The organism is Streptomyces carminius (assembly GCF_002794255.1).
GTDB classification, from domain to species: Bacteria; Actinomycetota; Actinomycetes; order Streptomycetales; family Streptomycetaceae; genus Streptomyces; species Streptomyces carminius.
Genome location: NZ_PGGW01000066.1, coordinates 57,672 through 169,572 on the forward strand (window position 1 = coordinate 57,672; position 111,901 = coordinate 169,572).

The 111,901-nt window shown below is 73.9% G+C and carries 108 protein-coding genes and 2 pseudogenes (2 of these 110 only partly in view); 55 read left to right on the top strand and 55 right to left on the bottom strand.

Going from position 1 to position 111,901, the window contains the following annotated elements:
• From CUT44_RS23410 to CUT44_RS23425, 4 genes are all read right to left on the bottom strand, one after another.
• Positions 1–525, bottom strand: partial view of a phosphoribosyltransferase gene (locus CUT44_RS23410; protein ID WP_100203912.1) — the 5' portion only. Its footprint begins 129 nt before the window's first position; only the first 525 of its 654 coding nucleotides appear in the window; it begins with the start codon at positions 523–525; its stop codon lies beyond the left edge, outside the window.
• A 127-nt stretch (positions 526–652) separates the two neighbouring features.
• The gene (locus tag CUT44_RS23415) at positions 653–1,315 is read right to left on the bottom strand and encodes a dienelactone hydrolase family protein (protein WP_100203913.1); all 663 of its coding nucleotides are present in this window, start codon (positions 1,313–1,315) and stop codon (positions 653–655) included.
• A gap of 138 nt (positions 1,316–1,453) precedes the next feature.
• Positions 1,454–2,029 (bottom strand): carbohydrate binding domain-containing protein, encoded by a 576-nt coding sequence (locus tag CUT44_RS23420; protein ID WP_100203914.1) that lies wholly within the window; start codon positions 2,027–2,029, stop codon positions 1,454–1,456.
• A gap of 276 nt (positions 2,030–2,305) precedes the next feature.
• Complete coding sequence (locus tag CUT44_RS23425; RefSeq protein ID WP_100203915.1) at positions 2,306–2,779, bottom strand: DUF6098 family protein; 474 nt, start codon at positions 2,777–2,779, stop codon at positions 2,306–2,308.
• A 305-nt stretch (positions 2,780–3,084) separates the two neighbouring features.
• On the opposite strand from CUT44_RS23425, the gene CUT44_RS23430 reads away from it, so the two are divergent.
• Positions 3,085–3,504, top strand: a complete 420-nt coding sequence (locus CUT44_RS23430) for a hypothetical protein (RefSeq protein WP_146252295.1) — start codon at positions 3,085–3,087, stop codon at positions 3,502–3,504.
• A 127-nt stretch (positions 3,505–3,631) separates the two neighbouring features.
• On the opposite strand, the gene CUT44_RS23435 is transcribed toward CUT44_RS23430, so the two are convergent.
• Positions 3,632–4,843 (bottom strand): PucR family transcriptional regulator, encoded by a 1,212-nt coding sequence (locus CUT44_RS23435; protein ID WP_100204059.1) that lies wholly within the window; start codon positions 4,841–4,843, stop codon positions 3,632–3,634.
• Between the two features lie 181 nt (positions 4,844–5,024).
• Complete coding sequence (locus CUT44_RS23440) at positions 5,025–6,338, bottom strand: endonuclease Q family protein (RefSeq protein WP_199185812.1); 1,314 nt, start codon at positions 6,336–6,338, stop codon at positions 5,025–5,027.
• 181 nt (positions 6,339–6,519) lie between these two features.
• On the opposite strand from CUT44_RS23440, the gene CUT44_RS23445 reads away from it, so the two are divergent.
• The 6 genes from CUT44_RS23445 to CUT44_RS23470 all read left to right on the top strand — a co-directional run bounded on the left by CUT44_RS23445 (position 6,520) and on the right by CUT44_RS23470 (position 11,478).
• Positions 6,520–6,834 (top strand): DMT family transporter, encoded by a 315-nt coding sequence (locus tag CUT44_RS23445; RefSeq protein ID WP_100203917.1) that lies wholly within the window; start codon positions 6,520–6,522, stop codon positions 6,832–6,834.
• Between the two features lie 147 nt (positions 6,835–6,981).
• A complete protein-coding gene (locus CUT44_RS23450; RefSeq protein ID WP_100203918.1) occupies positions 6,982–8,079 on the top strand; it encodes an LLM class flavin-dependent oxidoreductase in 1,098 nt (365 codons plus the stop codon).
• An 87-nt stretch (positions 8,080–8,166) separates the two neighbouring features.
• Positions 8,167–8,817, top strand: coding sequence for an FMN reductase (locus CUT44_RS23455; protein ID WP_100203919.1), 651 nt, complete (start codon positions 8,167–8,169; stop codon positions 8,815–8,817).
• A gap of 64 nt (positions 8,818–8,881) precedes the next feature.
• Positions 8,882–9,868, top strand: coding sequence for a helix-turn-helix domain-containing protein (locus CUT44_RS23460; RefSeq protein WP_100204060.1), 987 nt, complete (start codon positions 8,882–8,884; stop codon positions 9,866–9,868).
• 32 nt (positions 9,869–9,900) lie between these two features.
• A complete protein-coding gene (locus CUT44_RS23465) occupies positions 9,901–10,359 on the top strand; it encodes a VOC family protein (RefSeq protein WP_100203920.1) in 459 nt (152 codons plus the stop codon).
• 93 nt (positions 10,360–10,452) lie between these two features.
• Positions 10,453–11,478, top strand: a complete 1,026-nt coding sequence (locus CUT44_RS23470) for a glutathione S-transferase family protein (RefSeq protein ID WP_100203921.1) — start codon at positions 10,453–10,455, stop codon at positions 11,476–11,478.
• A gap of 16 nt (positions 11,479–11,494) precedes the next feature.
• Here CUT44_RS23470 and CUT44_RS23475 read toward each other — a convergent pair whose 3' ends face one another.
• A complete protein-coding gene (locus CUT44_RS23475; RefSeq protein WP_146252296.1) occupies positions 11,495–11,776 on the bottom strand; it encodes a hypothetical protein in 282 nt (93 codons plus the stop codon).
• 613 nt (positions 11,777–12,389) lie between these two features.
• Here CUT44_RS23475 and CUT44_RS23480 point away from each other — a divergent pair.
• Positions 12,390–12,995: a hypothetical protein gene (locus CUT44_RS23480; protein ID WP_100203923.1), complete on the top strand. Its 606-nt coding sequence runs from the start codon at positions 12,390–12,392 to the stop codon at positions 12,993–12,995.
• Between the two features lie 27 nt (positions 12,996–13,022).
• Here CUT44_RS23480 and CUT44_RS23485 read toward each other — a convergent pair whose 3' ends face one another.
• From CUT44_RS23485 to CUT44_RS23510, 6 genes are all read right to left on the bottom strand, one after another.
• Positions 13,023–13,463: a response regulator gene (locus CUT44_RS23485; protein ID WP_100203924.1), complete on the bottom strand. Its 441-nt coding sequence runs from the start codon at positions 13,461–13,463 to the stop codon at positions 13,023–13,025.
• A complete protein-coding gene (locus tag CUT44_RS23490) occupies positions 13,460–15,064 on the bottom strand; it encodes a sensor histidine kinase (RefSeq protein ID WP_100204061.1) in 1,605 nt (534 codons plus the stop codon). The genes CUT44_RS23485 and CUT44_RS23490 overlap by 4 nt, the downstream gene beginning before the upstream one ends.
• A 143-nt stretch (positions 15,065–15,207) precedes the next feature.
• Positions 15,208–16,401 carry a PP2C family protein-serine/threonine phosphatase gene (locus tag CUT44_RS23495; protein ID WP_233221620.1) on the bottom strand — a complete coding sequence of 398 codons (1,194 nt, stop codon included), beginning with the start codon at positions 16,399–16,401 and terminating at the stop codon, positions 15,208–15,210.
• Positions 16,402–16,557: 156 nt separating this feature from the next.
• Positions 16,558–16,956, bottom strand: coding sequence for a neutral/alkaline non-lysosomal ceramidase N-terminal domain-containing protein (locus tag CUT44_RS23500; RefSeq protein WP_233221596.1), 399 nt, complete (start codon positions 16,954–16,956; stop codon positions 16,558–16,560).
• Between the two features lie 31 nt (positions 16,957–16,987).
• Complete coding sequence (locus CUT44_RS23505; protein WP_100203927.1) at positions 16,988–17,593, bottom strand: GNAT family N-acetyltransferase; 606 nt, start codon at positions 17,591–17,593, stop codon at positions 16,988–16,990.
• 86 nt (positions 17,594–17,679) lie between these two features.
• Positions 17,680–17,850: a hypothetical protein gene (locus CUT44_RS23510; protein WP_158239654.1), complete on the bottom strand. Its 171-nt coding sequence runs from the start codon at positions 17,848–17,850 to the stop codon at positions 17,680–17,682.
• A 288-nt stretch (positions 17,851–18,138) separates the two neighbouring features.
• Here CUT44_RS23510 and CUT44_RS23515 point away from each other — a divergent pair, with 288 nt between their 5' ends.
• The 4 genes from CUT44_RS23515 to CUT44_RS23525 all read left to right on the top strand — a co-directional run bounded on the left by CUT44_RS23515 (position 18,139) and on the right by CUT44_RS23525 (position 21,714).
• Positions 18,139–19,167, top strand: coding sequence for a LacI family DNA-binding transcriptional regulator (locus CUT44_RS23515; protein ID WP_100203929.1), 1,029 nt, complete (start codon positions 18,139–18,141; stop codon positions 19,165–19,167).
• 410 nt (positions 19,168–19,577) lie between these two features.
• Entirely contained in the window at positions 19,578–20,762 is a 1,185-nt protein-coding gene (locus tag CUT44_RS23520) for an FAD-dependent monooxygenase (RefSeq protein WP_100203930.1), read from the top strand.
• 88 nt (positions 20,763–20,850) lie between these two features.
• Positions 20,851–20,979, top strand: coding sequence for a hypothetical protein (locus CUT44_RS34590; RefSeq protein ID WP_269846213.1), 129 nt, complete (start codon positions 20,851–20,853; stop codon positions 20,977–20,979).
• A gap of 72 nt (positions 20,980–21,051) precedes the next feature.
• Positions 21,052–21,714 (top strand): TetR/AcrR family transcriptional regulator, encoded by a 663-nt coding sequence (locus CUT44_RS23525; protein WP_100203931.1) that lies wholly within the window; start codon positions 21,052–21,054, stop codon positions 21,712–21,714.
• A 57-nt stretch (positions 21,715–21,771) separates the two neighbouring features.
• Here the strand turns inward: CUT44_RS23525 and CUT44_RS23530 are convergent.
• Positions 21,772–21,957 (bottom strand): annotated as a pseudogene (locus CUT44_RS23530) (IS110 family transposase); the annotation flags it as partial.
• A gap of 850 nt (positions 21,958–22,807) precedes the next feature.
• Here CUT44_RS23530 and CUT44_RS23535 point away from each other — a divergent pair.
• The 10 genes and pseudogenes from CUT44_RS23535 to CUT44_RS23580 all read left to right on the top strand — a co-directional run bounded on the left by CUT44_RS23535 (position 22,808) and on the right by CUT44_RS23580 (position 33,626).
• Entirely contained in the window at positions 22,808–23,173 is a 366-nt protein-coding gene (locus tag CUT44_RS23535; RefSeq protein WP_233221597.1) for an NADH-quinone oxidoreductase subunit A, read from the top strand.
• On the top strand, positions 23,164–24,564 hold the full coding sequence (locus tag CUT44_RS23540; RefSeq protein ID WP_199185813.1) for a hypothetical protein: 1,401 nt from the start codon (positions 23,164–23,166) through the stop codon (positions 24,562–24,564). The genes CUT44_RS23535 and CUT44_RS23540 overlap by 10 nt, the downstream gene beginning before the upstream one ends.
• Entirely contained in the window at positions 24,561–25,511 is a 951-nt protein-coding gene (locus tag CUT44_RS23545) for an NADH-quinone oxidoreductase subunit H (protein WP_100203932.1), read from the top strand. The genes CUT44_RS23540 and CUT44_RS23545 overlap by 4 nt, the downstream gene beginning before the upstream one ends.
• Before the next feature lie 6 nt (positions 25,512–25,517).
• Positions 25,518–26,051, top strand: a pseudogene (locus tag CUT44_RS23550) (NADH-quinone oxidoreductase subunit J); the annotation flags it as partial.
• Between the two features lie 218 nt (positions 26,052–26,269).
• Positions 26,270–26,575 carry an NADH-quinone oxidoreductase subunit NuoK gene (locus CUT44_RS23555; RefSeq protein WP_100203933.1) on the top strand — a complete coding sequence of 102 codons (306 nt, stop codon included), beginning with the start codon at positions 26,270–26,272 and terminating at the stop codon, positions 26,573–26,575.
• Positions 26,572–28,470, top strand: a complete 1,899-nt coding sequence (locus CUT44_RS23560; RefSeq protein WP_100203934.1) for a proton-conducting transporter transmembrane domain-containing protein — start codon at positions 26,572–26,574, stop codon at positions 28,468–28,470. The genes CUT44_RS23555 and CUT44_RS23560 overlap by 4 nt, the downstream gene beginning before the upstream one ends.
• A 2-nt stretch (positions 28,471–28,472) precedes the next feature.
• Entirely contained in the window at positions 28,473–29,960 is a 1,488-nt protein-coding gene (locus CUT44_RS23565; RefSeq protein ID WP_100203935.1) for a complex I subunit 4 family protein, read from the top strand.
• 6 nt (positions 29,961–29,966) lie between these two features.
• Positions 29,967–31,448 (top strand): NADH-quinone oxidoreductase subunit N, encoded by a 1,482-nt coding sequence (locus CUT44_RS23570; protein WP_100203936.1) that lies wholly within the window; start codon positions 29,967–29,969, stop codon positions 31,446–31,448.
• A 59-nt stretch (positions 31,449–31,507) separates the two neighbouring features.
• Positions 31,508–32,701, top strand: coding sequence for a damage-control phosphatase ARMT1 family protein (locus CUT44_RS23575; protein ID WP_100203937.1), 1,194 nt, complete (start codon positions 31,508–31,510; stop codon positions 32,699–32,701).
• Positions 32,702–32,882: 181 nt separating this feature from the next.
• Positions 32,883–33,626, top strand: a complete 744-nt coding sequence (locus CUT44_RS23580; RefSeq protein ID WP_100203938.1) for an eCIS core domain-containing protein — start codon at positions 32,883–32,885, stop codon at positions 33,624–33,626.
• Between the two features lie 43 nt (positions 33,627–33,669).
• On the opposite strand, the gene CUT44_RS23585 is transcribed toward CUT44_RS23580, so the two are convergent.
• The 11 genes from CUT44_RS23585 to CUT44_RS23635 form a co-directional block, all read right to left on the bottom strand.
• A complete protein-coding gene (locus tag CUT44_RS23585; RefSeq protein ID WP_100203939.1) occupies positions 33,670–34,656 on the bottom strand; it encodes a Rossmann-fold NAD(P)-binding domain-containing protein in 987 nt (328 codons plus the stop codon).
• Between the two features lie 105 nt (positions 34,657–34,761).
• Positions 34,762–35,484, bottom strand: coding sequence for a VOC family protein (locus tag CUT44_RS23590; protein WP_100203940.1), 723 nt, complete (start codon positions 35,482–35,484; stop codon positions 34,762–34,764).
• 180 nt (positions 35,485–35,664) lie between these two features.
• Complete coding sequence (locus tag CUT44_RS23595; RefSeq protein WP_100203941.1) at positions 35,665–36,282, bottom strand: TOPRIM nucleotidyl transferase/hydrolase domain-containing protein; 618 nt, start codon at positions 36,280–36,282, stop codon at positions 35,665–35,667.
• Positions 36,283–36,372: 90 nt separating this feature from the next.
• A complete protein-coding gene (locus CUT44_RS23600) occupies positions 36,373–37,083 on the bottom strand; it encodes a cation diffusion facilitator family transporter (protein WP_100203942.1) in 711 nt (236 codons plus the stop codon).
• Positions 37,080–37,469 (bottom strand): ArsR/SmtB family transcription factor, encoded by a 390-nt coding sequence (locus CUT44_RS23605; protein WP_100203943.1) that lies wholly within the window; start codon positions 37,467–37,469, stop codon positions 37,080–37,082. Before CUT44_RS23605 ends, CUT44_RS23600 begins: the two co-directional genes overlap by 4 nt.
• A gap of 197 nt (positions 37,470–37,666) precedes the next feature.
• The gene (locus tag CUT44_RS23610) at positions 37,667–38,035 is read right to left on the bottom strand and encodes a PIN-like domain-containing protein (protein ID WP_233221598.1); all 369 of its coding nucleotides are present in this window, start codon (positions 38,033–38,035) and stop codon (positions 37,667–37,669) included.
• Positions 38,025–38,681 (bottom strand): DUF433 domain-containing protein, encoded by a 657-nt coding sequence (locus CUT44_RS23615; protein ID WP_100204063.1) that lies wholly within the window; start codon positions 38,679–38,681, stop codon positions 38,025–38,027. The genes CUT44_RS23610 and CUT44_RS23615 overlap by 11 nt, the downstream gene beginning before the upstream one ends.
• 22 nt (positions 38,682–38,703) lie before the next feature.
• Positions 38,704–39,675: a hypothetical protein gene (locus CUT44_RS33205; RefSeq protein ID WP_158239655.1), complete on the bottom strand. Its 972-nt coding sequence runs from the start codon at positions 39,673–39,675 to the stop codon at positions 38,704–38,706.
• A gap of 284 nt (positions 39,676–39,959) precedes the next feature.
• Positions 39,960–40,175, bottom strand: a complete 216-nt coding sequence (locus CUT44_RS23625) for a DUF397 domain-containing protein (RefSeq protein ID WP_100203944.1) — start codon at positions 40,173–40,175, stop codon at positions 39,960–39,962.
• Positions 40,176–40,244: 69 nt separating this feature from the next.
• Positions 40,245–40,379, bottom strand: coding sequence for a DUF397 domain-containing protein (locus tag CUT44_RS34230; RefSeq protein WP_100203945.1), 135 nt, complete (start codon positions 40,377–40,379; stop codon positions 40,245–40,247).
• Positions 40,321–41,250 (bottom strand): helix-turn-helix domain-containing protein, encoded by a 930-nt coding sequence (locus CUT44_RS23635; RefSeq protein ID WP_100204064.1) that lies wholly within the window; start codon positions 41,248–41,250, stop codon positions 40,321–40,323. Before CUT44_RS23635 ends, CUT44_RS34230 begins: the two co-directional genes overlap by 59 nt.
• A 170-nt stretch (positions 41,251–41,420) precedes the next feature.
• On the opposite strand from CUT44_RS23635, the gene CUT44_RS23640 reads away from it, so the two are divergent.
• The 3 genes from CUT44_RS23640 to CUT44_RS23650 all read left to right on the top strand — a co-directional run bounded on the left by CUT44_RS23640 (position 41,421) and on the right by CUT44_RS23650 (position 44,190).
• Positions 41,421–41,921: an ATP-binding protein gene (locus tag CUT44_RS23640; protein ID WP_408646784.1), complete on the top strand. Its 501-nt coding sequence runs from the start codon at positions 41,421–41,423 to the stop codon at positions 41,919–41,921.
• Positions 41,922–42,035: 114 nt separating this feature from the next.
• Positions 42,036–43,238: an NAD(P)/FAD-dependent oxidoreductase gene (locus CUT44_RS23645; protein WP_100203946.1), complete on the top strand. Its 1,203-nt coding sequence runs from the start codon at positions 42,036–42,038 to the stop codon at positions 43,236–43,238.
• 10 nt (positions 43,239–43,248) lie between these two features.
• Positions 43,249–44,190, top strand: coding sequence for a sigma-70 family RNA polymerase sigma factor (locus CUT44_RS23650; protein ID WP_100203947.1), 942 nt, complete (start codon positions 43,249–43,251; stop codon positions 44,188–44,190).
• A gap of 77 nt (positions 44,191–44,267) precedes the next feature.
• On the opposite strand, the gene CUT44_RS23655 is transcribed toward CUT44_RS23650, so the two are convergent.
• Together CUT44_RS23655 and CUT44_RS23660 are read right to left on the bottom strand one after the other, a co-directional pair.
• Positions 44,268–44,795 carry a DinB family protein gene (locus CUT44_RS23655; protein WP_100203948.1) on the bottom strand — a complete coding sequence of 176 codons (528 nt, stop codon included), beginning with the start codon at positions 44,793–44,795 and terminating at the stop codon, positions 44,268–44,270.
• Between the two features lie 88 nt (positions 44,796–44,883).
• Positions 44,884–45,510, bottom strand: a complete 627-nt coding sequence (locus tag CUT44_RS23660; protein WP_100203949.1) for a DUF1707 SHOCT-like domain-containing protein — start codon at positions 45,508–45,510, stop codon at positions 44,884–44,886.
• Between the two features lie 269 nt (positions 45,511–45,779).
• Here CUT44_RS23660 and CUT44_RS23665 point away from each other — a divergent pair, with 269 nt between their 5' ends.
• The 4 genes from CUT44_RS23665 to CUT44_RS23680 all read left to right on the top strand — a co-directional run bounded on the left by CUT44_RS23665 (position 45,780) and on the right by CUT44_RS23680 (position 52,574).
• Positions 45,780–46,781 (top strand): pectate lyase family protein, encoded by a 1,002-nt coding sequence (locus CUT44_RS23665; protein ID WP_100203950.1) that lies wholly within the window; start codon positions 45,780–45,782, stop codon positions 46,779–46,781.
• A gap of 199 nt (positions 46,782–46,980) precedes the next feature.
• Positions 46,981–50,535 (top strand): substrate-binding domain-containing protein, encoded by a 3,555-nt coding sequence (locus CUT44_RS23670; RefSeq protein WP_158239656.1) that lies wholly within the window; start codon positions 46,981–46,983, stop codon positions 50,533–50,535.
• A 140-nt stretch (positions 50,536–50,675) separates the two neighbouring features.
• Entirely contained in the window at positions 50,676–51,086 is a 411-nt protein-coding gene (locus tag CUT44_RS23675; protein ID WP_100203952.1) for a four-helix bundle copper-binding protein, read from the top strand.
• Positions 51,087–51,404: 318 nt separating this feature from the next.
• Positions 51,405–52,574, top strand: coding sequence for a phospholipase D-like domain-containing protein (locus tag CUT44_RS23680; protein ID WP_233221601.1), 1,170 nt, complete (start codon positions 51,405–51,407; stop codon positions 52,572–52,574).
• A 108-nt stretch (positions 52,575–52,682) separates the two neighbouring features.
• Here the strand turns inward: CUT44_RS23680 and map are convergent, their stop codons facing one another.
• Positions 52,683–53,450 carry a type I methionyl aminopeptidase gene (map, locus tag CUT44_RS23685; protein ID WP_100204067.1) on the bottom strand — a complete coding sequence of 256 codons (768 nt, stop codon included), beginning with the start codon at positions 53,448–53,450 and terminating at the stop codon, positions 52,683–52,685.
• 74 nt (positions 53,451–53,524) lie between these two features.
• Here map and CUT44_RS23690 point away from each other — a divergent pair, with 74 nt between their 5' ends.
• The gene (locus CUT44_RS23690) at positions 53,525–53,815 is read left to right on the top strand and encodes a helix-turn-helix domain-containing protein (protein ID WP_100203953.1); all 291 of its coding nucleotides are present in this window, start codon (positions 53,525–53,527) and stop codon (positions 53,813–53,815) included.
• Between the two features lie 43 nt (positions 53,816–53,858).
• Here the strand turns inward: CUT44_RS23690 and CUT44_RS23695 are convergent, their stop codons facing one another.
• Both CUT44_RS23695 and CUT44_RS23700 read right to left on the bottom strand, forming a co-directional pair.
• Entirely contained in the window at positions 53,859–54,302 is a 444-nt protein-coding gene (locus CUT44_RS23695) for an SDR family NAD(P)-dependent oxidoreductase (protein ID WP_199185814.1), read from the bottom strand.
• Between the two features lie 158 nt (positions 54,303–54,460).
• A complete protein-coding gene (locus CUT44_RS23700) occupies positions 54,461–54,964 on the bottom strand; it encodes a cupredoxin domain-containing protein (RefSeq protein ID WP_199185815.1) in 504 nt (167 codons plus the stop codon).
• A gap of 577 nt (positions 54,965–55,541) precedes the next feature.
• On the opposite strand from CUT44_RS23700, the gene CUT44_RS23710 reads away from it, so the two are divergent.
• The 7 genes from CUT44_RS23710 to CUT44_RS23740 all read left to right on the top strand — a co-directional run bounded on the left by CUT44_RS23710 (position 55,542) and on the right by CUT44_RS23740 (position 64,815).
• A complete protein-coding gene (locus tag CUT44_RS23710; protein WP_408646787.1) occupies positions 55,542–56,702 on the top strand; it encodes an MFS transporter in 1,161 nt (386 codons plus the stop codon).
• A gap of 98 nt (positions 56,703–56,800) precedes the next feature.
• The gene (locus CUT44_RS23715; RefSeq protein ID WP_100203954.1) at positions 56,801–57,274 is read left to right on the top strand and encodes a hemerythrin domain-containing protein; all 474 of its coding nucleotides are present in this window, start codon (positions 56,801–56,803) and stop codon (positions 57,272–57,274) included.
• Positions 57,275–57,470: 196 nt separating this feature from the next.
• Positions 57,471–61,232, top strand: coding sequence for a nitrate reductase subunit alpha (locus tag CUT44_RS23720; protein WP_100203955.1), 3,762 nt, complete (start codon positions 57,471–57,473; stop codon positions 61,230–61,232).
• 1 nt (position 61,233) lies between these two features.
• Positions 61,234–62,955, top strand: a complete 1,722-nt coding sequence (narH, locus tag CUT44_RS23725; RefSeq protein ID WP_100203956.1) for a nitrate reductase subunit beta — start codon at positions 61,234–61,236, stop codon at positions 62,953–62,955.
• The gene (gene narJ / locus CUT44_RS23730) at positions 62,952–63,602 is read left to right on the top strand and encodes a nitrate reductase molybdenum cofactor assembly chaperone (protein WP_100203957.1); all 651 of its coding nucleotides are present in this window, start codon (positions 62,952–62,954) and stop codon (positions 63,600–63,602) included. The genes narH and narJ overlap by 4 nt, the downstream gene beginning before the upstream one ends.
• Positions 63,603–63,721: 119 nt before the next feature.
• A complete protein-coding gene (gene narI, locus CUT44_RS23735; protein WP_233221623.1) occupies positions 63,722–64,441 on the top strand; it encodes a respiratory nitrate reductase subunit gamma in 720 nt (239 codons plus the stop codon).
• Positions 64,438–64,815, top strand: coding sequence for a cupin domain-containing protein (locus tag CUT44_RS23740; protein ID WP_233221602.1), 378 nt, complete (start codon positions 64,438–64,440; stop codon positions 64,813–64,815). The genes narI and CUT44_RS23740 overlap by 4 nt, the downstream gene beginning before the upstream one ends.
• 189 nt (positions 64,816–65,004) lie before the next feature.
• Here the strand turns inward: CUT44_RS23740 and CUT44_RS23745 are convergent, their stop codons facing one another.
• From CUT44_RS23745 to CUT44_RS23765, 5 genes are all read right to left on the bottom strand, one after another.
• Positions 65,005–65,664: a vitamin K epoxide reductase family protein gene (locus tag CUT44_RS23745; RefSeq protein ID WP_233221603.1), complete on the bottom strand. Its 660-nt coding sequence runs from the start codon at positions 65,662–65,664 to the stop codon at positions 65,005–65,007.
• A gap of 83 nt (positions 65,665–65,747) precedes the next feature.
• The gene (locus tag CUT44_RS23750; protein WP_100204070.1) at positions 65,748–66,188 is read right to left on the bottom strand and encodes a pyridoxamine 5'-phosphate oxidase family protein; all 441 of its coding nucleotides are present in this window, start codon (positions 66,186–66,188) and stop codon (positions 65,748–65,750) included.
• Between the two features lie 126 nt (positions 66,189–66,314).
• Positions 66,315–67,058, bottom strand: coding sequence for a response regulator (locus tag CUT44_RS23755; protein WP_100203959.1), 744 nt, complete (start codon positions 67,056–67,058; stop codon positions 66,315–66,317).
• 164 nt (positions 67,059–67,222) lie between these two features.
• Positions 67,223–67,957: a CBS domain-containing protein gene (locus CUT44_RS23760; RefSeq protein WP_233221604.1), complete on the bottom strand. Its 735-nt coding sequence runs from the start codon at positions 67,955–67,957 to the stop codon at positions 67,223–67,225.
• Positions 67,958–68,035: 78 nt separating this feature from the next.
• Positions 68,036–68,497, bottom strand: coding sequence for a Crp/Fnr family transcriptional regulator (locus CUT44_RS23765; RefSeq protein ID WP_100203960.1), 462 nt, complete (start codon positions 68,495–68,497; stop codon positions 68,036–68,038).
• Between the two features lie 340 nt (positions 68,498–68,837).
• On the opposite strand from CUT44_RS23765, the gene CUT44_RS23770 reads away from it, so the two are divergent.
• A complete protein-coding gene (locus tag CUT44_RS23770; protein ID WP_100203961.1) occupies positions 68,838–69,737 on the top strand; it encodes a universal stress protein in 900 nt (299 codons plus the stop codon).
• Positions 69,738–69,802: 65 nt separating this feature from the next.
• On the opposite strand, the gene CUT44_RS23775 is transcribed toward CUT44_RS23770, so the two are convergent.
• The 4 genes from CUT44_RS23775 to CUT44_RS23790 all read right to left on the bottom strand — a co-directional run bounded on the left by CUT44_RS23775 (position 69,803) and on the right by CUT44_RS23790 (position 76,093).
• Positions 69,803–70,486 (bottom strand): DUF5825 family protein, encoded by a 684-nt coding sequence (locus tag CUT44_RS23775; RefSeq protein ID WP_100203962.1) that lies wholly within the window; start codon positions 70,484–70,486, stop codon positions 69,803–69,805.
• Positions 70,487–70,636: 150 nt separating this feature from the next.
• Positions 70,637–72,562 (bottom strand): RiPP maturation radical SAM C-methyltransferase, encoded by a 1,926-nt coding sequence (locus CUT44_RS23780; protein ID WP_100203963.1) that lies wholly within the window; start codon positions 72,560–72,562, stop codon positions 70,637–70,639.
• Positions 72,563–72,807: 245 nt separating this feature from the next.
• Positions 72,808–74,706: a S9 family peptidase gene (locus CUT44_RS23785; RefSeq protein ID WP_100203964.1), complete on the bottom strand. Its 1,899-nt coding sequence runs from the start codon at positions 74,704–74,706 to the stop codon at positions 72,808–72,810.
• Positions 74,707–74,722: 16 nt separating this feature from the next.
• Complete coding sequence (locus tag CUT44_RS23790) at positions 74,723–76,093, bottom strand: MFS transporter (protein ID WP_233221605.1); 1,371 nt, start codon at positions 76,091–76,093, stop codon at positions 74,723–74,725.
• Positions 76,094–76,788: 695 nt separating this feature from the next.
• Between CUT44_RS23790 and CUT44_RS23795 the strand changes: the two genes are divergently transcribed.
• Positions 76,789–77,856, top strand: coding sequence for a polysaccharide deacetylase family protein (locus CUT44_RS23795; RefSeq protein ID WP_100203965.1), 1,068 nt, complete (start codon positions 76,789–76,791; stop codon positions 77,854–77,856).
• A 31-nt stretch (positions 77,857–77,887) separates the two neighbouring features.
• Here CUT44_RS23795 and CUT44_RS23800 read toward each other — a convergent pair whose 3' ends face one another.
• Positions 77,888–78,493, bottom strand: coding sequence for a GNAT family N-acetyltransferase (locus tag CUT44_RS23800; protein ID WP_100203966.1), 606 nt, complete (start codon positions 78,491–78,493; stop codon positions 77,888–77,890).
• Positions 78,494–78,693: 200 nt separating this feature from the next.
• Between CUT44_RS23800 and CUT44_RS23805 the strand changes: the two genes are divergently transcribed.
• Complete coding sequence (locus CUT44_RS23805; RefSeq protein WP_100203967.1) at positions 78,694–79,782, top strand: GDSL-type esterase/lipase family protein; 1,089 nt, start codon at positions 78,694–78,696, stop codon at positions 79,780–79,782.
• A 27-nt stretch (positions 79,783–79,809) separates the two neighbouring features.
• Here the strand turns inward: CUT44_RS23805 and CUT44_RS23810 are convergent, their stop codons facing one another.
• Positions 79,810–80,439, bottom strand: a complete 630-nt coding sequence (locus CUT44_RS23810; protein ID WP_408646788.1) for an ATP-binding protein — start codon at positions 80,437–80,439, stop codon at positions 79,810–79,812.
• A gap of 226 nt (positions 80,440–80,665) precedes the next feature.
• On the opposite strand from CUT44_RS23810, the gene CUT44_RS23815 reads away from it, so the two are divergent.
• Both CUT44_RS23815 and CUT44_RS23820 read left to right on the top strand, forming a co-directional pair.
• Positions 80,666–80,911, top strand: a complete 246-nt coding sequence (locus tag CUT44_RS23815) for a DUF397 domain-containing protein (RefSeq protein ID WP_100203969.1) — start codon at positions 80,666–80,668, stop codon at positions 80,909–80,911.
• 135 nt (positions 80,912–81,046) lie between these two features.
• The gene (locus tag CUT44_RS23820) at positions 81,047–81,952 is read left to right on the top strand and encodes a helix-turn-helix domain-containing protein (RefSeq protein WP_100203970.1); all 906 of its coding nucleotides are present in this window, start codon (positions 81,047–81,049) and stop codon (positions 81,950–81,952) included.
• 72 nt (positions 81,953–82,024) lie between these two features.
• Here CUT44_RS23820 and CUT44_RS23825 read toward each other — a convergent pair whose 3' ends face one another.
• Complete coding sequence (locus tag CUT44_RS23825; RefSeq protein ID WP_100203971.1) at positions 82,025–82,840, bottom strand: SAM-dependent methyltransferase; 816 nt, start codon at positions 82,838–82,840, stop codon at positions 82,025–82,027.
• 289 nt (positions 82,841–83,129) lie between these two features.
• Positions 83,130–84,146 (bottom strand): LacI family DNA-binding transcriptional regulator, encoded by a 1,017-nt coding sequence (locus CUT44_RS23830; RefSeq protein ID WP_100203972.1) that lies wholly within the window; start codon positions 84,144–84,146, stop codon positions 83,130–83,132.
• 288 nt (positions 84,147–84,434) lie between these two features.
• On the opposite strand from CUT44_RS23830, the gene CUT44_RS23835 reads away from it, so the two are divergent.
• The 4 genes from CUT44_RS23835 to CUT44_RS23850 all read left to right on the top strand — a co-directional run bounded on the left by CUT44_RS23835 (position 84,435) and on the right by CUT44_RS23850 (position 89,367).
• Complete coding sequence (locus CUT44_RS23835; protein ID WP_100203973.1) at positions 84,435–85,736, top strand: ABC transporter substrate-binding protein; 1,302 nt, start codon at positions 84,435–84,437, stop codon at positions 85,734–85,736.
• Between the two features lie 109 nt (positions 85,737–85,845).
• Complete coding sequence (locus CUT44_RS23840) at positions 85,846–86,862, top strand: carbohydrate ABC transporter permease (protein WP_100203974.1); 1,017 nt, start codon at positions 85,846–85,848, stop codon at positions 86,860–86,862.
• A gap of 18 nt (positions 86,863–86,880) precedes the next feature.
• Entirely contained in the window at positions 86,881–87,807 is a 927-nt protein-coding gene (locus CUT44_RS23845; RefSeq protein WP_100203975.1) for a carbohydrate ABC transporter permease, read from the top strand.
• A gap of 105 nt (positions 87,808–87,912) precedes the next feature.
• Positions 87,913–89,367 (top strand): GH1 family beta-glucosidase, encoded by a 1,455-nt coding sequence (locus tag CUT44_RS23850; RefSeq protein ID WP_100204074.1) that lies wholly within the window; start codon positions 87,913–87,915, stop codon positions 89,365–89,367.
• 33 nt (positions 89,368–89,400) lie between these two features.
• Here CUT44_RS23850 and CUT44_RS23855 read toward each other — a convergent pair whose 3' ends face one another.
• The 3 genes from CUT44_RS23855 to CUT44_RS33615 form a co-directional block, all read right to left on the bottom strand.
• Positions 89,401–89,958, bottom strand: a complete 558-nt coding sequence (locus CUT44_RS23855) for a hypothetical protein (protein ID WP_100203976.1) — start codon at positions 89,956–89,958, stop codon at positions 89,401–89,403.
• Positions 89,959–90,050: 92 nt separating this feature from the next.
• Entirely contained in the window at positions 90,051–90,452 is a 402-nt protein-coding gene (locus CUT44_RS23860) for a DnaJ family domain-containing protein (protein WP_100203977.1), read from the bottom strand.
• Positions 90,453–90,527: 75 nt separating this feature from the next.
• Entirely contained in the window at positions 90,528–90,986 is a 459-nt protein-coding gene (locus CUT44_RS33615; RefSeq protein ID WP_199185816.1) for a hypothetical protein, read from the bottom strand.
• 159 nt (positions 90,987–91,145) lie between these two features.
• Between CUT44_RS33615 and CUT44_RS23870 the strand changes: the two genes are divergently transcribed.
• Entirely contained in the window at positions 91,146–91,760 is a 615-nt protein-coding gene (locus CUT44_RS23870) for a dihydrofolate reductase family protein (RefSeq protein WP_100203978.1), read from the top strand.
• Between the two features lie 7 nt (positions 91,761–91,767).
• On the opposite strand, the gene CUT44_RS23875 is transcribed toward CUT44_RS23870, so the two are convergent.
• On the bottom strand, positions 91,768–92,178 hold the full coding sequence (locus CUT44_RS23875; RefSeq protein WP_100203979.1) for an ACT domain-containing protein: 411 nt from the start codon (positions 92,176–92,178) through the stop codon (positions 91,768–91,770).
• A gap of 323 nt (positions 92,179–92,501) precedes the next feature.
• Between CUT44_RS23875 and CUT44_RS23880 the strand changes: the two genes are divergently transcribed.
• Positions 92,502–93,602, top strand: a complete 1,101-nt coding sequence (locus tag CUT44_RS23880; protein WP_146252299.1) for a methyltransferase — start codon at positions 92,502–92,504, stop codon at positions 93,600–93,602.
• Here the strand turns inward: CUT44_RS23880 and CUT44_RS23885 are convergent.
• Both CUT44_RS23885 and CUT44_RS23890 read right to left on the bottom strand, forming a co-directional pair.
• Positions 93,592–94,209 (bottom strand): TetR/AcrR family transcriptional regulator, encoded by a 618-nt coding sequence (locus tag CUT44_RS23885; protein WP_100203981.1) that lies wholly within the window; start codon positions 94,207–94,209, stop codon positions 93,592–93,594. The two genes, CUT44_RS23880 and CUT44_RS23885, sit on opposite strands and share 11 nt — an antisense overlap.
• A gap of 193 nt (positions 94,210–94,402) precedes the next feature.
• On the bottom strand, positions 94,403–95,761 hold the full coding sequence (locus CUT44_RS23890) for an alkaline phosphatase PhoX (protein WP_100203982.1): 1,359 nt from the start codon (positions 95,759–95,761) through the stop codon (positions 94,403–94,405).
• Positions 95,762–96,132: 371 nt separating this feature from the next.
• Between CUT44_RS23890 and CUT44_RS23895 the strand changes: the two genes are divergently transcribed.
• The 3 genes from CUT44_RS23895 to CUT44_RS23905 all read left to right on the top strand — a co-directional run bounded on the left by CUT44_RS23895 (position 96,133) and on the right by CUT44_RS23905 (position 103,379).
• Entirely contained in the window at positions 96,133–100,191 is a 4,059-nt protein-coding gene (locus CUT44_RS23895; RefSeq protein ID WP_100203983.1) for a HAMP domain-containing protein, read from the top strand.
• An 87-nt stretch (positions 100,192–100,278) separates the two neighbouring features.
• Positions 100,279–102,876, top strand: coding sequence for a SpoIIE family protein phosphatase (locus tag CUT44_RS23900; RefSeq protein WP_233221606.1), 2,598 nt, complete (start codon positions 100,279–100,281; stop codon positions 102,874–102,876).
• 146 nt (positions 102,877–103,022) lie between these two features.
• The gene (locus CUT44_RS23905) at positions 103,023–103,379 is read left to right on the top strand and encodes a hypothetical protein (protein WP_100203984.1); all 357 of its coding nucleotides are present in this window, start codon (positions 103,023–103,025) and stop codon (positions 103,377–103,379) included.
• 111 nt (positions 103,380–103,490) lie between these two features.
• Here CUT44_RS23905 and CUT44_RS23910 read toward each other — a convergent pair whose 3' ends face one another.
• The 5 genes from CUT44_RS23910 to CUT44_RS23930 all read right to left on the bottom strand — a co-directional run bounded on the left by CUT44_RS23910 (position 103,491) and on the right by CUT44_RS23930 (position 107,685).
• Complete coding sequence (locus CUT44_RS23910) at positions 103,491–104,435, bottom strand: extracellular catalytic domain type 1 short-chain-length polyhydroxyalkanoate depolymerase (protein ID WP_100203985.1); 945 nt, start codon at positions 104,433–104,435, stop codon at positions 103,491–103,493.
• Between the two features lie 183 nt (positions 104,436–104,618).
• Complete coding sequence (locus CUT44_RS23915) at positions 104,619–105,518, bottom strand: 5-oxoprolinase subunit C family protein (RefSeq protein WP_233221607.1); 900 nt, start codon at positions 105,516–105,518, stop codon at positions 104,619–104,621.
• Positions 105,515–106,114: a 5-oxoprolinase subunit B family protein gene (locus CUT44_RS23920; protein WP_100204077.1), complete on the bottom strand. Its 600-nt coding sequence runs from the start codon at positions 106,112–106,114 to the stop codon at positions 105,515–105,517. The genes CUT44_RS23915 and CUT44_RS23920 overlap by 4 nt, the downstream gene beginning before the upstream one ends.
• Before the next feature lie 68 nt (positions 106,115–106,182).
• Positions 106,183–106,965, bottom strand: coding sequence for a LamB/YcsF family protein (locus CUT44_RS23925; protein ID WP_100203986.1), 783 nt, complete (start codon positions 106,963–106,965; stop codon positions 106,183–106,185).
• Positions 106,966–107,055: 90 nt separating this feature from the next.
• Positions 107,056–107,685, bottom strand: coding sequence for a hypothetical protein (locus CUT44_RS23930; protein WP_100203987.1), 630 nt, complete (start codon positions 107,683–107,685; stop codon positions 107,056–107,058).
• Positions 107,686–107,877: 192 nt separating this feature from the next.
• On the opposite strand from CUT44_RS23930, the gene CUT44_RS23935 reads away from it, so the two are divergent.
• Positions 107,878–108,501: a hypothetical protein gene (locus tag CUT44_RS23935; RefSeq protein ID WP_100204078.1), complete on the top strand. Its 624-nt coding sequence runs from the start codon at positions 107,878–107,880 to the stop codon at positions 108,499–108,501.
• An 18-nt stretch (positions 108,502–108,519) separates the two neighbouring features.
• Here CUT44_RS23935 and CUT44_RS23940 read toward each other — a convergent pair whose 3' ends face one another.
• Positions 108,520–109,035, bottom strand: a complete 516-nt coding sequence (locus tag CUT44_RS23940) for a metallophosphoesterase family protein (protein WP_100204079.1) — start codon at positions 109,033–109,035, stop codon at positions 108,520–108,522.
• Between the two features lie 174 nt (positions 109,036–109,209).
• Here CUT44_RS23940 and CUT44_RS23945 point away from each other — a divergent pair, with 174 nt between their 5' ends.
• From CUT44_RS23945 to CUT44_RS23955, 3 genes are all read left to right on the top strand, one after another.
• Positions 109,210–110,226, top strand: a complete 1,017-nt coding sequence (locus CUT44_RS23945; RefSeq protein ID WP_100203988.1) for a Gfo/Idh/MocA family protein — start codon at positions 109,210–109,212, stop codon at positions 110,224–110,226.
• Between the two features lie 61 nt (positions 110,227–110,287).
• Complete coding sequence (locus CUT44_RS23950; RefSeq protein ID WP_100203989.1) at positions 110,288–110,794, top strand: cupin domain-containing protein; 507 nt, start codon at positions 110,288–110,290, stop codon at positions 110,792–110,794.
• Between the two features lie 277 nt (positions 110,795–111,071).
• Positions 111,072–111,901, top strand: partial view of a glycoside hydrolase family 3 N-terminal domain-containing protein gene (locus CUT44_RS23955; RefSeq protein WP_100203990.1) — the 5' end (the start) only. Its footprint extends 2,344 nt past the window's final position; only the first 830 of its 3,174 coding nucleotides appear in the window; its start codon is at positions 111,072–111,074; its stop codon lies off the right edge, out of view.

Sequence of the window (111,901 nt, forward strand, 5' to 3'; positions counted from 1 at the left end):
CTCCGGCTCCAGCGCGGCGGCGGCCTGCCGGGAGGAGACCGGTACGGCCAGCACCAGCCGGGCCGGGTCCCGGGCGCGGACGGCGCGCAGCGCGGCCCGCGCGGTGACCCCGGTGGCCAGCCCGTCGTCGACGAGCACCACCGTCCGGCCCCGGACCCTCGGCGCCGGACGGCCGCCCCGGTAGCGCTCCTCGCGGCGACGCAGCTCCGCCCGCTCCCGTTCCACCAGGGGAGCCAGCCGGTCCGCCGTCAGACCGAGCAGGGCCAGCGAGCGCTCGTCGAACAGCGGCGGGCCCTCGCCCGCGACGGCGCCCACCCCCAGCTCCTCGTTGAACGGGGCGCCGATCTTGCGCGCGACCAGGACGTCCAGCGGCGCGCCCAGCGCCCGGGCGACCTCGTCGCCCACCGGCACACCGCCCCGGGGGAGGGCCAGGACCAGCGGGTCCGCCAGCTCGCCGGCGCGCTGGAGTTCGCACAGCGGCCCGGCGAGCCGCCGTCCCGCCTGCCTGCGGTCGTGGAAGCGCATGATCCGGCTCCTCTCCGCTCCTTCGTCCGCTCTTTCTGCCACTCCTTCCGGACCCGTCCCGCCGCCGTCCCCGTGTGCCGCCTGCCCGGCCGCGTGCCCATGGCCTGTCCGCCGTCTCCGCCGCCGGTCACCGGCGGGCCGTCTCCCGGGCCATCCGGACGAACCAGTCACGGGCCGCGGCGGCGGCCCGGTCAAGGGTGCCGGGCTCCTCGAACAGATGGGTGGCCCCGGGCACCACGTGCACCGTGTACGGCGCGGACAGCCGCTCGGCCGCCCGCTCGTTCAGCCGCAGCACCTCGCGGTCCTCGCCCCCCACGATCAGCAGGACGGGTGCGCCGACCCCGGGCAGGGCGTCCCCGGCCAGATCCGGCCGCCCGCCGCGGGAGACCACGGCCCGCACCGGCCGGGGCCGTTCGGCGGCGGCCACCAGGGCGGCGGCGGCCCCCGTGCTGGCCCCGAACAGGCCGACCGGCAGCCCGGCGGTGGCCGGCCGGGCGCCGAGCCAGTCGACGGCCGCGACCAGGCGCCGCCCCAGCAGCGGGACGTCGAAGCGGTGCTCGGCGGTGACCGTGTCGGTGCGCTCCTCGGTCTCGGTGAGCAGGTCGAGCAGCAGGGTGCCGAGCCCCGCGTCCCGCAGGACCCCGGCCACCGCGCGGTTGCGCGGGCTGTGCCGGGAACTGCCGCTGCCGTGGGCGAACACCACGACGCCGCGGGCCCCCCGGGGCAGGCCGAGGTCCCCGGTCAGAACGGCTCCCGCCCCGGTGTCGATCCGGACCGTCTCGGGGAGCATCGCCCACCTCCCGGGTTCCGGTGTCCGTGTCCCGCCGGGGTACCCGCGGGCGGGCGGAACATGCCGGGAGGCGCGCCGTGCGTTCACGGCCGCGCCGGCCGGTCCGCGGTCGCGTACGGCGGACCGGCCGGCGCGTTCCTACGACTCGTCGGTCAGCGAGACGTCGTCCAGGCAGAAGGTGTAGGCCCGCGAGCTGCCGCCGATCTGGAAGACGAGCTGCGCCTCGGGGTCGTCGGCCTCCGCGGTGAAGGTGTGGCTGTAGGTCCGGGCGCGGGTGGAGACCGCGTCCTGGGAGCTGAACTGGGCTCCCCAGGGGTCGACCGCTTCCTGCACGTGGGTGGTGACGGTGTGCCGCGCAGTGGCGCTGACGGTGTAGGTCAGGGTGTACTCCTCCCCCTCGGTGAGGGAGACGCCGTCCTGGCCGACGATGGCGTCCCAGACCTCCTCCGTGTCGGCGGGCACCTCGGCGCACAGCTGTCCGTCGACGACGGAGGCGGGGCTGTTCTCGGTGAACCACCAGGGCTCGTGGTTCTTCCCGGAGAAGTCGCCGTTGGTGATCAGCTCGGCCAGCGGCCCGGTGGGCGAGGCCGAGACGGCGGGGGCGGTCAGGAGCCCGCCGAGGAGTCCGGCGGCGGCGAGTACGCCAAGGCCGAGACGGCGGGCACGGCGCCCGCCCGGCGGCACGGCGGAGCCGTGGGACGTGTGGTGGGGCATGGGTCGGTCCTTTCCGTCGAAACGATGGGGATCGAGGGAAGTGGGGGAGGATGCGACCACGGCGATGACAGGCCCCCACGGCCATGGGAGCGCTCCCATGGTAGGGGTGTGCGGGGGTGCGTCAAGGTGGCCCGGGCGCCGGCGGTCCGTCGGCGGTCCGCCGGCGTCGGATCCCGGCCATTTCCGGCCGCCGGCCCGGCCGCCGTTCCGGCGGTGGTGCCGTGAGCCGGTCGGCCCGGGAAGGGGCTCCAGGGGGAGACGGAGGGGAGGAGGGGATCAGAGGGGGGACCGGGTGCCGCCGAGGGCGCCCCGGTCCAGCGGGCCCCAGCCGCCGCGCTGCCGGTTGACCTCCTCCTCCGCCTCGGTGATCACACCGGGCGCCACCCAGGCGACCGGCTCCACCTCCCGGACCAGCGGCTCGTTGTCCGGGCCGCGTCCGACCTCCCGGCCGCACAGCACCCAGGGCCGGATTCCCGGTCCCTTCGCCCGGCGCAGATGGCAGTAGTCGTACAGCCGCCGGGCGACCCACAGCCGTACCGGCCGCTCCCCCCACCACGGCTCGACGTCCAGGGCGTTGACGGACAGTCCCGGCAGGGGGATGCCGGTCAGGTCGTCCGTGCTCACCGCGTTCCTCCCCAGATCGGCCCGGGGGCCGCGGGACCAGCGGACGTACAGCCGTCCGCCGCGGTCGACCAGGCGGGCCAGCTCGTCCAGGGAGTGGAGGAGGGGCAGCTCGGAGGGGGTGGTCATGGGGACTCTCCTCGGGAGCGGGGGGCCGTACGGCTCGCCGTGAGCCGTGCCGCCGGACGGTCGCGTGCCCGGCCGTGTGCCGGGAAAACCCCGCGGTCCGCGGGCCCCGCGGACCGCCCACGGCGGGGCGGCGGCGTACGGACCCGTCCGACCCGTCCCGGAAGGCGTTCACCGGAAGTGACAAACCCGCCCCGCCGCCGTGGCGGAAGGTTCTCGCGGAGTGACGGCGACGGGCACACCGGTGGTCCGGGAGGGTTTCCCTGCCGGCGGTCAGCCGGCCGAACCGACTGAGAGGTATGAGAGCGATGACCCTTGTCCGGAGAAGACTCGGCGGCCTCAGGGCACTGACGGGTGTGCTGGTGGCACTCGCCTGTGCGCTCGTCCTGCTGCCGGCCTCGGCGGCCGCGGCCGAACCCGCGGCCGCGGGGGACCGCGGGATCGTCCAGCTGTCGAAGACGCCGGCGGCCAAGGTGGGAGCGGGGGAGAAGGCCCCGGCCCGGGCCAACGCCTCCTGGGTGTGCAACCGGCAGGTCACCTACCCCGGCCCGTACTACGTCGACTTCACCTGCACGGTCTACTCGGGTGCCATCAGGGCGTACGTCGTCTGCTCGGACGGTGCCGTGTTCTACAGCGGGACCATGTACGCGGGTGCCACCTACCAGATGCGCGGTACCTGCGGCCCGCCGTGGACCGTCAGCACCTCCGGTGAGCAGTCGCTCTGGTGAACGGCCGGCCGGCGGGGAGGACAGGCGCGAACAGGCCGTGAGGACGTGACCGGTCCGGCCGCCGGAGAGCCGCCCAGTACTCCTGGGCGGCTCGTCCCGTTCTCCTCCCCTCCTCCTCCGCGGGCGGTTACCGCAGCTCCCACAGACCGGCGAGCGTGCGGGCGACCGCGGTGCCCAGGACCCGCACCCCGCGGGTGGAACAGGGATCGACGCCGGTGAGCTCGCGGGCCCGGCGCAGCCGGTAGTCGAGGGTGCGCGGATGGATGTTCAGCGCGGCGGCGGCGCGGGAGCGGTTCATGTCACCGCGGTAGTAGGCGTCGAGCGTGGGGATCAGGGAGGGGCCGCGGGCCAGTTGCCGGGCCACCTCGTACAGCCAGGCGTCCACCCGCGGCAGGCTGCTGGCCCCGAGCTCGACGAAGACGTCCGCCAGGGTGTGGGCGCGGTGCGCGGTGCTCTGGAGAGGAGCGACCAGGCTGATGTGACGCGCGTGGGCGTGGGTGCCGGCGAGCGCGCCGACACGTCCGGTGCCGGTGCCGGCCGAGCAGGGCCGCCCCAGCGCCCCGGCGGCGTCCCGGACGAAGGAGCGCACCCGCTCGTCCGCCGCCTCCGCCCACTGCTCCGGCCGCTCCGGGACGCCGCCGGAGGCCTGCGGGACCACCGGCACCAGGGCGGTCAGCTCGCCGGGATCGTGCCAGTCGGCCGGTACGCCGTGCCGGTGCCACAGCGCCACCACTGTCTCGTCGCGCCGCTCGGCAGGGACGCCGGGCTCCCCGGGGACGCGCAGGACCGTGACGGCGTAGCGGTCGTGCAGCAGTACGCCCGCGCCGCGGGCGAGACCGGGGACGCTGGGCTCGTCGGCGAGCAGGGCCCTGGTGAGGAGCTGCAGCCGGGCGGCGAAGGGCAGCCGGCGCTTCTGCCCTTCCGCGTAACCGCCGAGGTAGGCGTCGACGCCGCGCCTCCCCTGGGAGGCGATCCAGCCCGTCAGGGACATCAGCTCGCTCAGGTCGTCCGGGGCGGTCGCCTCGTGGATCTCGCGCAGTACCAGGCGGGTGTTCAGGGCCGCCACCCGCCGGTGCGAGACCAGGGACACTCCCTGCTCGCCCCGCAACGCCCCCACCGAGGCGGTGAAGGAGAGGTCCTCGGCGGTGAGGGGCAGGCCGTCCGGCGCGAGTTCGACGGTACGCAGTCTGAGCCACACCGAGTGGCTCAGGGTCTCCTCGCGGGCGCGCGGGTCGTTGCTCATCGCGCGGTACTCGGGCACCTCGCGTTCGTACGTCTCGATCTCACGGCGCGCGTTGCGCCCCGCCCGTCTGCGCAGTTCCCCGAAGAGCGTTCCCACACCGGCCTCCGTCGACATCCCCGTTGTCCCCGCGCCGCCCCGGGACGCCGCCGACTGTGCCCGGCGGCGTCCCGGGGCGGCGCGGCGTCACCTTATTCGGGACTTGGTTCCGGCAGTGAGGGGAGAACGGGCCACTCGGGCGGGGGCCGGTACGTGCCGTTCCGGCCGCGGGCCCCGCGGCCTACCGGGCGTCCCGCCGGGCCCCGCTTGCCGGGACGGGCCGGCCGGTCCCGGTCCCGGACTCGGACTCGGACTCGGTCCCGGCGAGGGAGACCGTGCCGTAGACCCCGTCGTAGCCGGGCTCGTGCCGCACCCGGTGGGCCCGCAGCCGTCCGACGGCCTCGGCCACCTCCGGCTCGCCGGCCTCGCGCAGGCTCTCCACGGGGACCTCCAGCAGCAGGGGGAGCTCCGGGCCCAGCGCGGCGGTCAGACTGTCGACCGAGCGCCCCACGGCCTTGGACTTCGGGCCGACCCCGAGGATCTCGCCCACGATCTCGGGCAGCGGGACGATCTTCAGCGGCTCGCCGGCGGTCTCCGGCCGCCGCCCGGCCCGGTGGCCGGCCAGCTCCTCGACCCGGTGGAGCACCCCGACCGTCAGCCGCCTGCCGCACACCGGGCACCTGCCGCCCAGCTCCCTGGTCTCGGCCGGGGTCAGCCGTACGCCGCAGGCGCGGTGCCCGTCGAGGTGGTACTTGCCCTCCTCGGGGTACAGGTCCACGGTGCCGGCGTACCCCTCGCCGGTGGCCAGCGCGCGGCGGAGCGCGAAGTAGTCGAGCTCGGTGTCGAACACGGTGGCGTTGCGGCCCAGGGCGGGCGCCGAGTGCGCGTCGGAGTGGCTGACCAGCCGGAAGCGGTCCAGGCCGGGGATCCGCCAGTTCATCTCCGGATCCGAGGAGAGTCCGGTCTCCAGCGCGAAGACGTGCCCGGCGAGATCCCCGTAGCACTCCGCCACGGAGTCGAAGCCGGACTTCGACCCCAGCAGACCGAACCAGGGGGTCCAGATGTGCGCGGGGACGAGGAAGGCGCCCTCCCCGGCGGCCAGGACGGCCTCCAGCAGGTCCCGGGCGTCCATCGCCAGGGCGGGCCGTCCGTCCGAGGCGAGGGCGCCGTACGGGGCCAGGGCGCGGGTGAGCCGTTCGGCCGCCTCGAAGCCGGGCACCTGGCACAGGTGGTGGAGCCGGCGGCCCCGGCCGTCGCGGGTGTAGTTGGTGGCGACCTCCGTCTGGAGGGTGAACCGCAGCGGGCCGCGGCAGGTGGGCGGCAGGGTCTCCAGCACCTCGCGGTCGGTCTCGTCCCGCAGCAGGAACAGGCCCGGCTCGGCCGGCACCAGCTCCTCGCGCAGCTCCGCCGCCCACCCGGGATGGGTGAAGTCCCCGGTGCCCAGGACGGTGATCCCCTTGCGCCGCGCCCACCAGGCCAGTTGCCGCAGGTCCAGGGCGCGGCTGCAGGCCCTGCTGTACCGGGAGTGGATGTGCAGGTCGGCGTAGTGGCGCATGCCGGGCCCTCCCTCGCGGGTCGTGTTCTCCGTACGCACAACGTGCCCGGTAACCGCGCGGACATGGGACGGGCGCGGGCGGCCCGTGCCCCGGCCCGGCGCACCGGACGCGGCGGGGAGAGGATGGTCCGGGCGGCGGACGTGCGCCGCCGTGTGCCGTCATCACCACGGAGGTCTCGTCATGGCATGGGCCGTACTGATCGTCTCGGGCGTCCTGGAGGCGGTCTGGGCCGGGGCGCTGGCCGCCTCGAAGGGGTTCACCCGGCTCTGGCCCAGCGTCCTGTTCCTGGTGGCGCTCGCGCTGAGCATGGGCGGGCTCGCCTATGCCCTGCGCGGCATTCCGCTCGGTACCGGGTACGCGGTGTGGGTGGGCATCGGCACCGTCGGGGCCGCCCTGTACGGCATGGCCGCGCTCGGTGATCCCGTGACGACCGGACGCGTGGTGTGCCTGCTGCTGATCGTCGCCGGTGTGGTGGGCCTGCGGTTCGTGCGGTGAGCGGTGAGCGGCGGCCGGGGGCAGCGGGAGGTGCCGGGGACAGGGCCCGGGGAATGGGGAATAGGGCCGGGCGGAGGACCGTTCGAAGAGATAGTTGAGCAATCAACTAGTAATGTCCGTGACGAGGATGTGAGTACCGTGAGCGCGATGCAGTTCGGGATCTTCAGCGTGGGTGACGTCACCCCGGACCCCACCACGGGGCGCACTCCCACCGAGCACGAGCGGATCAAGGCGATGACCGCCGTCGCGCTCAAGGCGGAAGAGGTCGGCCTGGACGTCTTCGCCACCGGCGAGCACCACAACCCGCCCTTCGTGCCCTCCTCCCCGACGACCATGCTCGGCTGGATCGCCGCGCGCACCGAACGGCTGCTCCTGTCCACCGCCACCACTCTGATCACCACCAACGACCCGGTGAAGATCGCGGAGGACTTCGCGATGCTCCAGCACCTGGCCGGCGGACGGGTCGACCTGATGATGGGCCGGGGCAACACCGGGCCGGTCTACCCCTGGTTCGGCAAGGACATCCGCCAGGGCATCCCGCTGGCCGTCGAGAACTACGCGCTGCTGCACAAACTGTGGCGCGAGGACGTCGTCGACTGGCAGGGCCGCTTCCGCACCCCGCTGCAGGGCTTCACCTCCACCCCCCGGCCGCTGGACGGCGTCCCGCCGTTCGTCTGGCACGGCTCGATCCGCAGTCCCGAGATCGCCGAGCAGGCCGCCTACTACGGCGACGGCTTCTTCCACAACAACATCTTCTGGCCCAAGGACCACACCGAGCGCATGGTCGCCCTGTACCGGGAGCGCTACGCCCACTACGGCCACGGCACCCCCGAGCAGGCGATCGTCGGCCTCGGCGGCCAGGTGTTCATGCGGCACAACTCCCAGGACGCCGTCCGCGAGTTCCGCCCGTACTTCGACAACGCGCCCGTCTACGGCCACGGTCCGTCGCTGGAGGAGTTCACCGAGCAGACCCCGCTCACGGTGGGCAGCCCCCAGCAGGTCATCGAGAAGACACTCGCCTTCCGCGAGTACGCCGGCGACTACCAGCGCCAGCTGTTCCTGGTGGACCACGCCGGACTGCCGCTGAAGACCGTGCTGGAGCAGATCGACATGCTCGGCGAGGAGGTCGTGCCCGTGCTGCGCGAGGAGTTCGCCGCCGGCCGCCCGGAGAACGTGCCCGCCGCCCCCACCCACGCCGCCCTGGCCGCCCGCCGCGGGGCCGGGGCCGAGTCCGCGGCGGTCTGAGGCCGCCCGCACCCCGCCCGCACCTCGTCCGTACCCCGCACCGCCCGCCCGTCCCGTGGCAGCACGGGAGCACCCGCAGGAGAACACATGGAGCCCATCCGCGTCACGGCCGTCTCGGCCGGCCTCGGCCGTCCATCCGCCACCCGCCTGCTGGCCGACCGGCTGGCCCGGGCCGCCGAGCGGCGGCCGGCGGACGGCGAACGCCCGGTGGAGACACGGGTGGTCGAGCTGCGCGACCTGGCCACCGACATAGCCCACAACATGGTGACCGGCTTCCCCGGCCCCGCCCTGCGCGAGGCGATCGCGGCGGTGACGGAGGCGGACGGGCTGATCGCGGTCACCCCGGTCTTCACCGCCTCCTACAGCGGACTGTTCAAGTCCTTCTTCGACGTGATTGACAACACCGCGCTGCGCGGCAGGCCCGTCCTGCTCGCCGCGACCGGCGGCACACCGCGCCACTCCCTCGTCCTGGAGCACGCGATGCGACCGCTGTTCGCCTACCTGGGCGCCGTCACCGTGCCCACCGCCGTCTACGCCGCGTCCGAGGACTGGGGCGGCTCGGGCGGGCCCGACGGCGAACTGGCCGCCCGGATCGAACGGGCCGCCGGGGAACTGGCCGACCTGGCCCGGGCCCGGCCCCGGACCGCCCGCCCGGCGGGCGCGGACGGCGGGGAGGAGCCGGACGCGGACACCGTCGTCCCGTTCGAGCAGCAGCTCGCCTCCCTCGGTCTCGACTGAGCCCGGCGTGCCCGGCCGGCGCCGCACGCGGTCCGGCGCGCCGGCCGGGCCGATACTGGGAGGCGTGGACCGTGCCGGAGGAGCGCCCGGACCGGCCGGCGGGACCGTCGACGAGTACGTACGCCGCCGCCCGGCCGCCCCGCTGCGCCCGTACGTGGCCTGGTACACCGGCTACCGCCAGACCGGCCTGGCGCCGGCCCGCCACCGCGGTCTGCCCTCCCCGTACCTGACGCTGATCCTCACCCTGGACGACCGGCTCACCGTGGCGGGACACAGCGACCCCCGGCGCCCGCCGACCGACTACGACACGCTGCTCGGCGGCCTGCACACGGCCCCCACCCTGATCACCCACCCCGGCCGGCAGTCCGGTGTGCAGCTCGCGCTCGGCCCGCTGGGCGCGCGGGCCCTGCTCGGGGTGCCGGCCGGCGAGCTCGCGCACACCGACCTCCCGGCCGACGCCGTGCTCGGCCCGCGCTGTGCCGAGCTGCACGACCGGCTGCGCCGGGTCGGCACCTGGCCGGAGCGGTTCGCCGTACTGGACCGGCTGCTGCCGCGGCTGCTGCGGTCCGCGCCGCGGACACCGGCGGTGTCGCCGGAGGCGCCGCCGGAGGTCGCCCACGCCTGGCACCGGCTGCTGTCCTCGGCCGGTGCCGTGGCCGTCTCGGCGCTGGCCGCCGAGACCGGCTGGAGCGCCCGCCACCTCACCGCCCGCTTCCGCGCCGAGACGGGGCTCACGCCCCGGGCCGCGGCCCGGGTGGTCCGCTTCGACCGGGCGCGCCGGCTGCTGGCGGCCCGGGCTGTACGGCGGAACGCCCCTCCGGACGCCGATCCGGACGCGGCCCGGCCCGGTGTTCCGCCGCGCGGTCTGGACCTGGCCGGGCTGGCCGCCGGGACCGGCTACTTCGACCAGGCCCATCTGGCGCGGGAGTTCCGCGCCCTGGCCGGCTGCGCGCCCAGCCGCTGGCTGGCGGAGGAGTTCCGAAACGTACAAGCCGCCCCGCCGGCCGCGGCGGAAGAGTGGGAGGGGCAGGGGCTCACCGGACACCGGTGAGCCGGGAACCCACTCCGGGAGGACGAGCACCGATGGACGGCACGACACCGGCACCCCAGGTGTGGCCGACGCTGCGCGCCCGCGACGCGCGGGCGCTGATCCGCTTCCTGGCCGACGCGTTCGGCTTCGCCGAGACCCTGGTCATGGCGGACGGGGAGCACGTCCACCACGCCGAACTGTCCTGGCCCGAGGGCGGCGGGATCATGCTGGGCTCGGTGCGCGGCGGCGCCGGGGACCCCTGGCCGCTGGAACCGGGCAGCTTCGGCGCGTACGTCGTCACCGCCGACCCCGACGCGCTCTTCGCCCGGGCGGTGGCCGCCGGGGCGCGGGTGGTGCGCGAGCCGTACGACACCGACCACGGCTCCCGCGACTTCGCCGTGCGCGACCCGGAGGGCAACCGCTGGCAGTTCGGCACCTACCGCGGCGCGCCGCGCCGTGCGCCCGAAGGGGCGGGACCGCCCGAACCGGCGGGACCGGCGGGGAGCGGCTGACCCGGCAGCGGCGGGCCGTCCGGCGGGTGCCGGAACGCGGAATCGGGGTACCCGTCCGGTTCCACGTTCCGCACCCGGACGGGAGGCCGCACGATGACCGCCACAGTCGGTAACCCCGGCAGCACGACAACCGAGTACAAGCGGTCCGCCAGCCGCTTCACGGACCGCATCACGGCAGACGGCCGGGAGGGCCGGCCGGTGGAGGCCGGACGGTACCGGCTGGTGGTCAGCCGGGCCTGTCCCTGGGCCAACCGCTCGCTGATCGTCCGGCGGCTCCTCGGCCTGGAGGACGCGATCTCGCTGGCGGTCACCGACCCCTTGCAGGACGAGCGGAGCTGGCGTTTCACCCTCGATCCGGAGGGTCGGGACCCGGTGCTGGGCATCGCCTTCCTCGCCGAGGCGTACGAGGCCCGCGAGCCCGGCTACGACGGCGGGGTCAGCGTCCCGGCGGTCGTCGACGTCACCGGCGGGGAGGTCGTCACCAACGACTACCAGCGGATCACCCTCGACCTCGCCACCGAGTGGACCGCGCTGCACCGCGAGGGGGCGCCCGACCTGTACCCCGAGCCGCTGCGCGAGGAGATCGACACGGTGATGGAGGACGTCTACCGGAACCTCAACAACGGCGTCTACCAGGCGGGGTTCGCCAAGTCCCAGCGGGCCTACGAGCGGGCGTACCGGAACCTGTTCGCCTGCTGGGACCGGCTCTCGGAGCGCCTGACCGACCGGCGCTACCTGGTCGGGGAGAGCATCACCGAGGCCGATGTGCGGCTGTTCACCACACTGGTCCGCTTCGACGCGGTCTACCACGGCCACTTCAAGTGCAACCGCAACAAGCTCAGCGAGGACCCGGTGCTGTGGGCCTACGCGCGCGACCTGTTCCAGACCCCCGGCTTCGGAGACACGGTCGACTTCGACCACATCAAGCGCCACTACCACCAGGTGCACACCGACATCAACCCGACGCAGATCGTGCCGCTCGGCCCGGACCTGTCCGCCTGGCTGACCCCGCACCACCGTGCGGAGCTGGGCGGCCGGCCCTTCGGCGAGGGCACCCCGCCCGGTCCGGTGCCGGTGGACGAGGAGGTGCCGCCGCGGGGCCGTGCCGTGCGGGACTGACCGCCCGGGGCGCGGCTCAGTCGCCGAGGAGACCGCAGGGCGGCTCGACGGTGTGGAAGCACTGGGTGCACACGTAGCCGCCCAGCGGGCCCTCCTGGACCGCCCACCCGCACTGGGCGCAGTGCATCAGGGCGACGTCGTGGGCGGGGACCTCCGAGGGGAAGGGCGTCATCCGCTCGCCCCGCAGTTGCCGCAGGACCAGCGCCCGTCGGGGCCCTGTATCACCTTGGCGCCGCACGTGGTGCAGTTCACCGGCAGTTCTCCCTCCGCCGTTGTCGCCCGCCACGTTCGTCCGCATCCGTCCGGTCTCGTCGCTGTCCGGCTGCCCCGGCCGCGTCCGGCCGCGTCCGCCCGGGTCTGTGCATTCTCCGTCAGTCCGGCCCGAAGTCACGGTAGCCCAGCGCGTGTTGGGAGAGTGAGACGGCTTTCGGACCGCGCCGGGCCGGGACGCCGCGGCAGCGCGGCGTCCCTCGGCGCCGTCGGCCGCGCACGGCGAGGTGATGAGAGCGGAACCCCGTGGCAGGTCCCGGCGCGGGTTGTGAGGAACACCACCCGCCCCCGCCGGCCGCCCCCCGCCGGCCGCGCGCGAGCCCGGGAGCGGGCGGCGGACGGAACCGGCGGGCGGCCCGGAACCGGCGGGGGTGCCCACCAGGGCGGGGTGTGCCGGTGCGCGGCACCGCCCGCCCGCCGAACCGCTCCCGGGTGCTCGGCCGTTCCGGCTTCCGCCGGTGCCGTGCCGGCCCGCTCCGGCCCGTGTCCTCCTCCGGGCCCGCCGCCGTACCATGCCCACGGCGGTGGTGCCTGCCCGGAACGGGGCCGCCGCCGGACCGCCGCCGGAACCGGCCCGGGGGCCCGGGCGGGGCCGGTTACCATCGAGATCCGGAACCTGCTCTTCCGAATGCGGGACCAAAGTGTCTGATGAACTGTCCTCCGTCATAGCCGCCACCGCCCGGTGGCTGGTCCGGTCCTACCCCACCGCCGACGGCGTCTTCAGCGCGGCCCTGGCCGAGGCCCAGGCGCGGCAGGCCGTCACGGTGGCGGCGTGGCTGCGCTACCCGACCCCGCTGGACGCCGCACTGGTCGTGGTGGCGGGACCGGGCGGCGCCCGGCGGCTGGACCGGATCACCGGCTCGGCGCCCCCGGAGACCGGGGAGCGGGCGGAGGCCGCCGGGCTGTCGTGGATCCCCGCGCCCCGGGACCCCGGCGACGACGGGGACGCCTGGCGCACCTGGGTGGACGAGGTCCTGGCGAGCTGGGCCGCCTGTCTGCTGACCTCGCCCCGGCTGGCGCGGGAGGCGGCGGCCGCCGCCTCCCGCGGCGAGCACGCCCGCGGCCTGGCCGTCGACTTCCGGAGGCTGACCGCGCCCGACGAGTACGACCGGCGGGCCGCCCCCCTGCTGCGGCACCCGGATCTGCTGGCACCGGTCGCCGGGCTGCACCGCGCCGAGTTCCTGCGGTGCCTGCGCTCCCTGCGGGGCCCGGAGGTCCCGGAGGCCGGGGCCGCGCCGACCGGGTGAACCGCCGGGCGCGCGTCCGGCCGGCGCTCAGCGGCCCGGCAGCCGCACCACGGTGACGAAGAACTCGTCGATCTGGCGGACCGCGGAGATGAACTGCTCCAGGTCGACCGGTTTGGTGACATAGGCGTTGGCGTGCAGCCGGTAGCTGCGCAGCACGTCCTCCTCGGCCGAGGAGGTGGTCAGCACCACGACGGGGATGACGCACAGGTCCGGGTCGGACTTGATCCGGGCCAGCACCTCCCGCCCGTCGTACTTCGGCAGGTTCAGGTCGAGCAGGATCAGGTCGGGGCGGGCGGCACCGGTGTGCCTGCCCCGGCGGTAGAGGAAGTCCAGCGCCTCCTGGCCGTCCCGGACCACGTGCAGGACGTTGCGGATCTTGTTGTCCGCGAACGCCTCCCGGGTGATCAGCACGTCTCCCGGATCGTCCTCGACGAGCAGGATCTCGATGGGGGTGGCGGCGGCGGTCACGCTGGTGCTCCAGGGGGCGGTGCCGTGCCCGGCCCGTCGGGCCGGGGCTCGGGGACGGACGGGGACGATGACGGGGGAAGGGCCGGCGAGGGGGGCTCGGGCCGCGGTGCGGGAGGCCGGGCGGCGGGCAGCGTGAAACTGATCCGGGCGCCCTCGGCGCGGTCGGTGTCCAGTTCGATGCGGCCGCCGTGCTGCTCGACGATCTTCCGGCACAGGGCGAGCCCTATGCCGGTGCCCTCGTACTCCTCCCGGCTGTGCAGCCGCTGGAAGATCACGAAGATCTTCTCGGCGAACTCCGGGGGCACGCCGATGCCGTTGTCCGCCACGCCCAGCAGCCACCGGCCGTCCCGCTCCCGGGCGGTCACGGTGATCCGCGGCGGCCGGGCGGGGTGGCGGAACTTCACCGCGTTGCCGATCAGGTTCTGCCACAGCATGGTGAGCGTGGTCGGGTCGCCGATCACCTCGGGGAGCCGGCCGGGACGCTCGATCCGGGCGCCGGACTCCTCGATCGCGGCGGCGAGATTGGCCAGGGCGCGGTCGAGCGCCGCGTCCAGCGGCACCGTGCGGGGCTCCTCACCGGCCCGGCCCACCCGGGAGAAGGCGAGCAGGTCGTTGATCAACACCTGCATACGGGTGGCGCCGTCGACGGCGAAGTCGATGTACTGCCTGCCGCGCTCGTCCAGCACCTCGCCGTAGCGCCGTTCCAGCAACTGGCAGAAGGCAGCCACCTTCCGCAGCGGTTCCTGCAGGTCGTGGGAGGCGACATAGGCGAACTGCTCCAGCTCCGCGTTGGAGCGGCGCAGTTCGGCGGCCTGCGCGTCGAGGTCGGCGGCCTGCCGGGCGAGCAGCTCCTCGCGGGAGCGGGTGGCCTCCAGCTCTTCGACGATGCGCCGCCGCATGTCCTCCACGGCGGCGCTCACGGCCCGCAGGTCGGAGGGGCCGTGGGAGCGGATACGCCGCTCGAAGGCGCCGCCGGCCACCCGCCGCGAGGCGACGCGCAGTCTGCGCAGCGGGCGCTCCACCATGCGGTTGAGCAGCACCGCCAGCGCGACGCCCGTGCCGATGAAGGCGGCCAGCATGACGCCGAAGGTCCAGTCCCGCAGCCGGCGTATCTCGAGCAGCTCGGCCCGCCCGGCGTCGCGGGCCTCGTCGAAGTGCCGGTTCTGGACGTCGAACAGGGCGCGCAGCCCGTCGAACTGCCGGCGGCTCTCCTGCAGTGCCTGACCGTCCCGGCTGATGTCCTCGTCCTTCTGCACCCGCTCGATCAGCGGTTCGGCCTGCATGCGCCGCCACTGCCGCGCCCCGCCCGACACGGCGGCGAGGTCATCGGCCAGCTCCCGGTCGGGGGCCACCAGGGGCCGCAGCTCCGCGAGGAGCCGCCGCTCGTCGCGGACGCCCTGGTCGTAGGGCTCCAGGAACTGCTCGTCCCCGCTGAGCGCGTAGCCGCGCACCGCGGTCTCCTGGTCGAGCAGGGCCGCCTGGAGCTGGGAGGCGGCGCTCTGCGCGGGCTGGATGCGGCCGGCCAGGTCGTCGGAGCGCTCCACGGTGCGGGAGAGGAGCTCCGCGCCGACCATCGCGCAGCCGATGACGAGCAGCAGCATCACCGACAGCACCAGACGGACCCAGTCCTGGACGGTCAGCCGCCCGACCAGACCGCGGTCCGTGTTCCTGGGTTCCTCGGGCTCCCGGTGCTCCCTGGGCTCCCGGGCCTCCCGCCGTTCCCGCGCCGCGGCGGAGGCCCGCCTCACGGCGCGGACTCCCCCCAGCCGAGCTGGACGACGGCGACATCGTCGGCGAGACCGCCGTACGCGGCGGCGGCCGCGGTCGCCTCGTCCACCAGGGCGTCGACGAAGGCCCGGGCGGGCAGGGCGGCATGGCGCCGGGCGAGCTCCAGCAGCCCCTCCTCGCCGAGCCGCCGGTCCGGCTGTACCCGGCCCTCGAACAGGCCGTCGGTGAAGAGCACCACGGCCGCGTCCGCGGGCAGCGGCAGAGTGCTCTCCACCCAGTGGGAGGCGCCGGGCACCAGGCCGAGCGCCGGACCGCCCTTGGGCTCCTCCCAGCGCACCTCGCCCCGCGAGCGGACCAGCATGCCGTGGTGCCCGGCGCGCACCACGCGCACCGAGCGGCGGCCGGGCGGCAGGGAGAGCGCGGTGAGGGTGGCGAACACCTCCGCCTCCGACCGCTCGGCCACGGCGATCTGCTCCAGCAACCGGGCCAGCTCCGGCCCGGTGGTGCCGCACAGCACCGCCGTACGCCAGGCGACGCGCAGGCACACCCCCAGCGCGGCCTCGGCCGCGCCGTGCCCCGAGACATCGCCGATCACGGCGTGCACGGTGCCGTCCGGGGTCTGCACCACGTCGTAGAAGTCCCCGCCGAGCAGGGACTGGGTGCGGCCCGGCTCGTACCGGGCGGTCACCCGCACCTCGTCGGTGTGCAGCAGGGGGACCGGCAGCAGGCCGCGCTCCAGCCGCGCGTTCTCCTGGGCGCGCAGCCGGCCGGCCTGGAGGTCGGAGGCCGCCTGCTCGACCTGCTTGCGCTGCAGGGCGTAGCGGACGGCCCGGTTGAGCAGCTCCGGGTCCAGCCGGCCCTTGACCAGGTAGTCCTGCGCGCCCGCGGCGACGGCGGCCAGCCCGGCCTCGCTCTCGGCCAGCCCGGTGAGGACCACGACGGCCGCGTGCGGCGCCCCGGCCAGGATCCGGGTGACCCCGTCGAAGCCCTGGGCGTCCGGCAGGTGCAGGTCCAGCAGGACGCAGACGGAACCGGCCCGGTCGGCCAGCACCTCCTGCGCCTCCGCCACCGTACGGCACCAGGTCAGCTCGGCCTCCAGCCCGCAGTCGGAGAGCAGTTCCTCGACCAGCAGCGCGTCCCCCGCGTCGTCCTCCACGAGCAGCAGGAGGGCGCTGTCGCGGCCCCGGGCCGCGCGGTCGGTGCCACCGATCGCCCTGCCCCGGAACGTCTGCGCCCCGGCCGTGTCCGTCAGCCGTTCCACCGCTCCCCACCCTCCGCCGTCGTCGCGCGACAAGAGTCCGCGCGGACAACGAAGCATATTGCGGGGCCCGGCGCCACAGCCGGTGGGATGCGGATTCGCCGGGGATCACCCTACGACGGTGAAGGGGCGCGTGGTGCCGGAGAACGCGCGGACGCCGCCCAGCAGGATCCTGGCGTCGCCGTGGTAGCGGCCGGGGGCGGCGGCGGCCGGGACGTCCAGCACCACGGGCGGCTGGGGGGAGAGGGCGGCGCCGGAGAGGTCGGGCGGGGGAGTGCCGGCGGGCAGCTCCGTCCCGTCGCGCAGGGCGCGCGCCGGCCGGTCCGCCGTCTGCCGGAGGGCGGGGAGCCGCCGGCGGCCGAAGAGGGTGCTGCCGCCCTCGTAGTGCTGGGCGTCGTACTCCTCGGGAGTGGCGACGTGGTGGAAGCAGGCGTCGGCGTGGCCCGCCACCAGCACGTCGTCCGGCTCCGAGCCGGTGACGGCGGCGACGGTGCGGCGCAGCCGCACCGTCGCCGCCGGACAGCCGGGTGCCGGAGCGCTACCAGAGGTCCCCGTCCCGCCAGTCGCAGACCAGTTCCCCGGTGAGGTCCACACGGGCCGCCACCGGCAGGACGAACACCCCGCCGTCGTCCTCCCCGGTGCGCACCACGCCACCGGGGGTGAGCGCCAGGGTGGGACCCTGCCAACGCAGCCAGCCGCGGGCCGCGTAGAACCCCAGCGCCTCCTCGGAGGAACTCAGCGCCCCCAGCTCGTACGCGCCGCGCACCGCCTCCTCCAGCGCCGCCAGCACCGCGGCGCCGTAGCCGAGTCCGCGCCGGTCCGCGCGCACCCCGACCCCCTCCACGTAGCCCGTCCGCAGCGCCCGCCCACCGTGCAGCAGCCGCCGCTGGACCAGCGAACCGTGGGCGACGAGCCGCCCGGCCACCCGGCCGTCCCGGCCCCTCCCGCCCTCCGGGGCGCCTCCGCCCTCCAGGACCAGGGCGTGCACACCGCCGAGGGTGTGGTCCCAGTCGTGGTCGCCGAAGTCCCCCTCGAAGACCTCCTCCAGCAGGGCCCGTACCGCCGCGCGGTCGGCGGCGCCCAGGGCGGCGGTGTGCAGGACGCGCACGACGGGGTCGCCGTACTCCGGTTCCGTGTCTGTCATGCGCGCCATCCTGCCGTCACGAAGACGCCGCCCGCCGCCGCGTTTCCGCGGCGGCGGGCGGCGTGCAGACGCCGGTGCGGCGCCTGTCAGTGGTGCCCGCGCCAGCCGCGCTGCCTGCTCGCGCCCTGCCTGGCGCCGGCGCGCCCGCCGGCCCCGGCACGTCCGCCGGAGCCGCCGAGGAGCTGCTTGGCCTTCGCGGTCAGCTTGCGCCCCATCGGAGTGCGGGCGAACACCGCGATCTTGGTTGCCTTGCCCATCAGGCCCGCCACGGTTCCTCCACGTGCTCGTGTGTGCCCTCGGTGATGAGCACACGGCGATCAATGCTCTGCTGTTCTGCCGTCTACCCCGGAGGAGGCGGGTGATGTCAGGCCACCGCCGCCGCGCCGCCGTCCGATCCTCCCGGAACGGGGAAACGGGGAGCGGGGGCCGGCCACCGACCCGTCACGGAACGCGGAACGGCCGCTCCCGCTCCGTGTTCCGGGCCGGAACGGCCCCCTCTAGGATGAGCCCGTGCGCTGGTGGCCGCGCTGGGAGGGGGAGTACCGGTGAAGCGTCCCACGATGGTGGACATCGCCCGTCGCGCGGGGGTGACCAAGAGCGCCGTGTCCTTCGCCCTCAACGGCCGCCCGGGCGTGTCGGAGGCGACCCGGGCCAGGGTGCTGGCCATCGCGAACGAGCTGGGCTGGCAGCCCAACAGCGCGGCCCGGGCTCTGTCGGACGGCCGGGCCGGTGCCTTCGGGCTGGTGGTGGACCGGCCGGCCCGCTCCCTGGGCATCGAACCGTTCTTCATGCAACTGGTCTCCGGCATCCAGGACGAGTTGTCCGGCGACGGCACCTCCCTGCTGTTCACCGTCGCGCCCGACGCCGACGCCGAGACCGCCACCTACCGGGCCTGGTGGGCGCAGCGCAAGGTGGACGGCGTCTTCCTGGTCGACCTGCGGGTGGACGACCCCCGGGTGGGCGCCCTGGAGGAACTGCGGCTGCCCGCCGTGGTGATCGGCGCCCCCGTCGACTGCGGCGGCCTGCCCGCGGTGTGGAGCGACGACGCGGTCGCGGTGCGCACCGCCGTGGACCACCTGGCCGACCTCGGCCACCGCTCGATCGCGCATGTGACCGGCCCCGCCGCCCTGCGCCACACCCTCATCCGCACCGAGGCGTTCGACGCCGCGACCGCCGAACGGGGCGTCACCGCGCTGAGCGAGGAGGCCGACTACAGCGGGGAGCGCGGCTTCGCCGCCACCCGCGCCCTGCTCGCGGGCGCGGAGCGGCCCACCGCGATCCTGTACGACAACGACGTGATGGCCGTCTCCGGACTGAGCGCGGCCCAGAGCCTGGGACTGCGCGTACCGGGGGACGTCTCCCTGGTGGCCTGGGACGACTCCCCGCTGTGCGAACTGGTCCACCCCGGGCTGACCGCCCTGCGCCGGGACATCGCCGCCTACGGCGCCTTGGCGGCCCGCCAGTTGTACGAGGCGGCCGCGGGCCGCCCGGTCGAGCACTGCCTCGCCCCGGCCCCGACGCTGACGGTCCGCCACAGCACGGGCGCCCCCTCCCGGGACGCCGCGGCGCTCTGACGCCTCCCGGGCCCGCCCCTCACACCTCCCCGGGGCGGGGAGCCGGCGAGGCCGCGGTGCAGCAGGGCGGTTGAGGGTGTCGACGATCTCGTCGTCACCCGCCCGTGGGCCGTGCTCGCCCGCCGTGAGGACGGCGTACCCGAACATCGGGACCACGGCGCCCACGGCGGCGGCCACGAGCCGGGAGTCGCCGGGTGGTTGCGGCCCTGTTCGCGCATGTACTCCAGGTGTTCCCGCAGGACGGCGGCCCCGGTGTCCAGCGCGGCTTCCGTGCCGGCCGCCTTCTGCCTGCGCACTCCCACCGGCGTGCTCCCTCCGGCTCGTATCGACTTGACCGCACTCCAGGCGCCCAACATACTGAATCGAATTTCACTGAATAGATATTTAGTGAAGTTCGATTCGGAGGATGCATGGACGTCATCATCGCGGGCGGGGGAGTGGCCGGGGCGGCGAGCGCGATCGCGCTGCGCAGGATCGGCGCCCGGGTCACCGTCCAGGAGGCGTACGCCGACCCGGCCGGCCGGGTCGGCTCCTTCCTGAGCCTGGCCGCCAACGGGCTGCGGGGCCTGGAGGCGCTCGGCTGTCTGGAGCCGGTGCGGCGGGCCGGTTTCGCCGTCCCCCTCCAGCGGATCCGGGCGGAGTCCGGCCGGATCCTGGGGGAGGTGCCGCGCGGCCGGCTGTCGGGAGACGCCATGCACAGCACGACGCTGAGACGCGGGCACCTGGTCGAGGTCCTGCGCGAGCACGCCCTGCGGGCCGGCGCGCGGATCGTCACCGGCCGTCGTCTGGTCGGCGCGGTGGAGGACGGCGGCGGCGTCCGGGCGGAGTTCGACGACGGGACGCACGCCACCGCCGATCTGCTCGTCGGCGCCGACGGACTGTGGTCGGTCACCCGCTCCCTCCTCGACCCGGACGCCCCCTGGCCCGAGTACGCGGGCCTCTACGGCGTCTCCGGTATCGCCGAGGGCGTCCCCACTGAGCCCGGTGTGTTCGACGTGTCCTTCGCCCGGAGCGGCGCCTTCCTCCACGTCGTGATGCCCGACGGGGCCGTGTGGTGGACCGCGCAGGTCGCCGAACGCCGGCCGCCGGACTTCGCGGCCACCGGCGACGAGCAGTGGCTCGACCACCTCGCCGGGCTGTACCGCTTCTGCCCCCGGGCACCGGAACTCCTCCGGGCGACCAAGAGGCTGCACCGCCCCGCCCTCGTGCACACCCTGGCCGAGGTACCCGTCCGGCACGACGACCGCACCGTCCTGGTCGGGGACGCCGCCCACCCCGTGGGAGCGGGCCAGGGTGCCTCCATGGCGATCGAGGACGCCGTCGTCCTCGCCCAGGCGCTGGCCGGGGCGGACTCGGTCGGCGCCGCCCTCGCCGACCACGACCGGCGCCGCCGCGCCCGGATCGGCAGGATGTTCAAGGCGGCCCGCGGCAACCGCGGGGCCAAGACCCGCGGCCCGGTCGGACGCCGGGTCGAGGGCCTGGTCATGCCGATCGTGCTGCGGCACTTCCACGAGCGGTCCACCGCCTGGCTCTACACCCACGACCTGGGCACCCTGCCGGCCCCGGCCAGGGGGACCCGGCCCGCCGGTGTCTGACCGCTCCCCGCGGGCCGCGGCCCGGCAGCCGGCGAACACCCCGGCGAGCCGCGCCGGGCCCTCCGCGGTCTCCTGAGGGGTGTGCGTGGTGAGCGACATCCGCAGCGCCGCCGGGGACATGGGCGACACCGCGTCCGACGGTCCGCGGGAGGCGGGCGTCGAGACCGCAGTCCGCCGGACACCGGGCGACGGCCGCCCGGCCCCGCCCCGATGCTGACGGTCCGCCACGGCACGGGCGCCCCCTCCCGGGACACCGCGGCGCTCCGGGCCGCCGCGTAGGCTTCCCGGCATGGGTGAGACGAGTGAGCCGGGGGAGCACGAGGAACAGCGGATACGCCGACGGGTGTCCGACGTGGCCGTCGGGCTCTTCCTGGAGCGGGGATTCGAGCAGGTGACCGTCGCCGACGTCGCGGCGGCCGCGGACATCCCCGAGCCGGCGCTCCTGGGCCACTTCCCGGCCAAGGAGGACCTGGTGACGCACCGGCTGGCCGACCACGAGGGCGAGGCCGCCGAGGTGGTCGCGCGACGGCCCGCCGAGTGCTCCCCGCTGGAGGCCCTGCGACGCCACTTCCTGGACGGACTGGCCCGGCGCGATCCGGCGACCGGCCTGAACGACGATCCCGAGGTGCTCGCCTTCCACCGGCTGCTGTACACGACGCCCTCACTGGCGGCGCACCTGCACGCCCACGCGGAACGGAGCGAGACCGCGCTGGCCGGCGTGCTCGCCGACGTCCTCGGCGGGGAGGCCGCCGGCAGCGCCGAGGCGCGGGTGGCCGCCGGGCAGATCGTCGCCACCCGGCGCGTCCTCGCGCGGGACAACCGGCAGCGGATCGCCGCCGGTTCCAGCGCGGCCGCGCTCCACCTCGCGGCGACCGCGGCGGCCCGGTCGGCGTTCGCGCACCTCGAGGCCGGACTGCCCCGCCTCGCCCGCACCCGGCCGCAACCGGACTGAGAGAACACCACCGAGCCGCGTTCTCGCGGGGAGCCGCCAGGCTCCGGCCCCGCCCTGCTTCCCGCCGGTCATGTCGATGGCCCAGGTGACCTCACGGCCGTCGGCCAGGTCCAGGACGTCACCGATCAGCTTCAGCAGCTCGGGCTCGTCGTTGGCCACCCGCCGCGACAACAGGGTCTTGCCGTCCGTGTCCAGAACAAGGCCGTGGTGGTGGCCCTTACCGCTGTCGATCCCCGCCCATATACCAGCTCATCATGCTCCTGACGTGCGTGTTCGTACTGCTCGTGCCACGGACGACTTCGCCGGCATCGCTCTACACAGCGACTTGTTCGCACTTCCTGATCGGCGGCCGAGTCGTCGTGGGGCGCCGGGCGGCGAAGCAAGGGAAGCCACGAGACTGCAGTCGCCTGATAACCACACCCAGCACCCCTGGGCGACCCAACCCTACGAATGGCTCGATCAACCCGGTCAAGAAGGTAGAGCCGCCTGATTTGCTTCGACACGCCGAACCAGCGGGAAAGACGGCACCAGGGGGCGGAACGCCCTTTCTGCCGCAGGACGTGCCGCACTCCCTTGCCCGGTCTCCGGCCCTCCCCTTTCGTGCCTCCGTCCTCGCAGCGGAGACGGCCCGCGCCGTGGCGGGACGTCGGCCGCTCTGACCCGCTGCCGGAAACCACCCCGGGACTGCACGGCGGAGGCCTGCCCGGCGTCGTGGGAACCGTCGATGCCTGCCACCCACATGCCGTGCGTCACCGCCGATGGCGGCAGTGTCGTGACGGGTGGTGACGCGGATTTCCCCCCCACCGCTCGTGGACTCCGTGAACGCGGCCGCCGCCGGGTTCCGAGCCGCGGGAGCGGCCGGGAACGTGCCCCCGGAGGTGGCCGAGCGGCCGCCGGAACCGGACGGACAGGTGGTCAGGGCCACCGTGGCGAGCGGGGCGCGGGCCCCAAAGGGACGAAGGCGCGGTGCTGTTCCCCGGACGGGCTCGCGGGCCGGGCGCGCACACGGGTGACGCCCCGGCATGGATGTTCCGCCGAAGGGTACTGGCGGACGGACATGCCTCGCCCGGGCATGTGACGAACCACTCCGTACATGCGTGAGGGGAGTATGCGGGAGTTCCTGGATCTGGCCGCCATGCTGGTGCTGGCCGTCGGAGCGGTCGCCGGGCTGCGGCAGCTGCACCGTCTGACGGCCGTCCGTGCCCAGCCGTTGCTCGCCGGGCCCTTCCTCTCCGGCGGCACCCCCGACGAGCACGCGCTGTCGCGCTTCCACGCCCGCTGGTACGCGCTGACGCTGCTGTTCCTCGCCTTCGACGTCGAGATGCTCTTCATGTACCCCTGGGCGGTCGTCGTCGCGAAAATGGGCGCGGCGGCCGTGGCCGAGATGTTCGTCTTCCTCGGTCTGCTGATGTGCGGAGTGCTGTACGCCTGGCGGGAAGGGACTCTGCGGTGGGCCTGAACACGGCCCTGCGCGGTCTGGCGGAACGTCTCGCCGTGCCTGTGGTCTTCGGCGGTCCCCGCGTCCTGCTGGTGGCGTGTCCCGGGGCCACGGCCGTACGGCTGGCGGCGGAGACCGCAGTCACCGGCCTCGGCGGGCGCCTGGCGGACTCGCCGGTGGACGCGGACGTCCTGCTCGTGGCGGGGGAGCCCGGCACGCGGATGCGGGCCGCCGCCGACGTGCTGTGGGGTCAGATGCCGGGCCCGCGGGTGCGAGGGCAGGTGACACGGCCGCAGGACGCGGACGCGGTACTGCGTGATCTCCTTCCCGCCCTCGGTGGCCCCGGCCAGACCGCGGACGCCGAGGGACGGGACGACGAGTGGAGCCGGACCCTGGACGCCCCCGGGGGCGAAGCGGAAGGCCATGACGGCCACGGGGACCACGGCGGCGAGCAGCAGCCCCACGGTGGGCACGGCGACCATGAGGACCACGGTGGCCATGGTGATGGCCAGGACGGACACGGTGGTGCCCACGGCGGGCACCAGGAGCACGGCGGCGGCCACGGTGACCACGGCGGAATGCGGATGCCCGGCGGGCTGATGACGGCCGACCGCGCCGAGGACCGGGACGGACTGAAGCTGGACGTCCTGCACGTACCGCTGGGACCGGTGCTGCCCGGCTGGCCCGCCGGACTGGTCGTCGACACCGTTCTGCAGGGGGACGTGGTCCAGCGGGCCGAGGGCCGGGTGCTCCCCGCTGCCGGACCGTACCGCTCACCGTTCTGGCCCGCCGGCGAGGCCCACTCCACCGCCCCCGGAGCCCGTACGGCCGCCTGTCATCTGGATTCGCTGGGACGGCTGCTCGCCCTGGCGGGCCGGGACTCCGCCGCCGCCGGGGCCCGCCGACTGCGTGACCGGCTGCTCGGCGGTGAGCCGGTGGAGCGGGTCCGCGCGGACTTCGGGCCGTGGCGGCGCCGGGTGGAGCACTCGCGCACGCTGCGGTGGGCGACGGGTGGCATCGGTGTGCTCACCCCGGCGGACGCGGTACGGCTGGGGGTGAGCGGCCCCGCCGCACGGGCCCGGCCGCCCCATGACGCGACCGCCCGCTGGCTGAGGTGGCTGGCGGAGACGGACGAACTGCTGGCGGGCGGAGAGGTGCCCGACGGCGGACCGCGCGGACGCCCGGCCCCGGAGGGTTCTCCGCCCTCGCGCGGCCTGCTGGACGCGGTCGTCGAGCTGATGCCGGGTCTGGAGCTGTCCGCCGCCCGGTTGCTGGTGGCGAGCCTCGACCCCGATCCGGACGAACTGACCGGACGGGAGCCGGAGGCGGCACCGGACGAGGAGTCGGGGAAGGGCCCGCACCAGGAGCACGGCCACGAACACGGCCACGACGGTGGAGGTGACGGGCGATGACCGTCACCGGAGCGCCGGTGTGGGCGGTGGTGCCCGCGGCTGCCCTCCTGCTGGTGATGGCGCTGGCGGCCGCCGTGCTCGACGCCGTTCTCGCCCCGGCCGCGGTCGGCGGAGACGGACCGGCCGCGGCGGTGCGCGGTCGCCGGTGGGTCCGTCCGCTGGCGGAGTCGGCGTGGCTGATGCGGCAGCGCGGCCGGACCACGGTGGCGCCCGACCGGCTGCTGTGGCGGATCGGCACGGCGGGTCCGCTGGTGGCGGCCCTGCTGATGGCGGTGGTGGTGCCCGTCGGCGGGACGGTGGTGGCCGACCTGCCGGTGGGCGTCGTCTGGTTCAACGCGGTGGACGTCACGCTCTGGGCGGCGGTGTGGCTGGCCGGCTGGGGACCCAACAGCGTGTACCCGCTGGTCGGCGGCTACCGGTTCGTGGCCCAGGCGCTCGGTTACGAGCTGCCGCTGATGTTCGCGCTGACCGCTCCGGTGGTGGCGGCCGAGAGCCTGCGGGTGGGTGAGGTGGTCCGGGCCCAGCAGGGGCTGTGGTTCGTGGTGTGGATGCCGGTGGCCTTCGCGGTGTTCCTGGGGTCGGTGGCGGCCTTCAGCATGTGGGGACCGTTTTCCTCCCCGGTGGGGCGCGACGCGGCCGGGGGCGTGCTGGCGGAGGCGGCCGGCGTGGACCGGCTGTTGCTGCTCGCCGGGCGGTACGCGCTGCTGGCGGCCGGGTCGGGCATGGCGGTGGCACTGTTCCTGGGTGGTGGCACGGGCCCGTGGCTGCCGGGCTGGCTGTGGTCGGTGATCAAGACGCTGGCCGTCCTCGCGGTGCTGGTGGCGCTGCGCCGCCGGCTGCCGGTGCTGCGTCCCGAGCTGATCGTCCGCCTCGGGTGGCTGGTGGCACTCCCGGCGGTGCTGGTGCAACTGCTGGCGGTGTCCGTCGTCGTGGTGGCGAAGGGGTGAGGTGAGGTGCAGACGGCGCTGTTCTGTGTGCTGGCCGCGGTGGCCGTCGCCTCGGGGGCCGCGGTGTTCGTGGTGGACTCCATGGCCCGGGCCACCTATGCCCTGGCCTTGTCGTTCGTCGCCGTCGGTGCCTCGATCCTGCTGCTGGACCTGGCCTATCTCGGCGTGGTGACGGTGCTGATGATGGTGATGGAGATGGCGATCATGGCTGTCTTCATGATCATGTTCATGATGAGTCCGGCCGGCTTCATGCCGATGTCGATGCTGCACAACAAGCGGGGGGCGCTGGCCATCTCGGGCGGGGTCTTCCTGGCGCTGGGCGCGCTGGCGCTGCTCGTCCCGTGGCCGGAGCGGCGGGGCACCGTACCCGCCGATCCGACCCGTGCGGTGGGCGAGGGAGTCATGGGCTCGAAGATGCTGGTGATGATCGGTGTCAGCGCGGTGCTGTTCACCACCATCGTGGCGGCCCTCGTCCTGGCCACCGCCCGCGGCCGGTACGACGGTGACGGTGCGGAAGCCGCGGGCCGCGACCCGCACGACGGCCACGGGAAACCCGGTGGCCACGACGGCCGCGGCCACCACGAAGACCGCGGCAGCCGCGGCGGCCACGGTGGAGACCACAGCGGTCGCGCCGGCGACCACGGCGGCCACGGCGACCACGGCGGCCACGGCGGCCACGGTGACCACGGCGACCACGGTCACCGAGGCGGCGGGGACCGCGGCACACCCGCGGCCCCCCGGCCGGAGGGAGGCGGCGCATGACGCTGGAGCTGTTCCTGCTGCTGGCCGCGGCGCTGTTCGCCGTCGGCCTGTACGGGGCGCTGAGCCAGCAGTCTGTCGTGATGGTGATGATGGGCCTGGAGTTGATGATCAACGGCGTCATCGTGGCGGCGGCCGCCTTCTGGTACTTCCTCGCCCCGGCGGCCCCGGACGGGCAGGTCTTGGTGCTGGTGGTCATCGCGGCCATGACCGTGGACATGGCCATGGGCTTCGCCGTGGTGACCCTGCTGTTCCGCGCGAAGGACGCCGACATGACCGACATGGCCGCGGAGCTGGAACGATGAGCACGGCGAGCGCGCTGCTGTGGGCCGTGATCCTGCTGCCCGCCGCGACCGGGGGTGCCATGGCCCTGTCCGGCGGCGGACGCCATACGGCCGGGACGTACGACCGCCCCGGCGGCGCCGGCCGTACCGCGCCCGCCGTCGCCGTGGCCGTCGCGGCGGCCACCCTCGCCCTGGCGGTCGCCGCCGCCGCCGTCCGTCCCACCGCGCGGACCGGCTTCGTGGCGGGCGGACCGCTGGAACTGGCGGTGGACGGACTCTCCGCCGTGGTGGTCGTGACGGTCGCGGCGGCCGGTCTGCTCGTCCTGGTCTTCGCCGCAGCCGCCATCCGCACCGAACGGCCGCGGTTCTTCGGACTGATGCTGCTGTTCACCGCCGCGGTCCTGGTCACCGCCACCGCCACCACCCTGACGGCCCTGCTGCTGGCCTGGGAAGTCATGGGCGCCGCCTCGTACGCGCTGATCGCCTTCCACTGGCGGGAGAACGCCCCGGTGGCGGCCGGTACAACCGCCTTCCTCACCACCCGCGCGGGCGACCTGGGGCTGTACCTGGCCGCCGGAGCCGCCCTGGCCGGGACCACGGCGGGCACCGGCGCCGAACGGCTCGCCCTGGACACCCTCGCGGACCTGACCGGCCCGTGGCTCCACCTGGCCGCCGCCGGTGTGCTGCTGGCCGCCTTCGGCAAGGCCGCCCAGCTCCCGTTCTCCTTCTGGCTGTCGAAGGCGATGCTCGGCCCGAGCCCGGTCAGCGCCCTGCTGCACTCGGCCGCCATGGTGGCCATGGGCGGCTACCTGCTGCTGCGGCTGCGCCCGCTGCTGGAGTCCGCCGGCTGGGCGGCCGGGGCCGCGGCGTGGGGTGGTGCGCTCACCGCGCTCGCGTTGGGCGCGGTCGCCCTCGCCCAGCGCGAGCTCAAGCAACTGCTGGCCGCCTCCACCAGCGCGCAGCTCGGCTTCGTCGTGCTGGCCGCCGGGGCGGGGAGCGTCGCCGGTGGCACCGCCCACCTCGTCGCGCACGCGGCCGTCAAGTCCCTGCTGTTCCTGGCCGCCGGGGCGTGGCTGGCGGCACTGGGCACCGATGGCCTGCGGGAACTGCGCGGGGCCGGCCGCCGGGACCGGGCGGTCGGCCTGCCGTTCGCCGTGGGAGTGCTCGCCCTGGCGGGTGTGCCGCCCCTGTCGCTGTGGGCCACCAAGGACGAGATCCTGGCCGCCGCCGACTCTCCGGCGCTGTACGGGGTGGTGCTGGCCGCCGCCGTCCTGGCGTCCCTGTACGCGGGCAAGGCGATCGGCCTCCTGCTGGGACCGGGTCCCGAACCGTCCGCCGAGGCCGGAGAGAAGCGGCGGGAGCGGACCGCCGGACCGCTCCGGACCGTGCCCCTGGCGGTCCTCGCCGTCGGCGCCGCCGCCCTCGGCGCCCTCGCCCTGCCGCCGCTCGCCCACGAGGTGAAGGAGGCTGCCGGCGCCACCGGCGAGCCCTCGGCCGGCGCCGCCACCATGCTCACCACCGCCGCCCTCGCCCTGGCCGCGACCGCGACCGCCGCCGCCCTCGCGCCGCGCCTGCCCGAACCGGCCTGGGCCCGCGCCTGGCTGTATCTGGAGGCGGCCGCGCACACGGTCGCCGTACGCCCCGCCCTGGCCGTCGCGCACGCCCTGGCCCGGTTCGACGACGCGGTCCTGGACCGGGCCGTCACCGGTGCCGCCGCCGCGGTACGGCGCCTGGCGTCCTGGACGGAGACCGCCGACCGCTCGGGCGTGGACCGTGCCGTGCGGGGCGTCGCCGCCGGCGCCCGCCGGCTCGGCGAGTGGGCGCGCCGCCCGCAGACGGGCCAACTCCACCAGTACTACGCCCAGGCACTGGTCCTGCTGGCCGCCGCCGTCGTCCTGCTCCTGCTGCTGAGGTGAGCATGCTCTCGCTGACCGTCTTCCTCCCGCTGGCCGCCGCCGTCGTCCTGCTGGCGTGGCGCGGCCTGCCCGACGCCGCCGCGCGGTGGCTGTGGGTGGCGGTGTCGGCGGCGGAAACGGCGCTGGTGGCCTGGCTGTGGGCGACGTACGACGGCCCCGGCATCGGCCACGAGACCGACCGGCCCTGGATCCCCGGCGCGGGCGCGGGCTACCACATCGGCGTCGACGGGCTCTCCCTGCCGCTGCTCGCCCTGGCCGCCGTCGTCTTCCTCGCCTGCGCGGTGTACTCGCTGCGCGGACAGCGTGACCTCCGCCGCTTCGCGGCCCTCTTCCTGTTCCTGGAGACCACCTGTCTGGGACTGTTCGCCGCCCTGGACCTGATCCTGTTCTTCGTCTTCTTCGATCTGTCCATCGTCGGCATGTACCTGATCATCGCCGGCTGGGGGCACGGCGGGCAGGCCGCCCGCTCGGCGCTGAAGTTCTTCCTCTACACCTTCGTCGGTTCCCTCGCGCTGCTACTGGGCTTCATCGGCCTGTACGCGGCCTCGGACCCGCACACCTTCGACATCACCGAACTGACCACCGACCCACCGCTCCGGGGCGGCGGCGCGGCGGGCCCGCTGGTGCTGCTGGCGATCGCGGTCGGCCTGGCGGTCAAGACCCCCGTCTTCCCCTTCCACACCTGGCTGCCCCCGGCCCACACCGACGCCCCCGCCGCCGGGTCGGCCGTCCTGGCGGCGATCCTGCTGAAGATGGGCACCTACGGCTTCGTGCGGATCGCCCTGCCGATCCTGCCGGACGCCTGGCGCGCCTACGCGACGGTCTTCGTCGTCGTCGGCGTCGTCTCCGCCCTCTACGGCGCGCTGGTCGCGCTGGCGCAGCGCGACTTCAAGCGGATGGTCGCCTACACCAGCGTCAACCACATGGGCTACGTACTGCTCGCTCTCGGAGCCGCCGGGCTGGTCGCCGGAACCGACGAGGCGGCCCGCGCCACCGCCGTCACCGGCGCGATCGTCCAGATGGTCAGCCACGGGCTGATCACCGGGGCGCTGTTCCTGCTGGCGGGTGTACTGATGGACCGCGGCGGCAGCTACGACATGGACGCCTGGGGCGGACTGGCCGGACCCCTGCCCCGCTTCGCCGCGCTGACTGCCGTCGCCGCCTTCGCGAGCCTGGGCCTGCCCGGCTTCAGCGGCTTCCTCGCCGAGTTCCAGATCTTCGCCGGCAGCCTGGGCGCCGCACCGGTGGCCACCGCCCTGGCCCTGCTGGGCATCCTGATCACCGCCGGGCTGTTCCTGCGGGCACTGCACCGGCTCCTCCTCGGCCCCCGGCGCGGCCCCCGGCCCGTCGAGGCGGACCTGCGCCCCGCCGAACTGCTGTCCGTCGCGCCGCTGCTGGCGCTGTCGCTGCTCATCGGCGTCCTGCCCCGCTGGTTGCTGGACATGATCGAGCCCGCCGCCCGTACGGTCGTCGACCTGGTCGCGCGGTGAGTGGTGATGCACAAGGACCCCCTCGCCCTCGTCCCCGAGATCCTGCTGCTGCTCGGTGCCGTCGTCACCCTGCTGACCGGCTCCTTCCTGCCGCGCGGACGGCAGTGGATCGCCCGCGCCGCGGCCGCGGCCGCGCTCGTCGGCTCCTTGGTCGCCGCCGCGCTCGCCGCCCCCGGCACGGACCGCACCGTCTACGCCGGCACCTACGCCCTGGACGGCGCGACCGACGCCGTCCGCGTCGTCGTCCCCGCCGCCGCGCTCACCGTCCTGGCGCTGGCCGGCGGGCGGGTGCGCGGCGACCGGCGGGAAACCGAGTTCTGCGTGCTGGTGCTGCTCGGCTCGCTCGGCAGCGTCCTGCTGGCGGGCGCCTCCGACCTGCTGCTGCTGGCCGTCGCCTATCTGCTGGCCTCCATCCCGCTGTACGCGCTGGCGGGCTGGGGCCGCGACGCGCGCGGCGCCGAGGCGGCGCTGAAGCTCTACCTGCTCGGCGTGCTGCTGGGCATCACCATGCTGCTGGGCACCGCCGTTCTGTACGGGCTGGGCGGCGCCACCGACTACGCCACCCTGGCCGACGGGCTCGACGGCGCGCCCCGGGCGGCCCTGGTGGTCGGGACGGTGGCGCTGCTGGCCGGACCGCTGTTCAAGGCGGGCGCGGTCCCCGCCCACTTCTGGGTGCCCGACGCCGCGTCAGGGGCGACGGTGCCGGCCGCCGCGTTCCTCACGACCGTCCCCAAGATCGGTGCCCTGGTCGCCCTGTACCGGGTGCTGACGGTCCTGCCCGAGCAGGCCGCCGACTGGCGGCTGCTGCTCGCCGTCCTGGCGGCGGCGAGCATGACGCTGGGCAACCTCGCCGCCTTCGCCCAGACCGATCCGCTGCGGCTGCTGGGCTACTCCACGATCAGCCAGGTCGGCTATCTGCTGATGGCCCTGGCCGTCGTGGAACGCGCCGACGCCCTGCGCGCCCTGCTGCTGTACCTGGCGGCCTACGCCGCCACCAACCTCGGCGTGTTCGCCGTCGCCGCCGCCCTGCCGCGGCTGCGCACCCTCGCCGCGTACCGAGGGCTGGGACGGCACCGCCCCTGGCTCGCCGCCGCCCTCACCGTCTGTCTGTTGGGGCTGGTGGGCACCCCGCCCACGGCGGTGTTCACGGGCAAGCTGACGGTCTTCTCCGCCACCTGGGACGGCGGAGCGGCCTGGCTCGTGGTGGTCGCCGCCGTCAACACCCTCGCCAGCCTCTTCTACTACCTGCGCTGGATCGCGCCTGCCCTGTCCGTCGGCGCCCCCGGCCCGCGCCCGGAGCCTGCGGAGAACGGAGACGGTGAGGACGACGGGGGAGACGGGCACGAGGGGCACGGGCAGACGGCCGCCACGGCCGTGCCGGAGCGCTGGGCGGCCGGTACGGCACTGGCCGCGGCAGCCGCCACCCTTGTGCTCGGGGCGGGGGCGGGGTGGGTGCTCTCCCTGCTCTCCGGCACCCTGGTGCGGTGAGCCCCGAGCCCGAGCCCGGACCCGACCGACAGGCACCACCGCCGGAGGACCGCCACACCATGTCCCAGACCGCCGCTGACGCCCCCGTCATCACCGGTGACCGGCCCGGCTCCTTCCCCCGGAGCGTGCTGGCCGAGCGGCACCCGGCGCTCATCGGGCAGGTCCGCGCCGCCTTCCCCTACGGCCCGGCACAGCACCGGGCGCTCGACGCGCTGTTGCGGGAGTGCGCCGAAGGCGTGATCGAACCGCCCGGCCCGGCCGCGCACGACCTGGACCGCTGGCGGGAGTGGGGACTGGACGAGCACACCGGCCGGTCCTGGTACGAGGTGCCGTTCCTGTGGGCGGAGAGCTTCTTCTACCGCCGCCTCCTGGAAGCGGTCGGATACTTCGGACCGGGCCCCTGGCAGGGCGTCGACCCGTTCCGCCCCTTCAAACTGGCTGAGCTGCGCACCGACGAGACGGCGGCCGAACTGGCCGCCCCCGACCGGCTCGCCCCGCTCCCCGCCGAGGAGCGGGGCCGGGCGCTGCTCCACGGCAGCCTCTGGGGCAACCGCGCGGACCTCGGCTTCCGCCTGGACGCGGGCAACGGCGGGGCGGCGGACGGGCCCGGACACCCCGGCGCCCCGCTGGTCGCGGACGACTCGGCGGCGCTGTGGTCGCTGCTGCCCGCCGGGGGACCCGGCACCGTCCACTTGATCGCGGACAACGCCGGACGCGAGCTCCTCGCCGATCTCCTCCTGATCGACCACCTGCTGCGCCACCGGCACGCCGGACACGTCGTGCTGTACGTCAAGCCGTACCCGTACTACGTCTCCGACGCCACCACCGCCGACGTGGTCGACGCCCTGCGCCGCCTACGGGAGGCCGGCGGCGCCGCGGGGGCGGCCGGCGAACGGCTGTGGGAGGCGATGGGGCACGGCCTGCTCGACGTCCGCACCCACCCCTTCTTCTGCGCCCCGTTGCCGTACGCCGACCTGCCCGGCGACCTGCGCGAGGAATTCGGGCGGGCCACCGTGACGGTGGTCAAGGGCGACCTGAACTACCGCCGCCTGGTGGGCGACCGGCACTGGTCCGCGACCACCCCCTTCACCGGGCGGACGGCGTACTTCCCCGGACCGGTGGCCGCCCTGCGCACCCTGAAGTCCGACGTGGCCGTCGGCCTCGGCGCGCGGACGGAGGCCGCGCTCACCGCCGAGCACGGCCACCGGTGGCGCACCGGCGGCACCCACGCGCTGATCCAGGTGCGGTCCTGAGGAGTGCGGCGCGCGGCGGTACGGCACTCCGCCGGCCCGCGCCGAACAGACCCGTCAAGGCGAGTACAAATGCTGCCCGTTCGGGGAGCGACAGGCGCCCACCCGCCGGGTGACACTGTGGGCCCGAGTGCCCCGGTGCGCATCCCCGGGCGACGGCGGCACCGAGCGGAGGGTTGCTCGCATGCGATTCGAGGAGAAGTCCGAGGCACCGGGCCCGCACCGGGACCGAGCACCCTCGTCCCGGCCGCACCAGGCCTCCCGGCAGGACGCGCCCGAAGCCGCGACACCCCACCCGCGGTCCCCTGCCGCACTGACCGCGCTGCAACGCGCGGCCGGCAACGCCGCGGTGGTCCAACTGCTGGCCGAACAGGAACAGGAACAGGGTCAGGGACACCAGGAACACCGGCACGGCGCGGAGTGCGGCCACCAGCCGCCGGTACAGCGCTCCACGGTCGAGGAGGTGCTGCGCTCGCCCGGCGCTCCCCTCGAACCCGCCAAGCGCGCGGAGATGGAGACCAGACTGGGAGCCGACTTCTCCGCGGTCAGGATCCACACCGACGCGGTGGCCCAGCGCTCCACGGCCGAGCTGAGGGCCAGTGCCTGGACCTCCGGCAACGACATCGCCGTCAGCCGGAAGGACATCGACGACCACACGCTCGCGCACGAGCTCGCCCATGTGATCCAGCAGAGCTCGGGCCCGGTGGACGGCACGGTCGGACCCGACGGGGTGCGGGTGAGCGATCCGGACGACCGGTTCGAGCGGGAGGCCGAGGCCACCGCGGCACAGGTGATGGCCGCTCCGCTCCCCGAGGTGGGGCCCGCCCCGGCGGACGGCTCCCCGGGCCCGGCCGACACCGGGACCGCCGTACAGCCCGCCCGGCACACCGCCGGACAGCCGGAACACGACCCGGACGGCGACGGCTGACCCGGGCCGGGACGAATCCGGCACCGGACACGCGCCCCGGCCGTCAGCCCAGGGCGTCGAGCAGTTCCCGCTCGCGCCGGGCGCTGAGGCCGGCACGCCTCGCCCGGTCCAGGCCCTGCCCGCGCTCCCAGCGCAGCGTGTCGGCGAGCAGGTCCGCCCGGGGCCGGTGCCGGAGCCCGGCGGCGCGCGCCGCCGACCCGCTCCGGGCCGAGAACCCCTCCCAGCCCGGCTCGACCAGCCACATCGGCAGTGACTCCGGCCCCATGTACTCGGCCACGCCGTGGGCGAGCAGCCATGCCGAGTCGGCGGTGACCACCGGGCCGGTGTGCCCGCCGACGGCACGGGACAGTTCGATCCACTCCCCGAACGGGACGACCGGACCGACGGCGTCGTACGTGCCAGTGAGCCCCCGCTCCGCGGCGTCCAGCAGCCAGGCGGACAGGTCGCGCACATCGACCACCTGGGTCGGTGCCGCCGGTGTGCCGGGAACCAGCATCGGCCCCCGCGGATCACGCGCGGCACGGGCCACCCAGTAGCCGGAGCGCCCGGTGTGATCGCCCGGCCCGCCGATGAGACCGGCGCGCGCGGTGAGGAGGCGGTCGCCCACGACGGCCGCCGACGCCTGCTCGCAGGCGACCTTCGCCTCGCCGTACACCGAGCGGTCGGCCTCACCGCGGTCGGTCGGGGCGAGGAGGGCTGCGGACTCGTCCGCACCCGGCGTGGCGCGGGAGGCGTAGACGCTGGCGGAGGAGACGTAGGTCCAGTGCCCGGCCTCTCCGCCCAGCGCGCGGAGGGCCCCGCGGACGAAGTCCGGCTGCCAGGACACCTCGAAGACCGCGTCCCAGCCGCGGCCGAGCAGCGGTGCGTACGCCGAGGGACCGCGCCGGTCACCGGCCACCAGCACCGCTTTGTCCGCGACCGCACCGCTCTCACCGCGCGCCAGGCACGTCACCCGGTGGCCGCGCTCGACCGCCTGCCGGGACAGCTCCCGGCCCACCCACGCCGTTCCGCCCAGAACCAGGATCTCCATCCCGCCATCCAAGCACCGCGAACCTCCCGGCGGACCCGGAGCGCTGAGCTCCGCCCACTTGAAGAATCCCCCCGGCACCGGGCGGCCGCATCCGGACCGGCCGTGTCACCGGGAGGTCAGGACACGGAATTCGTTGCCGTCGGGATCGGCCATCATCGTCCAGGCGGCCTCGTCCTGGCCGGTGTCGATCCGGGTCGCCCCGAGGGAGACGAGACGGTCGGTCTCCGCGCGCAGATCACCGTGGGCGGGGAGAGCGAGATCGAAGCGCAGCCGCTCCCTCCCGGTCCTCGGCATCAGCGGCGGACCGCCCCAGGTGATCTTCGGGCCGCCGCGCGGCGAGCGGATCGCGGTCTCCTGGTCCTGGTCCCAGACCAGCGGCCAGCCCAGCGCCCGGCTCCAGAAGTACCCGACCTCCTGCGTACCGTCGCACGCGAGCGCTCCGATGAATCCGCACCCGGCGAGGAAGTCGTTGCCCGGCTCGATGACGCAGAACTCGTTGCCCTCGGGGTCGGCGAGCACCACATGGTCCTCCTCCGGGCGCTGACCGATGTCGATGTGCCGGGCGCCGAGTCCGAGCGCTCTCGCCACCGTCTCCTGCTGGTCTTCCAGTGACGTGCTCGTCAGATCGAAGTGCATCCGGTTCTGGCCGGTTTTCCGCTCCCGGGCCGGAAGAAAACGGATCCGGAGCCCGGTGTCGTCGCCAGGCGGAAGCACGATGCCGTCATAGGGGTCGCCGGTCGGCTCCCGGCCCAGGAGGCCGCCCCAGAAGTGCGCGAGAAGGGGCGGGTCGTTCGCGTCGAAACAGAGTGCGTGGAGGTGAGAAGTCATCCTTCGGTGTCTCCGATCCGCCGGCCCGCTGCCCAGCCCGCCGATCGGGCAGGGCAGTCCACCGGCAAGAAGGTCTTCGTCCGGGTTGTCGCGGGAGCCTGTCCGGGCCGCTCTCCGGCCGGCTCGCCGGCGACCCGCGTTCGGCCACCGCCGTCACGGAAGTCCTCCCCACCCGCCACCTCACAGGCTCGCGAGGAGGTCGTCGAGCGGGGCCGGTGCCTGTCCGGGGCCGAGGGCGTCGACGAGGAGGCGGCCGTAGCGGATCTTGCGGCCCTTCTTCGTCCCGAGGAAGCGCCGCAACTGCCGCTGCCGGGACCGGCCGTGCTGTGCGGGCTGGCACAGGAAGGTCTGCCAGGCGCGGCCGTCGTCCCCGGCCCGGACGATCTCCTCGACCCTCGACGTGCCCAGCGCGCGGATGAGCTCGTCCTCCAGGTCCGCCACGCACACGAAGAAGCCCCGGCGTGGTGCCCGTGCCCGCTCCAGGCCGCGGTCGTAGAAGCGCCGCTCGCGCTCGTCGCACAGCCCGGCCAGGCCCAGCCCGAGACCGGGCGGCCCGAGGAGGGCGGCGTAGCGGCCGACGTTCATCGCCCCACCCATGGACATGACGCACATACCCTCGGCGGCCAGGTCCCGGCCGTGCCGGGCGGCCAGTGCCTCGACGGCCGCGAGGTCGCTCAACCCCTCCAGCAGCACCGCCGTCCGCACCCCCAGTCGCGCGGCCAGCTCACTCGCCGGCCCGCCGGGACCGCCGGCCGCCCAGCCGCCGACCGCGTCCCGGAACGCCCGCATCTCCGCCATGGGGCGAGTCTGCACCCGAACCGACGGCACGGCACGGGATTATTCGACGCCCGCTCCGGGGCGGCGGGGGCGCGGTCGCGGCGGGGGCGGTCAGTCGCAGCCGTCCGGGCACGACGACGCCGTGCCGCTCGCGGCGGGCTCCTCGCCGTCCTCGCAGCCGTCGTCGCAGACGAGTTCGCCCTCCCACGCCTCCCGGCCCTCCATGACCGCGAAGGCGGCGATGACGAATCCGGCGACCGGGTCGATCCAGGTCCAGCCGAAGGCGGCGAAGGCGAGCAGTCCGGCGAAGGTGGACACCGACAGCCAGGCGCACAGTCTGGTCTCGGACGCGTCGGCGACGACCAGACGGGAGTTCATCTCGCGTCCGGCCCTGCGCTTGACCATGGCCAGCCACGGCATGACCACGATCGACACGCCGGTCAGGGCGATGCCCACGGGTGAGGTGTCGGGCTTCTCGCCGACCACGAGGCTGCGGACGCCCTCGACGGTGACATAGGCGGCGAGCGCGAAGAAGGTGAGCGCGATGAACTTCAGGGCCTTGCGTTCCTTGGCCTCGTCCGGTTCACCGCCCTTGATCTCCGCGAGCAGCCGCACCAGGACCACGGTGGCGGCGGCGACCTCGATGCCGGAGTCGATGCCGAAGCCGATCAGGGAGACCGCCCCGGCGACGGCACCGGCGGAGACGGCGACGACGCCCTCGACGAGGTTGTAGCCGATGGTGAACTTCGCGTAGCGCACCGCGCGGTGCGCCGCCGGACCGGTCACGTCCGGCGTGGTGCCGGTGGCGGGCGTCGTGCTCATCGGGCGGACTCCTCGGGAGTGGTGGCGCGGGTGCCGTAGGCGGGGCACAGGTCGACGGCCTCGCCGGTGGCGGCGAGCAGTTGCTCGGCGGCGGCCAGCAGGTCCAGCAGCTCGGGACGGGCCAGCGAGTACAGCGAGGCCCGGCCGACGGGGCGGGAGGTGACCAGTCCGCAGTCGCGCAGGCAGGACAGGTGCGCCGAGACCGTGGACTGCGCCAGCCCCACACAGGCGACCAGGTCCGTCACCCGCGCCTCCCCCTCGGCGAGGCGCCGCAGGATCGCCAGCCGGGCCGGGTCGCCCAGCGAACGGAACAGGGCGACCGCCGCCGACGGCGCTCCGCAGGAGGTGGAGGCCGTGGGACCGGCCTCCGTGTCATTCATCGTCATAGGACGATGATAGCTGTCGTAACAGATGGCATCGATGGGGGTCGTTGTATCGGGAGACCGGATCGGGCGGGCGCGGTCGGCGACCCCGCTTGCCGTGCACCGCAATGCTTCCGCGAGCTCCCGGCTCTGCTACCGGCCTGCGGTGTGGCGCTCACGCCTGCTCGGAGGCCGGACGGGTTTGTCAGGGCCAGGTGCGTTCAATGCGGTCGCGCCGCACGGCATAGGCGGCCGGCCCACCCTTGTCGACGGCCCGGTGAATGGCGGCACGGTGTGTCGAACCGTTCGACCATTTCGATGCTGCGGAGCTGCTGGTTGTCGAGGTAGAAGAGGACTGCGTCCCGCTCCAGAACAGGACGGATCTCCAAGTCCCGTGTCTTGATCCGGCCGTCCTTCGACAGGGGTACCCAGGACCGGTCGAGTCCGTAAGCGATCCACTCCTCGTCGGGAATGTCCTGTGCGTCCACCGGAAAGACGTCGTTGATGCGGTGGACCGTCCATCCCCGCACCCTCAGTTCCTCGGCGACGCGGCGCCCGGGATTGCGGTCGAGGAAGAACTCAGGCCGCAAGGCGCACCGCGGCACGACACAGGGCATCGACCTGTTCGGGGGTCATGCCGAAGTCATAAGCGATGTCCTCGACGGACTCCCCGGCCTCCCACAGGTCGGTGATGGCCTTGACCGCGACGCGGTTGGCGGCCACGACGGGCAGGCCGTGGCCGAACCTGGGGTCGATCACCACGGGAATCGAGTCCGGGTACTGCCGCAGTCGCAGGCTGGTGGGGAAGTCGTCGTCCGCCTCCCAGGACAGATGGCGCAGGTGGTCGGAGACGACCTCGTGGATGAGGGCCTGCCCGTCCCGGATCCGGCGCAGATCGCCGAAGCCATGCTCGACGAAGATGTCCACACCATCCGTCGCGATCCGTTTGGACACCAGGCCGTGGGGGGTGCCGAAAGCCTCTCGCACGGCTGCTGCGGCCTCCCTGATCTCGCTCATCCGCAGTCCGAGGGAGCGCAGCGACCGCAGGACGTGGGCCTCGGCCACGGCGACGAACGGGACCGAGGGCTGTCCCTTCCGTGCCGGTTCCACCTGGTGCACCAGAGGAGCTCCGGCAGCCTTGTCCCTGAGCCAGGAGGCAAGGGTGGACGAGGAAATCTGGAGGTGGGAGGAGGTCTCCGCAGGAGTCAGCAGCCCGGCCGCGAATCTGTCGACCATCATCGACTTTCCGCCGCGCTGCTCAGCAGGCCGCACGCAGCGTCTCCGGTGCCGTGCCCTCGGCGTGCTCGGCGTGCTCGGTGCGGCAGTCGCGGCAGAGGCCGGGGGCCGCCGCGCGGAAGGCGCGGTCGCAGCCGTCGCAGGTCTGGAAGGGCAGGACGACCGGCTTCGCAGGGGTCGGGACCGGGACGGGCGTGGGCGGGGGCGTCTCGCTGAGGCGGAAGGCCAGGATGCGGGCCGGGCGGGCCACCAGACGGACGGGGAGCGCGGTGGTCAGCAACTCGGTGAGGTGGGCCGGGGTGACGCCCGCCGCGAGCCAGCGGGTGACGGCCGGGGCGAGCCGGGCGGTCTCGGTCCCGGAGAGGACCAGCCGGGCGTCGACGCCGCGCAGCGCGGCGAGGACGGCGACCGCGCGCGGGTCGGCCTCGGAGAGGGAGGCGGAGGGCGGCGACGGGGGAGGCGGTACGGCCGGTCCCTCCGGGGCGGCCGCCGGTGCGGGGCGGGGCGCCGTGGTGCTCTGCTTCGGCGCCGCCTGCGGCCGGGAGCGCTGACGGCGGCGTCGGCGCGGTGCCGGCGGGTCGGGCTCCGGGTCCGGGTCCGGGTCGGGGCCTGGGCCGGGATCGGGCGCGGGCCCGGCGCCCTTGCCGGGCGGCACGTCGTAGAAGAAAGTCCGGGTGCGGATGCGGCCGTCCGGCCCGCGCTCGCGGCGGCGCTCCAGATAGCCCGCCTCCTCCAGTTCGCGCAGGGCGCGGGAGATGAGGATCTCGCCCTCGGAGAAGTGCTCGCACAGGGCGGAGATGCTCACGGGAGCCCCGTCGGGCAGGGAGGCGATGTAGGCCGCGACACCGAGGGTGATCGCGCTGCCGGGGCGCTGGGCGAGGGCGTTGGCGAGGACGGTGAAGTCGGCGTTCTGCCGCGTGGAAATGTGAATCACCCCGGCGATCGGGATTCCGGTACGGGCGCGCGAGAGCGCGCTAAACTGCGCGTCAGCCATGAGGGAAGGTCTCTTCTTCCTGATTGGTGAGGCCCTCGTTCGGGATTCGCGGTCCCGGCCGGGGGCCGTACTTTTTTACGCTTGGTTCGGTGAACGTAACCGCCCGTGACTCCCGCCCGCAACCCGGTCACCCGCACGGGTGACGGGTCGTCAGGCGGTGCGGGGGAGGGTGGGTGGGTGGTTCTTTCCCTCAGGTTCTTTGGGGGAGTTCGTGGCCCGCCGGTCCCTCGCGGATGGGGGACCGGCGGGGCCGGAGCACCGATACGCGCCGGTGCCCGGCGCGCTCAGATGCGGTGACCGGCCTTCAGTTCGGCCGTGAAGGCGGCCCAGGAGGTGGCCGGGAAGGCGAGGACGGGGCCGTCAGGGGTTTTGCTGTCGCGGACGGGGATGTGGGTGGGGGAGCCGTCGGCCACCTCCACGCAGTTTCCGCCCGCCTGGTTGCTGTGGCTGCTTCTGCGCCAGACGGCGCCGCCGAGTTCGGGACGGGAGATTCGAGGCATGGTGATCGCCCTCCGATAGGAGCCGGACATGCGGAACGCCGGGCCCTCGTGAGCGAGGACCCGGCGGGATCAGGCGCGGTGAGCGGTCTTCAGCTCGCCTATGAAGGCGGCCCAGGAGGTGGCCGGGAAGGCGAGGACGGGGCCGTCAGGGGTTTTGCTGTCGCGGACGGGGATGTGGGTGGGGGAGCCGTCGGCCACCTCCACGCAGTCGCCGCCCGCCTGGTTGCTGTAGCTGCTTCTGCGCCAGACGGCGCCGCTGAGTTCGGGACGGGGTGCTCGAATCACGGTGGTAGCCCTCCATCGCGGACCGGATCATGTCGAGCGACATGAGCGGGGGCAGCGCTGCCGCCCGCAGCCGATCGTAGATCTCCGAGTAGCGCCTGACATCCGCCGGTTCCTCGACGAGCTGGCCGAAGTCCGCGCCTTCCTTGTAGACGGCCTCCGAGCCGTCCGGCAGCTCAAGTACCGTCAGGGAGCCGCCCATCGCCTCGTGCCCGCCCTCCTCGAACGGCAGGATCTGTACCGTGATGTGGGGTTCGGTGGTGACCTCCAGCAGTCGGGTCAACTGCTCACGCATGACGGCCGGGCCGCCGACGGGCCGCCGCAGCACCGCCTCGTCCAGGATGATCCACAGCCCGGGGCGGTCGGGCGAGTGGAGCCGCATCTGCCGGTCCAGCCGGGCGCTGACCCGCTCCTCCAACTGCGCCTTGCCCTTAAGCATCACATCCAGGCTCAGCACGGCCCGGGCGTAGTCCTCGGTCTGGAGCAGACCCGGCACCACGTGTGCCGCGTACTCCTTGATGGCGACCGCCTTCGCCGCGTGGGACATGAACGCCCGCGACCAGTCGGGGAACGTCTCGCGGTAGACGTACGGCCACAGGTCGACCAGCAGACTGTCGGCGCGCAGCGCCTCGTCCAGGCGGCGGGCCAGGTCCAGGGTCGGTCTGGCGCCGCAGGCCCGCTCGATCTGGGCGATGCGGCTGCCGACCACGTACGCCTTCTCGCCCAGTTCCGCCTGGGTCAGCCCGGCGGCGTCGCGGAGTCTGCGCACCCGTGAGCCGAACAGCGCCGCCATGGACGAGCCGGGATCGAATTCCTTGGCCACAACTCAACTCCCCTTCTTAACGGCCGGAGGGTAATGCCCCGTCACCTTCCGCAGCGTAGGCCGGACAGCGGACTCTTGGGTACAGAACGTAGTGATCCGCACACGCTGCGGATCGAACGGACATGTGAGGAAGCCCCGCCGTGCCGAGGACCGCCAACACGCCCCCCGCCACCCCCGAACCGTCCGCCGCCGACTATGGGCCGCCGGTGTTCGCGATGGACTTCACCGCCTCGCCCAAGGGCGCGCGGCTCGCGCGCCGGGTGGCGGTGCGGCGCCTGGGGGAGTGGGGCCACCCGCCGGAGTCGGACGTCTCGTGCACCGTCTCGCTGCTGGTGGGGGAGCTGGCCGCCAACGCGGTACGGCACGGCGGCGGTTCCGGCTCCGGTGCCGCGCCCGGCCGGGAGTTCCGGCTGCGGCTGGTGCACGAGGCGGGGGCGGGACTGCTGCGGGTCGAGGTGTCGGACGACTCGCCGCTGTGGCCACCCGCCGTTCCGGCCCTGCCGTCCGGCGAGGAGGAGTCGGGGCGCGGTCTGTTCCTGGTGGACGTCCTGGCCGACTGCTGGGGCGTGGCGCCGTGCGAGCCGGCCGGGAAGACGGTGTGGGCCGAGGTGGCGGCGCGGCCGCCCCTCCGCCCGGTGTGAGCGCGGCACCGCGCGGGCGCCTCGGGGCCCGTGACCCGCGTCACATCCGGCTCCTGTCAGCAATCGGGGCGCCGTCCCGTTCAGGGGGTACGCGAACGAGACAGGAGCAACGCCATGAAGCACCGCATCGTCGTACTCGGCGCCGGGTACGCCGGAGCCTTCGCCGCCGGCAGCCTGGCCCGCCGACTCTCTCCCGCCGACACCGAGATCACCCTCGTCAACGCCGTGCCCGAGTTCGTCGAGCGGATGCGGCTCCACCAGCTCGCGGCCGGCCGGGACCTCGCGTTCCGCGGGCTCGCCGACATCTTCGCGGGTACCGGGGTGCGGCTGCGCCTGGCGCGCGTCACCGGTGTGGACCCCGAGCGCAGGACCGTCGCCATGACCGGCGAGGACGGCGACGGGGAGCTCGCGTACGACACGCTCCTCCACACGCTCGGCAGCTCCGTCGCCCACCACGGCGTCCCCGGCGCGGCCGAGCACGCCTTCGACGTGACCGGCCGGTCCTCGGCGCTGCGGCTGCGCGAGCGCCTGGCCGCGCTGGGCGCGGGCGGCACCGTGCTGGTCGTCGGCGAGGGGCTGACCGGCATCGAGACCGCCACCGAGCTCGCCGAGTCCCGGCCCGATCTCTCGGTCGCGCTCGCCGCCCGCGGGGGGCCGGGCGCCTGGCTCTCCCCGGGAGCCCAACGCCACCTGCGCCGGGCCTTCGACCGGCTCGGTGTCGCCGTCCACGAGCACACCGGCATCGAAGCCGTCGAGCCGGACCGGGCGATCGCCGCCGACGGCAGGTCCGTCCCGGCCGAGGTGACCGTGTGGGCGGCCGGGTTCGCGGTGTCGCCCGTCGCGGCCGCCAGTGGTCTGGAGGTCACCGGGACCGGTCAGGTGGTCGTCGACCGCACCATGCGCTCGGTCTCGCACCCGGACGTCTACGCCGCCGGTGACTGCGTCCACGCGATCGGCGAGAACGGCCGGCCGCTGCCGATGTCCTGCGCCTCGGCGGGCTTCACCAACATGCAGGCGACCGCCGCGATCATCGCGCGCCTGACGGGCCGGGAGGTCCCGGCCACTGAGCTGAAGTACTACGGCAACCACATCAGCCTCGGACGGCGGGACGCGATCTTCCAGACGGTGGACGGGGACGGCCGGGCGAGGTCCTGGTACCTGGGCGGCCGTACCGCCGCGCGGTTCAAGGCGGGCGTGCTCAAGGGGGCCGGATGGGGCACCGCCCACCCGACCTTCGGCATGCCGACACGCAGGCGCCGCCTGGCCGCCGCACCGGACCGGGCCGGTACGGCGGCCGGTGCGCGGACCGCCGCCTAGGCTGCCCCGCGTGGACAGCGCAGCCGTCGATCGGTTCGAGGCCGGCCGGGGCCGGCTGACCTCCCTCGCGTACCGTCTGCTCGGTTCGGCCGCCGACGCCGAGGACGCCGTGCAGGACGCGTTCCTGCGCTGGCAGGCCGCGGACCGCGAGCGGATCGAGGTGCCGGAGGCGTGGCTGACCAAGGTCGTCACCAATCTCTGCCTCGACCGGCTCCGCTCCGCGCAGGCGCGCCACGAGCGGGCGGCCGGCGCCTGGCTGCCCGAGCCGCTCCTGGAGGGCGATCCGATGCTCGGCCCGGCCGACACCGTCGAGCAGCGCGAGTCGGTGTCGCTGGCCGTGCTGACCCTCCTGGAGCGCCTCTCGCCGGTCGAGCGGGCCGTCTACGTGCTGCGTGAGGCCTTCTCGTACCGCCACGCCGAGATCGCCGGGATGCTGGGCATCACCGAGTCGGCGAGCCAGCAGCACGCCCACCGGGCCCGCGCCCGGGTCGCCGCCCGGCGCCGCGGCGGCGACCCGGGCGGCGACCCCGCGTCCGCGCGCCGGGTCGTCGAGGAGTTCCTCGCCGCCGCCACCTCGGGGCGCACCGAACGGCTGGTGGCGCTGCTCACCGACGACGTGACCGCGGTCTCGGACGGCGCCGGACTGAGCAGGCGGCTGCTGCGGTACACGACACCCGAACGGGTGGCCTCCCTCGTGCGGGCCGGTTTCAGGATCACCCCGGCGAAGCGGCGGCTGGCCGGCGGCTCGCCCGCGATGCACATCGGGCTGGTCAACGGCTCCCCGGCCGCCCTCGCCGTGGTCGGCGGCCGGATCGTGGGCGTCGTGGTGTTCGAGGTCGACGGCGGAAAGGTCGCGTCCCTGCACGGCGTCGCCGCCGCGGACCGGCTCACACGCCTCAACGAGGCCTGGCGGCGGCACGAACCCGGCGCGCCGTCCGTCGACACCTGGTGACCGGAGCCGCCGGGAGCCGGTGACCTGGCCCGGGGCGCCGCTGTGTGCCGGTGCCTCACGGGTGGCTCACAGGTGTCTCAGGGGCCGGTGGCGCCGTCGATGCGCTCCCGGAGCAGGTCCGCGTGGCCGCAGTGGCGGGCGTACTCCCCGGTCAGGTAGGTCAGTATCCAGCGCAGCGAGACCTCGCGGAAGCCGAGGAACCCGGCCGACCGCTCCGTCAGCGTCGTGATGTCGTCCAGCGAGCGGCCGGCGGTCAGTTCGCGGCCCCGCTCGACCTCCGCACGCCAGACGGCCAGCGCCTCGTCCATTCCGCGCCCGGGGACGAGGCCGAAGCCGTCCGTGCCCGTGTCCTCGTAGACCAGCGGCACGTCCAGGCCGGCGAATATCACCTGGAACCAGTTGCGTTCGACCTGCGCCACATGCTGGACCAGGCCCAGCGGCGTCATCGACGACGGCGGCACCGAGGCCGTGCGCACCTGCGCGTCGTCGAGCCCCGAGCACTTCCGTGCCAGGGTCGCGCGGTAGAACTCCAGCAGGCCCTCCAGCGTGGCGCGCTCGTCGGCCCGTCCGGGGGCGATGGGGCGTCCGTCCTGTGTGGTGTTCATCGGGGCTCTCCTCCGTGGGTACCTCGGCCTTCGAGGCTGGGGCACCCACCGGGGGAGCCACTGCGACCTCGGTGAACACTGCGGCGAATCAGTGCAGTTGACCCCGTGCCGGATTGCTCTGCAGCTTGCGCCGTTCCCAGCGGTTGGGGTGGCGGACGACCACTCCCGCCATGCCGCCGGATCCGGTGAGCCGGATCAGGGGAGTCCCCGGGAGCCGGTCGGGGGTGGTCTTGTCCCGCAGGCCGCCGATGCCGGAATCCATGCCGCCGGTGTCCACGGCCCAGCCGTCGGGGACGACGATCGTGACACCGGCCGCCTCCCCGTACGCCTCCACCGCGATCTCCGGGAGACGGCACTCGGCCCGGGTGAAGTCGATCTTCACACCTCCCAGACCCCCGTGGGCGATCACGCGCCCGGGGACCTCCCAGCGCCCGGGGCCTCGTGACGTACCGTGCAGACCGCCTTTGAGTACCAGCGGCGGCCGGCTCTCGGGGGGATCGGCCCTCGGCAGGTCGGCGGTCAGGGCGGCCAACTCGGCGTAGGTCTTGGACGTCAGCGCCCGTTCCAGGCGCGAGTCCAGCTCATCGAGATCGATCCGCCCCTCGGCGGCCGCGTCGCGCAACTGCTCCACCACCGCTTCCCGGTCGTCGTGAGAGGCACGGAGCTCTCCCGACGGAACGTGGTGGGGGGAGGGCTCTGAGGGCTGGGCGGTCATGGCCACAAGGATAAGCAGCCGGCGGACCGGACGGACCGGGGTTGTGGGTCTCGAACGCTGTCCAGCCCTCTCACCCGCGGCCGGTCCTTCCCCGTGCCCGCCCGTGCTCCGGTCCGCGGAGGGGCTCCGGCGGGTGCGCGCGCCATAGTCCACACGGTCCCCGGCATCGTCCACAGGAATCTTCCTACCCTCGAACCGAGTCGCCGCGCGGACCAGCACGTACTCACGCATGCGTGCCCAGTAGATCCCCCCACCGGACGGAGTACCCCATGCGCAGGACGAGCGCACGGTTCAAACTGATCAGTTCCGCGGCCGTGATGGCCGCCGCGGTGACCTTCACCGGCGTCACCGCGTTCAGTGGTTCGGCCGCGGAGACCGGGAACACCGGGCACACCGGGAGCGATGCGCGGGCCCCGCGTCCCGTGGCGGCGAACCAGCCCGTCGGCTTCGGCGCGGGCACCACCGGCGGCGCGGGCGGTGCCACCGTCACCGTGTCGAACGCGAGCCAGTTCACCGAGGCGGTGCAGCGTGACGAGCCGCTGGTGGTCCAGGTCGACGGGACCGTCAACCTGAGCGACATGACCAAGGTGGCGTCGAACAAGACCGTCGTCGGCGTGGGCACCGCCGGAAGGATCACCGGCAGCGGCCTGAACATCAGCAAGGTCAGCAACGTCATCATCCGGAACCTGTCCTTCTCCGGTTCGGACGACGACGCGATCAACGTCCAGTACGCCACCCGGGTCTGGATCGACCACAACGACATCTCGAACGCCAACGACGGCGCCCTGGACATCAAGCGGGCCTCGGACAACATCACCGTGTCCTGGAACCGCGTGCACGACCACGACAAGAGCTTCCTGCTCGGCCACTCCGACGGCAACGGCGGCGAGGACTCCGGGAAGCTGCGGGTGACGTACCACCACAACTGGTTCGACGGCACCAACCAGCGCCACCCCAGGGTGCGTTTCGGCAACCCCGTCCATGTGCTGAACAACTACTACAGCGACATCGGCAGCTACGGCGTCGCCTCCACCGAGAACGCCGGCGTGCTGGTGGAGGGCAACTACTTCGAGAACGTCGAGGACCCCTTCCACCTCGGTGAGGGCTCCTCCGACCCCGGTTCCCTCCAGGCCCGGAACAACCACTTCGTCAACTCCGGCCGGGGCGAGACCGGTGGCTCCGTGGCCGCCGTCCCGTACGGCTACACCGCCGACAACGCGGCGAACGTGAAGTCGATCGTGACGGCGGGCGCGGGCGTCGGGAAGATCTGAGCGCGAGCCGGCACGACCCGCACACCGTCCGGGCAGGGCAGGCGCGCCGCCTGTCTTGCCCGGACGCGCACCCGTCGCTATGGTCCTCCGGCCCGGTGAGGGTGTCGCACACGGCAAGGGGGGCTTCTTCGAGCGACGAGCGAGGCAGGCTCCCATGGCTCCTACGGCGGAACACGGACATGGACACGGACCCGTACCGGTGCGGCGGGCGGACGGCGGGAGGCGGGCGGCGCAACGGCCCACCATCGGGCTGGTCACGGCCAACATCCACCTCGGGGTCGGCACCACCCTGTGGTCCGGGGTGCTGGCGGCGGCCGAGCGCCACGACGTCAACCTGGTGTGCTTCCCCGGCGGGCCGCTGAGCCCGGCCGGTGCGCCGCGCACCGCGCTGTACGACCTGGTGGGCCCCGCGCGACTGGACGGTGTCATCTGCTGGACCTCCACCCTCGGTCTGCCCGTCGCCGCCGACGGCGACGAGCGGGCCGCCGGGCTGGTGGCGCGGCTGGCGGGCTTACCGGTCGTCAGCCTCAACCGCGAACTGCCCGGTCACGAGAGCCTGCGGCTCGACAGCCGGGCGGGCATGCGGGCGGCCGTCGGTCATCTGGTGCGCGAGCACGGCCGCCGCCGGCTCGCCTGCGTACGGGGTCCACTGGCCAACCCGGTCTCCCGGGACCGCTACCACGCCTACACCGACGCCCTGGCCCGGCACCGCCTCCGGGGGGACGGTTCGCTGGTCGTCGCCGCGGCGGACTTCGGGGGCGGGGCCGGGGCGGCGGCGATGCGGGTGCTGGTCGACGTCCGGGGGTTGTGCCCGGGCCGCGACTTCGACGCGGTGGTCGCGTGCAGCGACGTCCTGGCCGCCGACGCCCTGCGCTTCCTGACCGGGCGCGGGGTGCGGGTGCCCGAGGACGTGGCGGTGGTCGGCTTCAACGACTCGACGGAGGCCCGGCTGGCCGATCCGCCGCTGACCTCTGTCACCCTTCCCTTCGCCGAGCTCGGCGAACTGGCCGTGGAGACCCTGCTGGCCCGGCTGCGGGGCACCGCGCCCCCCGCGCGCGGCGCGGTGCCGGGCACCCTCGTCGTCCGCCGCTCCTGCGGGTGCCACTCGCCGCTGGTCACCCAGGGGGACGGGCCGGCGGGGCCGGGCGGGCCGGGCAGCGGACCGGAGCCGTCCGGCGACTCGTCCGGGGGGCCCTCCGGCGGGCTGCCGGGGGAACTCTTCCCGGGGCTGCCGGAGCAGGGCGCGGAACTGTCCGCGGCGCTGCGCGCGGATCTCACCGCGGATCTCACCGCGGAATCCGGCGGGGGACCCGGTGGCGCCTTCCTGCGGCTGGTCGAGCGGCTGTCCGGCGAACGGGTCCGCACCGCCGGGGACGCCGCCGACTGGGACCGCGCACTGCTGGGCGCCCGGGAGTCGGCCGTTCCCCGGCTGCCCGCCGGACAACGGACCCGGGCCGAGCGGCTGCTGGGCCAGGCGCGGCTGCTGGTGGCGGACAAGTCCCACCGGCTGCTGGAGTACGAGCGCTGGTCGGAGCAGCAGACCGCCCGACGGCTGCGGGAGCTGGGCACCGCGCTGACCACCGCCGTGGACACGGCGGCGCTCGCCGGGGTGCTGGCCCGCCACCTGCCGGAGACCGGGGTGCCGGGCTGCCGGCTGGTGCTCCACGAGAACGGCGGACGGCCCGGGGACGGCACCGGTCCGGTCCTGGCCCGGGCGGTACCCGCGTACGGCGGGCGTCCCCGCACCGGGCCGGACCCGTACGCCGTGCCCTACCCCGCCGAACTGCTGCTGCCGGACGGGCTGCTGCCGGACGGCCGCCGGTTCACCCTGGTCGCCGAGCCGCTCCACATCGGCGGCGAGCAACTGGGCCTTGCCCTGTTCGACGGCGGGTCCGGGCCGGACGCGGCCGGCCGGGGCGCGCTCTACCGGGCGCTGGGCGACCAGCTCAGCGCGGCGCTCAAGGGCATCCGGCTGTTCGACGAGGTGCGCCGCGCCCGGGACGCCGCCGAGCGGGCCAGCCGTCTGAAGACCCGGCTGCTGGACAACGCCACCGACGAGCTGCGCACCCCGGTGGAGACGCTCCTGCGGCACACCCGGGCCGCCGGAGCCGGTGCCGGAGCCGGTGCCGGAGCCGGTGCCGCCACGGACGCCGGCACCGCGCTGCGCCGTGCGCACGGGGAGGCTGTACGCCTGCTGCGGCTGATCGACGACCTGCTGGACCTGTCCCGTGCCGAGGCCGACACGCTCGACCTGACCCGGCGGCTGCTGGACCCCCGGCCGGTGCTCCTGGCGGCGTTCCACACCGCCGTGCGGTCCCGCCCGGCCGGCACCGACTGGCAGCTCGAGCTGCCCCGTCGGCTCCCCGCCGTCCGGGCCGACCCGGCCCGGCTGCGCCAGATCGTCCTCAGCCTGCTGACCGCGGTGGCCGCCCGGCTGGGCGAGGGCGACCGGCTGCGGCTGGCCGCCGGCGTCCGGCCGGACGGACTGCGGGTCCGGGTGCTCTCGGCGGGCCTGTGCGTCGATCCCGGGGAGACGGAGCACCTCTTCCAGCCCTTCGCCGCCGGGGAGCCCGGCACGCGGCTGGGCCCGGCCGTCGCCCGGCGGCTGGCCGCCCTGCACGGCGGCTCGGTCTCCTACGACCGCGACCGGGCGGGCGGCGGTTTCCGGCTGGACCTGCCCCTGCCCACCCCGGTGGAGCCCGCGGGTCCCGCCACCGGTCCCGCGCCGGGCGCCGCCACCGTGCTGGTCGCCGCGGCGGCCGGACCGCCCCCGGAGGTGGCCGCCCTCGCCCGGCAGTGCGGACTGCGGCTGCGCCGGCTGGACCCGGACGACGAGCCGGCCGCCCTGGTCGAGCGGGACAGGCCGGCCGTGGTCGGCTGGGACGCGGGCGGGGCCCGGCCGCAGGAGTGGTCGGCCGTCCAGCGGCTCCACGACCATCCGGCGCTGCGCCACACCCCCTTCCTGCTCTACGGGCCGGTCCGCGGCGCCGATCTGGGCCAGGCGCTGCGCGAGCTGCGGCCGCCGGGGCCGACCGACCCCGCGGTGGTGGTGGACGCCCGCGCGGCGGACCGCGAGCGGTGGCGGCGGTTGCTGGGCCGGGCGCTGCCCGGCCGTACGGTGCGCGCCGCCGCGGACGGTGCCGCCGCCCTGGCGCTCCTGGGGGAGGACACCCCCGGCCTGCTCGTCGTCCCCCGCGACCTGCCCGGCCCCGGCGCGGACGGCTTCGAGGTGACCGAGGCGGTGTGCGAGGGCGCGGGCCGTGCCGACCTGCCGGTGCTGATGGTCGGCGACCGGGGTTTCACCGCCGCCGACGTGCGCCGCGCCGAGCGGTACCCGAACCTGGTCTTCCTGGGCCGGGACATCCTGACCGACGCCGAGGCCGCCGCCCTGCTGGCCGCCCTGGCCGGGTGTGCCGGACCGGGCGGCTCCTCCCGGCCCCGGGCCCCGGTCCGCCGCGCCGTGGCCTGCCTGGAGCGGCACTACCGGCACCGCCTGACCCGGTGGCAGGTCGCCCGGGCGGCGGGGGTCAGCGAGGACCACCTCAGCAGGCTCTTCCACCGGGAGCTGGGACTGCCGCTGTGGGACTACCTGACCCGGCTGCGGGTCCGGCAGGCCAAGGAGCGGCTGCGGCACAGCGGCGACAGCGTCCAGGCCGTCGCCCGCGCGGTGGGCTTCCACGACCGGGCCTACTTCAGCCGCGTCTTCCGCCGGGTCACCGGGGTCGCCCCGCACGCCTACCGGGAAGTTCCCTGACCTGTTCCGGGGTATCCGAAGCTTTCGCTCCGGTTTGTCCGTGCCGTGATCGGGTTACCCGCTGACCAGTACCGGATCAGGGGCCGGTGTGCCACGGCCGCCGACCCCGCTCACGGACGTACACGAAGAGAGGGGTACCGATGACCACGATGGTCAAGGACATGCTGCGGACCTACCCGGCCGACCTGGGCGGCGTCGACCGCGAGGCCATGGAGCGCTGCATCTCCGAGTGCTTCGACTGCGCCCAGGCCTGTACGGCCTGCGCCGACGCGTGTCTGTCCGAGGACATGGTTGCCGAGCTGCGCAAGTGCATCCGCACCAACATGGACTGCGCGGACATCTGTGAGGCCACCGGGAAGATCCTCTCCCGGCACACCGGCTACGACGCCAACATCACCCGCACCCAGCTCCAGGCCTGTGCGATGGTCTGCAAGTCCTGTGCCGAGGAGTGCGAGAGCCACGCCGACATGCACGAGCACTGCCGGATGTGCGCCGAGGCGTGCCGCCGCTGCGAGCAGGCCTGCAACGAGCTGCTCGCCACCCTGGGCTGACGGTCCGAAGGGTGTCGGGGATCCGGACACGCGTCGGCGGCCAGTGCTCCGTGCGTGTCCGGATCCGCGCGGACGTCCGACGCGCCCCGGCTGCCCGGCGACACTGGCGGGAGGCCCTCCGGGGACGGCCGCGTCACGCGCCGGCCGGGGCCGGTCTGCCGTGCCACCCGGCGGATCCGGGCTTCGGCGGTGGCCCCGCACCCGCCGTGCCGGCCGCGGCCCGGGGACGGGCCGCGGTGTCCGGGACCGCGGAAACCCCCGCCGCCGGGCCCCGGCAATCCCCTTGCTCAGAAGATCACGGGATGTGAGCATGCTCTGATGATGAAGAGCATGCGGGCCAAAGGGCTCCGGTCGTTCCGTTTAGTGCTGCTCGGCATGATGTCCGTCCTGCTCACGGTGGTCTCGGCGCCGCCTGCCGCCGCCGTGGAGGGGACCTGCTCCGAGCAGGGGAACTACGAGGTCTGCGTCACCTACGGCGGCGACGGTAACGTCGATGTTCTGATCCCCCGGAAGATCAAGGCCAAGATCGACGCCACGGGCACCACGCCGGAGGACGGCGACTACATTCGCGTCGCGATGTACACCTGGGACACCACCGGGTACGGCACCGAGATAGCGGACTCGTTGGTGCGGGCCGCGCGGAACGGGGTCAGCGTCCGCATCGTGGTGGGTGCCGTCCACTCGACTCTCCGCGAGAAGTTCGAGAACGCCGGAATCGATCTGCGGATCTGCGCGGACGCGTGCATGAGGCACCCCGACGGCGAGTGGAAGGGGTCCATGCACAACAAGTTCTTCGTGTTCAAAAAAGGCGACACCAAACTGGTGCTGCAGACCTCGATGAACCTGAGCAGCTGGCAGGCGCAGCACGCGCAGAACCTGCTGATCGTCCGTGACGACAGCGAGCTGTTCGCGGGGTACGTCAACTACTGGCGCCGCCTGTACGCCCAGGACTGGACCTGGGAAGGCGTGACCTGGGACGACGAGGACAAGTCGCCGTTCGGCGGCAACGGGCACTCCCGGGCGTACTTCTTCCCGCAGTACGGCAAGCAACCGCTGGTCGGCGTGCTGGCCGGCGTCACCGATTGCGCCTCGGGGAACGACCGGGTCTGGATGCAGGCCAGTCTCTTCGACAACAGCGACCACTCCCGGGACGTCATCCGCGAGCTGGCCCGGCTGCGCGGCATCGGCTGCGACGTCAAGGTCATCGTCCAGGAGGCCAGCGGGCGGGATCGGCTGCTGGACAACGGCATCCCCGACGGCGACATCAGCTGCGACGGCTGGCACCACAACAAACTGCTGCTGATCGACGCGAAGTACGCCGGCGAGTGGCGCAAGGCGGTGTTCGCCGGCTCGTACAACGTGACCTCGAACTCCAACTACCGTGCCAATGACGCGATGCTGCGGATCATCGACGGGTGGGTCACCAACCGGTACATCGACCAGTTCCGCGAGCAGTGGACCAATCCCCGGGCCTGCGACGCCGTCTGACACTGACGCCGCCGACGCCCCGGACGGCCTTCCCGCACCCCGCCGGGACGCGGTGCGGGAAGGCCTGATGGCCGACGGCCGCCCGCGAGCGGCTTGTCCGTGCCCGGCTCAGGGCAGGGTGAGGACGCGGGGGCCCTCCTCGGTGACGGCGATCGTGTGCTCGAAGTGGGCCGCCCGGCTGCCGTCGGTGGTGCGCAGCGTCCAGCCGTCGCCGTCGGTGCGGTAGTCGTCGCGGCCGCCCGCCATGAGCATCGGCTCGATGGCCAGGGCCAGTCCGGGACGCAGCGGGAAGCCGCGGCCGGGGCGCCCGCGGTTGGGCACGGGCGGGTCCTCGTGCATGCGGCGGCCGATGCCGTGGCCGCCGAAGTCGCGGGGCATGCCGCAGCGCGCCGCCCGCGCGACGGTGTCGATCGCGTGGGAGATGTCGCCCATGCGGTTCCCGGCGCGGGCCGCGGCGATCCCGGCGTCCAGCGCCCGCCGGGTGGCCTCGATCAGCTCCGCGTCGCCGGGGCGGGGGGTGCCGACGACGAAGCTGACGGCGGCGTCGCCCGTCCAGCCGTCGAGCTCCGCGCCGCAGTCGACGCTCACCAGATCGCCGTCGCGCAGCCGCTGGTCGCCGGGGACGCCGTGCACGATCGCGTCGTTGACGGAGACGCAGACCACCGCCGGGAACGGGGTGGGGGCGAAGGAGGGCCGGTAGCCCAGGAAGGGCGAGCGCGCCCCGGCGGCGTCCAGGACGGCGCGGGCCGCCTCGTCCAGCTCCCGTGGTGAGGCCCCGACGCGGGCCGCGTCCCGGGCGGCGGCGAGCGCGTGGGCCACCACCCGCCCCGCCTCCCGCATGGCCTTCAGTTCCGTGTCGGTCTTGAGTTCCACCATGATCCGCATGCTCCCCGGCGTGTCAGGGCGCCCCGACGGCGCCCAATTACTATACCGGTATTAGTATCACGGTCATGGTGAGGACTCCTCTGACCCCGTGGGAACGCCGGCGGGGAGAGCGACTGGGTGAACTGCTGCGCACGGCGCGCGGCGGGCGCAGCATGGTGGAGGTCGCCGCGGCGGCCGGGGTGTCGGCGGAGACCCTGCGGAAGATCGAGACCGGCCGGGCGCCGACCCCGGCGTTCTTCACCGTCTCGGCGCTGGCCGCCGTCCTGGGGATCTCCCTGGACGAACTGGCCGCCGTCTGCGCGTGGGACGCCGGGGACGGACCCGGCGGGGAGGCGGGGGAGGCGCTGTCGGCCTAGTGTCCTCAGGTCGAAGACGGTGCGAGGCGGAGTGCGCGACGGGTCATGCAGCGGCTGCCCGCGGGTAGTGCCGGCGCAGGTTGGCGGCGAGCATGCGGTCGAGCATGCGGTCGGACAGCATCGGGCCCAGGCGCATGATCAGAGCGGCATCCCGGCCGGCCGTGTAGCGGGGACGCGGCCTGCGGGTTGTGACGGCTTTCGCGATGACCCGGGCGGCGGCGTCGGCGGTCAGACCCGAGGCGGTGCCCGAGGCCATCAACGTGTTGTTCGCCTGGACCAGACTGCCGTAACGCTCGTTCTGCTCCGGTGTCATCCGGGCGGCCAGGTCGTTCGCCGTCGCGATCCCGCGGGCGGCGATCTCCGTCCGGACACCGCCGGGCTCGACCACGACCACCTGTACGCCCAGCGGCGCGACCTCCCGCCGGAGCGAGTCGCTCACCGCCTCCAGGGCGAACTTCGCGCCGGCGTATGCGCCGTAGGTGGCCATGGCGTACTTACGGGGAGATACCGGACTACAACGGCGACCGGTACGCCGACCACTGGCACGAGAAACGGCTCGCCGGGCGGCCCACCGGGCCGCCCGGCGACGGGGACGGCATCAGCCGGTGACCTCGAAGGAGCCCCGGGCGCCGCGCTCGGCGTCGCTCAAGATGTGCGACACGAACGGATAAAGGCCCGCATCGGGGGGAAGGCCAGCTCCACGAAACCGCCCTGGGCCGGGGCCAGATCGAGCACCTGCGCGCCGCCGCTGCCGGGGTCGTCCGGGCGGAGCCGGTGGGCGCCCTCGTGGTAGACGGTGTCGAACTGGCCGCCGACCACGTGGAAGGCGCTCGGCCGGTCCGGGGCCAGCGCCCCGGCGTGGAAGTCCACCGAGTGACCGATCGACCCGTCGTTGACGAGGGTGATCCCGAAGGTGCCACCGGCCCGGCCGCGCAGCACGGGACCGGGTGCGGCGCCACCAAAGGTCCACAGCTTCTGCCGCACCCCGGGGGAGATCTCCTGCACGGTCTCCCGCACGGTGAGGGTGCGCCGGTGAGTGCGGGTGCCGTCGCCGGGGGCGCGGCGGGCGGCTGCGGCGGCGCCTGCGGCGAGTCGGACACCGCCGAGCCCGAGCTCGACGTGCGCGAGGTCCCGCATGCCATCCGGCACGCCACCGTCTTCGGCGCGCTCGGCGCCGGAGCGACCGGACGCCGGTTCGGCCTGTTCACCGCGGCGATGATCGCGGCCGCCCCGCACGGCCGGGCCCGCGCCAGGGGGCGGCCCGGGCCGGCCCGGGCCCCGGCGGTCACCTCCCGGCCGGCTCGCCGGGCGTGGTGCTCCCGGCCGCCGCCCTGCCCGTCACCTGAAGGAGGCGCCGGCGGCATGACCCGCCTCACGGCCCGCCGCGTGAGCGGGGCGGACGGGACCGGGACCCGGGACCAATGGCCCCACCGCCCGCCCTGGTGGTCCCTTACCGAAGGGGTGGCCGTCCGAAGATCCTTGAGCGGGCAGGGGGTGAAACCGCGGCCGGGGAGGCACACGTAAGGACCCCGCCGGAACCGCACCGGACACCACCCGAGCCACCGAGGACCACGCACCGGAGACCGACGGGAGCGCCATGAGCATCACGACCGAGGAGAAGGAAGCGCACACCGCCATGGAGAAACACCCCGCGGCCGCCACCGACACCCGTTCCGCCGACACCCGTTCCACCGGCGCCGCGGCCGCGGCCGGCCCGCGCATGCTGATGCTGGTGCTGGCCACCGTCGGATTCGCCCTGAACTTCTGGGCGTGGGCGCTGCTGAGCCCGCTGGGCCCCCGGTTCCAGGAGATCCTGCAACTGTCCTCCCTGGAGCAGTCGCTGATCGTCGCCGTGCCCGTGGTGGTCGGCTCGGTGGGCCGGATCCCGGTGGGCGCGCTGACCGACCGGTTCGGCGGCCGGGTGATGTTCCCCGTGGTCACCGCCGCCACCATCGTCCCCGTCCTCTACCTCGGCCTGGCCGGGCACACCTCCCTGGCCGGTCTGCTGATCGGCGGGTTCTTCCTCGGCATCGGCGGCACCACCTTCGCCATCGGGGTGCCGTTCGTGAACGCCTGGTTCCCGCCCGAGCGCCGGGGACTGGCCGTCGGCGTCTTCGGCGCCGGCATGGGCGGCACCGCGATCAGCGCGCTGACCACGGTGCAGCTCGTCGAGTCCGGCGGCACCGCCACCCCCTTCGTCATCACCGCCGTCGCCCTGGCCGCCTACGCGGTGCTGGCCGCCGTGGTGCTGCGCGACGCGCCCGGCCGCAGCGCGCCCACCCAGCCTCTGCTCCGCCGCCTGGCGGCCACCGTCCGGCTGGGCATCACCTGGCAGGCCTCGGCGCTGTACGCGGTGGCCTTCGGCGGATACGTCGCCTTCTCGGTCTACCTGCCGGTCTACCTCAAGAGCGCCTACGGGCTGGAGCAGACCGACGCGGCCAACCGGATGGCCGGATTCGTGGTGCTGGCGGTGCTGATGCGCCCGATCGGCGGCTGGCTGTCGGACCGCTTCGGCCCGGTACGCGTCCTGGCCGCATCCCTGTCGGTCGTGGTCGCCGGAGCGACGATGCAGTCCTTCACCCTGGACCTGGCGCCGGAGGGCACCGTGGCCTTCCTGTCGATGGCCGTCGCCCTGGGGGCCGGCAGCGGCGCGGTGTTCGCTCTGGTGGCCCAGGCGTCCCCGGCGGACAAGGTGGGCTCGGTCACCGGTGTGGTGGGCGCCGCGGGCGGCCTGGGCGGCTTCGTGCCGCCGCTGGTGATGGGCGCGGTCTACGGAGCCACCGGCTCGTACGCGGTGGGGCTGGCACTGCTGGCCCTGGTCTCCGCCGCGGCCCTGGTCCTGACCCTGACCGCGGTCCGTACGGCGGTCGCCCGCCGCGCCGCCTGACCCGGCGCCCGCCCGGCCGCGGCGGCGGGCACACCGGCACCAAGCCACCGCCGGCACACCGGCACACCAACACACCGACACACCGGGAAAGAAGAGAGATGTGTGAGTACTGCGGCTGCCAGTCCCTGACGGCCATCGACGAACTGACCCGCGAGCACGACACGGTCGTCAACATGATCGGTGACGTCCGCGCCGCCCGCCGGGACGGCGACACGGCGCGGATGGCCGGGACGGCCCGGCGCATCGCCGAGGTGCTCGCCCCGCACACCCGGGTCGAGGAGCACGGGCTGTTCCCCGCCATGAAGGAGGAGTTCCCCGATCACATCGCGGCGCTGGAGGACGAGCACCGGTACATCGAGGGGGTGCTGGGGGAGGCGGCCGACACCGTCCCCGCCGATCCCTCCTGGCCCGACCGGCTCCAGGAGGCGCTGGAGGTCCTGCGCGACCACATCCTCAAGGAGCAGGACGGCGTCTTCCCGGCCGCGCTGGCCACGCTGGACACCGAGGACTGGGAAGCCGTCGGAGCCGTACGCGCGCAGGTGGGCACCCGGCTCTCCGCGGCCGACGCCTGAGACGCCGGTCCCCCGGGACCGCCCGGGGGACCGGCGTCCACGAGCGTCTGAAACGGCCGGTGTCAGCCTGATCTTTTCGGGTAAGCAGCCGCGAAGCGGCCCCGGCCGCCGACTGGGCCAAGCCCCGTACAAGCACCAAAAGCCCTGTACGGGCACTGTGACGCACTGTACGAAAACCCACTCCGGGAGGGGCGCTGTGGCAAGAGGCAGGAACAGGGAACCGGTCCGCGGGACGGAGGAGCGGCCGCCGGGGCCGGACGGCGGGCTCGCCGACGCCCTGGTGTCCACCCGGCGGTTCTTCACCCGGGCCGAGGTGTCCGAGGACCACCGCACCCTCCACAAGATCGGCGGGCGGCAGGCGGACGCCTTCTACCGGGACCGCTGGAGCCACGACAAGGTGGTGCGTTCCACCCATGGTGTGAACTGCACCGGCTCGTGCTCCTGGAAGGTGTACGTCAAGGACGGCATCATCACCTGGGAGGCGCAGCAGACCGACTACCCCTCGGTGGGCCCGGACCGCCCCGAGTACGAGCCGCGCGGCTGCCCGCGCGGCGCGGCGTTCTCCTGGTACACCTACTCGCCCACCCGGGTGCGCTACCCGTACGTGCGCGGGGTGCTGCTCCAGATGTACCGCGAGGCCAGGCAGCGCCTGGGCGACCCCGTCCTGGCCTGGGCCGACGTCGTCTCCGACCCCGAGCGCTCCCGCCGCTACAAGAAGGTGCGCGGCAAGGGCGGCCTGGTGCGGGCGAGTTGGGACGAGGCGGTGGAGATGATCGCCGCCGCGCACGTCCACACCATCAAGGAGTACGGCCCGGACCGGCTGGCGGGCTTCTCCCCGATCCCGGCGATGTCGATGGTCTCCCACGCGGGCGGAGCACGCTTCTACTCCCTGCTCGGCGGGGCGATGCTGTCGTTCTACGACTGGTACGCCGACCTGCCCGTCGCCTCGCCGCAGGTCTTCGGCGACCAGACCGACGTCCCGGAGTCCGGTGACTGGTGGGACGCCGGCTACCTGATCATGTGGGGCTCCAACCTGCCGGTGACCCGCACCCCCGACGCGCACTGGATGGCCGAGGCCCGCTACCGGGGGCAGAAGGTCGTCGCGGTCGCCCCGGACTACGCCGACAACGTCAAGTTCGCCGACGAGTGGCTGGCCGCCGAGCCCGGCACTGACGGCGCCCTGGCGATGTCCATGGGCCATGTGATCCTCAAGGAGTTCTTCGCCGACCGGCAGGTCGGCCGCTTCACCGAGTACGTCAAGCGCTACACCGACCTGCCGTTCCTGATCACCCTGGAACAGCGCGGCGAGGGCGCGGACGCGGCCTGGGTCCCGGGGAAGTTCCTGACCGCCGCGGACCTGGACGGCGCGGTGGCAGGGGGCGAGAGCGCCGGGACCGCCGAGAACGCCGAGTTCAAGACCGTCCTGCTGGACTCCGACGGCACCCCGGTGGTGCCCGGCGGCTCCCTCGGCCACCGCTACGGCGAGTCCGGCGAGGGGAAGTGGAACCTCGACCTCGGCGACGTCGACCCGCTGCTGAGCGCCGCGGGCGGCGAGGCGGCCCCGGTGGAGGTGGAGCTGCCCCGCTTCGACACGCCCGACGGCAGGGCGGGACGGCTGCGCCGCGGCGTCCCCGTCCGCACCGTCGGCGGGAAGACCGTCACCACCGTCTTCGACCTGCTGATGGCCCAGTACGGCGTCGCACGCGAGGAGTTGGGGCTGCCCGGGCAGTGGCCGGCCGGCTACGAGGACGCGACCGAGCCCTACACCCCCGCCTGGCAGGAGACGATCACCGGGGTCCCGGCCGAGAAGGCGGCCCGGATCGCCCGGGAGTTCGCCGCCAACGCCGAGGAGTCCGGCGGCCGTTCCATGATCATCATGGGGGCCGGCGCCAACCACTGGTTCCACTCCGACACCATCTACCGCGCCTTCCTCACCCTGACGACGATCACCGGCTGCCAGGGCGTCAACGGCGGCGGCTGGGCCCACTACGTCGGCCAGGAGAAGGTCCGCCCCATCACCGGCTACTCGGCCCTGGCCACCGCGGCCGACTGGAACCGGCCGGCCCGGCAGATGATCCAGACCGCCTACTGGTACCTGCACACCGACCAGTACCGCTACGACCCCTTCAGCGCCGACACCCTCTCCGCGGCCTCCGCGGGCGGCACCTTCGCCGGGCGGTCCACCGCCGACGTCATCGCACAGTCCGCCCGGCTGGGCTGGATGCCCTCCTACCCCACCTTCGACCGCAACCCGCTGGCCCTGGCCGCCGACGCGCGGGCCGCGGGCCGCGAGGTGGGCCCGTACGTGGTGGACGAACTGAAGGCCGGCCGGCTGCGCTTCGCCGCCGAGGACCCCGACGCCCCGGAGAACTTCCCCCGGGTGCTGACCGTGTGGCGGGCCAACCTGCTGGGCTCCTCCGCCAAGGGCAACGAGTACTTCCTCAAGCACCTGCTGGGCACCGACTCCTCCGTCCGCGCCACCGAGGCGCCCGAGGGATCCCGCCCCCGCGACGTGGTGTGGCGCGAGGAGGCACCGGCCGGCAAGCTCGACCTGCTGCTGTCCCTGGACTTCCGGATGACGTCCACCACCGTCTACTCCGATGTCGTGCTGCCGGCCGCCACCTGGTACGAGAAGTACGACCTGAACACCACCGACATGCACCCCTACGTGCACTCGTTCAACCCCGCCATCTCACCGCCCTGGCAGACCCGCAGCGACTGGGACGCCTTCAACACCATCGCGAAGGCGTTCAGCGGGCTGGCGGCGAAGCACCTGGGCACCGCCGAGGACGTGGTGGCGGCCCCGCTGCTCCACGACACCCCCGACGCCATGGCCACCCCGCACGGCCGGGTGCTGGACTGGAAGAACGGCGAGTGCGAGCCCGTGCCCGGCCGCACCATGCCCAAGCTGATCACCGTCGAACGCGACTACGGTGCCGTGGCCGACAAGATGACCGCCCTGGGACCCCTGCTGGACACCCTGGGCGCCACCACCAAGGGCATCACCTTCAAGGTCGACCGGGAGCTGGAGTACCTGCGGCAGAAGAACGGCACCGTCCACGGCGGCGCCGCCGACGGCCGTCCCTCCATCGCCCGCGACGTCCACGCCTGTGAGGCCATCCTCGCCCTGTCCGGCACCACCAACGGGCATCTGGCCACCCAGGGGTTCCACACCTTGGAGAAGCGCACCGGCACCCAGCTCGCGGACCTGGCGGCCGAGCACGAGGGCAAGCAGATCACCTTCGCCGACACCCAGTCGCGGCCCGTGCCCGTCATCACCTCGCCCGAGTGGTCGGGCTCGGAGTCCGGCGGACGGCGCTACTCGCCGTTCACCATCAACGTCGAGCGGCTCAAGCCCTGGCACACCCTCACCGGTCGGCAGCACTTCTTCCTCGACCACGACTGGATGGCGGAGCTGGGCGAGTGGCTGCCGGTCTACCGGCCGCCGCTGAACATGCACGCCCTGTTCGACGAACCGGAGATCGGCGACACCGGCGAACTGGGCGTCACCGTGCGCTATCTGACGCCGCACAACAAGTGGTCCATCCACTCCGAGTACCAGGACAACCTGTTCATGCTCTCGCTCTCCCGCGGCGGACCGACGGTGTGGATGAGCGACAAGGACGCGGCGAAGGTCGGCGTGGCCGACAACGACTGGATCGAGGCGGTCAACCGCAACGGTGTCGTCGTCGCCCGCGCGATCGTCTCCCACCGGATGCCGGAGGGAACGGTGTACATGTACCACGCACAGGACCGCCTCATCGACGTGCCCCGCTCCGAGACCACCGGCCGCCGCGGCGGCATCCACAACTCCCTGACCCGGCTGCTGGTCAAGCCCAGCCACCTCATCGGCGGCTACGCCCAGCTCTCCTACGCCTTCAACTACCTCGGCCCCACCGGCAACCAGCGCGACGAGGTCACCGTCATCCGCCGGCGCTCCCAGGAGGTGACGTACTGACATGAAGGTCATGGCACAGATGGCGATGGTCATGAACCTCGACAAGTGCATCGGCTGCCACACCTGCTCGGTCACCTGCAAGCAGGCGTGGACCAACCGCACCGGTGTGGAGTACGTCTGGTTCAACAACGTCGAGACCCGCCCCGGACAGGGCTACCCGCGCCGCTACGAGGACCAGGAGACCTGGCAGGGCGGCTGGAAGCTCAACAAGCGGGGGCGGCTGACCCTCAAGGCCGGCGGCCGGTTCAAGAAGCTGATCACCATCTTCTCCAACCCCAAGCTGCCCTCGCTGGACGACTACTACCAGCCCTGGACGTACGACTACGAGACCCTCACCAACGCCCCGCTCCAGGAGCACACCCCCGTCGCCCGCCCCAAGTCCCTCACCACCGGCGAGGACATGAAGATCACCTGGTCGGCGAACTGGGACGACAACCTCGCCGGGGCGCCGGAGCTGGCCCGTCAGGACGTGGTGCTCGACGAGATCTCGGACAAGGTGAAGTTCGAGTTCGAGCAGACCTTCATGTTCTACCTGCCGCGCATCTGCGAGCACTGCCTCAACCCCTCGTGCGCCGCCTCCTGCCCGTCGGGTGCGATCTACAAGCGCGCCGAGGACGGCATCGTCCTGGTCGACCAGGACCGCTGCCGCGGCTGGCGGATGTGCGTCACCGGCTGCCCGTACAAGAAGGTCTACTTCAACCACCGCACCGGCAAGGCCGAGAAGTGCACCTTCTGCTTCCCCCGCATCGAGGTGGGCCTGCCCACCGTCTGCGCCGAGACCTGCGTCGGGCGGCTGCGCTACATCGGCCTGGCCCTCTACGACGCCGACCGGGTCTCCGAGGCCGCCTCCGTCCCCGACGACAAGGACCTGTACGAGGCGCAGCGCGGCATCCTGCTCGACCCGAACGACCCCGAGGTCGTCGCGGCGGCCGAGCGGGACGGCATCCCGCGCGACTGGATCGAGGCCGCCCAGCGCTCCCCGATCCACTCCCTGATCAACGTCTACAAGGTCGCGCTGCCCCTGCACCCGGAGTACCGCACCATGCCGATGGTCTGGTACATCCCGCCGCTGTCCCCGGTGGTGGACGCCGTCCAGGGGACCGGCCACGACGCCGAGGACCGCGGCAACCTGTTCGCCGCCATCGACACCCTGCGCATCCCCGTCGAGTACCTCGCCGAACTGTTCACCGCCGGCGACCCGGAGCCCGTCGACCTCGTCCTGCGCAAACTGGCCGCCATGCGCAGCTACATGCGCGACATCAACCTCGGCCGCGAGCCGGACGCCGCCATCCCGGCGTCCGTCGGCATGGGCGAGGAGGAGATGTACGAGATGTACCGGCTGCTGGCGCTGGCCAAGTACGACGAGCGGTACGTCATCCCGCCCGCCCACGCCGAGCAGGCGCACGGCCTGGAGGAGCTGGCCACCGAGTGCAGCCTGGACTACGAGGGCGGCCCCGGCATGGGCGGCTCCGGCCCGTTCGGGGAGGCCTCCGGCGGACCCGACCCGGTGGCCGTGGAGAACTTCCACATGCTGCAGGCTCGTCAGACCTCCGACTCCGTCACCGATCCGGCCGACAAGGCGAACCGCGTCAACCTCCTCAACTGGGACGGCAAGGGCCGCCCGAAGGGACTGTTCCCCGAGCAGCCCGCCGGTGACGGGGGCCCGCCGCGGGACCTGATGGACGGCACCGACCCGAACGCCGAGAGCGAGCCCAAGCCATGACCCCGCACGCACCACCGCGGCAGCCCGTCCAGGCACCCGCCTGGCAGATCCAGTCGCTGCTGCTGGCCTACCCCGACGATCAGCTGCCCGAGCACGCCCGGCTGGCCCGGCAGGCCGCCGCGGCCCTTCCCGAGCCGGTCGCCGCGCCCCTGCGCCGGTTCCTCGACGAGGCCGAGGCCATCGGCCCCGAGGAGCTGGCCGAGCGGTACGTGGCGGTCTTCGACCACCGCCGGCGCTGCTGCCCGTACCTGACCTACTACACCCACGGCGACACCCGTAAGCGCGGCATGGCCCTGCTGCGGGTGAAGCAGGCCTACGCCGCCGCCGGGCTGCGCCCGAGCGACGACGAACTGCCCGACCACCTGGCCGTCGTCCTGGAGTTCGCCGCCGCCGAACCCGAGGCCGGCCGGAAGCTGCTGCTGGAGTACCGCGCCGGGGTGGAACTGCTGCGGCTGGCCCTGCACGACGCCGGGGCGCCCTGGGCGCACGTCCTGGAATCGGTGTCGGCGACCCTGCCGCCGCTGGCCGGCGACGAGCGGACGGCCGTCGCCCGGCTCGCCGCCGAGGGGCCACCGGAGGAAGAGGTGGGCCTGACCCCCTACGCACCGTCCCAGTACACGCCCGACACGGTGGGAGGCCGCAGATGACGACCCCGGCAACCCCGGCAGCCCCGGCACCGCACATGCCGGTGGCGCCGGAGACGGCCCCGCTCCAGTACGCCGCGGACGCCGTAAACGCCGTAAACGCCGTAAACACAGCCGGCGGGCTGGACGTCCTGCTGTGGGTGATCGTCCCCTACGTGGCGCTGGTGCTGTTCGTCGGCGGGCACGTCTGGCGCTACCGCTACGACAAGTTCGGCTGGACCACCCGCTCCTCCCAGCTCTACGAGAAGCGCCTGCTGCGCATCGGCAGCCCGCTGTTCCACTTCGGCATCCTGGTGGTGCTGATCGGCCACGTCGTCGGCCTGCTCATCCCCAACAGCTGGACCGAGGCCGCCGGGATCACCGAGCACACCTACCACGTCTCCGCCGTCGTCATGGGCACCGTCGCGGGCGTGTGCACGCTCGGCGGGCTGGCCATCCTGATCTACCGGCGCCGCACCGTCGGCCCGGTCTTCAGCGCCACCACCCGCAACGACAAGCTGATGTACCTCATGCTCACCCTCGCCCTGGTGCTGGGACTGGCGGCGACGGTGGCGGCCAACGTCGTCGACGAGGGGTACGACTACCGGACCACCATCTCCCCCTGGTTCCGGTCGATCTTCTACTTCCAGCCCGACCCCGAGCTGATGGTCGGCGTGCCGATCCTCTTCCAGCTCCACGCGCTCAGCGCGTTCGCGCTGTTCGCCGTGTGGCCCTTCACCCGGCTGGTGCACATGCTCACCGCGCCGCTGGGGTACCTCACCCGTCCCTACATCGTCTACCGCAGCCGGGACACCCAGCTGGGCTCCCGGGCCCCCCGGCGCGGATGGGAGCGTGTCCGATGACCGACCGAGCCCCGCACGAGACCCGCGACCCCCACCCGGCCGGCCAGACCACCGGGCTGCGGGTGGTGGGCAAGGAACTGCTGGTCCAGGCCGCCTCGGCGGCCTCGGGGCGGGCGGCGCGGACCGCCGTCGCCGTCCCCGGCCTGCGGGCCACCCTCATCGCCCTGGTCGGCGGGCGCGAGCTGGCCGAGCACCGGGCGCCGGGGGCGGCCACCCTCCAGTGCCTGGCCGGCCGGGTCACCCTGAGCACCGACGAGCGCTCCTGGGTGCTGGACCCGGACGAACTCGTCGACATCCCCGACCGGCTGCACCGGCTGACCGCGGAGACCGACGCGCTGGTGCTGCTCACCGTCCGGCTGGACCGGCCGGACTGACCGTACGCGGACCCGCGCACGACGGCGGGCGGCCGGGTCTCCCCGGCCGCCCGCCGTCCGCGTGTCCGGCGGCCGCCTGCCGGGACGCACCCGCACCGCGTGCACCATGCGTGGGGAGCCGTGTCCCCGGGGACACGGCTCCCCACGCATGGTGCACGGCCGGTCTGGTCCCGGCAGGCGCCGGGGGCGTCACACCAGGCTGCTCCAGTAGTCCCAGAAGCGGGTGAGCACCAGCAGTACGAGTACCGCGTACCAGGTGCCCAGGAGCACACCGCGCAGCTCGACCGCGCCGCGCAGGAGCCCCCGCGCGCGCGGCGGCACCGGGACGACGCCGCGCTCCAGGTTGTGCAACGTCACGTACCAGAAGAGCGCGATGGTCACGACCCACACCACCGCGCAGTACGGGCAGATCCGGCCCATCTCGTAGAGGGACTGCTGGAACAGCCAGTGCACCAGCACGACGGCGGCCAGCGCCCCGGCGTTCAGCCCGAGCCACAGCAGCCGGTGCAGTCGGGCCCCGGCGAGCACGGCCGCCCCCAGCGCGGCGACGGCCGCGAAGCCCCCCAGGCCCAGCAGCATGTTGGGGAAGTCCAGCAGGCTGCCCTGCCAGCTCGACAGCACGCTGCCGCAGCCGACGACCGGGCTGATGTCGCACGACGGCTGGTACGAGGGGTCCCCCAGCACCCGCCAGTCGTCGACGGTGAGCCGGAGGGAGGCGAGCCAGCCGACGGCGCCGGCCACCAGCATGACCACGCCCGTCGACCGGCTCGCCCCGACGGGGGAGTGGGGCGGGCCGACGGAACGGGCGGAACGGGGGGCGGTGCGGGCGGCGGTGTCTGCCACGGCCACGGTGGTGCTCCCTTCTGTGCGCCCTCGCGCGCGAACGACGCGGGAGACCCCTGGCGCCCGGCTCCCGCGGGTCGGGCCGCCGCTCAGGTGGCCGCGGGGTGCCCGGCCCCGGCCCGGACGCCCTGCAGCATCCGCCCGGTGACCAGTTCGGGCTCGATCCGCAGGAAGACCCCGTCCTCGACCGGCGCCCAGGAGGGCGGGCCGGAACGGCCGAGCCGCGCGGCCTCGGCGGGGTCGGACACCTGGGCGGCGCGGCCGGTCACGACCACGCTCCACCCGGTGCGCGCCGCCGCGTCGAAGGAGTCCGCCTCGAAGGCGACGACGCTGCCCTCCACCGCCCGGGCCAGCCGGGACAGGGCGGAGGTGTACACGACCACCGCATCGTCGTGGTCCAGGAAGAAGTTGACTGGGAGGACGGCGGGAAGCGCGTTCTCGGTGTAGACGACGCGGCCCAGCGGAACCAGCGCCAGCAGGCGCAGGCACTCCGGCCGGTCGAGTTCGCGGAAGCCGTCGTTTCGGTGCATGTCCCCCATGGTGGGGAGGCCGTCCGGGGCGGCGGTAGGGCCGTATGGGCCCTACCGGCCGGGACCGGAACGCCCCGGAAACGGCCGCCGCCGTCCCGGACGGGAGGACGGCGGCGGGCGGCGGACTCAGCGCGAGTGGCGCGCGCCGGGGGAGTGGCCGGAGGGCGGGCCGGACGGCGTACCGGGGGCCGGAACGGTCTGGGTGGCGATGACGGCGGCCTGCACCCGGCGCTCCACACCGAGCTTGGCCAGCAGCCGGGAGATGTTGTTCTTGACCGTCTTCTCCGACAGGTACAGCTGCTGGCCGATCTGCCGGTTCGTCTTCCCCTCCCCGATCAGGGCCAGTATGTCCCGCTCACGGGGGGTCAGCGAGGCCAGCGCGGCGTTCTCCGGCTCCTCGGGCTCCTCCTGGGTGTCCTGCACCCGCAGGCTGTTCATCAGCCGGGCGGTGGTGGCCGGGTCGAGCATGGACTGCCCGGAGGCGACGGTGCGGACGGCGGCCACCAGGTCCGAACCCCTGATCTGCTTGAGGACGTAACCCGACGCCCCGGCCATGATCGCGTCCAGCAGGGCGTCGTCGTCGTCGAACGAGGTGAGCATCAGGCAGGTCAGCTCGGGCATCCGCGAGCGCAGCTCCCGGCAGACGCTGATGCCGTCGCCGTCCGGCAGCCGCACGTCCAGGACGGCGACGTGCGGGCGCAGGGCGGGCCCCCGGGTGAGGGCCTGCTCGGCCGTACCGGCCTCGCCGACCACCTCGATGTCGGGCTCGGCGTCCAGCAGGTCGTGCACGCCGCGCCGTACCACCTCGTGGTCGTCGAGGAGGAACACCCGGATCGGGGACTGGGAGGAGAACTGCTGGGCCTGGGTCATACGGATCCTTCGCACGTCGGTCGGGGACCGGCCAGGGGTACGGTCCCCCGCCCTCCGATCCTGCCCCCGCGGACCCGTCCGGCGCCAGGGGCGCACGGGTCCGCCGTGCGGACCGGCATGACGGACCAGTATGGCGGATCAGTGTGACGGACCGGTGCGGCGGGTCAGAACATCGGCCCCACCACCGGCGGCAGGTGCCGGTCCGCGACGGGGGGCCGGTCGAGGTCGAAGGTGACGTCCACGACCCCCTCGACCGCACGGGCCAGCCGGGCGGCCACCGGGACCAGGGAGGTGTCGCGGATGCGGCCGCCGAAGACGACCACCCCGTCCGCCACGCTCACCACCACGGGACCGTCCTGGCCGGCCTCGGCCGGGAACAGGGGGTCGAGCACCTCCCGGCGCACCTCGGCGGCGATGTCCTCGTCCGGCCGCAGGAAGACCTTGAGCAGGTCGCCGCGGCTGACCACGCCGACCAGCAGCCCCTGGAGATCGACCACGGGCAGCCGCTTGACGCGCCCGCGCGCCATGATCCTGGCCGCCTCGGCGAGAGTGGCGCGGGCGTGGACGCAGACGGCGGGCGAGGTCATCAGCTCACCCGCCGTCACGGCGCCCACCCTGGCCAGCTCCGCCGGACGGCGCAGCGCCTCCAGCCGGCTGGGCTGGGCGCCGCGGTACTCCTCCTTGGGCAGCAGGTCGGCCTCGGAGACCACGCCGACGACCCGGCCCTCGCCGTCCAGGACCGGCAGGGCGCTGATCCGCCACTGCTCCAGGGTCGCCACGATCTGCTTGAAGGGAGCGTCCCGGCCGATGGCGACGACGGTGTGGGTCATCACGTCGCTGACGATGTAGGGGGCGCGCGGGGTGCCGTCGGTGCCGTCGGTGGTGTCGGTGGTGTTCATGGTGTCTGCTTTCTCGGTGTTCTCCGTGGTTTCGCCGGACGCGCCCGGCCGGCGGCGGTTCCGGGTGTCCGGTGCGCCTCAGGGGCGCGGGCCGCTGCCGTACGGCCCGTACAGATCCAGCAGCCGGGTGCGGGCGCTCTGCAGCCGGTGCCCGACGATCTCGGCGACCCGCAGGAAGACCGCGCGGCCCAGCACCGGATCGGCCTCGCACAGCTCGCGTACCCGGGCGGCGTCGAACTCCACCGCCCGCACCGGACTGAGCGTCTCGGCGCCCAGGTGCCAGGTGCGGGGCGGGAAGAGCCACGACCAGCCCAGCAGGTCACCGGGGTGGAGGGTCTCCACGGCGGCGGCTCGGCGGCCGGGGACATGCAGGTCGAGGGTGACCGTGCCGGTACGGATCACCCAGAACCGGTCGGCGCGCCGGCCCTCCTCGAAGATCCGGGTGCCGGCGGGGAAGGCCACCTCGCGGGCCAGTTCCAGCAGCCGCTCACGGCCTTCGGGGGGCAGTGCGCTGAGCAGGTTCGTGGGAGCGGAGATCATGTCGGTCCTCCCGTCACGGCGTGTCAGGTGCGTGCGAGGTGCCGCGCCCCGGGCGAGCCGGCGGCACGGGTCCTCGTCTCCATCGTGGGGCGGTCCCCCGCCCCGGGGCAGGGCCGTACGGGTGCGGTGCGGGGGACCTTCGGCCCCCGTACCGCCGGCTCGCGGCCCCTCCGTCCCGGAGTACCGCCACGGTGCGGTGCGGACGCGCCCGGACGGCGGTCCCTTACCGTGGGACGTTCGGTCCCCGCCCGGGGACTTGTGACTCTGCCGTCCGGCGGGTACCCGGGGCGATCGTGGAGCTGAGAGAGGGCGGAAGCCGCCCCGCGACTGGAGGTGTGTGATGGTGCGTACGGTCACGGTGGGTGTGGACGGCTCGCGTGAGAGTCTGGCCGCCGCGGACTGGGCGGCCCGCGAGGCCCGGCGGCGCGAGGTGCCGCTGCGCCTCGTCCACGTACGGGAGCCCGACCCCTTCACCCTGCAGGACTCCGGCGCGGACTCCGAGACCCGGCAGCACTGGGCCGAGCGGATCCCGCGCGAGGCGGCGGACACGCTCGCCGGGCGGTACCCCGGCCTGGAGATCACCACCGAGCAGCGCACCGGCAACCCGTCCGCCGAGTTGATCGACGCCGCCCAGGAGGCCGAGGTGCTGGTCATCGGTTCCCGGGGCCTGGGCATCGTCACCGGCTTCCTGGTCGGCTCCGTCGCCCTGTCCACGGTGGGACGCGTGGGATGCCCGGTGGTGCTGGTGCGCGCCGGGGAGGACGGGCAGGAGGAACGGGACGGCCGGGAACAGGCCCCGGCGGAGGCACCGGAGGGGGACGTCGTCCTCGGTCTGGAGCTGTACCGGCCCTGCGAGGAACTGCTGGAGTTCGCCTTCGACGCCGCCGCCCGGCGCGGCGCGGCGCTGCGGGTCGTCCACGGCTGGAACCCGCCGCTGGTCTACGGCATCGACCCCATCGCCGTCGACCCGCGGCTGGCGACCGACCTGGCCGAGGAGAGCGCCCGGGTCCTCAAGGACACGCTGCGGCCCTGGCGCGAGAAGTACCCCGGGGTCGAGGTCAGGGCGCAGGCCGTGATCGGCAGGCCCGCCCGGCACCTGCTGGAGGCCGCCGAGGACGCCTGCCTGGTGGTCGTCGGTCGCCGCAACCGGCGCTCCCCGCTGGGCTTCCACATCGGTCCGGTCGCCCACGGGGTGATGCACCACGCCACCGTGCCCGTCGCCGTCGTCCCGCACGACTGACACGGCCCCGGCGCCGGCCGGCGGGGCCACGGCCCCGCCGGCCGGGATGACCGGACCGGCGCCCCTCAGACCGTCATGGCCTCCTGGATCCACCGGCGCACCCGGTAGGGCAGCCACCAGGCCAGCGGTCCCACGTCGGCCACCAGGCGTTCCTCGCGGAAGTCCGCCAGAACCGGCGCGGGCACCGTGTCCGCCGGGGCACCGTAGGAGAGCACTTCGATGGCCTGTCGGTACTCGGGCTCGTCGGCGGTGAAACGGCGCAGGTCGCCCCAGCGCCGGTCGCGGATCTGCACGAAGCCGGGCCCCTGGCGCCACAGGCACTTGCACAGGTAATGGCCCGCCCGCCACCGGGAGAGGGCCTCGGCCGCGTCCGCCGTGCCGGTGAGCTCCCGCGGGGGCTGGAGGTGGCTCAGGACCTGCCAGGCGTCGGCGGGCTCCGGGGCCAGACGCAGCCGCCACTCGGTGAACACCGCGCGGGCGGTGAGGTCGCGGACCAGGCACAGGTCGCGTACGGCACGGGCGGCGGCGCCGGGGTCGCCGACCGCGCCGAGATCCACCGGCCGCGGCAGCCGCACCCGGCGTACGCCCAGCTCCCACAGCCGCTCGACCTCGGCGGCCACCGGACCGGCGACCTCCACCTCGCCCAGGCCCATGCCGGGCAGCCCGCACGCGTCGGGGTCGTAGTCGCGCCAGGCGACGACGACCGGTGGTGCCGGGGTGCCGGAACGGGCCGTGGTGGTCGTGCTCATCGGCGTTTCTCCCTCGTACCTCGTGGACTTGTCGGTGGACTTGTCGACTCGCCGCTTTGCCGGCCTGCCGCCTCCGCGGGCCGCCCCGGCACTTCCGGCGCGGGCCCGCCGCGCGCATCCGGGGCCTGCCCTCCTGCGCGCGCGGAGATCTCACACACCGGCCAGCGGCCGCCCGGGAGGCGGAGCGTCCCCGGTGGCCGCGGCATGGGCGTGGCGCATGAAGTCCAGGCGCAGCAGGTCCTCGTTGACCGCCGCGGGAGCCAGGTGCACGTACTGGCCCGCGTCGGTGAAGACCAGACCGAGCTCCAGCCACCGTCCGAGCAGCTCCGCCACGGTCTCCTCCGCCACGGGGCGGGACAGCCGGGTGCCGAGCTTGCGGGCGAGGGCGGCGGGAGCGTGCGGTTGGTCCAGCATCCGGAAGGCGGCTGCCTCCAGGGGGTCGGTCAGCTCCTTCACCCCCCAGTCGAACCGGCGGCGCCGACTGACCAGAACGATCCGGTCCCCGAGATCGCAGTGGGTGAGACGGCTGCCGCTGTGGGCCTCGCGCCACTGGGACAGGGCGTCGTTGAGGGACTTCGCGGTCTCCTCGCCGATCCCGCGGGCGGGGGCCTCGAAGACGTAGGCGAGGTCGTACAGCTCCTCTTCGGGCAGGTCGTAGGTGAAGCGGTAGTGGTTCTCGGGACGCAGTCCCGAGAAGCCCAGCTCGGGCCGGGTGAAGTACGGACTGAACCGTTCGATGGCGATGCGGGGGGAGAGATCGGTCGGCGGGTCGAGGTGTTCCAGGGCCGGCAGCTGGGCGATGACGCCCTCGTAGTCGGCGGCCGTCTCGCCGGGGAAGCCGTGCAGGTAGTTCCAGGAGACGGCCAGGCCGGTCTCGGCGCCGTCCCGCAGCATGCGGACGTTCTGGCAGCCGCTGACGCCCTTGTCCATCAGCCCCAGCACCCGGCTGTTGAGGCTCTCGATGCCCGGCTGGACGTAGATCATCCCCGCCTCGGCGAGGGTGCGCAGCTGGGACCGGCGCATGTTCGCCTTGATCTCGATGTGCAGCCGCAGGTCGTGTCCGCTGTCGATGATCCGGGGCAGCAGCGTGGTGAGGTACCCCATGTCGAGGATGTTGTCGACGACGTACATGTCCAGCACCCGGTGGCGGCGGACGAGGTCCATGATCTCCTCGTGGAAGACCTCCGGGCTCTTGCTGCGGAACTGCATGAACGAGCCGTTGAGTCCGCAGAAGGTGCAGTGGTGCTTCTCGCCCCACCAGCAGCCGCGGGCGCCCTCGACGACGAGCTTGGGCTCGACCCAGTTGCGGGCCGCGGACGCGGCCAGCCGCTCGAAGTAACCGGTGTAGTCCGGCTTCAGGATCGCGGACGGGGGCATCGGGGCGGTGCTCATCGGGTTGGCGGCGGACGCCCCGTCCGCCGTGCGGTGGCACAGTCCGGGCACGCCGGACGGCTCCGAGCCCTCGGCCAGTGCGGTCAGCAGCTGCGGGAACGCCACCTCCCCCTCCCCGCGGACCACGTAGTCCACGAAGGGGAAGTTGCGGTGGACCGCGGCGCCCTGCTCCGCGTCGCAGTTGGCGCCGCCCATGACCGTCACGATGTGCGGGGCCAGCCGCTTGACCTGCCGGGCGGCGGCCAGCGCGGCGGTGTTCTGCTGGAAGGTGGAGGTGAAGCCGACCACGTCCGGTGCCGCGGCGACGATCCGCTCGGCGATCTCCCGGACGAACTCCGGCACGGTGCGGTGCAGTTCCCGCGTCATCCGCATGCGGGACCTGTTCAGCTTCCCGCTCATCTCCTCGGTGAACTGCCCGGTCCGCCACTCGGGGTCGTCGTAGAGGGCGGAGGAGAACACCCAGTCGCCGCATCCCAGGAAGTAGGAGGACAGCGCGTAGTACTCGTAGTCGCCGCAGGTGAACTCCGTGCGACCGGTGATCCAGTCGGTGAACTCCAGATTGGCGTGCAGGACTTCGGCGCCGGCACCGGGCACCCGCTCGTCGACGCTGCGCTTGAGGATGCCGAGTGCCAGGGACGGGAGGTCGATCGGTGACCAGGGCATGTTGACCAGCAGGACGCGCATGGCGACTCCTCGGTGCGGAAAGGTGGCGGGGGCGGGCGGCGGCGGGAGCCGGTGGCCGCCCGGCCCGGCGGGGCGTGCCGGGCCGGGCGGTGCGGTGCGGGAGGTCAGTCCTCCTCGGGCTCCTCCGCGTTGCGGATCGGGATGGTGATGGTGATGCTGACGCCGGGCTTGCGGTTCTCCTCGCCGTTCGCCAGCGGGTCGTTGTGGATGACGTCCTTCTGCATGCGCTACCTCCTCTCCTGCACTCAGTCCCGGTCTCTCCACCGGGCCGGTCGGTCGCCGGCCGCCGTACCGGACGGCCGGTGCGGTCCCCGCCCCGGGCGGGGCGGGGGGTCGTGGAGGGCCGTCCGGCCGGAGCCGCGCAGCTCCCGGTCCAGAAAGCCCAGCCCCCGGCGCAGGACCGCCACATGGTCGCTGCCGAGGTAGCCGTCGTGGCCCGAGTCCAGCCACATCTCCTCGTGGCGCACCCCGCAGGCGCGCAGCGCGGCCAGATAGGTGCGCACCTGCTCGGGCGGGCACTTGGCGTCATGGGTGGCGGCGGCCATCAGCAGCGGCGCCCGCACCCGGTCCGCGTACCGGATGGGCGAACTGCGGGCGTAGCGCTCGGGCACCTGCTCGGGCGTGCCGCCGAACAGCGCCTCGTCCAGGGCGCGCAGCGCCGGTGTGCCGGCCCGGTGGGCGGTGGCGCAGTCGGCCAGCGGCTTGACGGCGACGCCCGCCTGCCACAGACCCGGCCGGGTGCCCAGCGCCAGCAGGACCAGATAGCCGCCCCAGGAGGTGCCCCACAGCCCGACCGCGCCGGGATCGGCCAGCCCGCGCTCCAGCACGTCGGCGCGCACGGCGGCGAGGTCGGCGACCTGGGCCAGGCCGACGCTCTCGCCGAACGCCTCGCGCCAGCGGGGCCCGTAGCCCGTCGAACCCCGGTAGTTGACGCGGGCGACGGCGAAGCCCGAGGCGACCAGGGAGTGCACCACGGGGTCGTAGGCGTCACGGTCGTGGTCGGCGGGGCCGCCGTGGACGAGGAGGACCAGCGGTGGGCGGGCGGGCCGCTCCGGGAGGCTGAGGAGGGTGTGCACCGGCCCCTCGGGGCCGGGTGTCCACAGCTCGGTGTGGTGCCCCGGCACCCGTACGGCGGGCAGGTCCGTGCCCGGCAGCGGGGTGCCGGCGGTGGAGTACGCCCGCAGCGGGGTGGCGGTGTCGGTCCACAGGTAGTGCACGTCACCGCCCGGCCGGGGTACCGCGTCCAGGACGCTGCCCGGGGGCACGGGAAGCGGGGTCAGGGTGCGGTGGCCGAGATCGGCGGTGAACAGCCGGCTGCGGCCGTGACGGTCCTGGCGGATCAGCAACCGGCCCCCCTCGGGGTACCACCGGGCGGTGATCTCGGTGTCGAACGCGCACCACTCGTGGAGCCGTATGCCGTCCGCCTCCCGCCACACGGCCGGTACGTACCGGTCGCCCAGCCGGCGGATCAGCAGCAGCTCGGCTCCGGTGTCCCCGGCGCTCCGGGGGGCGAACCCCAGTGCCCACAGCCCGCCGTCCCGTCCGGACAGCACCGCGGCGGTTCCGCCGTCGGCGGTGTGGACGGTGACGGCCCGCCCGGAGGCGGCGGCGCGGGCGACGGCCAGCAGCCGGCCGTCCGGGGAGAGCCCGGCGAGCACCGCGTACCCCTCGGCCCGCAGGACCCGCCGGCCGGTCCCCCCGCGCCGGCCGAGGCAGACCGTCAGACCGCTCCCGTGGCCGAGGCCGACGGCGACCGTGGCGTCGGCGCCGAGGACCAGGCCGCGCGGGGTGCCGGTGGGCAGACCGGCCAGGCCGGGCCGCGCGGGACCGCCGTGGAAGTCCTGGAAGTACCAGTGGCCGCGTCCGGCCTCGTCCTCCGCGAACCACCAGACGGCGGCGTCGGCGTCGATCGCGCAGTGCAGGGTCCCGCGCGGGCGGTCGGTGACCTGGCGCGCCGTCCCGGTGCGGGCGTCGAAGGCGAAGACCTCGCAGCGGCCGTCCGCGTCACCGGTGAAGGCCATCAGCGCCGGGTCGCGCGGGCAGACCTCCGGCAGCACCGGCCGCTGGACGTGGTAGCCGGCCCCCTGGAGTCCGGTGCCCGCGTCGGCCGCGGCTCCGTCCGTCCGGTGGATGTCCGTGCTCATCGGAAGACCATCCCTCTCATGCCTTTTCCTTCCGGGGTTCCTTCCGGGGTTCCTTCCGGGGGATCTCCTGGGGCTCCCCCCGTGGTTCCGCGCGGGATCCGTCCGGAACGGAGAGGGCGCCGCGCGCCACGGCGAGCGTGGTCCCCGCGGCGAGCAGGGCCAGCAGCACCGCGCATCCCGCGGCCGTGGCAGCGGTGCCCGCCCGGGCCGCGGACACCCCGGCGGCCAGCGGGGCGAGAGCCGCCGAGACGCCGGTGACGGTGGCCAGCGCGGTACTGGTACGGGCTTGCAGACCGGCCGGTGTCACCCGCATGACGCGGGCCTGGAGCACCACCGCCGCGACGGGCACCGGCAGGCAGAGCGCCCCGAACAGCAGCCCGTACAGCCATGGCCGGGGGGACAGGGCGAGCGCGCCGGCTGCCGGGACCAGCAGCCAGGAGACCGCGAGCAGTGTCCGCGAAGCGGTCAGCCGGCGGGCCACGGCGGGCGCGGCCAGCGCTCCGGCCAGTCCCGCCGCGCCGGCCAGCGAGAACACCAGGCCCACGGCGGTGGCGCCCTGCCCGCTCTCCCGGAGGGCGAAGACGGTGGTGTAGTGGAGTGCCACCAGCAGCCCGTTGACCGCGGTGCCCCACACCAGCACCAGGCGCAGCAGGGGGGAGCGCAGTACGAGGGCGAGACCCGCGCCCACCTCCGCGGCGAAGGCGGACCAGGCCCGGGTGGAACGCCCGGCCGGGTGCTCCACCCGGGCCTGGTCCGGCTCCGGTGCCAGGTCCGAGCGCATGGCGCGTACGCACAGTGCGGCGACGAGGTAGGACAGGGCGTCCGCGAGGAACGGCAGCCACCGGGAGAAGTGGTAGCACAGACCGCCCAGCAGCGGGCCGACCACCATGGCGCCCTGCTCCCCGGCCTGAAGCCGGGAGACCGCCCGGGGGTAGTCGGTCGGGTCGCAGACCAGGGCCACGGTGCCCCCGGCCGCCGCCTCCTGACAGGAGGTGGCGAAGCGTTCGACGGCGATCGCGGTGAACAGCAGCGCCGGGTGGGGATCGCCCAGCCACAGGGCCGCGGCAAGCGTTCCCAGCGCGCCGGCGGAGGCCAGGGCCGACCAGACCATCACTCGTTTGCGGGCGCCGCGGTCGGCCAGTACGGCGGCGAAGGGGCCCATGACCAGCCCCAGGACGGTGGAGAGCCCCGCGACCGCTCCGACGACGGCCGGGGAGTATCCCAGCGACAGCAGGAGCAGGGGGAGGACCAGGCCGGAGATCTGGGTGCCCAGGGTGTCGGTGCCGTTCGCCCACCAGAACAGCCGTATGTCCCGGGCGGGCGGGGCGGGCGGAGAGGTCTCCCGCTGGCCGGTCCCCGCGGCGACGGCTGTGGCCCGCCTCCTCACCGGTGGTGCCGGGAGTTCGCCGGACGAAGCCGGATCAACGCGGATAAAGCACCGGGTGATGTCGCGGTGGATTCTCGTGCCACGTGCAGCCTCCCCTTCCGTCCGCGCAAAGGGCTCGCGAGAACGGATTCAACGGCTGATATACGGAGAAAAGGTGTGCGAGGTGCGGTGGCCGGGAGCTTAGCCACGGAGTGACGCGAGCAACAAGGGTGTCGGACGGTCCGGGAACGCCGTGCCGCGCCGGGCCCCCGCCTCCCTGGCCCGCCCGTCCCCTCCGCCCTCCCCGCCCGTCGCTCCGCGCGACACGGGGAACCTCCTGCGTGCGGGGGGCGCCGGTGTCCTACGAGGCCGGCTCCGCCCGGGCCGGGACGCCACGGCCCTGCGGGCCGGGGCGGGGAGGCCGGTGTCCGCTCCCGGACGGGGCGAACCGTACGCCTTGACAGGCCCGGCGGCTCCGCGTGCCCATGCGGTCCTCACCGCCCGTGCTCCGGCGGTCCTCCGCCCGAGGGCTGGACCGCGCACCTCGTCCAGGACGCGTCCGCGCCCGGTGGGGCCTCGTGCGCACGGTCCGTCGAACGGCACGGGGTCCACCGTTCGGCCGAGCGTGACGAGAGAATCACGCGCCGCTGTCCGAGGCTGAGGAAGACACCCGGCGACCGGCCGGGTCGCTTGACAACCGACGCCCGGAGAGTCCCATGCGCCGTTTTCCCCGAAGCGACCGCGCGGCCCTGGCCGCGGTCGCCGTACTCCTCACCGGCTGCTCGGCGGCCGGCTCCACCGACCCCGGCCGCTTCGACTTCAAGGGGGGCATCACAGGGAAGGGGACGGGAGACAGAGCCGCACAGGCGCCCGTCGAGGCCGGGAAGCCCGGCGACACCGACCCGGCGAGCGTGGGAGCCAACGAGCTGGGCGCGGTACCGGTGCTGATGTACCACCGGGTCACCGACGAGCCGCTGGGTGTGGACGACCGCACCCCGGAGGACTTCCGCGCCGAGCTGGAACGACTGGCCCGGGAGGGGTACGTGCCGGTCACCGCCCGGGAGTTCACCGGTGGCGAGATGGACATACCCGCCGGCACCCACCCGGTGGTCATCACCTTCGACGACTCCCAGCCCAGCCAGTTCCGGCTGGACGCCGACGGCCGTCCCGACCCCGGCACCGCGGTCGGCATCCTGCTGGACGTCGCGGAGCGGTATCCGGGGTTCCGGCCCGTGGCCACCTTCTTCGTCAACGAGGACCCGTTCCGCGACCCCGGCGGGCGTAAGACGCTCCCGTGGCTGCACGACCACGGTTTCGAGATCGGCAACCACACCCTGCGCCACACCCTCCTGGAGACCGCCGGGGAGGAGTGGGTCCGCTGGGACACAGCCGCGATCCAGTGGGAGATCCACAAGGTCCTGCCCGGGGTGCCGGTGGTGTCGATGGCCCTTCCCTACGGCTCGATGCCCAGTCCCCGGGACCTCGCCCGCAGCGGTGAGTACGACGGGGTGCGCTACCGGCACCAGGGGGTCTACCTGGCCGGTGCCGGACCCGCGCCCTCGCCGTACGACGCCGGGTTCGACCCCGGCGCCATCCCCCGCATCCGCTCCCAGGACGACACCGGCCCGGACGCCTCGTACGGTTCGCTGGCCTGGCTCGACCGGCTGGCCGACGGCACGGTCGAGCGGTACACCTCCGACGGGGACCCGGAGCGGATCAGCTTCCCCCGTTCCCGGGCGGACCGGCTCGGCGCCGCCCACCGGGACGCCGCCCGGCCGTACTGACCCGGCTCCGGGCGTACCGGCCCCCGTCCGGTCAGTCCCGGCCCAGGGAGCGCACGATCATCACGTGCGGCCGCCAGCCGGGGTACGGCTCCATCCGGCCGACCGGCTCGAACCCGTACTTGGCGTAGGTGGCGAGCATGACCTCGTTGTCCGCGGCCACCAGGGCCGCGGCCCGCTCCTCCCGGCGCTCGGCGAGGAAGGCCTCGAAGAGACGCTGCCCCACCTTGGCGCGGCGCCACCGCGGACGCACCAGCAGTTCGCACACACCGACCGTGCGGTTCGGGTACTCGCGGGTGAACTCCGGGCCGGGGTCGGGGGTCAGCCCGTCCCACCACAGGGAGCCGGCGGGCAGGGTGTAGCCGTAGAGGAAACCGGCGACCGGGTCGCCGGCGTCGCCCGACGGGCCCTCCAGCGCGGCCGTCAGCAGGAATCCGGGCCGCTCCCGGTGGCGGGACAGCCGCTCCGAGATGGGCGGGTCGCTGTGGTCCGGCAGCCCGAGTGCCTGGGTGTAGACCTCCTCGTAGGCCTCGGCCCACCGGGTGGCGTCCGCCGCGAGGTCGGCGCCGCCGAAGTGCCGGACGGTGAGGGTGGCCGGTGCGGCGTCGGCCACCGTCGGCAGGGTGCGGGAAGGGAACACGGGTCTCTCCTCGGAAGTCGCCGGATGTTCGGACGTTAGGCAAGCCTTCCCTAAGCTATCGTGACGCCCTCTCAGGGGAGAACGTGGGAGCGGGAGAAGGAGAGGGCCCGGTGTCTTGACGCGTCCCTGGTGTGCTGGCTTGATGCTCATGGGTGGGAGCGCTCCCACCTCGCTGACGGACCTGCTGGAAGGACCTGGACATGCGCAGTGGACACGTCTTACGGGCGGCGCTGACCGCCCTGGCGACGGGACTCGCCCTCCTCGGCGCGGGACCGTCCGCGGCGGGCGCGGCCCCCGGGGCGCCCGAGAGGACGCAGGTGTCGTCCGCGGCCGCACCGGTGCGGATCATGCCGCTGGGCGACTCCATCACCGGCTCGCCGGGCTGCTGGCGCTCGGTGCTGTGGAACCGGCTGCAGGAGGCCGGGTACACCGGCATCGACTTCGTGGGGACGCTCGGTCCCCAGGGCTGCGGGCGGCCCTACGACGGCGACAACGAGGGGCACGGCGGCGCACTGGTGACCGATGTGGCCGACCAGGGCCGACTCCCCGGCTGGCTGGCCGCCACCCGGCCCGATATCGTTGTCATGCACTTCGGCACCAACGACGTCTGGAGCGGCCGTTCCCCCGATGCCGTCCTGGCCGCCTACAGCACCCTGGTGGACCAGATGCGGGCGAGCAATCCGGACATGAAGGTGCTCGTCGCGCAGATCATCCCGATGAACCCCGCCACCTGCGCCGAGTGCGCCCGGCGCGTGGTGGCGCTCAACGAGCGGATCCCGGCCTGGGCCGAGGCCGAGAGCACCCCTGACTCCCCGGTGACCGCCGTCGACCAGTGGACCGGTTTCAGCACCGCGAGCGACACCTACGACGGAGTCCACCCCAACGCCTCCGGCGACGACAGGATCGCCGCCCGCTGGTTCCCGGCCCTGGCCGGGCTGCTGGACGGCGGCACGGGCGACCCGGGCGACCCGGGGGCCGGCTGCACGGCCTCGTTCCGTGCGGTGTCGACCTGGCGGGGCGGCTACCAGGGCGAGGTGACGGCGCGCAACTCCGGTGCGGCGCCGCTGTCCGGCTGGACGGTGCGGATCGTCCCGGCGGACGGCGGGCGGGTCACCCAGGTCCGGAACGCCATGCTCGACACCGCCGCCACCACGGCCGGCACGGCCACCGTGCGCAGCGGCACCTGGAACGGAACGCTCTCCGCCGGGGACAGCGTCTCCTTCGGCTTCATCGCGTCCGCCGGATCCGCCTCGGCCACGGTCGGCCGCGCCGCCGCCGACACGGTCTGACGGCACCCTCCCGCCTCGGCGGCGCGGTCACCCCGGGGAGGGCGCCCCGGGGTGGTGGCACGCACGGCTCGCCGGGACCGTGGCCCAGACCGTCTTGCCGCCGCTGCCGGGCGGGGACCAGCCCCAGTTCTGGCTCAGCGCGTCGATGATGTGCAGTCCGCGCCCGGTCTCGGACAACTGGCCGGGCTGTCCGAGGACCGGCGCGGCGGGACTCGGGTCGGAGACCGCGCACAGCAGCGTGGGGCCCCGCCACAGCAGGCCCAGCCGGACGGGGCCCTCGAAGGGCCGTTCGGAGCGCTCCGCGGGGAGCGGGGGGCGGGGGGTGGCGGTCGTCCCGTGGCGCAGGGCGTTGCCCACCAGTTCGGACACGATGACCGCGACATCGTCGACGAGCGGGGCCAGACCCCAGCCCCGCAGGGTCTCCCCGGTGAACTCGCGGGCGGCGGCGACGTCCCGCGGGGCGGGACCGAAGCCGCGTACCGCGATCCGGCCGTCCGCCGTTCCGTCCGCCGTCCCGTCCGGTGCGGCGGTGCGGCGGAAGGCGGCGGTACGGGGGCGGAGGAAGGCCGGGGGTCTGGGAGCGGAGACGCGGCACCCGGCCGAACCCGGCCAGTCACTGGTGAGGACGGCCGGCAGAACGTCACTCACCGGAGTCATCGGATGCGCTGTCATCGCGGTCTCCCACCGTGCCTGTTGGGAAGTCGGCACGAGAATCGGCCTGTTGGGGCTACTATCCCGACTGCCGCATGCGGCTGCAAGCGCATCTGCACTTACAGATGTAATTGCAATCGGGGCGGTTCGTGTGCGTAAAGTAACGTGACGTCATGTCCGCGGCCTGATCCGGAGGGACGACGGAGGGGCCGCGGCCGGTGAGAGGCGGACCATGGAGCAGATCGTCAACGGCGTGCGGGCCACGGAGATCCAGGGCGCGCGCTGGCGGAAGAGCCACCACAGCAACCCCAACGGCAACTGCGTCGAGCTGGCCCCGCTGCCGGACGGCGGGGTGGCGGTGCGCAACTCCCGTCACCCCGGCGGGCCCGCCCTGGTGTACACCCGGGAGGAGATGGTCGCCTTCCTGCGGGGAGCCAAGGACGGGGACTTCGACGACATGGTCGGACGGGTCGGGTAGCCGGGCAGGGGTGCGTCCGGGTGAGGGGACGGGTGAACAGTGCGCCCGGGCGGCGCCGGTTCGGTGCGTTCGCTGTACGGCCCGATACCGACAGTGGCACACTGAGTGCCTGTCCCCTCACCCAGGAGAGCGCGCATGGCCGCCGACCCTAGTGGCTCTTTGTCGATAAAACGCTACATCGAGCATCCCAAGGGGAGTCCGACGGTCCTGCGGCTGGTCATCGGGGCTCAGTTGCGGCGGCTGCGCAAGGAGTGCGGCATCGACCTCGAGGCGGCGGCCAAGGCGATCCGCGGCTCCACCGCGAAGGTCAGCCGTCTGGAGCGGGGCCAGGGCGCCTGCAAGGAACGCGACGTGGCGGACCTGCTCACGCTCTACGGGGTGCTGGACGAGGAGGAGCGGGCCGACTTCCTGGCGCTGACCCGCCGCACCAGCACCCGCGGCTGGTGGCACCAGTACAGCGACGTCCTGCCGAACTGGTTCGACCGGCACATCGGCCTGGAGGAGGCCGCGCAGCTCATCCGCACCTACGAGGTGCAGTTCGTGCCCGGTCTGCTGCAGACGGAGGAGTACGCCCGCACCGTGGTCCTCCTGGGACATCCCCGAGCCTCCGCCGAGGAGAACGAGCGCCGGGTCCGGCTGCGGATGGAGCGTCAGGAACTGCTCGGCCGGCCGGACGCGCCCAGGCTGTGGGCCGTCCTGGACGAGGGGGCGCTGCGCCGCCGGCTCGGCGGCCCCGGGGTGATGCGCGACCAGTTCCGCCATCTGGTCGAGATGGCCGGGCGGCCGAACGTCACCATCCAGGTGGCTCCGTTCAGCATCAGTGACCTGGCCGCGGCGGGCGGGCCGGTGACCATCCTGCGCTTCCCCGAGCCCGATCTGCCCGACGTGGTCTACCTGGAGCAGCTGACCAGCGCCCTCTATCTGGACAAGGAGGAGGACGTCGACCACTACCTGTCCATCATGGACCGGCTGTGCGCGGCGGCCCAGACGCCCGCACGCAGCCTGGAGTTCCTGACGGAACTCCTCGACGAACTCGGCTGACCGGCGGACGTGCGGGAGGCCGGGAACCGGTCCGACCGGTTCCCGGCCTCCCGCACGTCCGCCCCGGGCGGCTCAGGGTCTGCGGCCGACGCCGCCGTACTCCTGCCACTCCCAGGTGGTCTGCTTCGGGCCGACGTCGGAGTCGGGCCGCCAGGTGGAGACCTCCACCAGACCGGGCTCGAGGACCTCCAGCCCTTCGAAGAACCCGTCCACCTCGCGCGGTTCCCGGACCCGGCCCCAGTTGCCGCCGGTGCTCTCCGCCATGAAGTCGGTCACGGCCCTGCGGGTTTCGGAATCCTCGCTGACCAACTGGCAGACCACCAGGAGACTGCCCGGTGCCAGCCGGCCGGCCACCCGCCGGACCAGGCCGGCCGGGTCGTCGGCGTCGGGGATGCAGTGCAGGACGGAGACGAACAGCGCGGCGACGGGCTGGTCGAAGTCGATCAGCCGGACGGTGTCGGGGTGGCCGAGGATGCCCTCGGTGTCCCGCATGTCCGCCTGTATGACGGTGGTGTTCTCGTTCTCCTCCAGCAGGGCGCGGCCGTGCGCGAGGACGATCGGGTCGTTGTCCACGTAGACCACCCGGCAGCCCTTGTCCACCTGCTGTGCGACCTGGTGGACGTTGTCCTGGGTGGGCAGACCGGAACCGTGGTCGATGAACTGCCTTATCCCGTAGTCCCGGGCCAGAACCCGGACCACGCGCTGCAGGAACCGGCGGTTGTTGAGAGCCAGGGCCTGAGTGCTGGGAACGACCTTGAGGAGTTCGTCCACGGCCTCGCGGTCGACGGAGTAGTTGTTCTTGCCGCCCAGGATGTGGTCGTACATACGGGCGACACTGGGAACATTGACGTCGATCTTGTCGGGCAGCGGATCCCTGGCCTGATTCATTCGGGCCTTCACAACCTTCCCGCCTGGAGGACGCGTTGAGGACTGGGCGGAGTTCGCCGGGTGGGGGCCCATGCTGCCAGTTCCGGCGCTCCTCCGCTGCGGAAAGCGAAACCAGGTGGGCACCAGGTGGTGGAAAGTGTCCGGAAAGCTCGGCCGGAGGGCAACTCCGGGTGGCCTCCGGCGAGTTCGGCGGTGAGGAACGCTGCGACGGCGGGCGGGCCCGCCGTGCGCGGCTCCCGGCCGGTGCTCCGCCCTACCCGCTCCACCGTGGCGGGGCGGGCGGTGCGGCTCAGGACGAGTCGCGTACGACGAGCGAGGTGGGCAGCACCACGTTGTGCCGGGCGCTGCCGGGCTTCTCGATCTCCTGCAGCAGCAGCTCGGTGATCGTCCTGCCGATCTTCTCGATGGGCTGCCGCACGCTGGTCAGGGGCGGATCGGTGTGCCGGGCGATGATCGAGTCGTCGAAACCGACCACCGCCACGTCGTCCGGCACCCGGCGGCCCTGTCTGCGCAGTTCGGCCAGGGCGCCCGCCGCCATCACGTCCGAGGCGGCGAAGACCGCGTCCAGGCGGGGACTGCGCTCCAGGAGGGCGCGCATGGCGGTCCGGCCACCCTGCTCGGTGAAGTCGGCGGGTGCCACCAGTTCGTCGCCGGCCCGGTGGCCGGCCTCCCGCAACGCGTCCCGCCAGCCCAGCAGCCGGCTGTCGCCGACGTCCATGTCCAGCGGACCGGCGATGGTCGCGATCCGGTTCCGGCCGCGCTCCAGCAGATGGCGCACCGCCTCGCAGGCGCCTCCCACGTTGTCCGAATGCACATGGTTCAGCGGCTCGTCGGGGGAGCGGCGGCCGGCCAGCACGGTCGGCAGGCCGAGCTTCTCCAGCAGGTCGGGCAGGGGGTCGTCACGGTGCACCGAGACCAGGAGCACACCGTCCACCCGGCGGGCGGTGAGGAAGCGGGTGAGCTGGTCCTTCTCCCGCTGGTCGCGCACCAGGGTGAGCAGCAGCTGGAGCTGGGTGCCCACCAGGCCGTTGCTGACCCCGCGGATCACGGCGGAGAAGTAGGGCTCGGAGCCCAGCCGGCTCTCCGACTCCGGGATGACCAGGGCGATGGAGTCGGTCCGGCTGGTGACCAGCGAACGGGCGACGGAGTTGGGCACATAGCCGAGTTCGGTGATCGCGGCCTGTACCGCGGCCCTGGCCTCGTCGCTGACCAGGGGAGAGCCGTTGAGAACGCGGGAGACGGTGGTGCGTCCCACGCCGGCCCGCGCCGCCACGGTCTTGATGGTCGGCCGCTGGGTGACCCCCATGGCTTATCCCCGCCTCCTCGATCTGTCGCCCCGTGCACGGCGCTCACCAGCGCATTGTGCCAGAGGCGCCATTGCGGGCCTGTTGCGCGCGAGAGCCCCTGGTGACGTTCCGGCAACGGAATCGACTTCACTTATTGACATCGGTCTCACGGGAGGCGAGTCTTCCACAACCCGATGGGAGCGATCCCACCGCCGAGTGGGAACGATTCCACTCCCGTCACTGTGTTCCGGTGCGCCCTGATGAGTCCGGAGCGCGGTGTCCGGACATCGTCGCTAGAAGGAGACGCCATGGGCAGAGCCCACAAGCTGTTCGGTACAAGAGTCGTAGCCGTCGCGTCGGCTGCCGCCCTCACGCTCGTGGCGGGCTGTTCGAGCGGCGACGACAGCGGCAGCGGAAAGACCGAGGACGGCAAGACCGTCATCACCATGGGCCTGTTCGGTGTCATGGGTATCAAGGAGACCGGCCTCCTCGACAAGTACATGGAGGAGAACCCGGACATCGTCATCAAGGAAGAGATCGCCGGTGACGAGCAGACCTACTACACGGCGCTGCAGACCCGGCTGGCCGCCGGCAGCGGTCTGAAGGACATCCAGGGCATCGAGATCGGCCGGGCCAAGGAGCTCGCCGACACCCGTGCCGACAAGTTCGCCGACCTCGCGGACCTGTCGGGCACCGACCACTTCCTGCCCTGGAAGCAGAGCCAGGTCACCACCGGCGAGGGCAGGGTCATCGGCCTGGGCACGGACATCGGTCCGATGGCGGTGTGCTACCGCAAGGACATGTTCGAGCAGGCGGGCCTGCCCAGCGACCGCGAGGAGGTCGCCAAGCTCTGGGACGGCGACTGGTCGAAGTACGTCGAGGTCGGTAAGGACTTCGAGAAGAACTTCAAGGGCGACGCCGCCTTCCTGGACAGCGCCAGCGGCCTGTTCAACGCCATGATCTACGGCAGCTCGGAGCAGTTCTACAACAAGGACGGCGAGCTGATCTACCAGGACAACCCGGTCGTCAAGGACGCCTGGGAGCTGTCCACCGCGGCGGCCCAGGACGGCCTGACGGCCAAGCTGCGCCAGTTCCAGCCCGGCTGGGACCCCGGTCTGTCCAACAGCAGCTTCGCCACCACCGTCTGCCCGGCGTGGATGCTCGCCCACATCAGCGAGAAGGCCGGCGACGCCAACAAGGGCAAGTGGGACGTCGCCAAGGCTCCCAAGGGCGCCAACTGGGGCGGCTCCTTCCTGGGCGTCATGGAGAACAGCAAGGTGAAGGAAGAGGCCAAGAAGCTGGTGGCCTGGCTGACCGCACCGGAGCAGCAGGAGCACATCTTCAAGGAGATCGGCAACTTCCCCTCCTCCGCGAAGGCCCTGGAGTCCCCGGCGGTGACCGAGGCGAAGTCCGAGTACTTCAACAACGCCCCGATCGGGCAGATCTTCGGCGCCGCGGCCAAGGACATCCCCGACGAGCAGGTGCTCGGCCCGAAGGACGGCACCATCAAGGACACCTTCTCCCAGGGCCTCCAGCTCGTAGAGCAGGGCAAGAGCCCGGAGGAGGCGTGGAAGACCACCGACGAGCGCATCAAGAAGGCCGTCGACTGATCCGCTCCACCCGTCCCTGAGGTCCCCGGTGGCACCGCCTCCCCGCGCGGCCACCGGGGGCCTCGTCCCCACCGTCTCCACCACGCACTTTCCAGGAAGGAAGCCCTCCGTGGCCACCTCCACCTCGGCTCCCGGCGTCGACGGGCCGCAGAGCGGGCCGGCCGGCCCCACGAAGGAGAGCCCCGACGACCGGAACGGGGCGCGCCCCCGGCAGGCGTGGCGCACTCTTCTCCACCGTTTCGACATCAGGGCGGCGCCCTACGCGTTCGTCGCCCCCTTCTTCGTCGTCTTCGGCGCCTTCAGCCTCTACCCGCTGGTCTACACGGCGTGGATCTCCCTCCACGACGTGGAGCTGGCGACCATGGACGTCATGGACTGGGAGGGCTTCGGGAACTACACGGAGCTCTGGCAGGACGAACGCTTCTGGAACGCGCTGGCGAACACCTTCACCATCGGCGTGCTCTCCACCGTTCCCCAGCTGCTGATGGCTCTCGGCCTGGCGCACCTGCTGAACTACAAGCTGAAGGGCTCGGCCTTCTTCCGGGTCGCCGCCCTGACGCCCTACGCGACCTCGATCGCCGCCGCCGCGCTGGTGTTCACCATGCTCTTCGAGCGCGACTTCGGAATGATCAACTGGTTCCTGAGCCTGTTCGGGGTCGACAACGTCGACTGGGAGAACAGCAAGTGGCCCGCCCAGTTCGCGATCTCCACCATCGTGATCTGGCGGTGGACCGGCTACAACGCCCTGCTGTACCTGGCCGCGATGCAGGCCATCCCCCAGGACCGGTACGAGGCGGCGGCCATCGACGGCGCGTCGCGCTGGCAGCAGTTCACCAAGGTCACCATCCCCGGCATCCGCTCCACGATCGTCTTCACCATCGTGCTGTCCACCATCGGCGCCACCCAGCTCTTCGGCGAGCCGCTGATCTTCGGCCAGGGCCCGAACGGTGTCAGCGGCGGGGCGGACAACCAGTACCAGACGCTCGGCCTGCTGCTGTACGAGGAGGGCTGGAAGAACTACGAGATGGGGCGGGCCGCCACGGTCGCCTGGGCGATGTTCCTCCTGCTCATCCTCGTCTTCGTCCTGCAGCGCGTCGTCAAGCGCGTCAAGTCCCGCACGTCCTGACCAGGGAGCGGTAATCCCATGACCACCGACACCGCCCGCCCCCGGGCGGACGTACCCGAGCCGATCGCGGACACCGTTTCGCCCACGAGCCGCCGGCTCCGCATGTCCCTGCGCCCGAAGGCCGGACAGCAGCAGAAGGCCGGGCCCGTGGCCTACATCCTGCTCGGGCTGGCCGCGCTGTTCTCCCTGTTCCCGCTGTACTGGACGATGGTGGCGGCCTCCACGGACAACACCCGGGTCTCCCAGACCCCGCCGCCGTTCCTCCCCGGCCCCAACCTGTTCAAGAACCTCTCGGCCGCCTGGCAGGACGCGGCGATGGGCACGGCGCTGGTCAACAGCTTCATCGTCGCCACCACGATCGCCCTGTCCACCGTCCTGTTCGCCACCCTGGCCGGCTTCGCCTTCGCCAAGCTGCGCTTCCGCGGCCGCAACATCCTGCTGATGCTGGTCATCGGCACGATGCTGGTGCCGCCGCAGCTGAGCGTCGTACCGCTGTTCATGATGATGACCGAGCTGGGCTGGGGCCAGAAGCTGCCCGCCGTCATCTTCCCCACCCTGGTCAGCGCCGTCGGCGTGTTCTTCATGCGGCAGTACCTGCTGGAGGCGCTGCCCGACGAGCTCATCGAGGCCGGCCGGGTGGACGGGGCGCACAGCCTGCGGATCTTCTGGAGCGTCGTCCTGCCGGTCGCCCGCCCCGCGATGGCGGTGATCTTCATGATCACCTTCGTGCACGCCTGGAACGACTTCTTCTGGCCCTTCATCGTGCTCGACATGACCAACCCCACGATTCCGGTGGCCCTGACCCAGCTCAGCGCGGGATACGTGCGCGACCAGTCGCTCATCATGGCCGGCGCCCTGCTGGGCACCCTGCCGCTGCTGGTGATGTTCATCGCCTTCGGCAAGCAGATCGTCGGCGGCATCATGCAGGGCGCGGTCAAGGGCTGACGCCCCCGGCCCGGCGCACCGCGCCGGGCCGGCCCTTCCCGCACCCCTCTCTCCACTTCTCTTGCAAACCCCCTTACACGATTCGAAGGAAGGACCTTCGTGGCCATTTCCTCCCACACCGCCGAGCCCGCCGCGCAGGCCCAGGGCGTCCGGGTGTTCCCACCGGACTTCGTCTGGGGCACCGCGACCGCCGCCTACCAGATCGAGGGCGCCGCGAACGAGGACGGCCGCACTCCCTCCATCTGGGACACCTACTCCCGTACCCCGGGGAAGGTGCGCAACGGGGACACCGGCGACATCGCCTGTGACCACTACCACCTCTGGCGTGACGACCTCGCGATCATGTCCGAGCTCGGTGTGGGCGCGTACCGCTTCTCCGTCTCCTGGCCGCGCGTCCAGCCCGGCGGCAGCGGACCCGCCTCCGCCAAGGGCCTGGACTTCTACAGCCGCCTGGTGGACGGACTGCTGGAGCGGGGCATCCGGCCCGTGGCCACCCTCTACCACTGGGACCTGCCCCAGGAGCTGGAGGACGCCGGGGGCTGGCCGGAGCGCGCCACCGCCGAGCGGTTCGCGGAGTACGCCTCCCTCGTCGCCGGCGCGCTCGGCGACCGCGTCAAGACCTGGACGACGCTCAACGAGCCGTGGTGCTCGGCCTTCCTCGGCTACAGCTCCGGCGTCCACGCCCCCGGCCGCACCGACCAGGCCGCCGCGCTGCGCGCCGTCCACCACCTCAACCTGGCCCACGGCCTGGGCACCCAGGCACTGCGTGCCGTGCTGCCCGCCGACGCCCAGACCTCCGTCACGCTCAACCTGCACCACGTGCGGTCCCTGACCGACAACCCCGAGGACCTCGACGCGGCACGCCGCATCGACGGCGTGGCCAACCGGGTCTTCACCGGCCCCATGCTGCGCGGGGAGTACCCCGAGGACGTCCTGCGCGACACCGCGCACCTGACGGACTGGTCGTTCGTGCGCGAGGGCGACACCGAGGCGATCCACCAGCCGATCGACTTCCTGGGCGTCAACTACTACAGCCCCACCCTCGTCTCCGCCGCCTCCGGCCCCGGTTCCCACGGCGACGACGGCCACGGGGTGAGCGAGCACAGCCCCTGGCCGGGCGCCGACGACGTGGCCTTCCACAGCACGCCCGGCCCCCGCACGGCCATGGGCTGGACGGTGGACCCCGACGGCATGTACGAGCTGTTGTGCCGGGTGCGCGACGACTTCCCCGGGACACCGGTGATGATCACCGAGAACGGCGCGGCGTTCGACGACTACGTCAACCCCGAGGGCCGGGTCGTCGACCCGGAGCGCATCTCCTACCTGCACGGCCACCTGTCGGCGGTGCACCGGGCCGTCCAGGACGGCGCGGACGTGCGCGGCTACTTCCTGTGGTCCCTGCTGGACAACTTCGAGTGGGGCTACGGCTACAGCAAGCGGTTCGGCGCGGTGTACGTCGACTACGCCACCCGCCGGCGCATCCCCAAGGAGAGCGCCCGCTGGTACGCCGGGGTGGTCCGCGACAACGCGGTGCCGCCGGCCCCCGGTACCGAGGGCTGAGCGGGACCGCTGCCACGCGGAGAAAGGCCCCGGTCAGCCGGGGCCTTTCTCCGGAACCGGCTCCGGAGCCGTCGCCGAGGGCCGGGGTGACGGGGAGACGGCCCAGGAGGGAAGGGGGACCGGCGGTTCGCAGCGTCCCTCGCGGACCCGCACGCGGCTCCGGTCGTCGAAGGGTCCCTCCCGCGGAGGGTCCGGCGGCCGGATCCGGAGGCAGAGGACGTCGTCGGACTCGGCCACGCCGTCCGCGCGGATGTCGTAGAGGCCGTGCCGGCTGCTGTACCGCTTGACGTGGACCCCGCCGGAGGGGGTCCGAGCGCCCCTGCGCGCCACGATCGCGTCCCTGACCGCCGCCTCGGCCGCGCGGTCGGGGACATCGGGGCCGGGGAGGAGGTGCGGATACGCCTCCAGGGCGGAGGCCGCGGCGTGGACGGCGTCCTCCAGCTCGTCGTCGTCCCAGGTCGCCCTGTCGTACCACACGCTCAGAACGACGATCCCGGCGACGGCCGCCAGCCCCGCGGCCGTCAGGACCGCGGGCCGGCGGAGGACCCGGGGCAGGTCCCACCGCCCTTCGCGCCGCTGTTCACCCTCCACGGCCGCACCCTACGGCCGGGCGCCCGGCGCCCGTCAGGCGCGGCGGCCGAACGGCGGGCCAACACCTCGCGAACACCGTCCCGCGGTGCCCGTCAGGTGGCGCGGCCCTCGCGCCACTCCCGTACGACCTCCTCGGGGTCGAAGGGCGCCAGATTGAGCGGCGGGCCCGGCGGCGGCCTGCGGAGCGCCGCGGCGATCTTCTCGTTGATCCCGGCCACGATCCGCCGCGCCTCGCTCTCGGAGGGTGCCCGGCGGGCGGCGGCCAGGGCGTCCTCCGCCTCCTTGCGCAGAGCCAGCGCGGGCGGCAGGAAGGACAGCCCCTCGCGGCGCATCTTCTTCTTCACCCACCACTGCTCGTCGTAGGGCGCCTCCAGATCGGGCAGCGGTTTGCCGAAGCCGGGCAGGTTCTCGAAGTCGCCGCGCTCGGCCGCCTCGCGGATCTGCCGGTCGGCCCAGGTCTCGAAGTCGACGCCGGGCGGTTTGCGTTCGGTCACGGTGCGGTCCCTCCCGTCGGACGGCGCTCGTACCGGAAAGCCTAGAGCCGCGTGCCGCCGCCCGGCGACAGGGCCTCACCCGGTGCCGCCGGTCTCCGCCGACGCGCCGCGCCCACGGCCGCCGCCAGGGCCTCGGCGGCGAGCGCGTCCAGCGCGCCCTGCCGCGACTCGCCGCCGATCAGCCCGGTCAGGAAGCGCTGCTCCTCGGCGGTGGCGGCGGCCGGCAGGCCGCGCGGCAGCCGTCCGCGCGGCCTGCGCCCCCTTGCCGGAGACGGCGGCGATCTCGTCCGGCGTCGGGTGCGTCTCCCGCACGGCCAGGGTGGACTCGGCTGCCGGGGACACCTCCTCGCGCAGCGCCTTCCGGGCGATCCCGGTCCGGCGCTGCGGGAGCCGGCCCGCCAGACAGGTGATGACGACCGGGGCGTCCGCGGAGTAGGTCCGGCGGAGCAGCCCGGCGAGCAGGGCGGTCTTCCCGGTGCGCGAGGGGGTGTCCGCGACCCGGCGGGAGATGTGGGCGACCTCGGCCGGCAGCATGGCCCCATCCTCATCCTCATCCTCGCGCGGCGGCGGCACGGAGCGGCGGTGGACAGGCGGTGGACAGGTGCCGGGCACCGATGAGTTCCGGGCCGCCGGGGCGTCCTACCCCCGTGAACACCCCGGAACGGGGAACGGCACGGCAGACAGGAGCAGACCATGGCCAAGGTGACACTGACCGCGTTCATGACCCTGGACGGGGTCGTACAGGCGCCCGGCGGCCCGGACGAGGACCGCGACGGCGGCTTCGGACACGGCGGCTGGGTGGCGCCCCACTTCGACGAGGAACTGGGCCGCTTCGTGGACGAGACCTTCGGCACGGTGACCGGCTTCCTGCTGGGCCGCCGCACGTACGAGATCTTCGCCGCCTACTGGCCGCAGGTCACCGACGCGGACGACCCCGTCGCGGGCAGGCTCAACACCCTGCCCAAGTACGTCGCCTCCCGGACCCTGGAGTCGGCCGGGTGGCACAACTCCACCCTGCTCGGCGGGGACGCCGTCAAGGAGGTGGCCGCGCTGAAGGAGCGGCTGGACGGAGAGCTGCAGATCCACGGCAGCGGTAACCTCGCGCACGGCCTGATGGCGCACGGCCTGATCGACGAGTACCGCCTGATGGTCTTCCCAGTGCTGCTGGGGAGCGGGAAGCGCCTGTTCGCCGACGGGACGGTGCCCACCGCCCTGGAGGCGGTGGAGAGCAGGACCACCGGCACCGGGGTCGCGATCCACGTCTACCGCGCGGCGGGACGGCCGGAGTACGGCCTGGTCGGAGCCTAGTGCCGCGTCAGGAGGCGGTACCGGACCGGGCGGCCAGGGCCCGCAGCAGGTCCAGCGCCTCCCGTGCCCGCTCATGGGGTACGAAGAGGTGGTCGTGGTGGAAACCGGCCACCACGTTGCAGCTCAGCCCCGCCGCGGCGAGTTCCGCGGCGACGGCCGCCGTCAGTCCCACGGCGTCGAGCGCGGAGTGGACCCGCAGGACGATCCGGCCCGCGGTGTAGTCGTGGGGCAGCCCGGCCCGCTCCGCCTCCGCCCGGCGCAGCACCAGGGTGAGGCCCTCGGGCTCGGCGACGGTGACCACGGGGGCCAGGCCCGGCGGAATCCGGTCGCCGGGGACGGTGGTGAAGACGTACTCGCCCGGATCGAGCTCCGGACGCAGTCCGGCCAGCAGTCTTCGAAGATCGCGTTCTCCCGCCACGGGGGCATCCTAAGAGCTCGCCCGGACAGGCGTGGTGGACGACCCCGGGAGCAGAACAGGCGCAGGACCTGATGATCGTGGAGTTTGCGGTGCTCTGTGGTCAATTCTGTGATCAATGGGGAGATCCGCGCCTGTGCTGCCGTCATGGCTGACCGAACCGCACCGGGACCGGTTCCCGGCGCCGTTGCCCCACCGCTCCCGAGTGCCGCGCCGGGATGACCGACCGTTCCACCGCCCGGAACCAGGTCACCGGCCTGGCCGCGGCGGTCCGACCGCCACGACGGCGTGACATGATTTCGTGGTAGTTTGATTACCATGAATTCTTGCGCATTCTGGAGAGGCCCATGACTCCCGCGCCCACTCCCTCGCAGGCCGACGCGGCGACGGTCCCGGTCACGACGGCACCCGAGGCGTCCGCGTCCGAGCGGTCCCTGGAGATGCTGCGCCTGCTCTCCGGTTTCCAGCAGTCCCAGGCGCTGTACGCGCTGGCCAAGCTCGGTGTGGCCACGGCGCTGCACGGCGGCCCGATGACGGTCGAGGAGTTGGCGGAGGCCACGGAGACGGACGCCGTCGCGCTGGGGCGGCTGCTGCACGTCCTCTCCGGCATCGGGGTGGTGACCCATCACGGTGAGGACGCCTTCGCGCTCACCCCGCTCGGCTCCACGCTGGCGGCGGATGTGCCCGGTTCGGTGCGCGACGTGGCGATCATGTGGATGGAGACGCACTACGCGCCCTTCTCCGAGCTGGTCACCACCGTCCGTACGGGCATCCCGGCGGCCACGGCGCACTTCGGGCAGTCCTTCGTGGAGTGGCTGGGCGCCCACCCGGAGCACATGCCCGTGATGGCGTCGGCGATGGCGAACCTGACGTACGGCCCCAAGGACGCCGCACTGGCCGGCTACCGGCTCCCGGCCGGTGAGGTGGTTGCCGACATCGGCGGCGCCGACGGCTCCGTGCTGGCCCGGCTGCTGGCCGACGAACCCGGCCGACGCGGCATCGTCCTCGACGTGGAGCACGTGGTGCCCACCGCCCGCGCACGGCTGGCCGACCAGGGGATGTCCGGCCGCATCGAGGTACAGGCCGGTGACTTCTTCGAGAGCGTGCCGGCCGCGGACGTCTACCTGCTGTCCACCGTGCTGCACGACTGGGACGACGCCTCGTGTGCGCGCATCCTGGGCCGGATCGCGCAGGCGGCGCCCGACGGCGCCCGGCTGGTGGTGGTGGAGACGGTGCTGTCGGAGGGCGACGAGCCGCATCCGAGCAAGCTGCTCGATCTGACCATGCTCGGCATGGTGTCGGGCCACGAGCGCCGGGAGGCGGAGTTCGCGGCGCTGTTCGCCAGTGCCGGGTTCACCCTCGACCGGCGCGTCCCAGGGCCGGTGGACAGTCCGTTCGCGGTCCTGGAGGCCACACTCACCCGGTGAGCAGGGCGGCCACGGTCCGGTTCCGCAGCCACCGCTCGGCGGTGTCCCAGTCCCAGCCGTTCTCCCGCACCAGCACGCGCCAGGACGACAGGCCGAGGTAGTACCAGAGCACGTCCGTCGCGTCCGCCGCGTCGAGCCCCTCCCGCAGGGCGCCCAGCGCGGCGAGCCGGTCGGCGATGGTCCGCAGCGCGTCACGGAATCGCTCCTGGGCGAAGCGCAGCACCTCGGCGGCGTGCGCGTCGACCGAGGCCGCGTCGAGGAGGATCTCGATGACAACGGCGTGTTTCTCGCTGTCGCGGCGGATGCCCTCGACGGCGTACGCGACCACGTCGTGGGCGTCGCCGGCCGCCGCGACCCGCGCGAGGGTCCGTTCGGCGATGGGGTCCTCGACGCTCGCGGTGACCAGCTCGCGCAGGATCTGCGGTTTGCCGCCGGTGCTGGTGTAGACGGTGTTGGTGCCGACCCGGGCCGCGGCGGCGATCCGGGTGACGGTGGTGGCCACGTAGCCGTGGGTGGCGAAGAGCTCCTTGGCGGCGTCCAGGATCGACTGCCGGGTCGCGGCAGCGGCCTCCACGCGGCGGGGCGAGTGGTAGCGGCGGCCTGGCATGCGCCGACCGTAGCAAGGGCGCAGGCGGGATCCCAGCCGTTGTCCGGGTGATACGCGGGGCACGCCGGGCGGCCGGGTGCCCGCCACGCTCTCCGGCGGGCACCCGGGGTGGCAAGGCGGCTCCGCCGTGCCGGCCGGCGTACGGCGGCCCCGCCCGCGCGGGACCGCCGTACCGTACGGGGACGGGCCGGGATCACAGGGCGCCGCGCCGCCAGGGGCCGGTGATCGCGAAGGTGATGCCGGGGGTCTGGACGTTCACGAACAGCCAGTTGCCGTTCTTGGGCTCGAACACCGAACCGGCCCACTCCGAGCCGGTGTGGTCGGCCGCCGCCACGTCCTTGCCCGCGGTGCCGCCGCGCAGGTCCACGGTGTTGGCCGCGAAGCGGAAGATCTCGCCCTCCGGGGTCAGACCGTGGACGTACTCGGTGCCGCCGCCGTCCTCGCACAGCACCAGGCCGCCGCGCGGGCTGACGCACATGTTGTCCGGAGCGTTGAGGACCTCGGCGCCGGGGGAGGCGAACAGCACCCGGAACTCGTCGGTGACCGGGTCGAGCTCGAAGACCTGGCCCTGCCGGGCGGGACCGCCGTCGGTGGTGATGACGTAGATCCGGTCGTTGCCGTACCAGGCGCCCTCCAGGCGGCTGAAGACGGCGGCGCCGTTGGCCTGGGCCTGGTGGCGGAGCGTGTCGCCGTCCGGGTCGACGTCGCCGACCGGCACCCAGGAGACGGTGCCGTAGGACCGCGAGCCGTCGCGGCGGGTGTCGTAGGACGCCTCTCCGAGACGCAGCGCCTCCAGCCTGCCGCCCCGGGACAGCTCGCCGGGGACCGCCGGGGTGAAGCGGTACAGGCAGGCGTCGCCCCGGTCCTCGGTCTCGTAGATGTAGCCGGTCGTCGGGTCGACGGCGACGGCCTCGTGGTTGAAGCGACCCATGGCGGTCAGCGGGGTGGGGTCGCCCTTGCCCCGCGAGGCGACCTCGAAGATGTAGCCGTGCCGCTTGCCCGCGGTGGTGCCGAAGGTCTCCTCGCAGGTCAGCCAGGTGCTCCACGGGGTCGGGCCGCCGGCGCAGTTGCGGATGGTGCCGCCGAGGCTGCCGTAGGACTCCAGCCACTGCCCGGCGTCCGGGTCGAAGACCAGGGTGGTGGTCCCGCCGCCGGCGGCGGGGTTGTACGCGGGGGAGGTGAAGGCGGGGCCGGCGCCGCGCTCGTGGTTGCGCACCAGGTGGACCCGGTCGCCGTACCGGAAGGCGGCCATGCCGTCGTGCGCGCCCGGGGTGCGGATCCCGTCGTCCATCGGGTCGTTGGTCCAGCCGTAGGAGAGGTACTCGAAGCCGCGCGGCAGCGCCAGCAGCTCCAGGCCGGTGGCCTGGTCCTTCACCGGGCGCAGCGGGCCGTAGCCGGGGTCGTGGTCGAACTTGGCGGGTACGGCCGCCGCCGTGCGGGCGGTGAGGGCCTGGAAGGGGAGGCCGGCGGCCGCGGCCGCCGCGGTGCCCCGCAGCAGACTGCGCCGCGCGAAACCGGAGCGGTTCGTTCCGTCGGTGGGCGTGCTGGTCATGGTGTCCCTCTCGGACGCGGTGGACGACGCGGGGGGTGGGATCGACCGTGATCACCGTAGGCAGCGCGGTGGCGGGCCGTCCCCCAACGAGGGGCGACCGGCGGGGGAACCTTTCGTGGCCGTCCGGCGGACCGTGCCGTCGGCGGTCCGTCCGCCGGGACGGCGGAGATGTGTGCGGATCTCCACGGAGGTGCCGATCCGGTGACGGCCGGGCTTGGGATAGCCTCGGGGGCGTTTGTGTGTCCGCCAAACGGCGGACATGTCGGTTCACGAACGTGGTGCAGCCGCGTCGCTCCTCCGCCGGTACGGGCGGACGGGCCGGCTGCCGTACGTGGCGGGCCCTGGTGGCGGACGACGGAGCGAGGGCGGACATGGTTGACACCACGGTGGGGGAGGCACGTCCCGGTGGCGGGCGCGGCCGGGGCACCCGGAGTGCCGGCAAGGCCGGCGACCAGGAGCTGCGGCAGCTCCTGGCCGGGCTCACCGCGGTCCGGGACGGCGACTTCGGCACCCGGCTGCCGGACGGCGCCGACGGCCTGCTGGGCGAGATCGCCACGGTCTTCAACGGCATGGTGGACCAGCTGTCGCTGTTCACCTCCGAGGTGACCCGGGTCTCCCGGGAGGTCGGCAGCGAGGGCCGGCTCGGCGGCCAGGCGCAGGTGCCGGGGGTCGGCGGGGCCTGGCGGGACCTGACCGACTCGGTGAACTTCATGGCGGGCAACCTGACCACCCAGGTGCGGTCCATCGCCCAGGTGACCACCGCGGTCGCCAAGGGCGACCTGTCGCAGAAGATCACCGTCGACGCCCGGGGCGAGATCCTGGAGCTGAAGAACACCATCAACACGATGGTCGACCAGCTCTCCGCGTTCGCCGACGAGGTCACCCGGGTGGCGCGCGAGGTGGGCACCGAGGGCATCCTGGGCGGCCAGGCGGACGTCAAGGGCGTCTCCGGCACCTGGCGGGACCTGACCGACTCGGTGAACTCCATGGCCGGGAACCTGACCGGCCAGGTGCGGTCCATCGCCCAGGTGGCCACCGCGGTCGCCAAGGGCGACCTGTCGCAGAAGGTCCGGGTGGACGCCCGCGGGGAGATCCTGGCGCTGAAGGAGACCATCAACACGATGGTCGACCAGCTCTCGTCGTTCGCCGACGAGGTGACGCGGGTGGCGCGCGAGGTGGGCACCGAGGGCAACCTGGGCGGTCAGGCGCACGTGCCCGGGGTGTCGGGGACGTGGAAGGACCTGACCGACAACGTCAACGTCATGGCCTCCAACCTGACCGGCCAGGTGCGGTCCATCGCCCAGGTGGCCACCGCCGTCGCCCGCGGCGACCTGTCGCAGAAGATCACCGTCGAGGCCAAGGGCGAGGTCGCCGCCCTCGCGGACGTGATCAACACCATGGTGACCACGCTGTCCTCGTTCGCCGACGAGGTGACGCGGGTGGCGCGCGAGGTGGGCACCGAGGGCATGCTCGGTGGTCAGGCGCACGTGCCCGGGGTGTCGGGGACGTGGAAGGACCTGACCGACAACGTCAACTCCATGGCGAACAACCTGACCGGCCAGGTGCGCAACATCGCCCAGGTGACCACCGCCGTCGCCCAGGGCGACCTCACCCGCAAGATCGACGTCGACGCCCGGGGCGAGATCCTGGAGCTGAAGACCACCATCAACACGATGGTCGACCAGCTCTCCTCGTTCGCCGCGGAGGTCACCCGGGTGGCCCGCGAGGTCGGCAGCGAGGGTCGGCTCGGCGGCCAGGCGGAGGTTGAGGGCGTCTCGGGCACCTGGAAGCGGCTGACGGAGAACGTCAACGAGCTGGCCGGGAACCTGACCCGGCAGGTGCGTGCCATCGCCGAGGTCACCAGCGCCGTCGCCGAGGGCGATCTGACCCGCTCCATCACCGTGGACGCCTCCGGCGAGGTCGCCGACCTCAAGGACAACATCAACTTCATGGTGCAGTCCCTGCGCGAGACGACCCGGGCCAACCAGGAGCAGGACTGGCTCAAGACGAACCTGGCCCGGGTATCCGGCCTGATGCAGGGCCGCCGCGACCTGTCGGTCGTGGCCGAGCTGATCATGGACGAGCTGACCCCGCTGGTCGGCGCGCAGTACGGCGCCTTCTACCTCGCCGAGGAGGGCGCCGCCGGCGAGACGGAGCTGCGCCTCATCGGCTCCTACGGCCACCCGGAGGTCGCCGGGGGCGCCGGGGGCGCCGGGGAGGCGCCGCGCTTCCGGCTGGGCCAGTCCCTGGTCGGCCAGGCGGCCCGCAGCCGCCGCACCATCACCGTCGACGACCTGCCGCCCGGCTATGTCACCGTCTCCTCCGGGCTGGGCGCCGTCCAGCCGAGCAGCCTGATCGTGCTGCCGATCCTCGCGGAGGACCAGGTGCTCGGCGTCATCGAGCTGGCCTCGGTCAGCCCCTTCACCGCGGTGCACCGGGACTTCCTCGGCCAGCTGATGGAGACCGTGGGCGTCAACGTCAACACCATCGTCGCCAACGCCCGCACCGACGAGCTGCTCCAGGAGTCGCAGCGGCTGGCCGGTGAACTCCAGGCCCGCTCGGAGGAACTCCAGACACAGCAGGAGGAGCTTCAGCGCTCCAACGCCGAGCTGGAGGAGAAGGCCGCCCTGCTGGTCTCGCAGAACCGCGACATCGAGACCAAGAACCTGGAGATCGAGCAGGCCCGGCAGGAACTGGAGGAGCGGGCCCGGCAGCTGTCGCTGGCCTCCAAGTACAAGTCGGAGTTCCTGGCCAACATGAGCCACGAACTGCGCACCCCGCTCAACAGCCTGCTGATCCTCGCCCAGCTCCTGGCCCAGAACCCCACCCGCAACCTCACTCCCAAGCAGGTGGAGTACGCGGGCATCATCCACTCCGCCGGCTCCGACCTGCTCCAGCTGATCAACGACATCCTGGACCTGTCCAAGGTCGAGGCGGGGAAGATGGACATCAACCCCGAACGGCTCCCGCTGCGCCGTCTGCTGGACTACGTCGAGGCCACCTTCCGGCCGCTGACCACGCAGAAGAGCCTCGACTTCACCATCAGCACCGCGCCGGGCGTCCCCGTCGACCTGTTCACCGACGACTCCCGGCTGCGCCAGGTGCTGCGCAACCTGCTGTCCAACGCGGTGAAGTTCACCGAGTCCGGCGGCGTCCGCCTGCGGATCGAGCCGGTCGCCCCGGACGAGCTGCCCTCCACCGTCCGGCTGCACGGCGCGGCCGTCGCCTTCCGGGTGGAGGACACCGGCATCGGCATCCCCGAGCAGCAGCTGGAGACCATCTTCGGAGCCTTCCAGCAGGCCGACGGAACCACCAGCCGCAAGTACGGCGGCACCGGGCTGGGCCTGTCCATCAGCCGGGAGATCGCCTATCTGCTGGGCGGCGCCATCACCGTGGAGAGCGCCCCGGAGCAGGGCAGCACCTTCACGCTCTACCTGCCCGTGGCCCGTCCCGACTTCCGGGACCGGCCGGCCGCCGGGCCCGGCGAGGACGAACTCCCGTGGGAGGAGGTCGTCGGCGCCGGTGCCGCCCCGGAGGGGAGCGGCGCCACCGCTCCGCCGCGCCCGCAGAAGCGGCGGCTGCTGGTCATCGAGGACCGCCCCCGCGGTCTGCTGTCACTGGTCGCCGAGAACGCCGTGGCCGATCTCGCGGACGGCACCGGTCCCGGCGACCCGCGCGGACCGGTGGAGATCGTCACCGCCGTCGGGGAGCAGGAGGCGGCCGCCGCGCTCGCCGCGGAGGACTGCCACTGCGTCGTGCTGCAGCTCGACCTGGCCGACGGCACCGCGCTGCGCTTCCTGGAGGCCATGGAGGGCGACGCCGCGTTGGGCCGGGTCCCGGTCCTGGCCCACAACAACCGGCGGCTGGACCCGGACCAGGAACGGGCGCTGCAGAACCGTGCCCGGCGGCAGCCGCTGGAGCTGCTCGCCGGCCTGGACGAGCTGCGCGAGCGCATAGCGCTGCACCTGACCGCGGAGGAGCCCGGCGACGTGCTCCCGCTGGTGCGGCCCGAGGAGACCACCGAGACGTTCGAACCGAAGGAGGCCGACGGGACGCTGGCGGGCCGCACCGTGCTCGTCGTCGACGACGACGCCCGCAACGTCTACGCCCTCACCGGCATCCTGGAGCTCCACGGCATGCACGTCCTGCACGCCGACAACGGCCGCAAGGGCATCGACTGCCTCACCGCCCACCCCGAGGTCGACCTGGTCCTGATGGACGTGATGATGCCGGAGATGGACGGCTACGCCGCCACCGCGGCGATCCGGGCGATGCCGGAGTACGCCGGGCTGCCCGTCATCGCGGTGACGGCCAAGGCCATGCCCGGGGACCGGGAGAAGAGCCTCGCCGCCGGGGCCAGCGACTACGTCACCAAGCCGCTGGACGCGCGTGATCTCGTCGCGTGCATCCAGCGCTGCCTGGACCTGTAGCCCGCGTCGCCGGGCACCGCGCCGCAGGCGCGGCCACCGCCCGGCCGGCCCTTACGCCCGTCGACCATCTCCCCGAGGAGTAGCGCAGTGGACACCCAGCGGCCGGACGAGTCCGTCCGGCAGGACGGACCGCCGAGGGCTGTCCCGGAGAGGGAGCCGCTTCCGGTGGCGTCCGCCGGCGACACCCCGGCGCCGGACACCGTGACCGTGGTGCCGAACGGAGAGCGGCGGGACGGGGAGCGGCAGTGGGAGACGCCGCCGCGGAACGGCACCGACGCCGCCGGCCTGGGCAGACTGGCCGCCACCGTCGAGCGGCTCCGCCGCGAGGTGCGCCGGGCCCATGCGGCCGCCGAGGGGCGCGCCCTGATCGAGATGGCCAAGGGCATCCTGGTCGAACGGCTGGGCTGCGGACCGGCGCAGGCCGCCCGGCAGCTGACGGTCCTCGCCGAGCAGGCGGACACCTCCCAGCTGGAGCTGGCCGTCGACCTGATCAACCAGGCGGCCCGCGACCGCCTCACCGAGGCGGCCCACGAGTTCGTGGCCCGGGCCCGGGAGGAGGCGCGGGCGCGGGCGGCGGAGTCCGGCGGCCCCGGGCGGCCCGGAAACTCCGGGAACTCCGGGAACTCGGGGGAGGACGAGGCCACCCCCTCGCTGCCGGTGCGGCTGCGCACCGCCGAGAGCGGCGCGCTGGCCGCGGACGACACCCAGGCGGTCGCCGAGTCCCTGCTGGAACACGCGCTCACCCCCTTGGGCGCCATGGCCGTGGCCGTCTGGGCCGCCGGCACCGACTCCTCCCTCACCCTGGCCGGCTGCGCGGGCTTCGCCCCGGAGGAGGCCGCCCGCTGGCACTACGTACCGCCCGGGGTGGCCACGCTCGCCCGCCGGGCGCTCACCGAGCGCCGCGCCGTGTGGTTCCCGTCTCCGGCCGAGTCCGGGCTGCCCACCCTAGGCCGCCGGCAGGCCCCCGAGGGCTGCCGGGTGACGGTGCCGGCCGGCACCGGCGGGCGGGTCCTGGGCGTGCTGGAGATCTGCTGGCCCGGCGCGCTCGAGCAGCCGCAGCCGCCGCAGGTCCAGCGGCAGATCGAGGCGCTGGCGGAGCTGTGCGCCCACACCCTGGACGCCCTCCCCGAGGAGATCGAGGGACCGCGCCACTCCCCGCGGCCGCGCCCCCCGGGGCTCTCGGAACTGGCGGACTTCGCCGACGGCCTGCTGGACCCGGCCCTGGTGCTCGTGCCCCAGCTGGACGCCGACGGCCGGCTCGCCGACTTCCGCATCCACCACGTCAGCAGCCACTTCGTCGACCCGGCGGGGCGGCCCCGCTCCTCCGTCACCGGGACACTGCTGCTGGAGGCCTATCCGCTGGCGATCGGCGAGAGCGGTCTGTTCGAGAGGATCGAGCACGTCCATGCCACCGGGGAGCCCTTCCGCGCCGAGCGGATGGTGCTGCGCGCGATGGTCGGCCAGGTGCCGCTGTCCGTGGAGGCGGGTGTCAGCGTCAGCCGGCACGGGGACAGCGTGCTGCTGATCTGGCGGGTGCAGGACGAGGCGGCCCGGCTGGCACGGGTGCTGCAGCACGCCCAGCGGCTGGGCCGCATCGGCGGGTTCGAGGAGAACCTCGCGACCGGCGAGATCATCTGGAACAGCCAGCTGTTCGCCCTCCACGGACTGCCGCCGACCGCCGCGCCCATCCCCCTGGAGCAGCTCCCCGTCCACACCCACCCCGACGACGAGGCCGTCATCGGGCGCTTCCTGCGCACCCTGTTCCACCACCGCCGCCCCGCCTCCGAGGCCTTCCGGCTGCGGCGGGCCGACGGGATCGTGCGGCACATCCGGGTGATCGCCGAGCCCGACCTCGACGCCGAGGGACGGCTGGTCGCGGTGCGCGGCGCCTACCAGGACGTCTCCGCCCAGCACTGGACCGAGGTCGCCCTGGGCGCCACCCGTGACCAGCTCGCCCAGAGCGAGCAGGAGGCCGTCGAGCGCGACCGCATGGCCCTGCAGCTCCAGCGCGCCATCATGCCTCCCGCCCGGGGCCCCATCGAGGCGGAGGGCCTGCACATCGCCGTCCGCTACCGCCCCGCCGAGAAGGACCACCTGGTCGGCGGCGACTGGTACGACGCCGTCGTGCTGCCGTCCCGCCAGGTCCTGCTGTCCGTCGGCGACGTGGCCGGCCACGGCATCGACGCGGCCACCGGCATGGTGGTGCTGCGCAACGCACTGCGCGGGCTGGCCACCACCGGCGCCGGCCCGGCCCAGCTCATGTCCTGGCTGAACACCGTCGCCCACCACCTCACCGAGAACGTCACGGCCACCGCGGTGTGCGGACTGTACGACCCCGGCACCCGCACCCTGCGCTGGGCCCGGGCCGGGCACCCGCCCCCGGTCCTGGTGCGCGGGGGACGGGCCGCCGCGCTGCCCCTGGTCGGCGGACTGCTGCTGGGCGCCGTGCCGGACGCCGACTACGAGGAGGAGCGGCTGGAGCTGGAGAGCGGCGACGTGCTGCTGATGTACACCGACGGGCTGATCGAGCGCCGGGACAGCTCCCTCCAGGAGGCACTGGACCGGCTCCTGGCCATCGCCCGGGAATCCGGCGAGACCCTCGACCAGCGCCTGGACCGGATGCTGACCTACAGCAACTCCGACACCGACGACGACACCTGCCTCGTCGGCGTCCGGATGAGCTGACCCGGAGCGGCCCGGCGAGCGGCCGTTTCCGGGTGGTTCCACCGGGTACCTGCGCCGTACACCGAAGATCGCGGGGAGTCGGCCGCACCGGCCGGTACGGCCGGCGGGCCCGGATCCGGACAGAGGAACGGCGAGGACGGACGGTCATGGGCGGAACGAACAGGCACCACGACGACCACGACGACCGGGAAGACCGGAAGGACCGGCGGGACGCCGCGGCGGCGCACCGCCCGGAGGGCGGCCGGACGGACCCGGCCGACCGGGGGCCGGGCGCCCACTCCGGCCGGGAGACGCAGATGGAGCACCGCGTCGTCCCCGGCACGGCGAGCGCCGCGGAGGGGTTCTCCGGCGGCGGCACCGTCGAAGGGGAGCCGCTGAAGGGCGTCGAGGCGGAGCGTCCCCGGAGCGCCGGGGAGGACGCCGCGGATTCCGGTGCCGGGCGGCGGGAGCGGGAGACCGGCCGCCGGGGGGACTCCCACGGGGAGGGGGCGGGACGGGCGTGAACACCCGTGCCGCCGGGAGCACCTCGGCGGTGCCCCCGGCGGAGGACCGGTGGCGGCGGACCGCTCCGCCGCCACCGGGCGGTGTTCAGGTGCCCAGGTGTCCGGGTGCGCTCAGGAGGGGCCGCCCGACAGCCCGAAGAACTCGACCGCGGCGGCGGCCATGCCGCCCATCGGCAGGCTGTGCCCGGCGCCCGAGACGCTGATGGCCTCCACCCGCACGGTGCCGTCCGGGCCGGCGAAGCGCTGCCGGTTCCAGCTCGGCTGCGGCTGGTCCGTCGAAGTCGGGGTCTGGCCCAGACCGAAGACGTTCGTCCACTGCTTGACCTGCTCCTCCAGGAGCTGGAACGGCACGAGGGTGTCGCCCGTGCCGTGCCACAGCTGGACCCGGGGACGCTCACCGCTGTAGCCGGGGTACGCCTGCCGGACCGCGTCGCCCCATTCCTGCGGGGTCCGGTGCATGCTCCCGTTGACGCACTTGCTGGTCCACGGCGGGAAGTCGGCCTCGTTCGCGAAACAGTTGAAGGGGACGCCCATGAACACCGTTCCGGCCCTGAACACGTCCGGGTAGAGCGCCAGCAGGGCGTTGGTCTCCATGCCGCCGGAGGAACTGCCGGTGACGAACGTCCGCTGCGGATCGCCGCCGTAGCGCTGCTGGGCGTACTCGGCCATCGAGACGATCGAGGCCGGGTCGCTGCCGCCGCCGCGGCGCTTGGAGGCGTCGGACCACACGTCGAAGCAGGTGCCCATCGCCGTCTGCTTCGTCGCGGACGGGTAGACGACGACGAAACCGTGCCGGTCGGCCAGCGAGGCGAACTCGCTGCTCTGGAAGAAGCCGGGCCCCGACCCGCCGCAGCCGTGCATCGCCACCACGACCGCCGGGTTGTCCGGAAGCGAGTCCGGCGCGTACACGTGCATGCGAAGGCCGCCCGGGTTGCTGCCGAAGTCCGGCACCTCCACCAGCGAGGCGGCGGACGCCGAGGACAGGGGGGCGACACCGCCTAACAAGATCAATAAGCTGCCGACAACGGCCGCGAGAGCGGCCCTGGTCCGTTTCATGACGTCCTCCTGTGCCAACCGATCCGTCAACCGACTGGAAAACGACGGTAAGGGTTCCGTTTGCCGCCCTCAACGCTCCGGCCGACATTGGCCGAAGAGCGTTCTGACGTGCCGCCACGGGCCGCCGGATCACCGCTCCGGCGGCAACCGTCGACCGGTTCAGTGGCTCAGCGGCTCAGTGCCTCAGCGGCGCAGCGGGACGAAGCGCACCGCCAGCCCCGGCACCGCCTGCGCGGCGGCCGCCAGCGCCCGGCCGGGCACCACCCCGATCACCGGATAGCCGCCCGTGGTGGGGTGGTCGGCGAGGAAGACCACCGGCCGGCCGTCGGGCGGTACCTGGACCGCGCCCGCCACCATGCCCTCGCTGGGCAGTTCGCCCTCCCGGGCGCGTTCCAGGGCGGGTCCCTCGGTGCGCAGGCCGACGCGGTTGCTCGCGGCGGCCACCCGGTAGGTCCGCGCCGCCAGGGTGCGCAGCGCGCCGGGCGTGAACCAGTCGTCGCGCGGCCCGAGGACCACCGGCAGCACCAGCTCGCCGCCCGGCGGCCCCGGCGCCGGAACGGGGCCGCACCGGGGGACGGGCCCCGGCGCCGGCCCCACGGGCAGCCGCACCCCCTCGGCCAGCGGTGCCGGGCCGAGACCGGACAGCAGATCGGTGGAGCGGCTGCCCAGCACCGGCTCGACGGTGATGCCGCCCGCCACGGCCAGGCAGCAGCGCACCCCGGCCCGCGCGGGGCCGACGTCCAGCACGGCCCCCGCCGGCACTCGTACCGCCGCGCCCCAGGGCGCCGGACGGCCGTCGATCCGCACCGGGCACGGGGCGCCCGTCACCGCCGCGGTGACGGGGTGTCCGGTCACGCGCACCGCGCAGCCGGTGAGGGTGGTCTCCAGACCGGCGGCCCCGGCCGGGTTGCCCACCAGCCGGTTGGCGAGCCGGTGCGCGGGGGCGTCCAGGGCGCCCGAGCGCGGCACGCCCAGATGAGCGTGGCCCACCCGGCCCAGATCCTGCACGGTGGTCAGCGCGCCGGCCCGCACCACCTCCAGCACGGCACCGCCCGTCGTGCCGCCCGCCGCACCGCCCGTCACGGGACCGCCTCGAAGCGCACCCGGGTGCCGGGCGCCAGCAGCGCGGCGGGTTCGCGCGTCACGTCCCACAGCACCGCGTCGGTACGGCCGATGAGCTGCCAGCCGCCGGGGGAGGCGCGCGGGTACACCCCCGTGTACGGACCGGCCAGCCCGACCGAGCCGGGCGGCACCGAGGTACGGGGCGTCGCCCGCCGGGGCACGTGCCGGCGGGCGGGCAGTCCGGTGAGGTAGCCGAACCCGGGAGCGAACCCGCAGAAGGCCACCCGGAACGCGGTGCCCGAGTGGATCGCGGCCACCTCCTCCCCGGTCACCTCCCACAGCGCCGCCACCTCGGCCAGGTCGGGGCCGTCGTAGCGCACCGGCAGCACCACCTCGGCCCCCTCGGCTGCCGCGGTGTCCGGCACCCGCAGGCGCCGCAGCAGCCCGGCCACCGCGCGCGGCTCGTCCAGCCCGTCCAGCAGGACGGTGGCCGCCGCCGGGACGATCTCCTCCACCGGCGGCAGCTCGCCGGCGTCCCGCAGCCGCACCAGTTCGGCGTGGAGCGCCTGGGCCCGCTCGGCGCCGTCCACCTCCACCAGCAGGGCGCGCCGGCCCATGGGCAGCACCCGCGGGCCCGCGCCGGCCGTCGTGTTCCCCGTACCGCCGCCGCCCGTACCGCCCGCGCTCACGCGAACGCCCCGATCCGCACTCCGGCCTCCTCCAGCGCCCGCCGCACCCGCCGGGCGAGATCGGCGGCGCCCGGGGTGTCGCCGTGCAGGCACAGCGACCGGGCGGACACGGCCACCGGCCGTCCGCCGGCGGCGGTCACGGTGGCGCGCAGCGCGATGCCCAGCGCGCGGTCCACCACCGCGCCGGGTTCGTGGAGCACCGCGCCCGGCTCCCGGCGCGGCACCAGCGTGCCGTCCGGGGTGTAGCCGCGGTCGGCGAACGCCTCGGTGACGGCGGGCAGTCCGGCCTCCCCGGCGGCCCGCAGCAGCGAGGACCCGGGCAGGCCCAGCACCGGCAGTCCGCCGCCCGCCAGCAGCACCCCCGCCACGACCGCCCCGGCCTGCTCCGTGTCGCGCACCGTGCGGTTGTACAGGGCGCCGTGCGGCTTGACGTACGCCACCCGCGCCCTCGCGGTCTCGGCGAAGACCCGCAGCGCACCGATCTGGTAGGCGACCTCGTCCGCGAGCTCGCCGGCGGGCACGTCCATCGCCCGCCGCCCGAAACCGGCCAGGTCCCGGTAGGAGACCTGCGCGCCGATCACCACGCCCCGCTCGGCCGCCGCCGCGCACACCCGCCGCATGGTGGACGGGTCCCCGGCGTGGAAGCCGCAGGCGACGTTGGCGCTGCTGACGACGGACAGCAGCGCCTCGTCGTCGGTGAGCCGCCAGCGTCCGAAGCCCTCGCCGAGATCGGCGTTGAGATCGATCACCGTGTCCCCGCCGGTGTCCTCCGTTGCCATGCGATGAGCGTAGTCCGCGGCCGGGGAGAGGACGGCGAGCGCGCCGCCGGGCCGGGCGGCCGGCCCGGCGGCACGCCACCCGGGCGGAGCTCAGTACAGCTTGCCGACGGCGGTGGCCGTCGTCTTCCTGAAGTCGGCCACCGGCGCGTGCCGGAAGTCGCCGAGCTGCCCCCAGTGCACGACCGTGACGGTCCGCCCGTCCCGGCCGACCGAGAACAGATGGACGTCGGAGGAGCCCACCACGGTGTGGTTCGTGTGGACGCCGTAGACCCGGGCGCCCTCCTCCACCCGGACCCTGCCGTAGTACCTGGACTCGGCCTCGACCTCGGGATTCTGCTGCTCGGTTCGCTCGGCGCACCCCCTGACCGCGTCGCGCAGCGTCGCGGCCAGCGCCGTGGCCGCCGCCTCGTCGCGCTCCACGACGGTGACCTGCCGGGCGTTGGTGTCGTACTCCGTCCAGAACTCGCGGTACCGGGAGGTGGTCCCGGGCAGGACCTCGCCGTAGCAGAAGGGCAGCGGGTCCGGGACGCCGGCGGTCACCTCGCCGGCGTACCAGGGGGACGAGGAGTGGGGCGGCAGCTCCGCCGGGGAGAGGAAGGCGGGCGGACCGTCCGCCGCGGCGGCGGGGGAGGAGAGGGCGACGGGCAGGGCGGTGGCGAGCGCGGTGAGCACGGTGAGGCCGATCCGGCCGGGACGACCGATGTGTGTTCTCGTATTCATGTATGCCCCTGTTTAGTGGATTTCCTTGGAGGGTTGGACGCTTTGCGCCGCCGAATGGTTGGCTCGTGGAGCGATCGAATCCAGCCGTTCTCGGGACGCCCGGTCCCCTCCGCTGCGGGGATCCCTCCGGTGGCCCGTACACGGACCGGGCCGCCTGTCGCCGTTCCGGCCCCGTCGGTCATACTGCCCGCCGTGGAGCAGCGCATCGAACCCATCATCCAACTCGAGAACGTCGCCGGGACCGATCCGGCGTACGTCCCCGGACTCACGCCCCAGAAACCCGCCGAGGAGGCGGAACGGGAGGAGCGGACGGAAGGCCGGGACGACGGTGAGGACGCGGCCGGGGCGGAGGAGAGCGCCGGGGCCGGGGAGCCGTCCGGCGGTACGGACGCCGACGCCGACGCCGACGCGGACGCGGACGCGGACGCGGACGCGGACGCGGACGCGGAATTCGACGGCACCGGGGAGCCCGGAGCGGCGGAGCGGACGGCGGAAGCCGGGGACGGCGCCGGGGAGGAGGCGGCGGCGGACACCGCCGACGGCCCCTCCTTCGAGGTCATCGACCCCCTCGGCGCGATCAGCGCCGGCCGCGACGGCGTCACGCTCCGGATGGACGGCGAGGAGGTGGAGCTCGACTGGGGCGAGATCGGCGCGGTCGAGGTCACTCCTCCGCGTATCGGGCGCCGGTTCACCGTGACGTTCTACACCGTCGACGGGCCCTGGTTCCGGGGCGAGGTCCACGCCCCGACCAAGGAGCACCTCAAGAAGTGGGACGCGGAACTCGACGAGGTCCTGGACGCCTACTTCGAGGGCTGACCGGCCGCGGGGAAGGCCTCAGCGGCGGGGCGGCAGCCGGTGCAGGGTGACCTCGCGCAGTTCGCCGCCCTCGGCCACCGCCGTCAGGTACGTGCAGTACGGCTGGGCGCGGCGGTCGGTCGGCGAGCCGGGGTTGAGCAGCCGCAGCGTCCCGCCGCCGGGCCTGACCGCCGTGCTGTCCCAGGGGATGTGGCTGTGCCCGAAGACCAGGACGTCCAGCCCGGGGAACCGCTCGGCGCACCGCCGCTCCCTGCCCTGTTTCGGCCCGGTCTCGTGGACCACGCCGAAGCGCAGTCCGCCCAGCTCCGCACGGGCCACCTCGGGCAGCCGGGCGCGCAGCTGTGGGCCGTCGTTGTTGCCGTGCACCGCGATCAGGCGCCGCGACCGCTCCTGGAGCAGGTCGAGCGTGGTGGCGTCCACCCAGTCCCCGGCGTGCAGGACGGCGTCGGCCTCCGCCACCCGCGCCAGCAGTTCCTCCGGCAGCCGCCTGGCGCGTTTGGGCAGATGGGTGTCGGACATCAGGAGCAGACGCACGTCCACCACCGTAACGGCCGCCCGCCGCCCGCCGCCGGGCTCCCGGCGGCCCGTGTCCGGCGGCGGGCGCGTACACCATGTGGACACCTGTGCGACGGGCGGACGCGTACCGCATAGGGTGATCACCGCACACCACCGGCGGCCCACCGCCGGCGAACCGAACTCGGGGGACGCATGACGCGCACGGACGACACCATCAGATGGGGCATCCTCGCCACCGGCGGGATAGCCGGAGCGTTCGCCCGGGACCTGGCCACCCTCCCCGAGGGGGAGACCGTCGCGGTGGGCTCGCGCTCGCCGGAGTCCGCCCGCCGCTTCGCCGACGCGCACGGCATCCCCCGGGCGTACGGCAGCTGGGCCGAGCTGGCCGCCGACCCGGACGTGGACGTGGTCTACGTCGCCACCCCCCACTCGGCGCACTTCGAGGCCGCCACCGTGTGCCTGGAGGCGGGCAAGGCGGTGCTGTGCGAGAAGCCGCTCACCCTGAACCTCGCCCAGGCGCGGGAGCTGGTCGAGCTGGCCCGCCGCCGGAAGGTCTTCCTGATGGAGGCCATGTGGACGTACTGCAGCCCGGTGGTGCGGCGCATGCTCGAGCTCATCGCCGACGGCGCGGTCGGTGAGGTGCGCTCGGTCCACGCGGACTTCGGCATCACCGCGCCCGAGGACCCCGCGCACCGGCTGCGCGACCCCCGGCTGGGCGGCGGCGCCCTGCTGGACCTGGGCGTCTACCCGGTGTCCTTCGCCCACCTCGTCCTGGGCGCGCCGTCCTCCGTCGCCGCCTGGGCCCATCTGACGCCCGAGGGCGTGGACGAGACCACCGGCGTCCTGCTGGGCTACGACAGCGGGGCGGTGGCCACCCTGTCCTGCTCCATCGCCGCCGCCAGCCCCACCGTGGCGGCCGTCAGCGGCACGCGCGGGCGCATCGAGCTGCCGCACGGCTTCTTCGCCCCCGAGACCTTCCTGCTCCACCGCGCCGGACACGAGCCGGAGGAGATCCGTGTCCCCGGTGCCCCTGGTGCCTCCGGGGCGCGCGACGGCGCCGGGTACGCGCACGAGGCGGCGGAGGTGATGCGCTGCCTGCGGGAGAAGGAGACGGAGTCGCCGCTGGTGCCGCTGGACGGCACACTGGCGGTGATGGCGACGCTGGACGCGGTCCGGGAGCGTATCGGCGTCCGCTACCCGCAGGACTGACGGCGCGCCCCGCCGGGGCGCGCCGCACAGCCGTACAGCCGCGTACCGGGAGGAGCCGCCCGTGTCCTACCCCGAGCCCCGCTACCTGGGGGAGAACGGCGAGATCAGCGCGGTGTTCCGGTCGGCGCGGGCCGAGCCGGAGCTGGTCTCCCCGTCGGGCACCCGCACCCACTACCTGGCCACCCACGCCCTGACCGGTGGCGAGTTCGGCCTGTACAAGGTGGAGATGGGTCCGCGGGCGCCGGGCCCGAGCACCCACTTCCACCGCACGATCTCCGAGTCGTTCTTCGTGCTGTCCGGCGAGGTGCGGCTGTACGACGGCGACCGCTGGACCGCCGGGCGGGCGGGGGACTTCCTGTACGTACCGCCCGGCGGGCTGCACGCGTTCCGCAACGACTCCGACGAGCCGGCGTCGATGCTCATGCTCTTCACGCCCGGGGCGCCGCGCGAGGAGTACTTCGAGAGGATCGCGGAGACGGCGCGGCGCGGCGGTCCGGAGTTCGCCGAGTTCCTGCTGCGCCACGACAACCACTTCACCGACCCCGGGGGCGGGCCGCTCAAGGCGTGACACCGGCCCCCGCCGACTCTCCCGGAGCCCCCGGCCGAGTCGGCGGGGACCTTTTCCGGCGCTGCACCACCGCTCACCTGCGGCGCTTCAGAGAGCGCTCTCAATCCGTCGGTTCCGGCGGCGGAATCCCGGCCGGCTCCTCCAAGAAGTGCATGCGTCAAGGGTCTTGACGGCCCATCTGGGCGCGTACATGATCAGCGCGGTGCGCAGGGGGAGACGTGTGTGACCGCATGCGTTCAAGCGCCGAAGACAACGACCGTGTCCGACGGGAGCCGCCATGGGACAGCCGCTGTACGCACCACCGCCCCGCCGCCGGAGAGTACGAACAGCCGCCGGGACCCTCGGCGCCCTGCTCGCCCTCCTGGCCTCCGGGCTGACGCCCACCGCGACGGCCGCCGAGCCCACCCGCACCCTGGACGACTTCGACTCCGCCTTCCCCGGCCCGATCAGCACCTACGGCAACGACGACGCGGACACCCCCGAGATCAGCCAGGTCGCCGCCGAGGCCCGCCCCGGCGCCAACGCCGGCAACAAGGCCATGCGGGTGGCCTACGACATCACCGCCTGGGGCGGCTTCGACCACACCCTGCCCGCCACCGAGGACTGGAGCGGCCACGAGGGCCTGTCCTTCTGGGTGAAGGGCACCGGCAGTGGGCAGCGGGTCCAGTTCGAGGTCAAGGACGGCGGCCCGAACGCCGGGCAGGCCGAGCTGTGGGCCGGGTACTTCACCGACGACGCCGACGGCTGGAAGCAGGTGAAGACCCCCTTCGAGGACTTCGTCCGCCGCCCCGACTACCAGCCGGGCGGTGCCCCGGCCGACGGCGTGCTGGACCTGACCGACATGTGGGGCTACGCCGTCAACCTGCCCGCCGACTCCGGCACCCTGGAGTTCGACCAGGTCGAGCTGTACGGCACGGGCGGCGTACGGGCCCGGGTCGCCGTCGACACCGCCGTCCTCCCCGTGGACGGCGGCGAGAGTGCCACCGTGAAGGTGTCGGTCGGCACCACCGGCAACGCGCCGCTGCCCGAGGACGTCACCGTCCGCTACGCCACCGGCGAGGGCACCGCGAAGCCCGGCGAGGACTACACCCCCGTCGAGGGCACCCT

Coding starts and splice junctions, on each gene's coding strand:
- CUT44_RS23585 (WP_100203939.1), bottom strand. CDS start 34,656: ATGGAGATCCTGGTTCTGGGCGGAACGGCGTGGGTGGGCCGGGAGCTG.
- narJ (WP_100203957.1), top strand. CDS start 62,952: ATGACCCCGCACGCACCACCGCGGCAGCCCGTCCAGGCACCCGCCTGG.
- CUT44_RS23770 (WP_100203961.1), top strand. CDS start 68,838: ATGGTGCGTACGGTCACGGTGGGTGTGGACGGCTCGCGTGAGAGTCTG.
- CUT44_RS23715 (WP_100203954.1), top strand. CDS start 56,801: ATGTGTGAGTACTGCGGCTGCCAGTCCCTGACGGCCATCGACGAACTG.
- CUT44_RS23475 (WP_146252296.1), bottom strand. CDS start 11,776: ATGCGGACGAACGTGGCGGGCGACAACGGCGGAGGGAGAACTGCCGGT.
- CUT44_RS23750 (WP_100204070.1), bottom strand. CDS start 66,188: ATGCACCGAAACGACGGCTTCCGCGAACTCGACCGGCCGGAGTGCCTG.
- CUT44_RS23675 (WP_100203952.1), top strand. CDS start 50,676: ATGACCACGATGGTCAAGGACATGCTGCGGACCTACCCGGCCGACCTG.
- CUT44_RS23450 (WP_100203918.1), top strand. CDS start 6,982: ATGCAGTTCGGGATCTTCAGCGTGGGTGACGTCACCCCGGACCCCACC.
- CUT44_RS23885 (WP_100203981.1), bottom strand. CDS start 94,209: ATGCCAGGCCGCCGCTACCACTCGCCCCGCCGCGTGGAGGCCGCTGCC.
- CUT44_RS23560 (WP_100203934.1), top strand. CDS start 26,572: ATGAGCACGGCGAGCGCGCTGCTGTGGGCCGTGATCCTGCTGCCCGCC.
- CUT44_RS23455 (WP_100203919.1), top strand. CDS start 8,167: ATGGAGCCCATCCGCGTCACGGCCGTCTCGGCCGGCCTCGGCCGTCCA.
- CUT44_RS23505 (WP_100203927.1), bottom strand. CDS start 17,593: ATGACAGACACGGAACCGGAGTACGGCGACCCCGTCGTGCGCGTCCTG.
- CUT44_RS23490 (WP_100204061.1), bottom strand. CDS start 15,064: ATGCTGCTGCTCGTCATCGGCTGCGCGATGGTCGGCGCGGAGCTCCTC.
- CUT44_RS23695 (WP_199185814.1), bottom strand. CDS start 54,302: ATGGCCACCTACGGCGCATACGCCGGCGCGAAGTTCGCCCTGGAGGCG.
- CUT44_RS23600 (WP_100203942.1), bottom strand. CDS start 37,083: ATGAGCACGACGCCCGCCACCGGCACCACGCCGGACGTGACCGGTCCG.
- CUT44_RS23890 (WP_100203982.1), bottom strand. CDS start 95,761: ATGACCAGCACGCCCACCGACGGAACGAACCGCTCCGGTTTCGCGCGG.
- CUT44_RS23575 (WP_100203937.1), top strand. CDS start 31,508: ATGTCCCAGACCGCCGCTGACGCCCCCGTCATCACCGGTGACCGGCCC.
- CUT44_RS23525 (WP_100203931.1), top strand. CDS start 21,052: ATGGGTGAGACGAGTGAGCCGGGGGAGCACGAGGAACAGCGGATACGC.
- CUT44_RS23445 (WP_100203917.1), top strand. CDS start 6,520: ATGGCATGGGCCGTACTGATCGTCTCGGGCGTCCTGGAGGCGGTCTGG.
- CUT44_RS23690 (WP_100203953.1), top strand. CDS start 53,525: ATGGTGAGGACTCCTCTGACCCCGTGGGAACGCCGGCGGGGAGAGCGA.
- CUT44_RS23845 (WP_100203975.1), top strand. CDS start 86,881: ATGACCACCGACACCGCCCGCCCCCGGGCGGACGTACCCGAGCCGATC.
- CUT44_RS23780 (WP_100203963.1), bottom strand. CDS start 72,562: ATGCGCGTCCTGCTGGTCAACATGCCCTGGTCACCGATCGACCTCCCG.
- CUT44_RS23570 (WP_100203936.1), top strand. CDS start 29,967: ATGCACAAGGACCCCCTCGCCCTCGTCCCCGAGATCCTGCTGCTGCTC.
- CUT44_RS23785 (WP_100203964.1), bottom strand. CDS start 74,706: ATGAGCACGGACATCCACCGGACGGACGGAGCCGCGGCCGACGCGGGC.
- CUT44_RS33615 (WP_199185816.1), bottom strand. CDS start 90,986: ATGCTGCCGGCCGAGGTCGCCCACATCTCCCGCCGGGTCGCGGACACC.
- CUT44_RS23535 (WP_233221597.1), top strand. CDS start 22,808: ATGCGTGAGGGGAGTATGCGGGAGTTCCTGGATCTGGCCGCCATGCTG.
- CUT44_RS23795 (WP_100203965.1), top strand. CDS start 76,789: ATGCGCCGTTTTCCCCGAAGCGACCGCGCGGCCCTGGCCGCGGTCGCC.
- CUT44_RS23835 (WP_100203973.1), top strand. CDS start 84,435: ATGGGCAGAGCCCACAAGCTGTTCGGTACAAGAGTCGTAGCCGTCGCG.
- CUT44_RS23590 (WP_100203940.1), bottom strand. CDS start 35,484: ATGACTTCTCACCTCCACGCACTCTGTTTCGACGCGAACGACCCGCCC.
- CUT44_RS23555 (WP_100203933.1), top strand. CDS start 26,270: ATGACGCTGGAGCTGTTCCTGCTGCTGGCCGCGGCGCTGTTCGCCGTC.
- CUT44_RS33205 (WP_158239655.1), bottom strand. CDS start 39,675: ATGGCTGACGCGCAGTTTAGCGCGCTCTCGCGCGCCCGTACCGGAATC.
- CUT44_RS23760 (WP_233221604.1), bottom strand. CDS start 67,957: ATGAACACCACCGACACCACCGACGGCACCGACGGCACCCCGCGCGCC.
- CUT44_RS23710 (WP_408646787.1), top strand. CDS start 55,542: ATGCTGGTGCTGGCCACCGTCGGATTCGCCCTGAACTTCTGGGCGTGG.
- map (WP_100204067.1), bottom strand. CDS start 53,450: ATGGTGGAACTCAAGACCGACACGGAACTGAAGGCCATGCGGGAGGCG.
- CUT44_RS23905 (WP_100203984.1), top strand. CDS start 103,023: ATGGGCGGAACGAACAGGCACCACGACGACCACGACGACCGGGAAGAC.
- CUT44_RS23775 (WP_100203962.1), bottom strand. CDS start 70,486: ATGAGCACGACCACCACGGCCCGTTCCGGCACCCCGGCACCACCGGTC.
- CUT44_RS23415 (WP_100203913.1), bottom strand. CDS start 1,315: ATGCTCCCCGAGACGGTCCGGATCGACACCGGGGCGGGAGCCGTTCTG.
- CUT44_RS23645 (WP_100203946.1), top strand. CDS start 42,036: ATGAAGCACCGCATCGTCGTACTCGGCGCCGGGTACGCCGGAGCCTTC.
- CUT44_RS23425 (WP_100203915.1), bottom strand. CDS start 2,779: ATGACCACCCCCTCCGAGCTGCCCCTCCTCCACTCCCTGGACGAGCTG.
- CUT44_RS23615 (WP_100204063.1), bottom strand. CDS start 38,681: ATGGTCGACAGATTCGCGGCCGGGCTGCTGACTCCTGCGGAGACCTCC.
- CUT44_RS23665 (WP_100203950.1), top strand. CDS start 45,780: ATGCGCAGGACGAGCGCACGGTTCAAACTGATCAGTTCCGCGGCCGTG.
- CUT44_RS23805 (WP_100203967.1), top strand. CDS start 78,694: ATGCGCAGTGGACACGTCTTACGGGCGGCGCTGACCGCCCTGGCGACG.
- CUT44_RS23820 (WP_100203970.1), top strand. CDS start 81,047: ATGGCCGCCGACCCTAGTGGCTCTTTGTCGATAAAACGCTACATCGAG.
- CUT44_RS23660 (WP_100203949.1), bottom strand. CDS start 45,510: ATGACCGCCCAGCCCTCAGAGCCCTCCCCCCACCACGTTCCGTCGGGA.
- CUT44_RS23510 (WP_158239654.1), bottom strand. CDS start 17,850: ATGGGCAAGGCAACCAAGATCGCGGTGTTCGCCCGCACTCCGATGGGG.
- CUT44_RS23830 (WP_100203972.1), bottom strand. CDS start 84,146: ATGGGGGTCACCCAGCGGCCGACCATCAAGACCGTGGCGGCGCGGGCC.
- CUT44_RS23740 (WP_233221602.1), top strand. CDS start 64,438: ATGACCGACCGAGCCCCGCACGAGACCCGCGACCCCCACCCGGCCGGC.
- CUT44_RS23945 (WP_100203988.1), top strand. CDS start 109,210: ATGACGCGCACGGACGACACCATCAGATGGGGCATCCTCGCCACCGGC.
- CUT44_RS23545 (WP_100203932.1), top strand. CDS start 24,561: ATGACCGTCACCGGAGCGCCGGTGTGGGCGGTGGTGCCCGCGGCTGCC.
- CUT44_RS23810 (WP_408646788.1), bottom strand. CDS start 80,439: ATGACTCCGGTGAGTGACGTTCTGCCGGCCGTCCTCACCAGTGACTGG.
- CUT44_RS23605 (WP_100203943.1), bottom strand. CDS start 37,469: ATGACGATGAATGACACGGAGGCCGGTCCCACGGCCTCCACCTCCTGC.
- CUT44_RS23430 (WP_146252295.1), top strand. CDS start 3,085: ATGACCCTTGTCCGGAGAAGACTCGGCGGCCTCAGGGCACTGACGGGT.
- CUT44_RS23925 (WP_100203986.1), bottom strand. CDS start 106,965: ATGGCAACGGAGGACACCGGCGGGGACACGGTGATCGATCTCAACGCC.
- CUT44_RS23565 (WP_100203935.1), top strand. CDS start 28,473: ATGCTCTCGCTGACCGTCTTCCTCCCGCTGGCCGCCGCCGTCGTCCTG.
- CUT44_RS23755 (WP_100203959.1), bottom strand. CDS start 67,058: ATGACCCAGGCCCAGCAGTTCTCCTCCCAGTCCCCGATCCGGGTGTTC.
- CUT44_RS23655 (WP_100203948.1), bottom strand. CDS start 44,795: ATGAACACCACACAGGACGGACGCCCCATCGCCCCCGGACGGGCCGAC.
- CUT44_RS23920 (WP_100204077.1), bottom strand. CDS start 106,114: ATGGGCCGGCGCGCCCTGCTGGTGGAGGTGGACGGCGCCGAGCGGGCC.
- CUT44_RS23465 (WP_100203920.1), top strand. CDS start 9,901: ATGGACGGCACGACACCGGCACCCCAGGTGTGGCCGACGCTGCGCGCC.
- CUT44_RS23815 (WP_100203969.1), top strand. CDS start 80,666: ATGGAGCAGATCGTCAACGGCGTGCGGGCCACGGAGATCCAGGGCGCG.
- CUT44_RS23765 (WP_100203960.1), bottom strand. CDS start 68,497: ATGATCTCCGCTCCCACGAACCTGCTCAGCGCACTGCCCCCCGAAGGC.
- narH (WP_100203956.1), top strand. CDS start 61,234: ATGAAGGTCATGGCACAGATGGCGATGGTCATGAACCTCGACAAGTGC.
- CUT44_RS23470 (WP_100203921.1), top strand. CDS start 10,453: ATGACCGCCACAGTCGGTAACCCCGGCAGCACGACAACCGAGTACAAG.
- CUT44_RS23420 (WP_100203914.1), bottom strand. CDS start 2,029: ATGCCCCACCACACGTCCCACGGCTCCGCCGTGCCGCCGGGCGGGCGC.
- CUT44_RS23930 (WP_100203987.1), bottom strand. CDS start 107,685: ATGAATACGAGAACACACATCGGTCGTCCCGGCCGGATCGGCCTCACC.
- CUT44_RS23625 (WP_100203944.1), bottom strand. CDS start 40,175: ATGCCTCGAATCTCCCGTCCCGAACTCGGCGGCGCCGTCTGGCGCAGA.
- CUT44_RS23825 (WP_100203971.1), bottom strand. CDS start 82,840: ATGAATCAGGCCAGGGATCCGCTGCCCGACAAGATCGACGTCAATGTT.
- CUT44_RS23635 (WP_100204064.1), bottom strand. CDS start 41,250: ATGGCGGCGCTGTTCGGCTCACGGGTGCGCAGACTCCGCGACGCCGCC.
- CUT44_RS23580 (WP_100203938.1), top strand. CDS start 32,883: ATGCGATTCGAGGAGAAGTCCGAGGCACCGGGCCCGCACCGGGACCGA.
- CUT44_RS23910 (WP_100203985.1), bottom strand. CDS start 104,435: ATGAAACGGACCAGGGCCGCTCTCGCGGCCGTTGTCGGCAGCTTATTG.
- CUT44_RS23870 (WP_100203978.1), top strand. CDS start 91,146: ATGGCCAAGGTGACACTGACCGCGTTCATGACCCTGGACGGGGTCGTA.
- CUT44_RS23595 (WP_100203941.1), bottom strand. CDS start 36,282: ATGGCGGAGATGCGGGCGTTCCGGGACGCGGTCGGCGGCTGGGCGGCC.
- CUT44_RS23895 (WP_100203983.1), top strand. CDS start 96,133: ATGGTTGACACCACGGTGGGGGAGGCACGTCCCGGTGGCGGGCGCGGC.
- CUT44_RS23440 (WP_199185812.1), bottom strand. CDS start 6,338: ATGCGCCACTACGCCGACCTGCACATCCACTCCCGGTACAGCAGGGCC.
- CUT44_RS23680 (WP_233221601.1), top strand. CDS start 51,405: ATGATGAAGAGCATGCGGGCCAAAGGGCTCCGGTCGTTCCGTTTAGTG.
- CUT44_RS23520 (WP_100203930.1), top strand. CDS start 19,578: ATGGACGTCATCATCGCGGGCGGGGGAGTGGCCGGGGCGGCGAGCGCG.